Consider the following 115,343-nt stretch of genomic DNA (forward strand, 5'->3'; position numbering starts at 1 on the left):
GGGGGGGGGGGGGGGGGGGGGGGGGGGGGGGGGGGGGGGGGGGGGGGGGGGGGGGGGGGGGAGAGAGAGAGAGAGAGAGAGAGGTTCAGCGGGCGATCGGTGGCCGTTCGGGGGAGGGCAAAGGCCCTGTTGAGGCAGGGAACGAGGCGGTTTGGTCACACTCCCGTGTGTCGAGGGGTTCCGGGCTCGGAATCAGGGGCCTCGGCTGTCTACACTCGCGCAATGGAGAAACACCGTTCTTCACCTGACCAGGTGACCGCGACCCGGTCGCCCGGTCGCCGCACGTACCTCATGTGCCGCCCCGCCTACTACGCGGTGGAGTACGCCATCAACCCGTGGATGGACACCACCGCCCCCGTCGACGCCGCACTCGCCTGCGCCCAGTGGGAAGAGCTCGCCGACATCTACACCGGCCTCGGCCACGAGGTCCTCCGCCTCGAACCCGAGCCCGGCCTGCCCGACATGGTCTACGCCGCCAACGGCGCCTTCGTCGTCGACGGCATCGCCTACGGCGCGAGCTTCCGCCACCCCGAGCGCCGGCCCGAGGCCGACGCCCACGAGAAGTGGTACCGCACCTCCGGCTGGGCCTTCGCCGAACCCGAGCACATCAACGAAGGCGAAGGCGACTTCACCTACCTGCCCGGCCGCGGCCTGATCCTCGCCGGCTGGGGCTTCCGCACCGACGCCCGCGCCCACGCCGAGGCCGCCGACGTGTTCGGCCGCCAGGTCGTCTCGCTGCGCCTGGTCGACCCCCGCTACTACCACCTCGACACCGCCCTCGCCCCCCTCGACGACGACAACATCGCCTACTTCCCCGAAGCCTTCGCCCCCGGCAGCCGCCTGCTCCTCGAGCGGCTCTTCCCCGACGCCGTCATCGCCGACGCCGAGGACGCCGCCGGATTCGGCCTCAACTTCGTCTCCGACGGCCGCAACGTCGTCGTCAACGCCGAAGCCGAAGGCATGGCCCGCAAGCTCCGCGACGCCGGGTACGAACCCGTCCCCGTCGACCTCTCCGAACTCAAGAAGGGCGGCGGCTCCGTCAAGTGCTGCACCGCCGAACTCCGGCGCTGACACCCCCGGGCCGGGCCTGAACCGGCCCGGAACCGCAAGACCCGCAACGGGGCCGGTGCGACGATGTCGCACCGGCCCCGTTCATCCGCGAGGGTGCGGGCCGCGTCCTGCCACGGCAGGCGTCCAACCGCCGCCGCGGCCCGCACCCTGGTCTCATGCCGGGCCGCGCGGGCCCGGGGCGCCGTCAGGCGGCGGCCAGCTTGGGCGCCGGGCCCAGCGGCAGCGGGCTCGGCACCGGAGGAAGCGTCGCAGGGCGGCGCGGCTCGGACGAGGCGCACGCCGACCGCGGGGCCGGCACGTGGCCGTGCGGGACGTCGACCGCCGCGACCAGCGGCCGCACCAGGCGCACCGTCTCGTCCATGCGCAGCGGGCTCGACGGGAAGACCTCCTCGAACGCCGGCGCCGGGACCACCGGGAAGACCCCGCTGGGGGACAGCAGCGGGTTCACGCGCTGCGACCGCGGCTTCCCGGCCGGGCCGGCCGTCGCCTTCGGGCGGCGGAACGCGCGCGCGAGCAGGGCGTCCACCCGCCACACCCGCTTCGCGTGCGTCGCCGGGAGCCAGAAGTGCCAGCGGCGCGGCTCGGTCGCGTGCGGGCCCTCCAGGACCGTGAAGTTGAGCTCGACGCCCGGACCCGCCGGGTCGGCCGACCACCGGAGGTTCTCGATCGCCGCCACCGGTGCGTCGAGGCACAGCCGGACCCGGCCGAGCAGCCGCGACTGGCGGGTCACCACCAGGCGCTGGCCGGTGAGCATGAGGACGTGGTCGCCGCTGCCGAGGCCGTCGGAGCCGACGCAGCGGCTCAGCAGCGACACCTGGTCGCCGGCCCCGATGTTGCGGCGAAGGAGCGGGACGTGCCGGGCCAGTGCCGTCGTGGTCAGTCCGGCCTCGGCCGAACACGCCAGCATGCTGCGTGAGAAGAGATCCATATGCTTGTACCCCACCTAGATCCGTGAGCGCGTTGATCGCTCGGCGACGCGCTCTCGAAGGGGGTAACGGAAATCCGCATATGCAGGTTACGGCTGCGGGGTGGCCTTCCCCACATCTCACTCCTTCGGGCGAGCGGGGTTCACGGCCTCGACGGCCGAGACGCCGGGGAAAGCGGGGTTCCCGGCCCTGAGCGGCCGCGACCCGCGGGCCGGATCGAGCGGCGGGCGCGGCACGAGGCCGCGCCTTCGCGGGGCCGAGTCTCAGTCCTCGTCGGTCGGAGTCGCTTGCGGCGCTTGGAGTTCGAGTTCCAGTTCGAGTTCGGGCGCGGGGTCGGTCCCGGCGCCGCGCTCCTCCCGGCTCCAGTCCCAGCCGGGGCCGCCCCATTCTCCGGGCCAGTCGCTCTCCCAATCGTCCTGCCAGTCGTCCCAGTCCGGCGCTGGCTCGCCGGTCGACTCCCCGGGGTCGCACGGCGGCTCCTCCTCGACCGGCACCAGCTTCGGCGGCTCGGACTGCTCGCCGCCCTCCTCCACGGGGTCCGACTCGACCGGCGGCCCGGGCTCGTCCGCGGGTTCGGGAAGCGGCTCGGCCTGCGGTTCGGCCGGCTCGGGGTCCACGCCCGCGCCAGGTTCGGCCAGGCCCTCGGGGAGCGGGTCGCCGCCGGCGAGGCCCTCGACGTCGCCGGGTTCGGCGGGCGGCTCCTCGCCCTCGATGATCACGGTCCCGGAGTCGATCTGGACCGGTTCGTCCGCTTCGCCGCCGGTGTAGAGCCCGCGGGTGAAGGTCCAGCCGAGCATCGCGAAGGACGCCACGGTCCCGGCGCTGACCCCGACCAGTGCGAACCAGATCCCCACCGGCCAGCGTCCCCCCAGGTCGCTGCCTCTGCCGCGCACTGCGCGCTCCTTCCCGCCACCCCCGTGCGACGAAACGGCCGTTCAGGGCCCATGATGTCGATGAATCGACGGTCCTCGGCTACTCAGTGTCAGACTTCAGTCCCGAATGGTAATCGGGTGATGGGTGTGACGCGCACCGCCCAGGACTTTGGGATGCTTGGATGTACCGGAATACGAATATGAGGAGGCATCAATGGGCGACACACAGCGTCCAGCCAAGAAGGCGGCCAAGAGCCGTCCGAAACCCGCCTCGACGAACGAACCACAGTTCGTGCAGCTGCTCTCCCCGGAGGGCGGCCGAGTCAAGCATCCCGACTACGACATCGACCTGACCGACGAGGAGTACCGCGGCCTCTACCGCGACCTCGTCATCACCCGCGAACTGGACGCGCAGGGCACCGCCCTCCAGCGCCAGGGCCAGCTCGGCCTGTGGCCGAGCCTCCTCGGCCAGGAGGCCGCCCAGATCGGCTCCGGCCGGGCCCTCAAGCCCCAGGACACCGTCTTCCCGGCGTACCGGGAGCTCGGCGTCCAGTGGTGCCGGGGCATCGACCTGATCTCGGCGTTCGCGCTCTTCCGCGGCACCGACCTCGGCGGCCGCGACACGGTCGCCGACCGCTTCAACATGTACGCGATCGTCATCGCCTCGCAGACCCTCCACGCCGCCGGGTACGCCATGGGCGTCGCCATGGACGGCGCGGTCGGCACCGAGGACGGCGAGGCCGTCATCGTCTACCACGGCGACGGCGCGACCAGCGAGGGCGACTTCAACGAGGCGCTCGTGTGGGCCGGGGTGTTCAACTCCCCGCTGGTGTTCTTCTGCCAGAACAACCAGTACGCGATCTCGGAGACCAACGCGCGCCAGTTCCGACTCCCGCCGTACCGCCGCGCCGAGGGCTTCGGCGTGCCCGGGATCTTCGTGGACGGCAACGACGTCCTCGCGACCTACGCGGTCACCCGGGACGCGCTCGACCGCGCCCGCCGCGGCGAGGGCCCCAGCCTCATCGAGGCCTACACCTACCGCATGCAGCCGCACACCACGTCCGACGACGCCACCCGCTACCGCGACGAGGCCGAGCTGGACTTCTGGCGGGCCAAGGACCCGATCGTCCGCTACCGCAAGTGGCTGGCGGCCGAGGGCCTGGCCGACGAGGCGTACTTCGCCGAGATCGACACCGAGGCCGGCGAGCAGGTCCGGGCGCTCCGCGCCCGCGTCATGGCGCTGACCGACCCCGAGGTGACCGAGATGTTCGACAACGTGTACGCCGAGATGCCCGCCGGCATCGCGGCCCAGCGCGCGGAGGCGGTCGAGTTGCAGGCCTCCCTCGAAGACGGGAGCGACCCCCGATGACGACGATGTCCATGATCAAGGGCCTCAACGAGGGGCTCCGCCGCGTCCTCGAGGACCAGCCCAAGTCGCTGGTCATGGGTGAGGACGTGGGCCGCCTCGGCGGCGTCTTCCGCGTCACCGACGGCCTCCAGAAGGACTTCGGCGCCGACCGCATCATCGACACCCCGCTCGCCGAGTCCGGGATCATCGGCACCGCGATCGGCCTGGCCATGCGCGGCTACCGGCCGATCTGCGAGATCCAGTTCGACGGCTTCGTCTACCCCGCGTTCGACCAGCTCGTCTCGCAGCTCGCGAAGATCCCCAACCGCTCCGGCGGGCGCGTGCGCCTGCCCGTCGTCGTCCGCATCCCCTACGGCGGCGGCATCGGCGCGATCGAGCACCACTCCGAGTCCCCCGAGGCGTACTTCGCGCACACCGCGGGCCTGAAGGTCGTCACCTGCTCCAACCCCGCCGACGCCTACTGGATGATCCAGCAGGCCGCCGCCGGGGACGACCCGGTGGTCTTCTTCGAGCCCAAGCGCCGCTACCACGCCAAGGGCGAGGTCGACACCGAGAACCCCGGGCTCGGCCTGTACCGGGCCCGCACCCTCCGCGAGGGCCGCACCGCGACGCTCATCGCCTACGGCCCCACCGTGGACGTGGCCGAGAACGCCGCCAAGGCCGCCGCCGAGGAGGGCCTCGACCTCGAGGTCGTCGACCTGCGGTCGCTGTCCCCGATCGACTGGGAGCCGCTGTTCGCGTCGGTCCGCAAGACCGGCCGGGCCGTCGTCGTCCACGAGGCGCCCGGGAACGTCGGCATCGGCGCGGAGGTCGCCGCCCGCCTCACCGAGGAGTGCTTCTACTCCCTCGAGGCGCCCGTCCTGCGGGTGACCGGCTATGACGTCCCTTATCCGGCGAGCCGCCTCGAAGACGACTACCTTCCGAACCTGGACCGCGTGCTCGACGCCGTCGACCGGTCCCTCGAGCACTGAGGAGGAGCACATGGGACAGAAGATCACGTTCAACCTGCCCGACCTCGGCGAGGGGCTCACCGAGGGCGAGGTCGCGGCCTGGCTCGTCGAGCCCGGCGGCGAGGTGAAGCTCAACCAGCCGTTCGTCGAGGTCGAGACCGCGAAGGCCCTCGTCGAGGTCCCCAGCCCGTACGACGGGGTGCTCGCCGAGCACCACGCCGAGGCCGGCACCACGGTCGACGTCGGCAAGCCGCTCGCCACCTTCGAGGTCGAGGGCGCCGACGCCCCCGCCCCGCAGAAGGAGGAGCGCACGCCGAACCTCGTCGGCTACGGCGCCCGCGAGGCCAGCTCCAAGCGCCGCCGGCGCAAGGGCGCGGCCCCCGCGGCCCCCGCCGCCGAGGCGCCGCAGTCGCTCGCCCCGGTGACCCCGCCGTCGGTGATCACGCCGGTCACGCCGCCCCCGGCTCCCGCGGCTCCGGCCGCGCCGGCGCCCGCCGGCCCGGTGCTCGCCAAGCCGCCGGTCCGCAAGCTCGCCAAGGACCTCGGCGTCGACCTCGCCTCGGTCGTGCCGACCGGTCCGAACGGGACGGTCTCGCGCGCCGACGTCGAGGCGGCCGTCGGGGCCCCGGCCGCCGCGGCCGCGCCGCCGCGTGCCACCGCGACCGGCCAGGACCAGCGCATCCCCATCAAGGGCGTGCGCAAGCTGACCGCGCAGAACATGGTCGCGTCGGCGTTCACCGCGCCGCACGCCACCGTGTTCCTCACCTGCGACGTCACCGGCATGATGGCGACCGTCAAGGAGTTCAAGGCGCGCAAGGAGTTCGCCGACGTCAAGGTCACGCCGCTGCTGTTCGTCGCCAAGGCGGTCCTCCTGGCCGCCCGCCGCCACCCGATGATCAACGCCCAGTGGGACGAGGCCGCCCAGGAGATCGTCGTCAAGCACGACGTGAACCTCGGCATCGCCGCCGCCACCCCGCGCGGCCTGGTCGTCCCGAACGTCAAGGCCGCCCAGGACCTGAGCCTGGTCGAGCTGGCCGAGGCCCTCACCTCGCTGGCCCGCACCGCCCGGGACGGGAAGACCACGCCGGCCGACATGGCCGGCGGGACGATCTCGATCACGAACGTGGGCGTCTTCGGCATCGACACCGGCACCCCGATCCTGCCGCCCGGCGAGTCGGCGATCCTCGTGTTCGGCGCGGTCCGGCCGCAGCCGTGGGTCCACGAGGGCGAGATCGCCGTGCGCCAGGTGACGACGCTCGGGCTGTCGTTCGACCACCGGCTCATCGACGGGGAGCTCGGCTCGCAGTTCCTCGCCGACGTCGGGGCGTTCCTGGCGCACCCTGGGGAAACGCTGCTCGCCTGGACGTGATCAAGCGCACCAGCGAATCGTTGGCGGATCTTCCCGTTCGGTGTTGTAATTGAGGCACGGAAACAACGAGGAAACATAACTTCGAAGTTTCCGCGTCTCGATTCCCGAGGGAGCTCGCAAGCCGCGAACCCCAAGGGGCACAGGGACCGCGAACTTTATCTCCTCCCATTGGTGTGGACGACAGCGCCGAGTCGCCACACTGCGGAGACCCTCTCCAGGGGGTTCTCACACCGGCCGGGCGCCGCGATTGCCATGAGGGGTGGGCAACCGCTGGCGCCCGGCCTTTTCTCTGCCCTCCGGGCGGTCCACCCTCCTTTCTCCACCGCCGCACCGCCTGCGTGTTCAACCCTGTCGAGTGAACGCTGGCGTCGCTGCGGTACCGTGTTGCCGTCTGGCGTGCCCCCAAGACGCCAGGCCGGAAGCAGCATTGAGGAGCAGCCGTGACCTCCGAGCAAGGCAACCCGCCCGCAAAGGGCGAGGCCCCTGACGACCAGAGCGCAGCCGACCAGGCCGGTGCCGAGAGCGGCGCCGCCGAGGCCCCGGCCGCGGAGAGCGGGGCCGCCGAGCAGGCCGCGAGCGCTCCCGAGGCCGACGCCCCGGCGCCGGACGCGGGCCCCGCCGAGCCGGAGCGCCCCGCCGCGGAGGCCGCCCCCGCGGCCGAGGAGGCCCCGGCGCCCGCCGCCGAGCCCGCGCCCGCGCCGACGGTCGACGACGGCGCGACCGAGTCGGTCCCCGCCGCGGCCCTCGCCGACGCGGACGTGCCGCCCGCCCCCGCCGCGGAGCCGGCCCCCGAGCCCCCGGCCGCCGCCGAGCCGCCGTCCGTCGACGACGGTGCGACGCAGGCGGTCCCGCGGGCGCTCGACGTCGACATCCCCGCCGCCCCCGCGCAGGTCCCGCCGCCCGCGTTCGAGGCGCCCGCGGTCCAGACGCCGCCCCCGGCGCCGCAGTTCGACGAGGACGGCACCCAGATCCTGCGCCTCGGCCCCTCGCAGCCGCAGCAGGCGCCCGCCGCGCCGCCCGCCCCCGCGCCGGACCCGGTCGAGGAGAGCACCCAGGTCCTGCCGCCGCAGGGCGTCTCGGGCTTCAACGCGCCCCCGCCGTACGGCGACCAGCCGCAGGCCGGGCCCTCGCCCGCGTCCCCCTCGGCCTGGCCCTCCCCGCCGCCGAACCCGCTCGCGAACCAGGTCCCGCCGGGCGCGGTGCCGCCGCCCCCGCCCGCGCAGCAGCCGTACCAGCAGCCGCAGCAGCCGGTCTACCAGCCGCCGGCGGCCCAGCAGCCCCCGCCGCAGCCGCCCGTGCACTCGGACGACACGCAGAAGCTCATCATCGGCGCGCACAACCCGTACAGCGAGCCGCCGGCGCCGCCGTCGGCGTACGGGTCGCCCGCGCAGCCGGCGCCGTCCCAGCCGCAGCAGGCCCCGCAGTACCCGCAGCCGGGCCTGGCGACCAGCTCGGTCCCGGCGGGCCAGTACCCGCCCGCGCCCGCCGCCGAGGGCGGCGGCCGCAAGAAGGGCCTGGTCCCGATCCTCGCGGTCGTGGGCGTCCTGGTCCTGCTCGGCGCCGCCGCGGCCGTCTACTTCCTGTTGTTCGCCGCGCCGAAGTTCGAGGAGGGCGGCTGCGTCCGCCACACCAGCGGCGACCAGGCCGAGGCGATCGAGTGCGCCGATGCCGTCGACGGCGAGGACTACGAGATCGTCGACAAGGTCGACGACGGCCAGGTCTGCGCCGACGCGGGCCGCGAGACCCTCACCGTGGGCGAGGACGTCTACTGCCTCAGCCTCCTCGGCGCCCCCGAGGACGGCGAAGGCGGCGGCGAGGCCTCCGAATCACCGGCCGACGAGTAGGTCAGACCATCTGAAAAGCCGATATATGGCGATAAATCCGGCTTAAGGGACCCCTGGTTCAAAAATACCCCGGGGGTACGACATCGGCGCTGGGCCGGCGGGAGCTCCCGCCGGCCCAGCGCCGCATTGTGAGCCTCGTTCGCGAAGCGGCCGAGCGGGGCCGCGCGGGGGGCCGCGCGAGCTAGGCTCGCCCGGTGACACCGACTCCGAAGGCGGCCTCCCCCAAGACCACGTCCCGCGTGCGCGCGGCCCGGCTCGAAGGCCGCGGCTGGCTCAACACCGGCGGCGCCCGGCTCGACCTCGAGAGCCTCCGCGGCAAGATCGTGGTCCTCGACTTCTGGACCTTCTGCTGCATCAACTGCCTGCACGTCCTCGACGAGCTCCGCCCCCTCGAAGCGAAGTACGGCGACGCGCTCGTCGTCGTCGGCGTCCACTCCCCGAAGTTCGAGCACGAGCGCGACCCGCAGGCGCTCGCCGCCGCCGTCGAGCGGTACGGCGTCGAGCACCCCGTCCTCGACGACCCCGACCTGAAGACCTGGGACGCCTACGCCGCCCGCGCCTGGCCCACGCTCGTCGTCCTCGACCCCGAGGGCTACGTCGTCTCCCACATGGCCGGCGAGGGCCACCTCGAGGCCCTCGACCGGATCGTCGGCGACCTCGTCGCCACCCACACCGCGAAGGGCACCCTCGACCCCGAGGGCTCCCCGTACGTGGCCGCCCCGCCCGCCGAGACCGCGCTCCGCTTCCCCGGCAAGGCGATCGCGCTCCCCGGCGGCGGCGTCCTCGTCTCCGACTCGGCCCGCCACCGCCTCGTGCGCCTCGCCCCCGACCTCGCCACCGTCGAGGCCGTCATCGGCACCGGGGAGCGCGGCCGCGCCGACGGGGCCGCCCCCGAGTTCAACGAGCCGCAGGGCCTCGTCCTCCTCCCCGCGGACGTCGCCGCGCGGGCCGGCTACGACCTCGTCGTCGCCGACACCGTCAACCACCTCCTGCGCGGCGTGCGCCTCGCGACCGGCGAGACCGTCACGGTCGCCGGCACCGGGCGGCAGTGGCGCACCGACGCCGGCACCGACGCCGCCCTCGAGGTCGACCTCTCCTCCCCGTGGGACCTCGCCTGGTACGACGGCGAGGTGATCGTCGCGATGGCCGGGATCCACCAGCTCTGGTCCTTCGACCCGGTCGCCGGCACCGCCCGCGTCTACGCCGGGACCACCGTCGAGAGCCTCAAGGACGGCCCCCTCGACCAGGTGTGGATGGCCCAGCCCTCCGGCCTCGCCGCCGACGGCGAACGGCTGTGGATCGCCGACGCCGAGACCTCCGCGCTCCGGTACGTCGAGGACGGCGAGATGCGCACCGTCGTCGGCCAGGGCCTGTTCGACTTCGGGCACGTCGACGGCCCCGCCGCCGACGCGCTCATGCAGCACCCGCTCGGCGTCGCCGTCCTCCCCGACGGCCGCGTCGCCGTCGCCGACACCTACAACGGCGCCCTGCGCGCCTACGACCCCGCGACCGGCGAGGTCGCCACCCTCGCCTCCGGCCTCGCCGAACCCAGCGACGTCCTCCCCCTGGGGGACCGGGTCGTCGTGGTCGAGTCGGCCGCGCACCGCCTCACCGCCCCCGACCTGTCCGAGGCCGCCGTCGCCGGGCAGCACCACCGGGTCACCCGCAAGCGCACCAGGGTCGCCCCCGGGCGGCTGCGCCTCGACGTCCTCTTCGAGCCCGCCGCCGGGCAGAAGCTCGACCACACCTTCGGCTCGCCCGTCCAGGTGACCGTCTCCGCCGACCCGCCCCACCTCCTCGCCGAGGGCGCCGGCCGCACCGAGGACCTCGGCCGCGACCTCGTCCTCGCCGACGGCGTCGAGCGGGGCGTCCTCCAGGTCGTCGCACAGGCTGCGACCTGCGACGCCGACGCCGAGCACCCCGCCTGCCACCTCACCCGCCAGGACTGGGGCGTGCCGGTCGAGGTCACCGGGGACGGGGTGTCGACCCTGAAACTCGTTCTGCGATCCTGAACCCGGCGGTGCGATCGGCCCGCGTATTTCGGCCGCGACGCGTGTCATGAATCCGTGCGCGGCTCACGGCGCACTACGTTGAATCCCGATCGCACCATTGACCGCAGGCACATCAGGGAGGAAGCCGCAGTGACCTTGGCTCCGGTCGAAGAACGCTACGCCGAGTACGAGCACTGGCTGGTGCTCAACGCCGCCGACCAGATCGTCACCGTGGGCCGGCTGCTCGAGCAGCAGGCCCGCACCTTCGAGTACCTCACCCCCGACGCCTTCGGCGGCCTCGCCGAGTTCGAGCCCGACCTCTCCGCCATCCGGTCGAACGGGTAGCCGGACCCGGCCCTCCGGGCGGCCCGGGACGGCCCCGCCGCACCGCTACGCTGAAAGCGAAGTCGCGTCCCGGCGGCGCGGCGCCGTCCCCGCGCGCTGATACGGTCGAGGCGTGGAATCTTTCGAGCGGCCCTTCGGCGACGAGTCCGGCCCGGTCCAAGCCCCGATGCACCCCGCGTGGATCCGCATCATGCCGTGCAGCATCGAGCTGTTCCGCACCGTCCCCTCCCTGAACCCGTTCCCGGCCGGCTGGTGGGCCGACGCCTTCCCCGAGGACGACATCTGGAACGAGCCCGTCTGGTGCGACCCCGGCGACGTCGACGACTGGATCGCCGAAGCCTCCGAGCACCACCTCGGCGCCTCCGCCGAAGTCGTCGAGAAGGAGGCCCGCGAGGAGTACGACCGGGCCACCGCCGAGCGCAGCGAGCGCATCGACACCTTCACCACCCACTGCCGCCGCGCCGGCCTGCCCGTCCCGCACACCGTGCGCGACCTGCTCGAATTCCTCCTCGCCCTCGGCCTGTACCGGTCCGAGCAGCGCGACGGCGTCATGTACGTCGCCCCGCAGCTGTACATCAACCCCTTCGACGTCCTCTCCTTCGACAAGCTCGAGGCCATCGAGGAGGCCGCCGACCAGCGCGGCGACCTCGAGGAGCTCACCGCGATCGCGATCCGCCGCGTCGGCGGCGTCGACTACGAGTTCGACGACGAGGGCCGCTTCACGCTGCCGGGGAACGCCAAGTCCGCCACCGTGCAGGTCTCGCTCGCGGCGCTCGCCGACGACGCGGGCGTCCCCGCCCCCGTCATCCGCGGGATGCTCATGGAGCTCGCCGAGGACGGCGACGTCGCCGGCTCGGTCGACCTGGGCGCCGTCCCCGTCGGCGAGGAGTTCACGCTCACCGCCTCCGACGACCTCCTCGGCGGCTACCCGAACGACGAGCTGCTGCCGCCCGAGCACGCCTGAGCGGGCGTGACCGCCACCGCACCCCATTCACCGCCAGTTCACCTGTTGGCCCCCCGTCGTGCACCTGCATGGCGTTCTATGAGGGCAGGACACGTTAACGGCGGTTGACGATCGGTGATTGGAGCACGCGTGACCGTGAACGAGACTGGCGCCAAGACCAGGGCGCCCATCGCGGGCCTGGCCCCCCAGGGCCGGACCGCGTCGCCCGTCGCGACCGAGACGGTCATCGAGCTCAAGGGCGTCGGCGTGCACTACGGGCGGACCCACGCGGTCCGCGACGTCTCCCTGCCCGTCGCGCGCAACCAGATCACCGCGATGATCGGCCCCTCCGGCTGCGGCAAGTCCACGGTCCTGCGGTCGATCAACCGCATGAACGACCTCATCCCCGGCGCGAAGGTCACCGGCGAGATCACCTTCCACGGCAAGGACATCTACGGCTCCGGCGTCGACCCGATCGCCGTCCGCCGCCACATCGGCATGGTGTTCCAGAAGGCGAACCCGTTCCCGAAGTCGATCTTCGACAACGTCGCCTACGGCCTGCGCATCAACGGCATGAAGGACAACCTCGCCGACCGGGTCGAGCAGGCCCTGCGCGGCGCGGCCCTGTGGGACGAGGTCAAGGACAACCTGAAGAAGAGCGCCCTCGCGCTCTCCGGCGGCCAGCAGCAGCGCCTGTGCATCGCCCGCGCGATCGCCGTGCAGCCCGAGGTCCTGCTCATGGACGAGCCGTGCTCGGCCCTCGACCCGATCGCCACGGCCCGCATCGAGGAGCTCATGAACGAGCTCGTCAAGGACTACACGATCGTCATCGTCACGCACAACATGCAGCAGGCCGCGCGCGTCTCCGACGCGACCGCGTTCTACTCCGCGGACGTCGACGAGGCCGGCGAGCGCTTCGGCTTCCTCGTCGAGTTCGACGAGACCCAGCGCCTGTTCTCCAACCCGGCGGACCCGCGCACCGAGGACTACATCACCGGCCGCTTCGGTTAGGCCCCGAGAACGAACGACGGCGGCGCGGCCCGGAAGGGCCGCGCCGCCGTTCTCGCGTCCGGGAGACGAGGCGGGGGCGGCCGCCCGGCCGCCCCCGCCTCGTCTCAGGTCAGGCGTCGTTCCCGCACAGGATCGCCGACGTGCGGTCCTCGGAGTCGGTGACCTCCCAGTACCACTCGCCGCCGCAGGTCGCCTCCGCCGCGGCCTCGTCGTCGCTCATGACGGCCGGCGTGTCCATGAGGACGGTGCCCACGACCTCGTACTCGACCAGGTCGGAGGAGCAGTCCGTGGTCCACCACGAGTCCGAGGAGTAGAAGCAGTCCCCGGTGTCGGGGATGTACGGGGTGTTCGCGGGCTCGGCCGGGTCGGCGATGCCGGTCGCCTGGATGCAGTACAGCGAGTCCAGGGTCCCGTCCGAGTACACGTAGTGCCAGTTCCGCCACAGGTCGCCGGGGTTGAGGACGGCCCAGTCCTCGCCGCACAGCTCCTTCGGCCGGGTGTAGTCGGTGAGGTAGCCGTCCGAGTCCACGGGCACGTCGGTCACGTCGTACGACTGGCCGGTGATCTCCCAGAACGCGGTCGCGTCGCTGCACTCGATGAGTTCGAGGCCGTCGCCGTAGCCGCCGTCGGCGATGGCCGGCTCGTACGGCAGGCACATCCCGACCTCGGAGCCGGCCTGCTGCTCCTCCTCGGTGGGCTCCTCGCTGGCGCTGGCCTCCTCGGACGCCGACGCCTCCTCCTCGGACGTGGTCTCCTCCCCGGCCTGGTCGTCCTGGTCGCGGTTCCCGCTGAGGTTCACGGCGACGAGGAGGACCCCGCCGAGGACCAGGACGAGCGCGCCGACGATGATCCCGCCGATGAGCGCGTAGTTGCGCTTGGGCGGCTCGGGCGGCAGGACCGGCCCGCCGTACGGCGGCGGCTCGGCCCCGTACGGGGGCTGCCCGCCGGACTGGCCGGCGGCGAACTGCGGCGCGGAGCCGTACTGGGGCTGCTGGGACTGCGGCTGGCCCCCGTAGGGGCTCTGGCCGCCGTTGTACGGCGACTGGAAGCCGAACCCGGGGGTCTGCGGCTGCTCAGGCGGTTGGCCGTAGTTGGGAGGGACCGTCATATACGCCACGCTATAGCGCTTCGTCAACGGCGGCCACCCGGAGGGGGGAACCTGTGCGCGAAAGTCGCAGGTCGCGGGGAGGTACCGGCCCTGACGGCCCGGCCCGTCACCCCTGCGAGGTGACGCACCTCGCGGCGGCTTCCGCTCCCGCTGCCCGGGTCAGAGCGCCTCGGGCAGGACCAGGACCCGCTCCACGGTGTAGTCCTCCATCGCCGAGCGGACGCCTTCGCGGCCGATCCCGGAGCCCTTGACGCCGCCGTACGGCATCTGATCGGCCCGGAACGAGGGCACGTCGCCGATGACGACGCCGCCGACGTCGAGGGTGCGGTGGGCGAGCATCGCCTGCGGGAGGCTCTCGGTGAACACGCCCGCCTGGAGCCCGTACCGGGAGTCGTTGACCGCGGCGAGCCCGGCCTCGAAGCTGTCGACGCTCGCGAGGACGAGGACCGGCCCGAACACCTCCTCGCGCAGGACCTTCGCGTCCGCGCGCACGTCGGCGAGGACCGTGGGCTCCACGAGCGCGCCCTGGCGGGGCCCGCCCCCGCACAGCACCTTCGCGCCCTCGTCGACGGCCTCCTCGATCCACGACTGGACGCGCTCGGCGGCCTCGGCGGAGATGAGCGGCCCGACCTTGCACGACGGGTCGTTCGGGTCGCCCGAGGGCAGGGCCTTCACCTGCTCGACGATCCGGCTCGCCATGTCCGCGTAGGCGGGCGCCTCGACGAACACGCGCTGCACGGCGATACACGACTGCCCGGCCTGGTAGTTCCCGAACATCGCGATCCGCTCGGCCGCCCAGTCCCGCTTCGGGTAGTCGGCGGCGACGAGCGCGGCGCCGTTCCCGCCGAGTTCGAGCGTCACGTGCTTGCCGGGGACGCGCTGGAGGATCTGCCTGCCGACGGGCCCGGACCCGGTGAACGAGACGACGGGCAGGCGCGGGTCGTCCACGAGCTGCTCGGCCCGGTGGTTGGGGACCGGCAGCACCGACAGCATTGCGGGCGGCAGGTCGGTCTCGGAGAACAGGGCGCCCAGGTGCAGCGAGGACAGCGGGGTCGCCGGGGCGGGCTTGAGGACGATCGGGCACCCGGCCGCGACCGCGGGCGCGACCTTGTGCGCCACCAGGTTCAGCGGGAAGTTGAACGGGGTGATGCCCAGGACCGGGCCGCGCGGGAAGCGCCGCACCAGGGCGAGGCGGCCCTCGGCGGACGGGTCGGTGTCGAGGCGCTGCACCTCCCCGGCGAACCGGCGCGCCTCCTCGGCCGCCCACCGGAACACCGACACGGCCCGGCGCACCTCGATGCGCGCCCACGCGATCGGCTTCCCGGACTCGGCGGTGATGAGCTCGGCGCACGTCTCCGCCTCCTCGTCGAGGCGGCGGCGCACGTGCTCGAGCGCCTCGGCCCGCACGTGGGCCGGCAGGGCCGCGCACTCGGCGGCGGCCCCGGCGGCGGCGGCGACCGCGGCCTCCACCTGCCCGGCGGTGGCCCACGACGTGGCGCCCACAGGGGAGTCGTCGAAGGGGTGGGTGACGAAGAACTCCTCCTCGCCGTGCTGCGGACGACCTGCCACCCAGATCGGCGAAACGGGACGGAGACGTTGCGACATGGCTCCAGCCTACGGGTTCGGGCCCGCGCGGCGCTGCGGTTGGGGCGCGCGAATCCGCGCGATCCCGGCCTCCCGCACCGGCCGCCGCCCTCCCGCGGCAGGTCGCGGGCTTCGCAACCCGGGTGCGCCCATTTGCCCGTCCAAGGCATGATGAGGGCATGAGTGAACAGCAATCAGGTGCGGGGTACCCGCAGCAGCCCACCTCCGGCCAGCCCGGGCAGCCCTACGCCCAGGCGCCCTACGCGTCCCCGCAGGCCCAGTACCAGGCCCAGCAGCAGTACGCGGCCTACGCCCCTCCGGCTCCGTCGCTGTTCGACCGCCTGGGCGTGCCCTCGCTCCCGGCGATCCTGGGGCTCTCGGGCCTCGGCGCTCTGGCCCTGTCCGGACTCATCACCGGCACCTCCGACTCCACGGAGCTCCAGGTCGACGTGGCCGCCCACCTGTTCGGGTTCCCGTCGGTCCTGACGGCCGTGATCGTCATGTTCGCCCTGGCGCTGTTCGCCGGCGAGCGGCTGCGGCCGCTGTGGAAGGCGCTGACGCTGGCCGGCGCCGCGGTCTTCCTGGCCGGGTTCCTGTACGACCTGCTGTCGCTGCCGGACGGCTCGTCGGGATCGGACGCGTCGGCCTGGATCGGGGCGCTCCTGCTCATCGGCGCGTACGCGCTGTTCGTGGCCGGCGCGCTCATGGTCCCCGGCAAGGCGTCGCCGGCCCCGGCCGCGGCCCCCGCGGCTCCGGCCGCCGCGCCCGGCTACCCGACCGGGCAGCAGCCCGCGGTCCCGCCGGCCGCCGCCCCGCAGACCCAGCAGAACCAGTGGCCCCAGGCGCCGCAGCAGTAGCCGCGCCCCGGGCAGCCGAAGAGGCGGCGCGGCCGGGTCTCGCTCGAGACCGCGGCCGCGCCGCCTCTCTTCGTGCATATTGGACATCGCGTCGTCCGCCGACATCCGAAGTCCTTGCTCCAGCCCCGCCGGCGCCGCGGCTCGCGGGGGAGCCGGACGGCGGGAGCGGGACCGGGCCGGCGCAGTGGAGACGCAGGTCCGTGCTGGATATGGAGATTGCGGAGATCGGTCGGGCGGGCCCGCCATGCTCACGGTCGACGTCCGGTCGTGCTGGCACGAGCCGGGGGCGTCCCCGTGGGCCGCAGCGCTAACTGCTTCTTCGGCGGGAGCCAGTCATCCTCGCGGAGATCGTCTTCGTCTCCGCCGTACCGATCGTCGGCATAAGCGGCGTACGGGTCCGGCTCCTCTTCGGGAGGAGGCTCTATGTCGACCTCGTCCTCACGACCGCCCCCAAGCTCGCGCTCGAGCGCGCGCAGGTCGGTGTTCGGAGCATGGTACTTGAGCTTCCGGGCCACTTTGGTCTGCTTTGCCTTAGCTCGGCCGCGCCCCATATGGCTCGACCCCCTCGCACAGAAATCATCGGGGCAGCCGTTAAGGCGCCCCGGAATGCTTGCAATCTCTTCGTGGCTCCTACGGTACAGGCTCGCGGCGCCCCACTGCATCCCGGGCCGTGAGTTGGATGCCACAGATTACCGGCGATGACCACCAGACCGGGACGAACATCCGCCCGAATCGTGAGATTCGTTCCCACTGTCCGCGACCGTCCCGCGACGGAGTGCAAGCGACGATTCCGAAGATCCTATAGGATGTGCCGAGCATCCCATAGGATCCCTCCCGGGCCTCCGCTAGCGGAACAGGCGCACGCGCTGGAGCCGCCCGACGGCGGCCATGCGCTCCTCGGCCAGGGCGTTCGCCGCCGCGAGCGGCGTGGTGCCCTCGCCCTTGGCGCGGTCGAGGATGCGGCCGGTGGTCGCGAAGATCCCGGCGGTGCGCCGCTCGGCCCGCTTGAAGTCGAACGCGCCGTCGTACTCGTCGGCGACCTGGATGACGCCGCCCGAGTTCACCACGTAGTCGGGGCAGTACAGGACCCCGGCCCGGTCGAGCTCGTCGGCGATCTCGGGCGACGCGAGCTGGTTGTTGGCCGCGCCGCACACGATCTCGGCGTCCAGGGTCTTCAGCGTGCCGTGGTTGAGGACGCCGCCGAGCGCGCACGGCGCGTACACGTGAATGCCGGAGGCGATGAGCTCGTCGGCGTCGGCGACGAGGCGCACCTGCGGGAACCGCTCCCGGACCCACCGGATCGCCGCGTCGTTCACGTCGCACGCCACGACCTCGGCGCCCGCCTCGATGAGGTGGGGGACGAGGTGGCGCCCGACCTTGCCGAGCCCGGCCACGCCGACGGTCCGCCCGGCGAGGTCCACGGCGCCCCAGCGGTGCTGGGCGGCCGCGCGCATCGCCTGGAACACGCCGAACGCGGTGAGGATCGAGGAGTCGCCCGCGCCCCCGGCCTCGGGGCTGCGGCCCGACACGTGGCGGGTCTCGCGCGCCACGTGGTCCATGTCCTCGACGTAGGTGCCGACGTCGCACGCCGTCACGTACCGCCCACCGAGCGACTCGACGAACCGGCCGTAGGCCCGCAGCAGCGCCTCGCTCTTGTCGACGGCCGGGTCGCCCCAGATGACGGCCTTGCCGCCGCCGTGGTCGAGCCCGGCGATCGCGTTCTTGTACGCCATGCCCTCCGACAGGTGGAGCACGTCCTGGAGGGCCTCCTCCTCGGAGGCGTAGGGGTAGAAGCGGGTGCCGCCCAGGGCGGGGCCGAGCGCGGTCGAGTACACCGCGATGATCGCGCGCAGCCCGCTGTCGGGGTCGTGGCAGAACACGACCTGTTCGTGGCCGGTCGCGTCGAAGATGCTCATGGCTTGCTCTCCAGTTCTTCTCTCGGGGGTCGGACCCCGGAGCGCGGTGCGCGCCGGGCGGCGCCCAGGGGCGCGGCCGGGTCGCGGCCGCTTCCTCGTCGTAGCGCGGGTATGCCTACGCCACCAGCATATGACTATGGAAGTATCTGGCTCGTGCACGCACCGAACGCGTCCTATCTGCGCGTCTACGAGCCGGCCCGCGCCTTCGCGGACCCCGGCTACTGGCGCGCGTACGCCGCGTCCGGCCGCGCGGTCGACCCGCTCGAAGGCCCCCGCATCCGACGGGAAGCACTGTACGAGCGCATCGGATGGCCCTGGCGGGGCGTCCCCTCCTTCGGCCGCGAGGCCTACGTCATCGACCGCGGCGAGGGCGACCCGCTCGTGTGCCCGTGGAACCTCCGCTACCGGATCGCCTCCGCCGCTTTGGAAGTGCGCCGCCTGACCCCCGAGGCCGTGGCCGAGGCCCTGTTCCCGCCCGAGTTCCTCTCCTCGGCCGCCGAGGTCGTCGCCCTCGACGACGGCGCCGACCGCCACGCCGCCCCCGCCGACGCCCACGAGCACGTCGCCTCCTGGTCGGTCCCGCTGCGCTGGTTCGCGTGCGTCCGCCCCGAGGACCGCGAACTCGTCATCCAGCCCGGCCTCAGCCTGCTGCGCTACCGCACCCCGATCGCCAAGTCCCGCACCGGCCTCGCCGTCGCCCGCAACCTGGTGCGGTCCGAGTTCGGCGACGGCGCCGAACTCGCCGAGGCCCTCGCCGAGACCGGCCGCTGGCTCGACGGCTTCCACCGCGACTCGATCGTCGAACTCGACTACGGCGGCCTCGTCTCCCGGCTCGCCCCCGACGAGCTCCGCGACGAGGACTCCGTCGACCTCACCTGGCAGGCCCTCGACCACCTCGGCGCCTCCGAGCCCGAGGAGGCCCAGGAATGCTATGCGCGCCTTGTCGACCGCTGGCGTGATCGTCGTCTCGCGGAACGCCTGAACTGATCTCGCGTCCGCCGCGCGGCCGAGCCCGCAGCCAGGACGTTCGCTTGTGGAGTGATCACTCGGATGACCTGGCCGAGCGGAAAGTCCAAGCAAAATCGGCCGTTCGGACTATGTCGGACATCTACGACAGGCCGGACGATTGCAGAAGGAACGAATCAAGGCTCGGCAGCCGGTGATTCGCAGCCCGTGTGTGGAGGAGAACGAACGATGACGACAGAGCTGAACCTTCCGGTGGAATCCGAGGCCCTGCTCACCCCCTCTGAGGTCGCCGCGATGTTCCGCGTCGACCCCAAGACCGTGACCCGCTGGGCCAAGGCCGGCAAGATCTCCGCGATCCGGACCCTCGGCGGCCACCGCCGCTACCGCGAGTCCGAGATCCGCGCGCTGATCAACGGCGACATCCCCGTCCAGCGCGAGGCCGCCGACTAGCCGGAACCCCCGGCGCGACACCGCCTCCCGCCACCGACCGGGCGACGAGGCGCAAGGAACCAGTCCGAGGCCGGACCACCCTTCCGGCCTCCCCGCCCCGACGAGAAAACCGCGGTCCACAGCTCCGGGCCGACCCCGACCGGCGAGGCAGCGGGCCCTCCCTCAGGGCCCGCCCCGAACGACCGCATGCGGAACGCGACGCCGGCCGCAGGACCCCTGAACCAGGTCCCGGCCGGCACGGCGCACCGCCGCCCCGCGAGTGCGCCCCCGCCACGCGAACCCCTGCCGCCGCAGCGCGAAGCACCGCCATCGCGGCAACTCCGCCCGTACCCGGGCATTACCGATGCAACGCCGCGAATCACATGCGACGCTTGCGGTGTGTCCCGCTTGAGGAGCCTCGCCGTCGCCGCGGCCGTCACCGCCGCGGTCCTGCTGTTCGCGCTCGCGGTCCCCCTCCTGAACAAGGCCGTCTCCCCCGCCGTCGACGTCGGCGGCGAGCGGTTCACCCTCGCGGACGGCGTCACCGTCACCGCCCCCGCCGACACCCTGATGCGCCCCGGCCACTACCGGCCCGAGTCCGGCCGCGCCGAGTTCCTCGTCGGCGGCGCCGAAGTCGAGATCGCCGTCGCCGGACCCTACGGCTTCGACGCCGAGTACCTGGCCGACGAGATGGCCCGCCTCCTCGAAGTGCAGCCCGGCGTCCAGCTCACCGAGCCGCGCGACTGCGCCGCCGACGGCGTCGAGGGCGCCGGCCGCGGCTTCGTCACCGAGACCGGCGCCGGCTTCGCGTGCGCGTTCGTCCACGACGACACCCGCGCCGAGGTCACCGCCCGCGGCGCCTCCCTCGACGCCGCCACCGTCGACCGCATCGACGCCCTCATCGCCCGGGTCTCCTTCGGGGCCGCCTGATGCGCCCCGACCCCGCCTCACCCGCCCAGTGGACGGCCGCGCTCCTCATCGGCGCGGCCGCGATCCTGCTGCTGTACAACACCCTCCCGGTCGCCCTCGCCTACCCGCGCGCCGGCGCCACCGCCCTGGTCCTGTTCTCCCTCTTCGCGCTCCCGTTCTGGACGATGCGCCGCCGCCTCGCCGACCGGCTCGCCCTCCCGGGCGCCGCGCTCCTGCTCGGCCTCGCCTGGGGCGCCACGGTCGCCGTCATGACCTCCCTGTTCGGCTCCCGCGCCCTCCACGGCCTCCTCGCGACCGCCCGCGGGCCCGCCTGGGCCGAGCGGTGGGCGCCGGTCCTCGCCGCGCCCGTCGTCGAGGAGGTCGTCAAGGCCGCCGGCGTCGTCCTCGTCGTCGCGATCTTCTGGGGCCGCCTCCACGGCGTCCTCGACGGCATCGTCCTGGGCGCCTTCTGCGGCGTCGGCTTCCAGATCGTGGAGGGGTACGCGTTCGCGATGTCGAGCACGGTCGTCAACCGCGCCGGCGACGCCGTCGCACCCGTCGTCGCCGTGTTCGTCGTCCGCGGCGTCCTCGCGGGGCTGTGGAGCCACGCGGTCTTCACCGCGATCGCGGGCGCCGGGATCGCCTACGCCGCCACCAGGAGGACGCGCCGCGCCGCCTGGGCCGCGGCCGGATCGGTCGCGGGCGTCATCGTCCTGCACGCGGTGTGGAACTCGCCGCTGCTGCGCGACGGCCTCGGCCTCGGGGCCCTCGGCGTCCTCGGCGGCGTCATGCTCAAGGGCCTGCCGGCCGTGCTCGTCGTGTGGTGGCTGGTGCGGTGGGCGAAGCGGACCGAGGGCCCGGTCGCGGTGCACGCGTAGCAATGCCGCCCGGGTCTGAGCGCGCGGTACCCCGACGGCATTGCCGTTGCCCGGCCGCGGCGCCGTAAGCGCGCGCTCCCTCGCGGCCCGCATGACGGGCGACCGGTCCGCGGTCGACGCGACGGTGGATGGCGCGAGCCGCGTCGTCGTGTTCCTGGCCGGCCGCACGGGGGCGGCCGCGCGGTAGGCGATCGGTCCCGGCACCGGCGGTGAGCCGGACCCGGAGGCCCGTCCGGTGCCCCGCCGCGGTGACCGGCGGGGTTGGACCCGGGGCCGCCGATCCTTCGGATCGGTGCCGACCGAGCATCGTGAAGTTCTCTCAACTCCCACGCTAGCAGCGGCGGGGCCGTTTGTCACCGACTCGGGAGTTCGAATCGTCCCGCTTCGTCGGTCCCGATGAGGCCGTCCTCGATCAGTTGCGCGACGGCCTCGTCGACCATGCGCCGGTCGGTCCAGACCGCGTCGATCCGGGCCCGCTCGACCGGCCCGTCGGCGTCCCGCAGCAGCGCCATGATCTCGCCGCGCACGTGCCGGTTCGTGCCCTTGTAGCGCTGGCGCTTGCGGCTCGGGCCGGCGGGGAGCTCCTGGCCGGAGAAGCCGCACGCGTCGGCGACGGGGCAGGCGCCGCACTCGGTCTTGCGGGCGGTGCACACGAGCGCGCCGAGTTCCATGAGCGCCAACGAGACCCGTGCGGCGGTGGCGGGGTCCTCGGGGAGGAGGGACTCGGCGGCGGCGAGGTCGGCCCTGGTGGTGGCCGCGCCGGCGTCGCTCCTGCCGCCGAGGCGGGCGACGACGCGGCGGACGTTCGTGTCGACGACGGCGTGCCGGCCGCCGTAGTGGAAGACCGCGACCGCGGCGGCGGTGTAGGTGCCGATGCCGGGGAGCCGCTCGAGCTCGGCCGGGTCGGAGGGGACGGTCCCGCCGTGCTCCTCGGCGATGATCGCCGCGCACTCCTGGAGGCGCAGGGCCCGCCGCGGGTAGCCCATGCGGCCCCATTCGCGCAGGACGTCGGCGGTGGGCGCGGCCGCGAGGTCGGCGGGGGTCGGCCACCGCTCCATCCACGCCTCCCACACGGGGGCGACGCGGGCGACCTGGGTCTGCTGGCTCATGATCTCGGAGACGAGGACGCCCCACGCGGTGGTCCCGGGCCGGCGCCAGGGCAGTTCGGTGCGGTTGTGGGCGTCGAACCAGGGGAGGAGGCGCTCGGCGAGCAGGTCGGGGGAGGGCAGGGCCGGTTCGGCGGTCTCGGTGGCGGCGCGCATGCCCTCCATTGTCGGCGCGGGGTCCGACATCGCCGGAAGCGGGCAGCCCGCATGGTCTTCGGAACACTGGGCCCCGGTGCAAACCCTGGCACGGGGGTCCGACATCCCGGTCCGCCGCGGGCAGGTCCGCCGGGGCGGCCGGTTCCGGCGGTTTCCGGGCAGGGGCGACTCCGCGGCGGGCGGTGTCGCGGGCCCCCGGTCCAACACCCTGGCACGGGGGTGCGACGGTTCGGGCCGGGCCGCGACCCGTCCGGGGGACGGTGTGATGCGTGTCATTCCGCTGCGGCGAGGGCGGGCTGCGTTAGCGTCCCCGCGTGGAGGGTTTCAAAGGCAGGTTCGTGAAGGGCTCGGAGCCGGAGTCGGTCTACTGGAAGCGGCGCGCGATCGTGGCGGGGGCCGTGCTCGCGCTCGTCGCCCTCGTGGTCGTCGGCCTGAACGCGCTCGGCGGCGGCGACCGGGAGGCGGCCGGCGAGGCCGATGCGGCCCAGCAGGAGTGGACGCCGCCCGAGCAGGACGCCTCCGCGCCGCGGCCCTACATCCCCGAGCCGACCGAGTCGCCCAGCGAGTCGCCGTCCCCGACCCCGCCGCCGGTCGAGCCCTGCCCGGCCGAGGAGCTCATGCTCCAGGTCGTGGCCGCGTTCGACGAGGTCCGCTCGGGCGCGGAGGTCCCGGTGAGCGTCCTGGTCGCCAGCGGCGCCGACACGCCGTGCACGGCCGACCTGCGCTCGGTCGCGGTGGAGCTCGCGGCCGGCTCCGACGTCGTCTACTCCACCGCGCACTGCGAGACCCCGCAGGGCGAGGAGGTCGAACTCAGCGGCGGCGCGGGCCAGACCGTCGAGTTCACGGTGGACGGCCTCGCCTCGGAGGAGGGCTGCCGCGGCGCGCGCCGCGAACTGCCCGCCGGCGACTACGAGCTGCGCGCCCGCCTCGGCGACGCGGTCTCGTCGCCCGCCGCGCTCCGCCTCACCTGACGCGCTTCACCCGGCGCCCGGTCACAGGTACCGGTCGAGGATCGACACCTCGGCGAGCCGGGTCAGCGACTCCCGGATGCTCTGCGCCCGGCCGGGGCCGACGCCGTCGACGTCCTGGAGCTCCTCGACGGTGACGCCGAGCAGCTCCGGCAGCGCCCCGAACCGGTCCACGACCCGCTCGATCACGGCCTCCGGGAGCCGCGGCACCTTCGCAAGCATCCGGTACCCGCGCGGGCTCACCCGCCGGTCGAGGACGTCCGGGGCGTTCGGGTATCCGAGCGCCCGCGCGACGGCGATGAGGTCGAGCAGTTCGGGCGAGCTCATCTGGTCGACGGCGTGCAGCGCCTTGCGGTGGTCGGCGTCGTCCGGCAGGTAGTCGCGGACGACGAGCTCCCGGTCGGTGTCGACTCCGGCCATGAGCTCGTCGAGCTGGAGGGCGAGGAGTCGCCCGTCGGTGCCGAGCTCGATCACGTGCCCTTCGACCTCGTCGGCGATGTGCCGCGCCATCTCCAGGCGCTGGAGCACGGTGACGGCGTCGCGGATCGTCACGAGGTCCTCGATCTCGAGGCTCGACAGGCTCGCCGCGACCTCGTCGAGGCGGAGCTTGTACCGCTCCAGCGTCGCCAGGGCCTGGTTCGCGCGCGAGAGGATCTGCGTCGACGGCTCCACCAGGTGGTGGATGTCGCCCATGTACAGGCCGATCGTGTGCATCGACTGGCTCACCGAGATCACGGGGAACCCGGTCTGGATCGCGACGCGCTCGGCCGTGCGGTGCCGGGTCCCCGACTCGTTCGAGTGGATCGACGGGTCCGGCATGAGGTGCACGCCGGCGCGCACGATCCGGGAGCCGTCGGTGGTGAGCACCACCGCGCCGTCCATCTTGCACAGCTCGCGCAGGCGCGTCGCCGAGAACTCGATGTCGATCTCGAAGCCGCCGGTGCAGATGCGCTCGACGACAGCGTCGCAGCCGACGACGATGAGCGCGCCGGTGCGGCCGCGCAGGATGCGCTCCAAGCCGTCGCGGAGCGCGGTGCCGGGCGCCATGGTCGCCAGGGTCGCGCGCAGGCCCTCGTCCGGGATCGACGCCACGGGTACCCCCAATGCTGGACGGTCCGCCGGCGCTGCCTGGCCGGGCGGTTGAGGCGACCCCGCGCGACCGGGCCGGAGTCCCGGCTCGCGAGCGCCGCCGCGTCCGGCGGGGGTCGGATCGCCTCCAGTGTACGGATCGGCCGCGCGAGGCAGGGACCGGCATTTGGGGCAAGCCGCACATCCCGCCTGGTGGCGGGCACCCGGACCCTCCTGTTGCGATGGGGCCGATGGGGTTTCGCCGGCGGCGAACATCCGTCCCGGGCCGCCGCGGGCGCGCTTCAGAGCCGGTCTACCACCTGCACGTGCCCCGGCGCGAACGACGCCAGCCGGGCCAGCAGCTGCTGCGGCTCCGGCGCGAAGTCCTTGCACCGCACGGCCAGGTCGAATCCGGCGACGAGGCCCTCGGTGGCCCGGTTCGCCTCCCGCAGCACCGACCGCCCGATGAACCCGGGCCGGTCGGAGCCGCCCCGCCCGAGGTACACGTCGGCGGCGAACAGCAGGTAGGAGGTGCCGCGGCGCTTCGAGCCGACGTGGATCGCCGCCAGCTCCTCGATGTTGCTCCACGGGATCATCAGGGCCTTCCCGAAGCTGGGGCGCACCCGCAGGCCGAAGTGGTTGACCATGAGTTTCGGCGGCCGCACCAGCGGCACCAGGAAGCACGCGGCGCCGATGAGCGCCATGACCGTGAAGAACCCCGGCAGGGCCGCGACCGGGTTCGGCTCCCCGGAGTCGAGCCGCGCCGGCTCGGTGTGCACGAGCCAGAACAGGGCCGCGATCCCGGCGGCGCACGCGCCCGCGTACAGCGCGAGGGACGAGATGCGGCGGGTGGGTGAACTGCGCTCGACGACGACCCATTCCGAGCTCCTGCGCACGGCTCACCTCCGATCCGCAACTGTAGTCAGCCGCGTCGAACCCCGCCACGGCCGAGCGGACGCGGCCTCGCATGGACTGGCCGGTCTCCGCAGCGGACCGGCGACCGCGGGCGGCGGATGCGTCGTCACGAGGGCGCGCCGACCTCGCGCCGCCCGCCTCCCGAGTCCGCGCCCGGCCGGCCGCGAAGCGTCCCTCACCGTGCGGCCGCCCGCCTCCCGGGAACGACCCCGGTCGGCCGCGAAGCATCCCTCACCGAGCGGCCGCCCGGCGAAGGCCAGGCGAAGCGGACCCGCTGGGCGGCCACGCGCCTCCCGGGAACGGCCCCGCCCGGCCGGCCGCGAAGCAGCCCTCACCGTGCAGCCCTCACCGTGCGGCCCCGCCGAGCAGCCGCCCGGGAAGGCCAGGCGAAGCGGCACCGACCCCAGAGCCGGACCGGGCCCGCGCTACCGGCTCACGTCCTCCCCCAGTGGACGGTGGTGCCGGCGAGGCGGGAGCGTTCGGCGGCGAACGCCATGCGGTGGCTGTCGAGGGACGCCTCGAGGTCGGGCGCGGCGCGTTCGCTGCGGCCCTGTTCGAGGGCGGTGACGAACGCGTCGACGAGGGCGTCGTCGCCACCGGAGTGGCCCCGGTGGTCGGGTTCGCCGGTCGCGGTGACGGGCCCGGCGTGGACCTCGAACACGCGGTGGCCCATGGGCTCCCGCGTGTACGACCGGCCGGGCCGGGCCTCGGGCAGGTCGGGGAGCGATGCGGCGGGCGAGAACAGGTCGATCTCGAGGCCGCCGGTGCGCAGGTTCCCGGCGATCTCCCCCGCGGTGCCGGTCAGCCGCACGGTGCGGGTGTTCTGGCCGGTGAACGCCGAGGTCGACAGGACCGCGGTGAGGCCGCCGGGGAACTCGGCGACGGTCTGCTGGTGGTCGACGACGTCGTTGTCGCAGTGGAAGACGCAGCGCCCGTAGGGGCCGTGGCGGAGCGCTTCGAGCCGGCCGGCCGGGGTGGGGTCGTCGCCGAGGAGCGCGACGGGCCAGCCGTCGGTGCCCGCGAGGGCCTCGGCGTAGTAGCGGGGCGCGTAGAACGGGCACGCGTCGGCCGCGGGGCAGCCGTCGAGGCAGTGCGAGGGCGCGCCCGCGGGGGCGTGCTCGGGCCGGAAGTACGCGAGCGAGCCCGAGGACGACACGGTGGCGGGCGGCTCGCCCGCGAACCAGCGGATGACGTCGAGGTCGTGGCAGGTCTTGGCGAGGACCATGGGGCTGGAGGCGGCGAGGCTGCGCCAGTTGCCGCGCACGTACGAGTGCGCGTAGTGCCAGAACCCGATGTTCTCCTCGATGCGGATGGTGACCAGGCGCCCGATCGCGCCCGAGTCGGCGAGGCGCCGGATGGTGCGCCAGAACGGCTGGTACCGCATGACGTGCCCGACCCAGATGTGCGCGTCCAGGTTCCGGGCCGCGGCCGCGAGCCGTTCGAGGTCCTCCTCGGTGGTCGCGGCGGGCTTCTCCAGGAGGATCGGCAGGCCGTGCTCGGCGGCGGCGAGCGCGGCCGGGACGTGCAGCCGGTCGGGGAGGGCGATGACGAACGCGTCGAGGCCGGTCGCCGCGGCGTCCGCGACGAGGTCGCGCCAGTGCCGGTACCGGTGCGCCGCGGGGACGCCGGCGCGGTCGCCGAGGCGGTCGCGGCGGTGCGCGACCGGGTCGGCGACGGCGGCGACCGCGGCCCGGTCGGGGTGTTCGAGAGCCCAGCGCCCGTACGCGTCGGAGCCGCGCGCGCCGGCCCCCAGGATGCCGAGGCGGATCATGCCCTCACCCTTTCTCCGCGCCCGACGTCAGGCCCGTGACCAGGAGCCGCTGCGCCAGGAAGAACCCGGCGACCACCGGGACGGTAATCGCGATCGACCCGGCCATGAGGACCGTGGTGGGGACCGAGAACTCGGTGAGCTGCGCGATCCCGAGCGACACCGTCCACCGGTCGCGGTCGGCGACGAGGAACAGCAGCGCGAACAGGTACTCGTTCCAGGCGATCATGAACACGTAGAGGGCGGTGGCGGCCACGCCCGGGAGCGCCATCGGGAGCACCACCCGGCGGATCAGGGCGAGCCGCCCGCATCCGTCGATCATCGCCGCCTCCTCCACAGAGGACGGTACCGCGACCAGGTAGGTGCGGAGCATGTACAGCGCGACCGGCACGGTCTGGGCGACGTACACGAACACGAGCCCGGCGAGGCTCCCGGTCAGGCCGAGCCGGCTGAGGAGCACGAACAGCGGCACGGCCAGCACGATCCCCGGCAGCAGGTACACGCCGAGGAACACGACGTTGACGGCGTTCCGCCCGAAGAACCGCAGCCGCACCGCCGCGTACGCGCCGAGGACGCTGAGCACGATCGCGAGCGCGGCCGTGGCGAGCGCGACCTGGAGGGAGTTCCACATGTTCCCGCCGAGCCCGTACTCGGCCATCGCGGTGGGGTAGGACGCGAACGTGAGCTCGCCGGGCGCCGGGAACAGTTCGAGGGGTTCGGAGACGACGGACTGGAACGGCCGCAGCGACAGCAGCGCCCCGTACAGGAGCGGCCCGGCCGTCACGGTCACGGCGACGGCGATGACGGCCCAGCGCAGGACGCCGAGCACGCGGTCCTCGGTGCTCCTCATGCCTTCTCCCGCTTGATCATCCAGGCGTACACCGCGACGACGCCCAGGAGCATCCCGGTCATGAGCAGGCCGGTGGCGCCGGCGGTGCCGATGTTCGCGCGGACGACGAGCTCGGTGTAGACGCGGACGGCGAGGACCTCGGTCCCGCCGGCGCCGCCGGTGAGGAGGTAGATGTCGTTGAAGTTCTGGAAGGACCACAGGAACCGCAGCACGGCCAGGAGCGCCATGACCCCGGCGAGCTGCGGGAGGAGGAGGTGCCAGAACACGCGGGTCTTCCCGGCGCCGTCGATCTGCGCGGCCTCCTCGATGTCGCCGGGCACGACCTGGAGGCGCGCGGTGATGAACAGGAACGCGAGTGGGAACGTCTTCCACACCTCGAACGCGATCACGGTGGTGAGCGCGACGGGGACCTCGACCGGGCCGAGGTCGCGGCTGGTCGTGGTGAGGAACGCGATCGGCTCGCGCCAGCCCAGCCACTCGGTGCCGACCGCGTTGACCAGGCCGTAGCCGGGGTTGAGGAGCGTCTTCCAGATGGTGGCCGCGGCGACCACGGGCAGCACGTACGGCACGAGGACGAGCGCCCTGACGAGTCCGCGCCCGCGGAAGGGCCGCCGCAGGGCGAGCGCGACCGCGAGCCCCACCAGGACGGCTCCGGCCGAGGACGCCCCGGCGTACACGACCGTGGTCCCGGCGGCCGACCAGAACCGCGGCGAGCCCCACACGGCCGCGATGTTGTCGCCGGTGAAATCGAGCTCGTCGAGGTAGAGGCGGGGGATGTCGACCAGCCGCACGTCGAGGAACGCGAACAGCACCACCGCGAGGAACGGCAGCACCGCGAACCCGAACACCACGAGCACGGTGGGCGCCACCAGGAGCCGGCCTTGCAGGTCCTCACGCCGCGACATCGTGAGCGGTTTCCGCCGCCACCGGTCCGGTCCAGGCCCCGACCGGGCGCTGGCCGGCCCGGCGCGGCCGACTCCATCGGCACCCGACTCGCCGGGCACACCAAGGACCGTCGCATTCGCTGGGAAAGGGCCCCCGGTCTCAACAGTGCCAGGCGGGTCCGACACCGCTCCGGTGCCGGTGTTCGAATCCCGGTCCGAACCGCTGGGCATGCCAAGGGCCTTCGCAGGCCCTGGGGAAGGCCCCCCGGTCTCAACAGTGCCAGGCGGGTCCGACACCGCCTCGACGCCGCTGTTCGAATCCCGGTCCGAACCGCCGCTGCCGTCCGAGGGAGCCGCCGGCGAGACGGGAGCACCCGAAGAAGCCGAGGGCACACCGGAAACGCGTCGGGCCGCCGGGGAAGGGCCCCCGGTCTCAACGGTGCCACCGGGGGCCGACACCGGTGCGGGGCCGGTGTTCGAATCCGGGTCGGGCCTCCCGGGTTCCGGCGCGGCCATCAGCCGAGGTCCTGCTGCGCCGCCTCGACCGCGGCCGCCATGTCCACGGCCACCTCCGCGGGGTCGGCGCCCTCGAACAGCGCCTCCGCCTCGGTGGCGAGGATCGTTTGGGAGAACACGATCCCGGCGAGCTCGGCGTCCGCGGTGCCCCAGCCCCAGCGGGTGAACTCCTCGGCGCCGGCGGCCATCCGGTCCACGAGCTCCGGGCCGTACACCTCGGCGATCGACACCTGCTGCGCGTCGTCGTTCCCGAACGGCAGCTCCGCCCACGCGTCGAGGTACTCGGTCGACCCGGCCTCGGGCCCGGGCCGGACCGGGATGCGGCCCTCGGTCGCCGAGGCGAGGTTCTCGACGTACCCGTCGGAGAGCATGTACTCCACGAACGTCTTCGCGTCCGCGGTGTTCGCGCCCGCCGGGATGCCGTAGTTCGTGGTCTGCCCGTACACGGCCGGCGTCTCGGTCCCGTTGCCGGTGAACGTGGTCAGGTACGCGGTGTGCTCGGCGAGGAACCGCGGGTCCTCCGCGCACTCGGCGCACGTGACCGGGTTGTCGACGTCGAGCCCGGCCGCCTCGTCGACGAAGTGCGACGAGAACAGCACCATCGCCGCCGACCCCGACAGGTACGCGGCCCGCGCCGCCTCGACGTCCACTTGCGCCGGTCCCGCCGCGGCTGCGAGCCGCTGGTAGGTCGCGAGACCCTCGACGCACTCGGGCGAGTCGATCGCGACCTCGCCGTCCTCGGCCAGCCGACACCCGAACGGCAGCAGCATCGACTCGATGCCCTCCTGCGTGTACACGTCGCCCGGCGTCGTGCCGATCGCGATGCCCGCCAAGCCGTCCGCCTGGAGCGCCTCCGCGGCGTCGGCGAGGTCGGCCACCGACTCGGGCGGCTCCAGCCCGGCGGCCTCGAACAGGTCGGTGCGGTAGGCGATCATGTGGCCCCACCCGTCGGAGGGCACGGCGTGCAGGGCGCCGTCCACGGTGACCATGTCGAGTGCGGCCTGCGAGAACGTGTCCGCGCCGAGCGCGTCGACGACCTCCTGCGGCGCCTCGTCGTCCAGCAGCCCCTGCGCCGCCCAGGCCGCGGTGCTGGACGGGTTGTGCGCGATGACGTCGGGCACGTCGCCCGAGGCGGCCCCGGTGACGAGCGTCTGTCCCATCTGGTCGGGCTCCAGCGGCACCATCTCGACCTCGATGCCGGTGGCCTCGGTGAACGCGTCGATCACCGGCTGCTGCGCCGCGATCCGCTCCGGGGTCGTGTACGGGGTCCAGAAGACGATCGAGCCGTCGCCGTCCTCGGTCTCCTCAGGGCTGCACGCCGACGCGGCGAGCACCAGCGTCGCGGCCGCCATGCAGGTCATCATCGTCCTCATAGCCGCTCCTAAGGGGCGAATCGGCGCGAACAGCATCCAATCCGCACTATAGCGGCCGAGGGTGGTCGAACGGTACCCCTGCGTGTGCGGAGAGGCGTGCCGTCTCAGTCGCCGTCGAGGTCGGTGCGCTGGCGGACGACCTTGAGTTCGGCGCCGTCCCAGTGCATCTCGTAGAGCTTGCCGCGGGCGTTCGTGAAGGGACGGTGGAGGACGAGGAGGAGTTCGCCGGCGAAGGAGGTGAAGAGCATGCCGTGGCCGGAGTCGCCGCGGACGAGGGGTTCGCGCTGCTCCCAGGGTCCTTCGAGGCGGCCGGTGCGGGAGGCGGCCCAGGTCTGGACGTAGTCGCCGTCGATGCCGCCGCCGGTGAGGCGGTTCTTCTCGTAGGTGGACCAGAGGCAGACGAGGGCGTCGCCGAAGCGGTGGAGCTGGGGGCCGTCGGTGACGTAGGGGGCGATCTGGTGCGGGACGCCGGCGGGGAGTTCGCGGGTGATCCAGGAGGCGTCGGAGCCGCGGAAGAGGACGACCGGGTCGCCGTCGACGGCGTCCAGGGTTCGGTTGAGCGGGAACGCCTCGACGGTGCCGTCGATGCGCTGGAGCCATTCGTTGGCGTACACCATCCAGGGCCGGCCGTCGTCGCCGGTGAAGAGCGTGCCGTCGAGGGTCATGAGCTCGGCGGGGAGGATCGGCGCCGCGGGCCGGAGCATCCGGAAGGGACCGGTGAGGTCGTCGGCGACGGCGACGACGGTGGAGCGGCGGTAGTTCACGACCGGGAACGGGGTCCCGTACTCGCCGGGCCGCGGCACCGGGAGGGGCGCGTCGGTGTCGTGGAGGGTGGTGAAGAGGTACCAGCGGCCGTTCCAGCGGTGCACTTCGGGCGCCCAGGCGCCGTGGACTGCCCAGGGGGCGCCCTCCTCGGCGACGAGGAAGACGGGGACCGGCTCGGCCCAGTCGCGGAGGTTCGGGGAGCGGTAGACCATCGTGCCGACGCCGGGGGTGCCGCTGGAGTCGAGGTTCGAGGTGTAGAGGTGGTACAGCCCGGACTCGGCGTCGGCGACGATGAAGGGATCGTGCAGCGGCATCTCGGGGAGGCGCAGCGGGAAGGCGGTGGGCTCGCTCATGCCGCAAACGCTATCAAGGCGGGGCCGGGGCGGGAACCGGCGTTTTTTCGACCCGCGCCGCGCGACGATGTCACAAACCCCCGGCGCACCTTGTCTCAGCTGTCGACGGGACGGCACCGGCCGCCCCGCGGAACCGGAGGTTTGCAATGAAGATCGCTGTCATGGGCGGTACCGGGCTCATCGGATCGCAGGTCGTCAAGTTCCTCGGCGACGCCGGGCACGAGGCGGTGCCGCACTCGCCGTCCACGGGCGTCGACCTGATCAGCGGCGAGGGGCTCGCCGCTGCGCTGGAGGGCGCGGGGGCGGTCGTCAATCTGACGAACTCGCCGACGTTCGACGAGGCGTCGATCGAGTGGTTCCGGACGAGCATGGACAACCTGCTCGCCGCCGCGGCCGAGGCCGGGGTGGGGCACGCGGTGGTGCTGTCGATCGTCGGCGTCGACCAGGTGCCGGACCTGGACTACTACCGCGCGAAGGTGCTGCAGGAGGAGGTGCTCAAGGCCGGGCCGGTGCCTTACTCGATCGTGCGCTCCACGCAGTTCTTCGAGTTCGTGCCCGCGGTGATGTCGTGGACGTCGGACGAGCACACGGTGCGCCTGCCGGACACGCGCGTGCAGCCGATCGCGTCGGAGGACATCGCGCGGGCCGTCGCCGACGCGACCGCCGGCGCCCCGCTGCGCGGGACCCGCGACGTCGCCGGGCCCGAGGTGTTCACACTCGACGAACTCGGCCGGATCACCCTCGAAGCCAAGGGGGACAAGCGGAACGTCGTCGTCGACGACACCGCTGGCATGTTCGCGGCGGTCAAGGGCGACGCCCTCATCGCCGGCCCCGACGCGGTCCTCTCATCGCTCACCTACCGCGAGTGGCTCGCGCGTTAGCGCGCCGCGGCCCGCGCGGCGCAGGCCGCGCGGGCCGAAACCGACCTGAGCGGTCCGCACTTGCCGGGCCGTCTTCGGGGCGCGATACTCCTGCCGGATGCCGGATGCCGGATGCCGGATGCCGGATGCCGGATGCCGGATGCCGGATGCCGGATGCCGGATGCCGGATGCCGGATGCCGGATGCCGGATGCCGGATGCCGGATGCCGGATGCCGGATGCCGGATGCCGGATGCCGGATGCCGGATGCCGGATGCCGGATGCCGGATGCCGGATGCCGGATGCCGGATGCCGGATGCCGGATGCCGGATGCCGGATGCCGGATGCCGGATGCCGGATGCCGGATGCCGGATGCCGGATGCCGGATGCCGGATGCCGGATGCCGGATGCCGGATGCCGGATGCCGGATGCCGGATGCCGGATGCCGGATGCCGGATGCCGGATGCCGGATGCCGGATGCCGGATGCCGGATGCCGGATGCCGGATGCCGGATGCCGGATGCCGGATGCCGGATGCCGGATGCCGGATGCCGGATGCCGGATGCCGGATGCCGGATGCCGGATGCCGGATGCCGGATGCCGGATGCCGACCTGTCTGCGGCATCGACTGGGCGATTCGGATCGAGTGGGGTTGCCGCGCCTCGGTGCCGGGGTTCGATGGCGGATCGTCCGGCTATTGCGGAGAGTCGCAAGGGGGAGGGCCCCTCCCCCCCCCGCCCCCCACCCTGCCCGCCCTTGGTTGTTCAGTCTGCGAAGGCGCCCAGTTTTTCTGGGGCCACGAGCCACAGGACCTGGTCGATGCCCTCGTCGGTCGCGTCCACCGTGAGGGCGGCGTAGACGGCGCCGTCCCGGCGGAGCACGGCCCAGGTTCGGCCGGCGAGTTCGGTCCGGTGCACTTCCACGTCCTCCCAGAGCCAGTCGATCGCCACGAGGAACTTCGCGACCCGCGCGGCGCCCACCAAGTGCTTGCGGGCGACCTTGGCCGCGCCGTTCCCGTCGGAGGTGTTCACCACGTCCGCCGCGAACAGCCGCTCCAGTTCCGCCATGTCCCCCGACCGGGCCGCCGCCATGAACGCCTCCAGCAGCGCCCGCTGGCCGTCGCGGTCCGGCCGCGAGCGGCGGCCGTCCGCGATGTGCCGGCGCGCCCGGCTCACCAGCTGCCGCACCGCCACCGCCGAAGTGCCGATGATCTCGGCGATCTGGTCGTACGCGTAGTCGAACGCCTCGCGCAGCACGTACGCCGCCCGCTCGTTCGGCGACAGCCGCTCCATCAGCAGCAGCGTCGCGTACTCCAGCGCCTCACCGCGCTCCGCGCCCAGGTACGGGTCCGCGGCCGCGTCCACCGGCTCCGGCAGCCACGGACCCACATAGGTCTCGCGCCTCGCCCGCGCCGACTGCAACGCGTTGATCGACAGCCTCGTCGCGATCGTCGCGAGGAACGCCCCCGGCTCGGCCACCGACTCCCGGTCGTACGCCTGCCAGCGCAGCCACACCTCCTGGACGAGGTCCTCGGCTTCGCTCGCGCTGCCGAGCATCCGGTACGCGATCCCGAACAGGCGCGGCCGCACCGCCGTGAAGACGGCGGCCGCCCCGTCGAGACCGCTCCCGCGCTCCGGCTCTCCGATTGCCACCCGGCAATCTAAGCGCATCCGAGCGCTCCCGGCGTCCGGGAGTGAGCGCCGCCTCGCGGCGCCCGCGGCTCCCGCGGCGGCCCGGTCAGGGCGTGAGGACCACCTTGCCGCTCACCTCCCCCGCGACGGCCCGGTCGTGGAGGGCCGCCGTGTCGGCGATCGGGAGGCGCTCGGCCACGTCGACGTGCAGCTCGCCGACGTCGACCAGGGCGACCAGTTCGGCCAGGCTCGCGCCCTCGCCCCGCACGTACACGTGGCCGACGCGGACGCCGCGCCCGGGCCGCTCCGGCCCCGGTGTGGTGGTGCTGGTGAAGGCACCGCCGTCGGCGACGAGGTCGACCAGGGCGGCGGTGTCCTCGGGGCTGGAGCGGACCAGCTGGAGGACCGCGTCGAAGCGCTCGCCGTGGAGCGCGTCGAGGACCGGCTCCCGGGTGTGGTCGACGATCCGGTCGGCGCCCGCGGCCTCGACCCGGTCGCGGCTGCGGGGGCTCGCGGTCGCGGTGACGACCGCTCCGGCCCGCTTGGCGAGCTGGATCGCGTACCCGCCGACGGCGCCGCCGGCCCCGTTGATGAAGAGTCGCTGCCCGGCCTGGAGGTCCAGGTCCTCGACGAGGGCCTGCCGGGCGGTGAGGCCCACCGCGGGGAGGGCGGCGGCGTCGGCGAGCGGCACCGCGGTCGGCGCGGCCGCGAGCGCCTCGGCCGGGACGGCGACGTACTCGGCGGCCGCGCCGGGCACCGCGTTGGGGAGGAGGGCGACGACCGCGTCTCCGGGCTTCCAGCCGGTGACCCCGGGGCCGGTCTCGGCGATGACGCCGGCGACGTCGATGCCGGGGGTGTGCGGGAGGTCGAGCGGCATCACCTCGGTCAGCATCCCCGAGCGGAGGGCGATGTCGAGGAAGTTGAACGAGGTGCCGGCGACCTGGACGACGACCTGGCCCGGGCCCGCGACGGGCCAGGGCGCGTCTTCGAGGGCGAGGACTTCGGTGCCGCCGTAGGAGTGGTAGCGAACGGCTTTCATGGCTTGCTCCTTCACGCATTTGCTTTGAATTCGAAGTTTCTGGGCTCAACTGTAGATTGCTTTGAATTCGAAGCACAAGGATTTCAAGGGTGACGGTCGACACATTGCTTCGAATTCGAAGCAGGTAGGATTCGGGGGTGACCGGCCCCGACTTCGACCTCAGCCAGCTCAAGCTGCCCGAGCCGCAGCAACTGGAGGCGTACTTCGCGCTCACCGAGGCCGTGAGCCTCCTCCAGCACCAGGTCGAGCAGCAGCTCCGGGCCGAAGGCGGGATCAGCACCGTCCAGTTCCAGATCCTCATGGCGCTCAACGGCGCCGGGCAGCTCACCATGACCCAGCTCGCCGACGGCGTCGTCTACAGCCGCAGCGGCCTCACCTATCAGGCCGGACTCCTCGAGAAGGCCGGCCTCGTCACCCGCGGCCCCAGCCCCGAGGACGAGCGCGCCACCCTCGTCGCCATCACCCCCAAGGGCCGCGACACCGTCGCCAAGGTCCTCCCCGGCCACATCGAGGTCACCCGCCGCCTCCTCTACGAGGCGGTGCCCGCCGCCGACCTGCGCCGCCTGCGCGACATCATGTCCCGCGTCCGCGACCACATCCGCGAAGAGCCGCCCCGCTCGGCCGCGCCCCGCCGCCGCCGGACCTCATAAGGATGGAGTCCGGGGATGGTCCCGGAGACGCCGCGAGGGGCGCCCCACGGCACCCCTCGGCAGCGGAAACGTCAGATCATCGGGTGGCGGATGATGTTCTCCTCGCGGCCCGGACCCACGCCGACCACGGACACCCGGGCGCCGCACAGCTCCTCGAGGCGCTCGATGTACGTCTGCGCGTTCCGCGGCAGCTCGTCGAACTTCCGGCAGTGCGAGATGTCCTCGAACCAGCCGTCGTGCATCTCGTACACCGGCTTCGCGTGGTGCACGTCCGTCTGCGTCATCGGCATCTCGTCGACGCGCTCGCCGTCCACCTCGTAGCCGACGCAGATCGGGACCCGCTCGAGCTCCGAGAGCACGTCGAGCTTGGTCACGAACAGGTCCGTGATGCCGTTGACGCGCACCGCGTACCGGCCCAGGACCGCGTCGAACCAGCCGCAGCGGCGCCGCCGCCCCGTGGTGACGCCGTACTCGCCGCCCTTCTTGAGCAGGAACTCCCCGAACTCGTCGAACAGCTCCGTCGGGAACGGGCCCGAGCCCACGCGCGTCGTGTACGCCTTGATGATCCCGATCGAGGTCGTGATCTTGTTCGGCGCGATGCCGGTGCCCACGCACGCCCCGCCCGTCGTCGGGTTCGAGGACGTCACGAACGGGTAGGTGCCGTGGTCCACGTCGAGCATCGTCGCCTGCGCGCCCTCGAGGAGGACGTTCTTGCCCTCCTCCAGCGCCTTGTTCAGCAGCAGCCGCGTGTCGGCGATGTACGGCTTCAGGCGCTCCGCGTAGCCCAGGTACTCCTCGACCACGGCCTGCGGGTCGATCGCCTTGCGGTTGTACACCTTCACGAGGATCTGGTTCTTCTCGCGGAGGATCTGCTCCAGCTTGATGGAGAGGATCTTCGGGTCCAGGAGGTCCTGCACGCGGATGCCCTGGCGGGCCACCTTGTCGGCGTACGCCGGGCCGATGCCGCGGCCCGTGGTGCCGATGCGCGCCCCGCCCAGGTAGCGCTCGACGACGCGGTCGAGGGCCCGGTGGTGCGGCATGATCAGGTGCGCGTCCGCGGAGAGCTTCAGGTTCGAGACGTCGACGCCGCCGGCGGTCAGCTCGTCGAGCTCGGAGATGAGGAACTTCGGGTCGACCACGACGCCGTTCCCGATGACCGGGACCACGCCCGGCGTGAGGATGCCGACCGGGACGAGGTGGATGGCGTACTTGGTGCCGTCAGGGGTCACCACCGTGTGGCCGGCGTTGTTCCCGCCCTGGTAGCGGACGACGTAGTCCATCTCGGCCCCGAGCAGGTCGGTGACCTTGCCCTTGCCCTCGTCGCCCCACTGCGTTCCTACGACCGCGATCGCCGGCATGTGCCCATCCTCCCGGGAAGTTGATCACCCGATTACTTGATAAGCCTACTGGCATTCGTTTATCTGGGGTAACTGCAGCCCTGAGCACTATGAGGCGGGTCCCCGTCACACCGTAGAGTCGAGCGGGTGAACGTCGTCGTGTTGACACTCGTGGAGTCCGACTGCTCGAACCCGGGGCCGCGCACCCAGGCGCTGCACCTGGCCGACGAGCTCAAAGCCCGCGGCGCGACCGTGCGCACCGTCGAGGCCCGCACCCCCGAGGAGATCGACGCCGTCGTCGAGGACCCCGACGAGCGCATCGTCCTCGCCGCCGACACCGACGAGCAGGTCAACGCCGTGCTCGCCCGCCTCACCCGGCTCGCCCTGCCCGCCCCCAGCAAGCGCCCCGAAGGACTCCCCGACGGCCGCACCGTCCCCGACCTCCCCGCGCTCGCCGTCCTCCCGCTCAGCGGCACCCCCGGCATCGTGGTCCGCCTCGGCCTCCCCGAGAAGCCCGCCGACGTCGCCGAGGCCGTGGCCTCCGGCACCGTCAAGCGCACCGACCTCATGCGGCACGACGGCGGCGGCGTCGCCGTCGACGGCGTGCGCCTCGGCGGCGGCGACCGGCCCTGGCGCGGCGTCGTCAACCTCGACGACGTCGTCCTCGCCGACGGCAGCGAGCAGATCCTCGCCTGCGTCGTCGCCAACGCCGACGGGTACGCCGCCGCCGACGACATGGTCCTCGCCGAACCCGACCCCGCCGACGGGAAGATCGACGTCGCGGTCGCCGTCCCCGTCACCGTGGGCCGCTTCAGGAAGCGCCTGCGCATCGAGGTCCGCCGCGCCAAGGGCCGCGCCGTCGCCGTCCACCCCGCCGACAAGGTCACCTACATCCAGGACGGCCTCGCCGGCGAACTCGGCCGCAAGCGCACCTGGTGGATCGAGCCCGGCGCCGCCGGCTGGTACGCCTGAACCAGGGTCCCGCGCAGACGCCAAGCGCCCGAACGGCATCCCGTGCCGGCCACCGCGCCTCCCGTGCCGTATCGACCGCTGTGCCCGACCTCGCCACCTGATCGAAATCCGATCGTTATCTGGGTGAGGCATGCTGGTCAGCGCCCATAAGGCAGCGTTCTCGAATCGACAGCCCGGGTGCTGACCCGGCGACGGCGAACATGGAGGTGGCGTGCAGTGGCGGCGGAGTACTCGAGTTTCGTGGCCATCGGCGACAGTTTCACCGAGGGCGTCGGCGACCCCGACCCCCACGGCGACCGCGACCGCGGCTGGGCCGACCTCTTCGCGGTGCGCGCCGCCGAGCAGTGGCCCGGCTTCGCCTACGCGAACCTCGCCATCCGCGGCCGCCTCTTCGACCGCATCGTCGACGAGCAGGTCGTCCCCGCGATCAAGCAGAGCCCCGACCTCGTCTCCTTCGCCGCGGGCGGCAACGACGCGCTGCGCCCCGGGTTCAACCCGGTCCAGCTCGCCACCCGCGCCCACGAGGTGGTGCGCCTCTTCAAGGCCTCCGGCGCCGAGGTCGTCCTCTTCACCTGCGCCGACGTGACCCCGCACATCCCCGGGATGGCCATGCTCCGCAAGCGGTTCATCACCACCAACGACGCCTACAAGAAGGTCGCCAAGCGCCACGGCGCGATCCTCGTCGACCTGTGGGCCGACCGCGCCTTCGACGACCCCCGCCTGTGGTCCGTCGACCGCCTCCACCTCAACACCCTCGGCCACCAGCGCGTCGCCCACGACGTCTGCCTGGCCCTCGGCGTCGAGCCCGACCCGGCATGGCTCGCCCCCCTCCCCGCCGTCCCGCGCCCCCGCCGCGAGATGAACGGCGTCCAGTGGGCGGGCAAGCACCTGGCCCCCTGGGTCAAGCGCCGCCTCACCGGCAAGTCCTCAGGCGACACCGTCCACCCGAAGCGCCCCGAACTCACCAAGGTGAAGTGACCTCATGGCCATCATGTTCAAACTCCTGGCCGTCATGGTCGTCATCCTGACCTGCGCCTTCTTCTTCGGCCTCCTGTTCAGCAAGGGCCGCCGCCGCTAGGCCGCGATGCGCGGGGCGAAGTCGATGACCAGATCGACCTCGAGTGCCGCCGCGAGCCGCTCCAGCAGCGGGATGGTCGGGGTGACCCCGCCGCCTTCGAGCCGCGAGAGCTGCGGCTGGGTCATGTCGGCCCGTTCGGCGAGTTCGACCTGGCTGAGCCCGAGCTCGGTACGGCGCTCGTACACCATGCGGCCGAGCAGGAACGAGCGCCGGGCCGCTTCGTACTCCTCGGAGTGCGAGCCGGAGCGTCGCCACACGGTGTGATCCCCTGACCTGCGCATCACTTCTCCTCCATGTCCCGATCGTAAACGGCGACGGCGTGGTCGTGCCACGACTCGCACTCGATCTGCGCCTGCCGCGCCCGCTCCACCTCCGAGCGCTCGCGCGGCCGGGTCTTCGCGAAGACCGTGAGCAGCACGATCCGCCGCTCCGGCGCGAGCCAGTAGGTGAGGCGCACCTGCCTGTGCGGCAGGTGGAACCGGAGCTCCCGCAGCTTGCCGCCGAGATGCAGCGAGTAGGGCTCGCCCAGCTCGCCGCCGAACTCCGCGAGGAGGTCGCCGTAGAACTCGACCCGGTCGTACTCGGACCTGGGGAGCGTCTCGAGCCACTTGCGCACCTCGGGCTCCAGCTCGATCGAGAAATACCCTTCCATGCATTCGACGGTATATGCATTCGATGGTATAGCTCGTGAGCGACATGCGCAATCGGTTCGAGCCGATCCGGGGGTGGGCGTGGCGGTCGCGGCGGAGACAGGGCATCATGGTTCATTGTGGGACTCCTCCAGCGTCTGTTGGGGCGCCGGGACACACCTGATTCAGTGCCAGATCCCGCCGCCCAACCCGAACCTGCCAACGAGCCCGAGACGCCGCCCGAGCCCGGCGCGTCCTCCGGGGCTCTCGACGATGCCGCCCCCGAGAACGGCCCGGACCCCTCGCCGGTCCCCTTGGAGGAGGACAGCATCGCTCCCGCAACGCCCGTGACCGGACTCCGGCTCGTGCCCGACCTCGAACCCGAGACCCCCGCCCCGGAGCCCGCCGCCCCGGCGCAGCCGGAGTCGTCCGACGCGATCTTCGTGCCCGAGCGGCCCCGCCGGGAACTGCTCACACTGGACAAGCCCGAGCCGCCCAAGCCCGGCACCGGCCGCGACGAGATGATGCCCCGCATCGACTCCGAGGACCTCGACATCGCCGGGTCCCCGCGCGCCGACCTGCGCGCCGCCGGGCTCGCCGTCCCGAAGATGCACCAGCTCGTGCGCCGCGGCGACACCGCCATGTGGGCCTTCGGGGTCCGCGCCTCCGAGGCGCTGCGCTGGTGGCTCGACATCCGCCAGGCCGCCGAGCAGACCGGCTGGATGCCGGTCCTCCTCGGCCCGCCCGAGGAGTGGCGCGACAACGGCGAGGCGATCATCCACGAAGGCGACGACGAGCTCGCCCGCGCCGACGAGATCGACGCCGCCGAACTGCTCCACGAGAAAGGCGCCGAGGCCGGCGAGCCCGCCCGCGGCGTCCCGATCCTGCCCCGCCGCGGCGACTCCGACTTCGCCACCCCGCAGCACGAGGGCCTCCTCGGCCTCGTCGCGACCGACGCCGGCTGGAAGATCCCCGCCATGTTCCCCTGGAAGGGCTCCACCAACTGGGAGCTGTACGGCGCCGAGCACGCGGCCGTCCTCCGCAGCTGGAACCGCCGCTTCGAGGCCGAGCTCGTCGCCATGACCTACGACGTCGTCGAGCTGTACGTGCCGCACCCGCCCGCCCGCGAGGAGGCCCTCGCGGTCGCCTCCGAGGCGTACGCCTACTGCCCCGACCTGCTCGACTCCGGCGTCCCCACCCTCGAGGACCTCGCCGAGCACATGATCAGGTCGAAGGCGTGGTACTTCCGGTGGACGTAGTCCGGCCGGAAGCGGAAGTGGAGCCGGTGGACGTAGTCCGGCCGGAAGCGGAAGCGCAGCCGGTGGACCCGGCCGGGCCGGAGGCCCCCGGCACGGCGATCCTCTACTGAGGACCTTCCGGGGCCCTGCGCACCGCCTCCATCCGGGGGGCCAGGCCGTCGAGGAAGCGGTCGAGGAGGTAGCGCATGGACTCGTGCGCGCTGATGTCCCACGCCGTCTCGTCGGCGAACACCGTGATGCGCGGGTACCGGCCGGAGGCCACCGCCTTCTCCAGGTACGGCGCCTGCATCTTCCACCACTCGCTCTCGGTGGTCTCGGGCGCGTCGTCCGCGCTGTCGCCCAGGAGGTACTGCCGCGCCGTCCCCGTCACCAGGTTCATGACCGCCGTGACGACGAGGTTCTTCTCGCGGTCGGGCAGGTCGTGCCCCTCGAAGGCGGACAGCGCGAAGTCGTACCCGGCGAGCGAGTCCGGCCCCAGCACCGGCCGGCGCTGGTTGATCTCCAGCAGCCACGGGTGCGCCTCGTAGACCTCCCACGTGCCCTCGGCGAGCAGCTCCAGGCCCTCGCGCCAGCCCAGCTGCGACAGGTCCGGCTGGATCCCGTCGAAGCGTGAGATCCGGTCGACCATGAGGTCGATGAGCTCCTTCTTGCCGGGGACGTACCGGTAGATCGTCATCGCCCCGACCCCGAGCTCGGCCGAGACGCTGCGCATCCCGAAGCACGAGCCCTCGCGGTCGGCCACCGCGATCGCGGCCTCCACGATCCGGTCCACGGTCAGGCGCGGTTTCGGCCCCGGCCGGCTCGGCTGCGCGCCGTACTCGCGCCAGAGCAGCTCCAGGCTGCGTTTGGGGTCGCCCGCCCCCGTCTGTGGTGTCGCCATAGGGGCCTCATGATATCGCGCTTGCTAACCGGGTACAGCGTATGCTATTACTGAGTACAACGTACCCGATTCAGGGAGACCAGGCAATGACCACCACGACAGTCGAGGCCGCCGGCCTCGGCAAGCGATTCAAGGACACGGCGGCCCTCGACGGCTTCGACCTCGTCGCCGAGTCCGGCACCGTGCTCGGCCTCCTCGGCCCCAACGGCGCCGGGAAGACCACCACCGTCCGCATCCTGACCACCCTGCTGCGCTTCGACACCGGCCGCGCCGCCGTCGCCGGGTTCGACGTCGCCAAGGACGCCCGCCAGGTCCGCCGCCGCATCGGCCTCACCGGCCAGCAGACCGCGGTCGACGACCTCCTCACCGCCCGCCAGAACCTCGTCCTCTTCGGGAAGCTGTTCCGGCTGAACAAGACCCGCGCCCGCGAGCGCGCCGACCAACTCCTCGCCCAGTTCGGGCTCGCCGACGCCGCCGACCGCCAGGCCAAGGGCTTCTCCGGCGGCATGAAGCGCCGCCTCGACCTCGCCGCGAGCATGATCCTCGCCCCGCAGGTGCTGTTCCTCGACGAGCCCACCACCGGCCTCGACCCGGCCGGGCGCCGCGAGGTCTGGGACGCCGTCTCCGGCCTCGCCGCCGACGGCACCACCGTCGTGCTCACCACCCACTACCTCGACGAGGCCGACCGCCTCTGCGACCGCATCGCCGTCATCGACCACGGCCGCAACCTCGTCGACGACACGCCCGCCGGGCTCAAGCGCCGCATGGGCGCCGACCGGCTCGAGATCGTCGCCGCCGACCCGGTCGACCTGCCCCTCCTGGAGCAGGTCGCGGCCGCCGTCGCCGACGGGGACGTCGCCGTCGACGAGTCCGGGCCGAGCGTCTCGGCCGCCGTCAAGGACCCCGTCGCGGCCCTCACCGCCGCCGCGACCGCATTGCAGGACAAGCGGATCGCCGTCGCCGACATCGGCCTGCGCCGCCCCACCCTCGACGAGGCCTTCCTCGACCTCATCGGCCGCCCCGACCCCAAGGAGGACGCACAGTGACCGCACTCGCCCCGCTCCCCGACGAGACCCTCGCCGGACGCGTGAAATGGACCCTCCACGACTACCGCGCCATCGTCGGCCAGGAGTTCACCCACCTGTGGCGCCAGCCCGCGAACTTCCTGTGGGCCCTCGGCTTCCCGATCGTCATGGTGCTCCTGTTCGTGTACGTCTTCGGCTCCGCCATGGACGTCACCGGCCAGGGCGCCGGCGTCGACTACGTCGCCTACGCCATGCCCGGCATGTTCGCCATGACCATGGCCTTCGGCTTCACCAACACCGCCTGGGCGGTCGCGGACATGAAGGAGAAGGGCTTCATCGACCGCGTCCGCTCGATGCCCATGGCCTCCTCCGCGGTCGTGGTCGGCCGCAACCTCGCCGACACCATCCACGCCGTCCTCGACCTGCTCGTGCTCTTCCTCATCGCCCTCGCCATCGGCTGGCGCAGCGGCGGCACCGCCTGGGAGACCCTGGGCGCCTTCGCCCTCCTCATCTGGCTGCGGTTCGCGCTCATCTGGGTCGGCATCTGGATGGGCCTGCTCGTCAAGGGCGTCGAGCAGGCCGGGAACCTGTTCGCCGTCGCCTTCCCGTTCGGCATGGTCTCCTCCGTGTTCACCCCGCCCGAGCTCATGCCCGGCTGGCTCGGCGCCATCGCCGCCTGGAACCCGGTGTCCGCCACCGCCACCGCCATCCGCGAGCTGTTCGGCAACCCCGTCGCCGCCGGCGCCTCCTGGCCCGAGCAGCACGCCGTCCTCGCCGCCGTCGTGTGGCCGCTGCTCATCACCGCGGTCTTCCTGCCGCTCGGCGTGCGCCGCTTCCGCGACCTCGGTCGCTAAGCGCCCGAAGGAAACCGGGAAAGACGGGCCCGCGCTCGACGGCGCGGGCCCGTTCCGCCTGTGTGACAATCGAGGCACGACCACCTCTGGAGGGCACATGTCGCAGGCACCGCACGAGTTCACCGCGTCCCTCGACGGCGGCGCCGAACTGCGCCCGCTCGTGCCCGCCCTCGCCGCGGAGATGACCGCCCACATGGACCGCGGCCGCGACTTCATCGGCCGGTACGTCGCCATCGCCGACGTCTGCGCCGACGTCGAGGGCACCCGGAGGCTCCTGGAGGCCTACGCCGCCAAGGCCGAGGCCGACACCGGCCGCATCTGGGGGATCTGGCTCGACGGCGTCCTCGTCGGCGGCGTCCTCTTCCGCACCTTCGACACCCGCATGGAGACCGCCGAGGCCGGCTGCTGGCTCGAGCCCGCCGCCGTCGGCCGCGGCCTGGTGACCCGCGCGGTCACCGCGATCATCGACTGGGCCGTCGAGGAGCGCGGCATCCACCGCGTCGACTGGTACGCCGCCGTCGGCAACACCGCCAGCCTGAACGTCGCCCGGCGCCTCGGCATGACCAGGGAGGGCGTCCTCCGCGACGCCTACCTCCACCGCGGCGAGCGGTACGACATGGAGGTCTGGTCGGTCCTCGCCCCCGAGTGGCGCGGCGCGAAGACCGCCTGACCGCGGCGGCCCGCCCGGCCGAGAGGTTTATCGATATCGATTCAATATCGAATCCGACGCGATCGTGGGAGCGGTTGCGAACAGCCGGGTGCTATCGACGCATTTCTCCGCATCAGTACCCCCGCATCGGCCGTTCGGCGGCCAGACAATGCTTCCAAACTGCGATAACGTTCGTCCAATCACGGGGTCGCGCACCCGCGCGGCGGTCATCCCGCCGCGTCGTCGGCCCCGGGTACCGGCGTCCGGGGCGCCCCGATCGGGCGTTCCGAGCGGCTCTCGGTCGCGACCCGACATGAGCGTTCTCACCCTCGAACGACCCCTTCGAAAGCAGCACCGACATGACCAAGCGGAGACACCTGCCGGCCCTCGTCGCCACCGCGGCACTGGCGACCGCCGCGTGCACCGACGACGAGGACCCGCCCGCCGGCGACGGCAGCGGCCTCGACATCGACGAGTTCCCCCGGGCCGAGACCCTCTACTCGACCGGCACCGCCTGGGGCCCTCCCGCCGACTTCAACCCGATCACCCCCGGCCAGGTCACCGGCCTCAACGGCCTCGGCTACGAGTACCTCTTCCTCTTCGACCCCCAGGAGCAGCGCCTCACCCCCTGGCTCGCCGAGTCCGGCGAGTGGACCGGCGAGCGCGAGTACCGGCTCACCCTGCGCGGCGGGATCACCTGGAGCGACGGCCGGGCCCTGACCGCCGCGGACGTCGCGTTCACCTTCGAGCTCGGCAAGATCGAGGGCGTCCCGTACGGGACCGTCTGGGACTGGCTCGACTCGGTCGAGACCGCCGGCGACCTCGAGCTCGTCTTCCGCTTCAGCGAAGCGCGCCACCAGGAGTGGGACAACTTCCTGTACACCAACGAGATCGTGCCCAAGCACGTCTTCGAGGCGTACACGCCCGAGGAGCTCCTCGGCGGCACCCTCGACCCCGACCCGGTCGTCTCGGGCCCCTACCGGGTCCACAGCGTCGAGGAGGGCCGCATCGCCTGGGTCAAGCGCGACGACTGGTGGGCCACCGAGGCGCTCGGCCTCGAGGTGCGGCCGAAGTTCATCGTGGACCTCGTGACGCCCGGCAACGCCGACATCCTCAACATGCTCCTCGACGGCCGCCTCGACCTGGCGAACAACTTCATGCCCGGCGTCGACGACTTCCTCTCCGGCGACCCGGCGCTCATCACCTACTTCGACAAGCCGCCGTTCATGGCCCCGGTGAACACCGCGATGCTCATCCCGAACACGACGCGCACGCCCCTCGACGACCCCGAGTTCCGGCGGGCCATGGCCTTCGCGATCAGCCCCGGCCAGATCGTCGACTCCGTGTACGGCGGCATGGTGACCGAGGCGCACCCCACCGGCCTCCTCCCGATCTGGGAGCGCTACTACGATCCGGAGGTGCTCGGCGACGACGCGTTCGTGTTCGAGCCGTCCCAGGCCGTCGCGATCCTCGCGGAGGCCGGCTACCAGGACGAGGACGGCGACGGCTTCGTGGAGGACCGGGACGGCGAGCCGTTCGCGCTCCAGCTCATCGTCCCCTCCGGCTGGACCGACTGGGAGGCCGCCGCCGAGTCCATCGCGCTCGACCTGGCCGACGCCGGCATCAACGTGACCGCGTCCTTCGTGGACGCCGCCGAGGTCGACGCGGCCCGCGAGAGCGGCGACTTCGACCTGCTCGTCAACAACTACAGCCGCCTCACGAACTCGCCGTGGAGCCACTTCAAGTACCTGTTCGAGCTGCCGATCGCCGCGACCCAGCGCTCGGGGAACTTCTCCCGCTGGGAGAACGAGCACGCCTGGGAGCTCACCCAGGAGCTCTCCGCCGTCGCCTCCGAGGACCCCCGCTACCTCGAGGTCGTCGCCGAGCTCGAGCGCATCGCCGTGCAGGACCTCCCGGCGATCCCGATCTGGTACAACGGCGCCTGGTCGCAGGCGTCGAACGCGGTCTGGACCGGCTGGCCCACCGCCGAGGCCGGCGGCGTGTACGCGAGCTTCTGGGACGAGATGTGGGGCCTGGGCGCCGTGCGGATGCTCGGCGGCATCAGCCCCCGGGAGTGAGACCCTGGAGCCGGGCCCGCGCCGCCACCCGAACGGCGGCGCGGGCCCGGTGCCCTGTCCCCCCGGTCTAGAACCCGATCCAGGCGGTCTGCTCGTACCCGCCCCCGAGTTCGTTGGCCTGCAACCCGGTCGACGACAGCGTCCACAGCTGCCCGTCGATCACGAGGGCGCGCACGACGCCCTCGGAGTACGGCTCCGCGACCTCCTGCTCGATCCAGGCGGCCTCCTCGAGCGAGTCGGTCCCGACCGCGAGCACCAGGACCCCGGTCCGGTACTCCGTGTACTGCTCGCCGTGCTCGGTGACCGGCATGACCGCGAGGCCCGCGTCCTGCCAGTACAGGAACGCGTGCGGGTCCCATTCGACCGCCGAGTTCGACCACGGCCGGTGGTACTGGTCGAGGACCGCCGCCTCGTCCGCGGCCGTGTCGAACAGGCTCACCTGGAGTCCGGTGGTCACGCCCTCCTCGGTGGCCTCCTGGCCGACGCCGAGGAGCCGGTCCCCGCCGACCGGGTGCAGGTAGCCCGAGTAGCCGGTGATCTTCAGCTCGCCGGTGACGACCGGCGCCGCCGGGTCCGAGAGGTCCACGGTGTACAGCGGGTCGGTCTGGCGGAACGTCACGACGTACGCGGTGGGGCCGAGGAACCGGACCGCGTAGATCTGCTCGGTGACGCCGAGGTCGGTCACCGAGCCGGTCTCGGTCAGCGCGTCCTCGCCGACCGCGAAGACCGTCACGGTCGACTTCGACGGCTCGTCGTCGTCCCCGGGCGCGAACCCGCCGAAGCAGTCGGCCGCCGGCCCGCAGCCGCCCCACCAGCCCCCCACCTGGGTGTTCTCGGTGGTCGCGACCCGCAGGTGCCCGTCGTACTCGCTCAGCGAGTACTGGTTGAGCAGCGAGCCCGGCACCGCGGCGTCGCCCGCCAGGCGCGGCTCGCCGCCGTCGAAGCGGAACCGGTAGATCTCGGTCTCGGCCCGCGGCTCGTCCTCGGTCCAGCCGTAGTCGTAGTGGGCCAGGTAGAGGCTGTCGGCGGTGCCGTGCACGGTCTCGCCGTCGGCCATCACCGTGTGCGGCGCGACGCCCTCCCAGCCGCCCGCGGCCGGCAGCGCGAACACGGTCACGGCGCTGCCGCCGAACCGGTCCGGGTGGGCGATGTCGCCGCAGTCGACCTCCCCGGCCTCGCCGTTGACGCTGAAGCTGGGGATCCAGTCCTCCAGCTCCGTCTCCGCAAGGGCCGCTTCGAGGTCGGCCGCGTCCGACTCGGGGTCGTACAGGACCTCCTGCACCGGCTCGATCCGCGGCTGCGACGAGACGGCCAGCCGCAGCTCGCCCCCGGTCATCCGCGCGTCCACCATGGACCCCTCCATGGCGAAGGTGTCGAGGACGCCGAGGGTCGCCGGGTCGAGGCGGTCGATCCGGAACTCGCTGTAGTAGGCGTCCTCGTCGTTCTGGAGGTCCTGCGTGTACATCACGAACAGGCCGCCGTCGCCGAGGAACAGCTCGTGGCCCCACGACGCCTCGTCGAACGCCAGCTCGGCCGTCACCTCGCCGCTGCGGGTGTCGACCACGCGCAGCACGTTCCACACGACGCTGTAGACGAACACGCCGTCGGTCTTGACGAGGTCGGGCTCGTCGACCCCGGCCACCTGGTTGTTGGTCTGCGAGTGGGAGTCCGCGGACTGCCCGGAGGTCGCGCCGGCGCCGCTGTCGTCGGCGGCGGCCACGTCGCCCTCCTCGCGGGCGGCGCCGTCCTCGGCGTACGCCGTGAAGTAGCCGTCCTCCTGCCACTGGGACATCATGGCCAGGGCCGCCTCCTGGATGCCCGCCAGCGCCTCGTCGCAGCCGCCGTACGAGGCGAGCTGGGCCGAGGCCGGAACCCAGGGGACGGTGTCGACGACGGGGTCGTCCTGCGCGGTGCACCCGGCGGCGGCGAGGGCGGCCGCGCCCGCGAGTGCGATGAGGAGTTTCGCGTTCATGCCACTCCGACGCCGCCGCGGCGGCCCCGGTTCCCGCGGGCGCGGAAAAAGGGCCCGGAGCCGGCGGCTCCGGGCCCTGCGACGGGCGGGGCGTCTCAACCCTTGGTGCCGCCCGAGGTCAGTCCGCTGATGAGGTGGCGCTCGGCGAACGCGTAGAACACGAGCGCCGGGAGCATCGCGAGCATGACGAACGCCAGGACCTTCGCGGTGTCCGAGGCGTACTGGCCGCTGAACTGGGTGACGCCGAGCGGGAGCGTCCACCAGGTCGACTTCTGGAGCACGACGAGCGGCAGCAGGAACGAGTTCCAGGAGCCGACGAGCGCGAGCACCGAGACGGTGGCGAGCACCGGCCGCGACATCGGCAGCAGGATGCGGGTGAAGAACAGCCACGGGCCGGCGCCGTCGATGGTCGCGGCCTCCTCGACCTCGCCGGGGATCGAGCGGAAGAACGTCCGCAGGATGATGATCGTCAGCGGCAGGCCGAACGCGGCCTGCGGCAGGATCACGCCGAACGGGCTGTTGAGGAGCTCGAAGGTGCGCAGGATGATGAACAGCGGCAGCACCGCCACCGCGAACGGGAACATCATCCCGGCCGCGAAGAGGGTGAACATGCCCTCGCGGCCGCGGAAGGCGTAGCGCGCGAACACGAACGCGACCATCGCCGAGCAGACCACGACGATGAACGTGGTGACGAGGGCGATGAACACGGAGCTGAAGAGCTGCTGCCAGAACGCGCCCGAGGCGAGGACGTCGGTGTAGTTGGCGACGTTCCACGGGTTCGGCAGGCCCAGCGCGTTCTCGCGCAGCTGCTGGTTGTCCTTGAAGCCGCCCAGGAGCGCGAACAGGATCGGCGTCGCCACGAACGCCGTGGTCGCGAACGCGGCGACGTAGAACCCGGTCTGGCGCAGCAGCCGCGCGCGGCGGGTGGTGACCTTCATGAGCGGCCCCCGGCCGTGGTGATGGACCCCTGGAGGTCGCGGTTGAGGACGAGGCGCTGGTAGAACAGCGCGAACACGAGGCTGATGAGGAACATCGCGATCGACAGGGCCGAGGCGTAGCCGATCTGGTTGCGCTGGAAGCCCTGCTCGTACATGGTGATCGCGAGGGTCTCGGAGGCGTGGAACGGGCCGCCGCCGGTGAGGACGTACACGAGGTCGAACAGCTGGACGGTGCCGATGACGGAGAGGAACACGATCATCCGCACGGTCGGGCCCATGAGCGGCAGGGTGATGCTGCGGAACGCCTGGGCGCCGGTGGCGCCGTCGATGGCGGCGGCCTCGTACAGCTCGTCGGGGATGTTCTGGCGCCCGGCCAGGAACAGGATCATGTGGAAGCCGAAGAACTTCCAGGTCAGGATCGCGAAGATGACGAACATGACGATGTTGCGGTCGGAGAGCCAGCCGACGTGGGCGTCGATGCCGAGGTCGGCCAGGAGCGAGTCGGCGAAGCCGCGGCGGGGCGAGAACACCAGCCGGAAGAGGACGGCGGTGACCGCCTCGGTGAGGACGTAGGGCACGAAGAACAGGAGCCGGAACGCGGTCCGCCCGGGGAAGCGCTGGTGCAGGAGCATCGCGAGCCCGAAGGACAGCGGCAGCTGCACCAGGAGGGAGAGGACCACGATGAGGCCCAGGCGCCACAGGTCGCCGAGGAAGACCTCGTCCTGGAGCATGTTCCGGAAGTTCTCCAGGCCCACGAACTCGGTGGGGATGCCGCCGAGGCCGTTCCAGCGGAAGAACGCCACGTACGCGGCGAACGCGACCGGGAGGAGCACGAACAGCAGGAACAGCACCAGGCCCGGCGCGATGAACGACGCGAGGGTCCCCGCGCCGGGGCGCCCGGACCGGCGGGCGGGCTTGCGCCCGCGCGACCGGTCCGGGCGCCCCGTTACCGGGGAGACCCGAGGGGACTCCTTGAGGGTCACGCTTCGGCCGCCCAGGCCTCGTTGACCATCGCGACGAAGTCCTCGGGGGTCAGCTGGCCGAGGATGAGCCCTTCGGTGGCCTCGTTGATGACGCCGCCGATGGCCGGCGGGTACGCCTGGTCGAGGTAGAGCTGCGTGCCGGTGGCGCTCGCGAGGGCGTCGACGACCTTCTGGGTGTCCTCGTTGAGCTCGGGCGCGACCGACGCGGTGTCGGCGGCGACCGGGGTCAGGTTGCCCTCGGTGATGGCGCGCGAGTAGTTCTCGGGCTCCATGAAGTTGCACAGGAAGTCGAGCGCCTCGTCGGGGGCGTCGGCCGCGACCGCGTAGCCGTTGCCGCCGCCGAGCCACTCGGTGGTGGTGCCGGCGCCGCCCTCGACGGTCGGGAAGGGGAAGAACCCGAGGTTCTCGGGGCCGTCGGTGCCGGAGTTGTCGCGCTGGGCCTGCGGGGCCCACTGGCCCATGAGCTCCATGGCGGCGAGCCCTTCGCCCATGACGGCGGACTGGCCGTCGGCCTCGCCGTAGACGGCGGACTCGAAGCCGGGCTGGAACGGCTCCATGGCGGCGAGGTCGGCGAGCATCTCGCCGGCCTGGATGAAGCCCTCACCGGAGAAGTCCCCGGCCTCGGCCGCGGCCTCGAGGCCGTCGAGGCCGACGGTGCGCATCACGAGGTAGGTCCAGTAGTAGTGGCCGGGCCACCGGTCCGCGCCGGCGAGGGCGATCGGCGCGATCCCGGCGTCCTTGAGGGCCTGGACGGCCGCGAGGAACTCGTCCCAGGTGGCCGGCGGCTGGGAGATGCCGGCCTCGGCGAAGAGGTCCATGTTGTACCAGAAGCCGACGACGCCGGCGTCGAACGGCATGCCGTAGAGCTTGCCGTCGATCGTGTAGGGCTCCAGGGCGATCGGGTTGATCTGGTCGATGCAGTCGAGTTTGCCGGTGAGGTCCTGCACGAGGCCGGCCTCGACCTGCTCGGCGAGGACGCCGCCGCCCCAGGTGTGGAAGATGTCCGGCACGTCCCCGGACTGCGAGGCGGTGCCCATGCGGTCCTTGAACGCCTGGTTCTCGATGGCCTGGACGTCGATGGTGATGTCGTTCTCGGCCGCGAAGTCGTCGGCGAACTCCTGCCACGTGGACATGAGCGGGTCCTGGTTCTGGATGTGCCACCAGGTGAGGTCGGCGTCGCTCTCGCCGCTGTCGCCGCACGCGGCGGCGCTCAGCGCGAGCGCGGCGGCCGCGCCCGCGGCCACGAGCGCCCGGGGGCGCAGAAGGGGATTTCGCATCGCGAGTCTTCCTTTCGAGGGATGAGAGGTTGCCCCGGCCCAGGGCGCCGAGGGGCACTCCTGAAACTTTCGGAACAAGTACCGGAAACTTTCGATGCGGCCATAGTACCTGTGGTGCCAGAGAAAGTGAAGGGGGTCTCTATATCGAGCTGGAGCGATATGCAGAGGTGACCGTTCACGCAGGTGGAAGGCCAGGTGAGCGGGTGTGCATGAGGGCCTGGAAGGCCGGAACAGATCAATCGAACGGAAATCGAACGCGCCCGGCGCGGACACGGAAACGGCCGCCCCGGAGCCGGGGCGGCCGTGCAGATCCTCGCGGAGCGGGTGACGGGAATCGAACCCGCTTCTCAACCTTGGGAAGGTCGCATTCTACCAGTGAACTACACCCGCGAACTCCGCCTGAGCGGAGCCGCACCGAGTATACCGAAGGGCCGCGGCCCCTTCCCGGTGCCCCGGAGGGAAGCCCGCGCTACAGGGCCGCGAGGGCGGCGGTGATGTCGCCGTGCAGGAGGCCGACGTTCGCGTACACGCCCGGCTTGCCGGCCTCGGCGCAGCCGTGGCCCCAGCTGACGACGCCGACCAGGACGCCGTCGGCGGAGACGAGCGGGCCGCCGGAGTCGCCCTGGCAGGAGTCGACGCCGCCGTGCTCCAGGTCGCCCGCGCAGATCATGGACGCGGCGTCGAACTCGCCGCCGTAGGCCCCGGCGCACTCGTCGTCGGTGACGTAGGGGACGTCGACGTGGAGGAGGTCCTGCGAGCCCGAGCCGGTCTCGGTGGTGCCCCAGCCGGCGACGGTCAGGGTGCCCCAGTCCTTGGTGTCGGCGTCGGCGAGCGGGACGGTCGCGGCCCCGGCGATCGGCTCGGCGAGCTTGACGAGCGCCCAGTCGTTCGCCATCGTCGCGCCGTCGTAGCCGTCGGCGACGACGATCTCGGCGACCTCGTAGACCTCGGTCCGGGTGATGTCGGTGCCGCCGTGGCGGATCACCACGTCCGCGGGGTCCGAGCCCTCGGTGCAGTGGGCCGCGGTGAGGACGACGTCCTGCTCGACGAGCTGGCCGCCGCAGTAGTTGAAGGAGGGGTCGCTCGCGTCGGCGAGGGCGACGATCCAGGGGAACTGGCCTTCGGCGGCGGGGTCGCCGCCGATGATCTGGGCGTCGAAGTCGCCGCCGCCGGACGGCTCCTCGGCGTTCGCGCCGGCGGTGGAGAGCGCCAGGGCGGCGGCTCCGAGCCCGGCGGCGATGACCGCGCCGATCGTGACCAGGGTCTTCCGATAATGCTGCACGCGCGAAATCCTTTCGGGTGGGGTGGATTCAGGCGTTCACCTGCCGCAAGCAGCCTACGGGAATAACCCTCATATCTGTATCTTCTCCATCTAAGCGATTTTTCAGTGAATAGCGGTGAATTCGCCCGCACTGTCGGCCAAGCGGAACAACCGGCCGTGAATTGTCCTTTTCGGACTCTCTGGAACGCGACAGGGCCGGCCGGGCCGCTCGCGCGGCCCGGCCGGCCCCGGTGTGTGAACTGCGGCCGCCTGCCGTGCGGCCGGTCCTGCGGGTCCCCGGCGGGCTACAGCCAGCCGTCGACCACCTCGGCGATGGCGTCGACGTTCGGCGCGACCTCGGTGTACACGCCCGGGTTGCCGGCCTCGGCGCAGCCGTAGCCCCAGCTGACGATGCCGACGAGCATCAGGTCGCCGTCCTCGGAGACGGCCATGATCGGGCCGCCGGAGTCGCCCTGGCAGGAGTCCACCCCGCCGTTCTCCAGGTCGCCGGCGCACAGCATCGACGCCGCGTCGACCTCGTCGGGGTAGGCCGCCTGGCAGTCGGCGTCGCTCACGAACGGCACCTCCACCCACTGGGCGACGGTCGGGAACTCCTCGCCGGTGTTCCCCCAGCCCGCGGTCTCGAGGGTGTCGAACTCGAAGGTGTCGACGTTGAGCGGGACCTCCTCGAGGGGGAGCCGCTCGTCGAGTTTGAGCAGCGCCCAGTCGTTCGCCATCGCGATCGGGTCGTTGTAGTCCTCGGCGATGTGGACGGCCGCCACGGAGGTCTCGGCCAGGTCGGGGGAGTCCAGGTCCACCGAGCCGGAGAAGACGACGAGCTCCTCGGGGTCGGTGACGTCCTCGACGCAGTGCGCCGCGGTGAGGACGACGTCCTCGGCGATGAGCGAGCCGCCGCAGAACTGGCGCTCCCACGGGGTGCCCTCGCCCGCGGAGCCGAGGCCCACGAGCCACGGGTACTGGCCCTCCTCGGCGGGCTGGCCGCCGATGATCTGGGCCTCGAACTCCGGCTCCGGCTCGACCGGGTCGGCGTTGGCGGCGGTGCCCGCCCACGCGATCGCGGCGGCCCCGAGGCCGGCCGCGACGCCGGCGCCGAGGCGGACCAGGTGCTTCCTCTTCATGTCCACTGTGATCCTTTCGGGGTGGATGTGAGGGTTAGGCCGTTTGGCCTTCCTGACCCGAAAGGCGTCATCGGCGGCTTTCATGGTTGCCTGCCGCTTGCGATGGCGATTCAGTGAATCAGTGTGGAATGTCGCTCGCGAGCTCCTTGCCGAGGTGGATCGAGCCGTCGGTGTCGCCGTAGTAGCCGAACGGCGCGACCGGGACGTAGCCGAGGAGCCCGTACATCGCGACCGCCTCGGGCTGGCGCGGGCCGGTCTCGAGGATCACGCGCTTGCGGCCGGCCGCCGCCGCGGACGCCTCGACGGCGGCCACGATCCGCTTCGCCAGTCCCTGCCGCCGCGCGGACTCGCGCACGAACACGCGCTTCATCTCCGCGTCCTCGCCGTGCGAGCGCCAGCCGCCGCAGCCGACCGGCGATCCGGACTCGTCGTACACCACGATGAAGTCGCCGTTCGGGGGCTCGAAGTCGGCGTCGGCGAGCTCGGTCATGTCCCCGGCGCCGTACCGCCGGACGTACTCGGCCTGCACCTCCTCGCAGAGGGCGCGCGCGACCGGGCTGGAGAAGGGGGTCCTGGAAAGCGTGAACTGCACGGCCCCAAGACTCGCACAGCCGCCGGTCGCCGCGCCAGCGCCGCTCGTCATGTCCGCGGAGGCCGCCCGCACCGGCCCGTCCCGCCGCGCCCGGCCCGCCGGGGGCGCCGCCCCAGTTCAGGGCCCTGAAAGCCTGTCCGAACGGAGGATGTTCCCGGACCCGTTCGGCGCCTACGTTCGACCGAACGCACAGACTTCGCCGTCACCCGGGCGGCGACGTCCTCCACGCCCGGTAGCGCCGCGCCGACCATTACGATCTTCACATCGGCGATGGTCGAAACGGGTCCGGCACTCCGGGCTTCGCACCGCCGTCGGCCGGGGCCGGTGCTGACGACACCCCCGGCCGGTGCGAGGGCGCGGCGATCCCCTCCGAGCCCTCCGCGGGCCCGGGTGCGACCGCGCCCGAACCGGGGGACCCCGCCAGGGGGCTCCCGGCCGCGTGCGGGCGCTCGCCCGCGTCACCGGTGGGAAGGAGGAGAGCATCCACATGCGCACAACGCAGCGCCGCAGGCCGTCCCCGGCCCTGGGGGACCTGTGGAGGGGCTGGGCCGCGCCGTCCGTGCGGTCGGCGTTCACCGCCGCGTTCGCGGTCGTGGTGGTCCTGGTCGGGCTGCGCCTGACCGTCCGCGACGACTCGCACGCGGTGTCGTGGCTGGCGCTTCCCCCGCTGGCGGCCTCCGCGTTCCTGCCGTGGCGCTGGGTCGCCGGGGTCGGGGCCGCGAGCATGGGCCTGGCGCTGGGGTACCTGTGGGTGCTGCACGACTTCTCGATGGCCGGCGTGACCCGGCACGGCGTGGACTTCCTGGTGGTGGCCGTGGCGGTGGCGGTCGCGGCGGCGGTGGCGGTCGTGCGCGAGCGCGACGACGACCGGCTCCGGCGGCTCGCGCAGCTCGCCTCGGTGGTGCAGCAGGCGATCCTGCGGCCGATCGGGGAGCGCCTGGGGCCCTTCGACATCGCGGCCCGGTACGTCTCGGCCCGGTCGGGCGCGGAGATCGGCGGCGACCTGTACGAGGCCCTGGACACCGAGTACGGCGTGCGGATCGTCATCGGCGACGTGCGCGGCAAGGGCCTGGACGCGGTGCGGCTGTCGTCGACGGTCCTCGGCTCGTTCCGGCACGTGGCGTTCGAGCGGGCCGACCAGCGGTGCATGATCGCCGACCTCGACCACGCGGTGGTCCGCAACGGCGGCGACGAGGACTTCGTGACGGCGATCCTGCTCCAGGAGCGCGGCGGGACCCTGGAGATCCTCAACTGCGGCCACCCGCCGCCCATGCTGGTGCGCGACGGGGTGGCGACCTACCTGGAGCCGGAGTCGATGGCGCCGCCGCTGGGCCTGGGCCCCTCGGCGCAGGAGCTGACGGTGCGGCTCCAGCCCGGCGACCGGATCCTGCTGTACACCGACGGCCTGGCCGAGGCGCGCAAGGACGGCGAGTTCTTCCCGATCCGCGAGCGCGCCTGGAGCCTCATCGGCCACGGCAACACCGGCGACGGCCTGGCGTCCCTGGAGACGGCGCTGCGGCACTGGGTCGGCGGCCCGCTGACCGACGACATCGCGCTGCTGCTCCTGGACTACCGGCCGGCGGACTGACCGATCCGGCAGCGCCGCAGGGCGAGCAGCCGGGAGCGGGAGCGGCGGCGCTTGCTCAGCCGCGCGGGCGGGCGCTCGGCGCTCATCCGGCGGCCTCCTCGGCGGGGGCCGGCGCGGGGGCGGCGATGCGGAGGACGCGGTGGAGGACGGGGCGGGCGCGGCGGTGGCGCCCGACGTAGGCGGGCCCGACGCGGGCGGCGAGCTGCGTGGCGACGGCGCGGATCATGGGGTGCTCCTGGTGGGTGCGGGTCGTCGGCGGTCCGTGCCGCCCGTGCGTCCGGCGTCGCACAAGCGGTCTGATGCTGGGTTCAACGAGGCACGGGTGCGCAGGTTACGGTGTGTGTGCGGAGGGCCGCACGATCACCCGATCGAACGACGCCGCGGGCCGCGCACTGTCGGGAATCCGACCGCGACACGCCTGCCGACCTGGGCAGGACCGCGGGATCCTTGAACAGATTACTGACGGGTAATATGATGGTGGTTACCACCGAGTAATGGAGGACCCGCAATGACGCACTTCCGCCACAACCTCCGGGACCTGGAGTTCAATCTCTTCGAGGTCTTCGGAGCGGACAAGATCCTCGAACACCAGGCGTTCCCGGACCTGGACGAGGCCACCGCCCGCGAGATCCTGGCGGAGCTGGCCCGGCTCGCCGAGAACGAGCTGGCCTCCAGCTACGTCGAGGGCGACCGCAACCCGCCCGTGTTCGACGCCGCGACGAACTCGGTGACGCTGCCCGAGGCGTTCAAGAAGTCGTACCGGGCCTTCATCGACGCCGAGTACTGGCGCCTGGACCTCCCCGAGGTCCTCGGCGGCACCTCCGCGCCGCGCATGCTCTGGTGGTCCCTGGCCGAACTCGTCCTCGGCTCCAACCCGGCCCTGTGGATGTACGCCGCCGGCTCCTCGTTCGCGCACAGCGCCTACCGCGAGGGCACCGACGAGCAGAAGGAGTGGGCGAAGCTCTTCGTCGAGAAGGGCTGGGGCGCGACCATGGTCCTGACCGAGCCCGACGCGGGCTCCGACGTCGGCGCCGGCACCACCAAGGCGTACCTCCAGCCCGACGGCTCCTGGCACCTCGAGGGCGTCAAGCGCTTCATCACCTCGGGCGACCAGGACATGACCGACAACATCATCCACTACGTCCTCGCCCGGCCGGTGGGCGTCGAGGGTGCGGGCGGCCCCGGCACCAAGGGGCTCAGCCTGTTCATCGTGCCGAAGTACCTGTTCGACCCGGCCACGGGCGAGCTCGGCGAGCGCAACGGCGTGAAGGTCACCAACATCGAGCACAAGATGGGCCTGAAGGTCTCCGCGACCGCCGAGCTCACCTTCGGCGAGAAGACCCCGGCCAAGGGCTGGCTCCTCGGCGACAAGCACGAGGGCATCCGCCAGATGTTCCTCATCATCGAGTACGCGCGGATGATGGTGGGCACCAAGGCCATCGCCACGCTCTCCACCGGCTACCTGAACGCGCTCGACTACGCCAAGAGCCGCATCCAGGGCGCCGACCTGCTCCAGTCGGCCGACAAGACCGCGCCGCGCGTGCCGATCATCAAGCACCCGGACGTGCGCCGCTCGCTCCTGCTCCAGAAGAGCTACGCCGAGGGCCTGCGCGCGCTCGTCGCCTACACCGCCTCCTGGCAGGACAAGTTCGTCCTCGCCGAGGCCGACGGCGACGAGGACGCGGCCGACACCGCCAAGCGCATCAACGACCTGCTCCTGCCGCTCGTCAAGGGCTGCGGCTCCGAGCGCGCCTACGAGCTGCTCAGCTCCGAGTCGCTCCAGACCTTCGGCGGCTCCGGGTACCTCCAGGACTACCCGCTCGAGCAGTACGTGCGCGACGCGAAGATCGACACGCTCTACGAGGGCACCACCGCCATCCAGAGCCTCGACTTCCTGTTCCGCAAGATCGTCAAGGACAACGGCGAGGCGCTCATGGCCGTCGCCGGCGAGATCATGGCGTCCACGCAGGACGGCCACGCCGAGCTCGAGGACGTGCGCGGCCGCGTGCTGCGCGCCCTCGGCGACGTCCAGGGCATCATCGAGGCCCTCCAGTCGCCCCTGATGGCGGCCATGGGCGAGGAGCCGCGCGAGCTGTACAAGGTCGGCCTGCACTCGCGGCGCCTCCTGCTCGCCGTCGGCGACCTCGTCGTCGGCTGGCTCCTGCTGCGCCAGGCCGAGGTCGCCCAGGCGAAGCTCGACGCCGGCGCGGACGACGACTTCTACCGCGGCAAGGTCGCCGCGGCGAAGTTCTTCGCCCACGAGGTCCTCCCGCGGGTCACCGCCGACCGCAAGATCGTCGAGGCGGCCGACCTGGTGGCGATGGACCTGCCGGACGGCGCCTTCTAACCACGCGGCCCGCCGGGAGGCGGCGCCGCCGGGACTTCACTCCGGATACTGAATGCGGCTCGCGCCGCACCCCGTCGCGGGGTGCGGCGCGAGCCGTCTCCCGTACCGCCGGGCGCTCCCGGCGTCCCCGTGCGGCCCAGGGAAGGACGGGCCGTCACACCTCCGTCATCGCGGACCGCCGCGGCCGCGGTGACCGAACGGTGGCCCCGCGCGCGACAGTGGCCGGGACGCTCCAGCGCGGGCGCCCCGGACGCGAAGGAGCCCACATGAACCCGCCGAACCCGCACGCCGCCCCGGTCGAGGCGGCCGCCGCCGCGCTGCGCGCCCGCGGTTTCGAGCCCGGCCCGCCGGTGACGCTCGGCCCGGCGCAGCGCGCCGCGGTCGCGGCCTCGGGCCCGTTCGCGGGGCTCGTCGAGGCCGCGCTCCAGGCGCAGGCGCTGGCAGGGACGCTCGGCCTCCAGGCGCTCGCCGCGCTCGCGTGCGCCGCGGACCTGGACGAGTAGGGCGCGCGTCAGGCGGTCGGGCGCGACAGGAGCGCGGCGAGGGCGTCGTGCGCTTCGGCTTGGGCCGCTTGGACGGCGGCGGTGGCGCGGGCGGCGAGCGCCTCGCATTCGGCGCTCCTGGTGGCGTCGGGGGCGGTGAACGCGAACGCGGTGAGGCGGCCTTCGAGGTCGACCTCGGCGGTGCAGGGTTCGGCGGTGCCGGTGAAGCGGTCGGCCGCGCGGGCGGCGATGCGGTCGCGCAGCTCGTCGCCGCCGCGGTCGGGCAGGCGGACGGCGAGGAGGTCGGGGTGGGCGCGTTCGAGGTTGAGGACGTGCTCGGAGCGCGTCTTCTCGGCGCCGCTCCAGGCGGCGGCGACGGCGTCGGCGACCGCGCGGGCGCTGAGGCGGTCGACGGTGGGACTGAGCGCGAGGGTGCGGAGGCGGCCGAGGTGGTCGAGGCGGACCCAGGCGACGCGGCCGGGGTCGGTGCCGTCGAAGGCGCGGGTGGCGAGCTCCTCGGTGAGGACTCGCGCGCGCTCGGCGAGGTCGGCGGCGCGCTCGTACCGGGCCCGCGCGGGCGCGTCGGCGAGGGCGCGGCCCGCGGCCTCGCGCGCCGGCCCGGCCGGAAGCCGCGCCGCGGCCCGCCGCGCGGCGGCGAGGCGGTCCTCGTAGTCCGCGGGGATCTCGATCCGGTCCATCGGTGCCTCCTCCCGGCCCATGCGGCCGACGCCCCCAGCCTCGGCGCCCCGACCACCGATCGGTCACCGATCGGTCATCCCGGTGCGGGCGCACGGCGGGCGCCGCCGCGCGGTGGTGGCGCTCGGCCGGGGTCCGAGTGCGATTCCGGTGGCGCGGGTGCCGCCTGCGGACGGGAAGTCCTGGAGGACTGGCCGGTGCTGCGGCGGGTGCCGCCGCGCAGCGGCGGCGATCGGCCGGGGCCGAGCGCGATCGCGGTCGCGCGGGTGCCGCTTGCGGACGGGAGGTCCTAGGGGACTGAAAATCCGTCCACTTTCGCCTGCTCCGGCAAGGGAAGGAGGCGGCCGGCGGGCTCGGTCGAGCGGTGATCAGACGAGGTGGAAGTACCAGAGCGCCAGATAGGCGGCGCTGCCGAGGAAGGCAATGAGGACGAGCCAGCCGGCGGCGGCCTCGAAGACGCCGGGGCAGCCGGAGTCGCCGGTCGCTGGCGCCCGGTGCCGCGGCGGCTGCCGCCGCGCAGTGGTGCGATCGGCCGGTTCCGAGCGCGATGCGGGTTGCGCGGGTGCCGCTTGCGGACGGGAGGTCCTGGAGGACCGGCCGGTGCTGCGGCGGATGCCGCTGCGGCGACACCGGGCCGACGCGGCCTCGGTCCGGCTGCGGTCTCCCGGGGCCGATCGGGTTGAGCGGCACCGGCTTCGCATCGCGGCCGGGCGGGCTCCGGCCGCGCTAAGTGTCGCCCGGGTGCCGGGCGCGGGAAAGCGCCGGCCCGTGCTTTGGTGCGGGCCGGCGCTCGTATCGCCGCACTCGTTCGGGTGACTTTTGATTCACCCGTGCCGATTTCGGCGTTGATCCTGTCGGACCCCTTTGGCAGGATCGGGTGCGGCGACGATTTCGGTCCCCTCTGGAGTGGGTGGGGGTTTGGGATGGTAGCGGGGGTCGCGAGCGGGCCTCATGCCTCCGCGGTGGCCCCTTCCGCCGTGGCGATCTGGGCTTCCGAGACGACGAAGGTTGCAGGATCGGTGCCGCCGCCGCCGTCGGTCAGGGCGGTGCCGCCGGTGTCGAGCGATGCAGAGCCGGTGCCGTCGTAGAACCCCGATCCGCCGTCGACCAGCGCCGTGCCGGAGCCGTCGAGCAGGATCGCGTCGGACGTCGTTCCGCCCGAAGTCGAGCCGGTCCCCTCGGCGTCGGCGAAGGCGAGCGTCACCTCATCATCCGCGTCCGCGCCGCCGCCCGCGATGTCGGCGAGGGCCGCCTCCATGCCGTGCAGCGTGCCGCGCAGGTACTGGAGGTTCCGCCAGGTCGCGGCGTGGAACTCCCGGTACCGCCCGGCCGCGTCGGCCGCGCCCGGCGCGGTCCCGAACGCGGGCGCCCGGCTCAGCGTCCCCGTGCCGAGCACCGGGACCACCTGCCCCTCGAGCTGATCGATGAGCCCGAGCAGGAACTGCCGGTACTCCTCGATCGCCTCGGCGTCGAACACTCGCTCCTGCGCCACCGCTGCCTCCTAGCTGTACGGGTCGTCGCCGGGCCGCACATAGCCCCAGACGTCGTCGGTCTCCCGGAACAGCAGGTCCTCCTGCTCCTCCGCTTCGTCCTCTTCAGACTTCTCCTGCTTCTTGCGGGCGTCCGCGTCCGCCGGCCGTCCTGCTGCGACCGCGCCGCGGGCCGCGCCCACGCTCGAACCGGAACCCGAACCGCCGGCCGCACCGGGCCCGGTCGCCCCGCCGGGTGGGAACACCCCCGGGGCCGCGCCCGTGAAGCCCGCCCCGGCGCCCGCCACGGTCGCCGTCCCGCCCGGGACCACGCCGCCGCCGACGCCGCCCGCGCCGCCGCCGAAGGCCCCGAAGCCCCCGCCGCCGCTCGCCAGGCCGCCCGTCACGGTCCCGTCCGCCTCGCTCCGCGTCGGCGCCGACTCGGTCGCCGCGTCCTCCGTCCGCACCGACCCGTCGCCGCCCGGCGGCACCGGGCTCGGATCCTGGGTCGCCTGCGGCGGCACCGGAGGCGCGGGCTCCTCCATCACCGGCGGCTCCAGATCCATATAGGACGCGTCGGCGCTGTCGGGGTACGGCCGGTCCGCGCCCGCCGTCCGCATCGCCGCGAGCTGCTCGCTCTGGCCGCCGAGCTTCTCCCCGATCGACTCGTCGATCGCCGCGTGCCGCTCCGCGTACGCGGCCAGCTCGGCCGAGATCCGCGGCGCGAACGCCGTCGCCGCCTCCCCGCCGGCCTGGAGCCGCACGTCCGAGACGACCGCGTCGACCGCCGCCGACCCCGCGCGCTCCTCGATGAACGACCGCACCTCCGCCGCGAGCGCCGGATCGGCCCCGCCGAGCCGGAGCGCCGCCTCGGCCTCCTCGCAGCCCATCTGGATGCAGTCCCCGTGCCACCACGCGGGCCGCACATGGATCGCGACCAGGCTCGTCCACTCCCCGTCCGCGCCGACCAGCGGCGCCGGATACGGGATCTCGCCGGAGTCCCCGCCCTGGAGCGTGTAGATCGCCTCCTCGCGGTGCTTCAGCTCCGCGGCCGCGTCCTCGATGTCGTCGAGCACGCCCTGCACGAGCCCTTTCGCGAGGTCGGCCGTCTCGGCGAACGCGTCGAAGTCCGTTCCCGCCCAACCGGTCGCGAGCTCAGCGAGCTTCGACCGCAGGAGCGCCGGCCAGTCGGCGAGCACCGCCGCGACCTCCTCGGTCCACCCGGTGCGCAACCGCTCCAGCGAGAACGAGTCCGGCTCCAGCGGCCGCACGGCGGCGACCGCCGACCGGAAGTCGTCCTCGGTCGGGTACGACATGCCCTCGCAGCGCGGCTTGAACCGGCCCAGCTGCCCCTCGACGGGGACGGCCGAGACGAGCTGCTCCCAGTCCGCCTCCGCGGGGTGCGCCACCGGGTGCGGGCACGACCCGGACGAGCACCCGGCCCGCCCGCCGCCCGACCCGCTCGTGTCGCCGAACGCGATCTCCGAGCTCGCGGTCGCCTCGGTGTACACCGGGGCCTCCTCGGCCGCCGCGTACGCCGACTCGTCGACGAACGCCGTGTCGTACACGGCCCCGTCGTCCGCGGCGCCGTACGCGAGCGCCGTGTCGCCGCCCCCGCCGGCCTCGAAGACCGTCACGTACTCGGAGCCAGCGTCGCCGCTAGGGGCCGAGCCCTCGATCAACCCGCCGTCCGTCATGCCGGTGCACCTCCCTCGGTCGTGCGTCCCAATGGAAGACCGGCGCGTCATGGAAACGTCACGACTTCGGACCGCCCGCTTCGGGACCGGAGCGTGACGGCGGCGGGCACAGTGCAGGGAGGCCGCCGGGCGCCCGACCCGGCGCCGCCCGCGAGGAGGACCAGTGAACGTGTACATGGAAGTCGAGACGGTGCGCGGCGGCGGCGCGGACCTGCGGGCGATCGCCCCCGGCGCCCGCAGGGCCTCCGACCGCGTCAAGGCGCCCGCCGAGACCGCCGCCGCCGGGAACGCCGGGTTCCTCACCGGCGACGCGGGCGTGCGCTGGCAGGCCGCGCTCGGAGAGGTCACCGCGGGCGTCGAGCGCCGCGTCGCCTGGCAGGGCGAGCAGGTCGGCGGCAGCGCCGACGACATGGAGGGCGCCGACGCGGGCGTGGGCCGCGACTTCCGCCGGATCGGGCAGCGCCTGTCCAAGCGGGAGGGGTAGCCCGATGCCGACGTACGAGGAGGCGCTGGCCGCGAACCCGGCCACGTTCGTCGACTGCGCCGCGGCCATGTCCGCGGCCGGGACCGACCTGACCGAGCACCGGGCCGAGTACGACGCGAAGGTCGTCGAGATCAACGCCGGCTGGGAGGACCGCGCGAACACGGCGTTCAACGCCGACGCCGTCGTGGTCGACGACCATGTCGAGGACGTCGTCTCGCAGGTCGGCGGCGCCGCCGAGCTCCTGGACGCGGGCGGCGCCGCGATGCAGTCCATGGTGGAGCAGCTGCGGGCGCTCGACCAGGCGTACCGCGGCGCCGGGTTCGAGGTGCGGCCTGCGCCGAAGGTCGAGCTGGGCGCCGTCCACTGGGCCGCGATCGCGGCCGCCGGGCCGTTCGGGCCGATGCTCCAGGCCCTGTTCCAGGCCCGCGCCGACGAGGGCACCGTGCAGCTCCAGCTCGGGCTCGCCGTGCTCACCGCGACCGACGCGGCCACCGGCGCCGGCCTCGTCGGCGCGGCCGAGGAGCTGAAGCCGTTGGAGGACAAGGCGAGCGCGATGGAGCGCACCGAGCGCCGCACCGACGTCGCCGACGACGACCAGAGCGGCGACGACACCGCGGACACCGGCGACCGGGACCGCGACGGCACCACCAGGCAGCGGGACGACGACGGCAAGGACAAGGACCAGGAAAAGGAGAAGGACGAGAAGGACGAGGACGAGAAGGACGGCGACGGCAAGGACGAGGACACGGAGCAGGAGCTGGGGGAGGACGAGGGTTCCGAAGCGCCGCAGGAGGACCCGGAGCAGCCCGGGACCGATGCGCCCGGACCCGACGAGCGGCCCGAGATCCCCGGATACGAGCCGCCGCCCGCGTTCGGCCCCGGCGAGTACACGCCGCCCGAGTTCTCCGGGAGCGACTGGGACCCCGCCGAACTCGGTGACGGCGCGGAGGCGCCCAGTGGCGGCCTCGCCGGCGGCGGCGGTGGCGGCTTCGGCGCCGGTGCCGGGCTCGGCACCGAGCCCGCGGCCTCCGGTCCGGGCTCCGGCCTCCCGGTCGGCGGCATGGTTGCGGGTCCCGGCGGGGCTGCCGGCGGCCCCGCGGCCGGCGGGCCCGGTGCCCGCGGCGGCGGCCTCGGCGGGATGGTGGGCGCGCCCGGTGCGCGCGGCGCGGGCGTCAACGACGACGAGTACGAGCGCGAGTCGTTCCTGACCGAGGACCCCGAGGAGGACGTGTGGGGCATCGGCACCGCCGAGAACAACCCGTACGTCGACTTCCAGGAGGAGCAGGAGGCCGAGGCCGACGAGGAGGCCCCGCCGGCGCCCGCCCCCGACGAGCTGCCGCCGTTCGCCCTCCCCGGCTTCGACCTGCCGGAGCCGAAACAGAACTGACCGAGCCTCGCTGTCCGCAGGACCGGGCATCCGCGAGGGGCATCGCGGTGTCGGCGGCCCGGGGACCCCGCGAGGCGTACGGGCGTTGGCGGGCACACCACGCTCCGCGGCCCGGACCCTGCGAGGGGCACGAGCGCGGGGCGTGCACGCCGGCTCCGCGGCCCGGACCCCGCGATGGGCACGAGCGTCGGGCGGGCGCGCCGGCACCGCTCCGCGGCAGGGGCGATCGCCGGGCCCGCCGAACCGAGCGCCCGAGACGCCCACGGGCGCAGCGACCGGTGCCCGCCCGGCCGAGTCGCCCGAGACGCCTACGGGCGCAGCGACCGGTGCCCGCCGAACCGAGCGCCCGAGACGCCTACGGGCGCAACGACCAGCACCCGCGGGGCCGATCTCCGGCCCCGGGGCGATCCCTCCGAGGACCGGACACCGCCGCAGTGAACACCCGCATAACTGAACAGCGGCAAGGGAAACGGCCCGCCGTCCGCAGGAGATCCTCGCTGCGGACGGCGGGCCGTCCCGCGCCCCGGGCCGTACCCACTACTCCCCGGGGGCGCCTGGGGGGCTACCGCGCGGTGGACACCGCCGACAGCCGGTCGGCGGCCCGGCGCTGCGCCAGGCCGATCGCGGCCGACACCTCCGCGCCGAGCTGCTCGTACTCGACGTCGACCGTGGTGTTCGGGACCAGGAACCGGAACCCGGTGAGTCGGCCGCCCAGGTCCGCCTCCGCCTCGCACAGGTCGTCGTCGCCGACCGCGCTCGAGAACCGCTCCGGGGAGCGCGCGATCCACTCGCGCAGCTCGGCCGAGCGCGGGTCCGGCGCGCACCGCGCGAGCAGGTCGGCGGCGGCGCGCTCGGCGCGCATCACGTGCTCGGCCCGGGCCGCCTCCGCTGCGGCCCAAGCGGACTCGATCGCCTTCGCGACCGCGCGGTTGCTCATCCGGTCCACTGTGGGGCTGAGCGCGAGCGAGCCCAGCCGGCCCGTGTAGTCCAGCCGCAGCCACACCACCCGGCCCGCGTCGGTGCCGTCGAACCCGGCGCTCATCAGCTGCGCCGCGAGGGCCGCGGCGCGCCCGGCGGCGTCCGCCGCCTCGGCGACCGCGTCGCGGGACGGGGCGAGGCCCAGCGCCTGCGCGGCGCCGTCCCGCAGCGGCCCGTGCGGCAGCCGCGCGACCGCCTCCCGCGCCGCGGCGAGGCGGTCCTCGTAGTCGTCGGGCACCGTGACGCGCTCCATGGCGGCCCCTCCTCTGCTCGGTCGGCCGGACTGCCGCCATCCTCGCCCGGCGCCTCACGGATCGGTCCTCGGATCGTCACGCCGGACGGCCCCGGCGTCCCTGTGGGACACTGGAACCCCCCTACCCGCGGTGAGGAAAGCGACGACGCCATGACCCTCGACGTGCGCCTGCTCGGACCCCTGGAGGTCCGCGTGGACGGCGTCCAGGCCGCGATCCCGCGGGGCAACGCCACCACGATCCTCGCGCTCCTCCTCGACGACGCCGGCCGGGCCGTCCCCGTCAGCGGCCTCGTGGCCGCCGTCTACGGCGACGACCTGCCCCTGGACCCCGAGACGCAGGTGCAGAACACCGTCGGCGTGCTGCGCCGCCAGCTCGGGGCCGCCCGCGCCCGCATCGAGACCGTGGGCCGCGCCTACCGCTTCCGCATCGGCCCCGACGAGCTCGACACGCTGCGCTGCAAGGCGAAGGAGGCCCAGGCGCGGCAGCTGCGCCGCGAGGGCCGCGACGAGGAGGCCGCCGCGGTCCTGCGCGAAGCCCTCGACGAATGGCGCGGCCCCGCCCTCGCCGACCTCCCCGGCCGCGCCGCCGGCGCCATCGGCCGCCGCCTCGACGAGTACCGGCTCGCGCTCCTGGAGCAGCGCATCGACGCCGACATCGACACCGGCCGCGCCGCCGGGGCCGTCGAGGAGCTGCGGCAGATCATCGCCGCCCACGACACCCGGCAGCGCCTCACCGCCCTCCTCATGCGCGCCCTCCACGCCTCCGGGCGCACCGCCGAGGCCCTCGAGGCGTTCGCCGCCCTGAAGGACCGGCTCGCCGACGCGCTCGGCGCCGACCCCGACCGCGAACTCGTCGCCCTCCACACCGCGATCCTCCGCGACCAGCCCGCCGCCGACGTGCCCGCCGAACCGCCCGCCGCGACCGCCGTCCCCGCGATGCTCCCGCGCGCCACGCCCCGCTTCACCGGCCGTGAGACCGAGATCCGCGCCCTCGACCGGTTCCTCATGGACGCCGGCGCCGAGGCCGGGCTCGCCGCCGTGACCGGCATGGGCGGCATCGGGAAGACCGCGCTCGCCGTCCGCTGGGCGCACCGCGTCGCGCACCGGTTCCCCGACGGGCAGCTGTACTTCAACCTGCGCGGCTTCGACCCGGCCGCGCCCGGCGCGAGCCCCGAGGACGTCCTCGGCGAGGCGCTCGCCGCCCTCGGCGCGCCCGCCGTCCCCGCCGGGCTCGACGAGCGCGCCGGGCTGTACCGGACGATCCTCGCGCAGCGGCGCGTCCTCGTCCTCCTCGACAACGCCCGCGACGCCGCGCACGTGCGGCCCCTCCTCCTCACGGCCCCGGGCAGCTTCACGATCGTGACCTCCCGCGACCGCCTCGTCGGCCTCGACATGGGCGAAGGCGCCGAGGTCGTCCACTTGGGACCGATGCCGGAGGCGGAGTCCGAGGCGCTCCTCGCCCGCCGCATCGGGCCCGAGCGCGCCGACGCCCACCGGGACGCGGTGGGCCGCATCGCCGCCGCGTGCGGGCGCCTCCCGCTCGCCCTCACCCTCACCGGCTCCTGGGCCGCCGCCGACCCGCGCCTGGCACTCGACGCGCTCGCCGACCGGCTCGAAGGCGCCGCGAACGTCCTCAGCGTCCTCGTCTCCACCGACGCCGCCTCCGACCCGCGCACCGTCTTCGACTGCTCCTACCAGCTCCTCGACGAGCGCGACGCGACCGCGTTCCGCCTCTTCGGACTCCACCCCGGGCCCGACCTCACGCCCGCCGCGATGGCGAGCCTCATGGGCGCCCCGCCCGCCGAGGCCCGCGCCGCCCTCGAAGCGCTCGCCGAGATCAACCTCGTCGAGGCGCTCCCCGAAGGCCGCTACTCGATCCACGACCTGCTGCGCGCCTACGCCGCCGAGTGCTTCGAGGACGAAGTGCTCGAACCCGAGCGGCGCGCCGCCGCCCTGCGGATGCTTGAGCACTACCTGCACACCGCGCACCGCGCCGACCGGCTGCTCGCCCCCGGCCGGTCCGGCCCCGAACCCGGGCCGGCCGCGCCCGGCGTCCGGGTCGAGCCGGTCCCCGACGCCGCCGCCGCGGCGGCGTGGTTCGACGCCGAGCACCGGGTCCTCCACGGCCTCCTGCGGACCGAGGCCGGATTCCAGGCCGACCTGCGGGTGTGGCAGCTCGGCCGCGTCCTCGCCGAACGCGCGGTCGACCGCGCCGGCGGCCACGAGCTCCTCGAAGCGCAGACGCTCGCGCTCGCCGCCGCCGAACGCCGCGGGCAGGCGCTCGAACAGCTCATCTGCCTGGGCTACCTCGCGATCGGCCATGCCGCGCAGGGCGACGAGGGCCCCGCCCGCGACTGCGCGGAGCGGGCCGGAGCGCTCGCCGCCCGCGTCGGCGGGCCCTGGGCGGCCGCGTTCGCGGCGTACCTGCGCGCCGGCCTCGACCCCGGCGGCGACGCGGCCCTCACCGCCGCGCGCGAGGCGAGCGCGGGCTTCCGCGACGCCGGGGACCGGCACTGGGAGTGCCGCGCCGTCGAACTCGCCGGCCGCCTCGCCGCCGCCGCGGGCCTGCTCGCCGAGGCCCGCGGCAGCTTCGCGGCCCTGCGCTCCGCGGCCGCCCGCCGCGGCGACCCGCTCGGCGCGGCCGCCGCCGACACCGGCTTCGGCCTCGTCGCCCACCGCGAGGGCCGCTACCGCGACGCCCTCGACCACTACCGCAGGGCCGTCGAGGGATTCACCGCCGCCGGGGCGCCCGGCCGCGCCGGGCGCGTGCGCGAACTCGCCGGCGACACCCGCCAGGCCATGGGCGACCGGGCCGCCGCCCGCACCGAGTGGCGCCTCGCCGAGCAGCGCTCCGAGGCGTCCGGCGCCCGCGTCGAGGCCGCGCGCGTCCGCGCGAAACTCCATGCGCTCCAAGACGACCGGTAGACGCGGGACCTGTGAGAGGCTGGATCGCGCACGAAGATCGCCGCGCCCTCCTAGGCGAACTCCCCGCCGCCGGCGGCGGCGCACGATGCGGGAACGCGCGCGCCGGCCCCGGCCGGCGGTGCGATGATGACCGCATGAGCGAACCCGTCGAGCTGTGCTGCCTGCTGCGCGCCCGCCCCGGCGCCGAAGCGGCGATGACCGCCTACGAGGACGCCGTCCTCGCCCTCCTCCCCGAGCACGGCGGCGAGCTCGTCTCCCGCGCCGTCGGCGACGGCGCCGACGGGCACCCCCACGAGGTCCACGTCTACCGCTTCCCCGACCAGGCCGCCGTCGACGCCTACATCGCCGATCCCCGCCGCACCGCCCGCGCCGCCGAGCGCGACCGCGTCGTCGCCTCCACCGTGCTGTTCCCCGTCCGCATCGCCTGAGGCCCACCGCAACCGCACCCCGGCCGGCATGAGTGTCGGATACCCGACAGACCGGGTCGCGATTGTCGGCATTAACCGGATTCGCCGGGACCGGCGGTCACCCGGTTGACCGGTACACGGACCGTCGCAATGGGACCGCGCCGATACGCTCGGCGCATGAGCAACGGCGGTGCGGGCTTCTGGGGCCCGGTCTCCGCGCTGGCGGGAGTCGTCGGCGTCATCCTCACGTACGTCATCTGGCAGGACGAGAAGGCCCGCGACCCCGGCGACGACCCCACCGGCGCGTGGACCGACGAATACTGGACCGAGGAGGCCGGCGCGGGCGACGGCGTCTCCGGCGAATGGGTCCTCGACCGCACCTTCCAGGTCGACCTCGCGCCGACCTACGCCGACGGCGAGTGCCTGGAGGCCCAGATCGACCTCGACGACGGCGGCTACAGCGAGACCGTCGCCGTCGGCGGCCCCTACGCCGACTGGATGGACGTCATCTGGTCCTCGTGCGGCGGCGAGTACGGCGTCGTCTACGGCCGCCTCGGCGACTCCGCGACCGTGTACGACGGCGGCAGCGCCGACGTCGCCGCCTGCACCGGCGCGATCGGCGCCGACACCTACCTCGAGTTCCGGTTCGAGCCCGCCTACCCCACCACCGACGAGGGCTGCCTGTTCACCGGCACCGGCGCCGTCGCCGCGGCCACCGTCGACTCCGTCTCCTCCGACGGCTCGTTCGCCTACGGCCGCTTGAACATCGCCGTCTACACCTGGGTCTGAGCCCGCCGCGGCGGGCCACGGCATTCGACCCGCTATGCGACACTTGACGTCCCCCCGAGCGAAAGCGGAGCCATGCCAACCCTCGACGTGCGCCTCCTCGGCCCCCTGGAGGTCCGCATCGACGGCGCCGCGGCCGCCGTCCCCCGCGGCAAGTCCGCCACGATCCTGGCCGTCCTCCTCGACGACGCCGGCCGCGTCGTCCCCATCGACGCCCTCATCCGCGCCGTCTACGGACCCGACCTGCCCAAGGACCCCGACACGCAGATCCAGAACGCCGTCGGCGTCCTCCGCGGCAAACTCGGGGCCGCCCGCGACCGCATCGAGACCGTCGGCCGCGCCTACCGCTTCCGCATCGACACCGGCGAACTCGACCTCCTGCGCTGCAAGGCGAACGAGGACCTGGCCCGGAACCTCCGGCTCGAAGGCCGCACCGCCGAGGCCGCCGACGCCCTCCGCGCCGCCCTCGCCGAATGGCGCGGCCCCGCGCTCGCCGACCAGTCCGGGACCGCGATCGAGGCCGTCCGCCGCCGCTACGACGAGCACCGCCTCGCCCTCCTCGAACGCCGCCTCGAACTCGACCTCGAACTCGGCCGCCACGCCGACGTCGTCGACGAGCTCCGCCAGGCCGCCGCCGCCCACGGCACCCGCCAGCGCCTCACCGCCCTCCTCATGCGCGCCCTCCACGCCGGCGGGCGCATCGCCGAGGCCGCCGACGCGTTCGCCGCCCTGAAGGAGCGCCTCGCCGAGGCCCTCGGCGTCGACCCCGACCGCGAACTCGTCGACCTGCACGCCGCGATCATCCGCGACGACACCGGCGCCGCCCCCGCCGCCGTCGACCCGCCCCGGCTCGTCCCCGCCACGCTCCCGCGCGCCATCACCCGCTTCACCGGCCGCGACGACGAGATCCGCCTCCTCGACGACGCGCTCGACGCCGCCGACGGCGAGGCCGGCCTCGCCGTCGTCACCGGCATGGGCGGCGTCGGCAAGACCGCGCTCGCCGTCCGCTGGGCCCACCGCGTCGCCCACCGCTTCCCGGACGGGCAGCTGTACTTCAACCTGCGCGGCTTCGACCCCGCCAGCGACGGCGCCGAACCGGCCGCCGTCCTCGCCGAGGCGCTCGCCGCGCTCGGCGTCCCCGCCCACCAGCTCCCGGCCGGCCTCGACGAGCGCACCGGCCTGTACCGGACCGTGCTCGCCCGCCGCCGCGTCCTCATCCTCCTCGACAACGCCCGCGACGCCGCCCAGGTGCGGCCCCTCCTGCCCGTCGCACCCGGCAGCTTCACGCTCGTGACCTCCCGCGACCGGCTCGCCGGCCTCGACGCCGGCGAAGGCGCCGACACCGTCCCGCTCGACCTCATGACCGAAGGCGACGCGTGGGCGCTCCTGGTGCGCCGCATCGGACTGGGCCGGGCCATGGCCGAGGAGGCGCCCGTCCGCCGGATCGTCGCCGCGTGCGGCCGCCTCCCGCTCGCCCTCACCCTCATCGGCGCGTGGGCCGCCCGGCACCCCGGCTTCTCCGTGCAATCGCTCGCCGACCGCCTCGACCAGACCACGAACGTGTTCAAGGTCCTCGCCGCCGCCGACCCCGGCTCCGACCCGCGCTCCGTGTTCGCCTGCTCCTACCAGGCGCTCGGTTCCCGTGCCGCGCAGGCGTTCCGGCTGTTCGGGCTCCACCCCGGGCCCGAGCTCACGCCCGCCGCGCTCGCCAGCCTCATGGGCGGGCCGCGCGCCGAGGCCGAGGCCGCGCTGAACGAGCTCGCGGGCGTCCACCTCGTCGAGCAGCCCGTGGAGGGCCGCTACACCATGCACGACCTCCTGCGCGCCTACGCGAAGGAGCGCTTCGCCGAGGAGGTCGCCGCGGAGCGCCGCGACGCGGCCGCGCGCCGCATGATCGAGCACTACCTGTTCACCGTCGACGCGATCGCCGACCGGATCGCCCCGCGCGCCGACCGCTTCGACCTCGGCGAGCCCGAACCGGGGGTCGTCACCGAGCCCGTCGCCGACGCCGAGGCCGGCCGCGCCTGGCTCGAAGCCGAGGACGGGGTCATGCGCGGCCTCATCCGCTTCGAACCCGAACGCCCCGCGCTCGAGGCGCGCCTCTGGCAGCTCGGCTGGGTCCTCACGGAGCTGTTCCTCGACCGGTTCCTGGGCCGCGAACCCGGGGCGGCGGACCCGCCCGCGCCGCCGCGGCGCGTCGACGGCGTCCTCGACCGGCTCCTGTCGCGCGGCCACATCACCGGCCCGATGCTCCTCCTGGGCACCGAGCCGTCGCTCCGCAAGCACCTGTCGCAGACCATGACGGCCGCCGCGAACGGCGACGACCCGGGAGCGAAGGCGATCGCCAGCTACGCGGTCACCGTCGGCTCGGGGGCCGACGGGCGCGACGCCGAAGCGCGCGGCTACGCGCGCCAGGGCCACCGGTACTTCCGGGCCGTCGGCGACCGCTTCTGGGACTACCGGATGCTGTACGCCGTCGGCTGGCACAGCGTCCCCCTCGGCGACCTCGACGAGGCCCGCGCCTGCTTCGCGGAGGTCCGCGCCGCCGCCCGCGCCGAGGGCATCCCGCTCGGGGACGCGAACACCGCGATCGGCTTCGGGGCCATCGCGCACGCCGAAGGCCGCTTCGAGGACGCGGCGGCGTGCTTCGCCGAGGCGCTGGCCTGGTACGAGGAGCAGGGCATGGCGGTGAGCGCCGCGTTCGCCCGCGAGCACCTGGGCGACGCGCGGGCCGCGGCCGGCCGCCTGCCGGAGGCGGACCGGGAGTGGGCCGCGGCGGCGGCGGTGTACGACGACGCCGGCTTCACCGCCGAGGCCGACCGGGTCCGCGCCAAGCTCGACGCGCGGGCCGGGAACGAGGGCCGCTGAACCGCCCGGGAACGGCCGCAGGGCCCCGCCCGGAGGCGGAGCCCTGCATGGAAACCGTTGCCGCCTAAGCGGTCTCGGCGTCGAAGTCCGTCGCCAGGAGCGCGTCCACCGCCGACTGGTACGAGTCGGTGCCCGACTGCGCGATGCTCGCGATCCCCAGGAACCCGTTCACGCCGTCAACGTCGACCACCAGCATCGCCGTGTCCTCGAACGTGTCCGTGCTGCCCTGCGTCGACGTCCACGAGTTCCGCCACGTCGCGAGCACGCCGGTCTTCCCGTCGACCTCCACGTCCTGGTACGCGATCTCGCCCATCGTGTAGCCCTGCACCGAGCCGAACGCGCCCGTCAGCCACACCTCGGCCGCGCTCGCCGCGCTCGTCCGCAGGTCCGTCGGGTCGTACTGGGCGACCGCGCCCGAGTACAGGCCCACGCCGAAGAACGAGATCCACTCCTCGGTGTGATGGAGCGCGTACCCCTCCGAGTCCGTCATCGGCTCGTTGCTCTCGCCCGGACCGTAGTACGGGGCCCACTCGCCTGCGGGGATCGGCGTCACCGAGCCGAGGGAGGTCACCGACAGGCCGGTCCCGGACGGCCCGGGCGCCTCCTCCTCGGGCTCTTCCTCGCCGGTGGAGCCGCCGCCGTCGCCGGGGTCGGACTCCTGCGACGTGGACGTGTCGTCCTCGGCGCCGCTGAGCTCGCCCTCCTCCCGGTCGCCGCCGAGCCAGAAGTAGCCGCCGACCGCGCCGAGCGCCATCAGCAGCACCACGCCGATGATGAGCAGCGCCGTGCCGCCGCCGCCCTTCGTGGTGGCCTGCACCGGCGGCGGCCCGTACTGCTGGTACGGGTTGTAGGGCTGGTTCGGGTCGTACCCGGGCTGCGGGTAGTACGGGACCGCGCCCGGGTCCGGCTGGTAGCCGGACGCCGGCAGCTGCGTCGTGGGCGGCGCCGTCGGGGACGGGGCCGGATAGGACGGGTCGGCCCCCACCTGGCCGGGCGCGTAGCCTCCCGCGGGCGGCGGCGCGGGCTGGGACTGGCCGTAGGGGTCCGGTGCACCCGGAGGCACCGCGCCGGGGTCTTGCGGGGGGTACGTCATGGACCGATCGTATCCGGCCCCCGCAGCCGCTGTCTCCACCCGTTTTCGTCAGCGAACACTAAACCGGGACGGGTGAGCACCCGCCCCGGCTTCAGGGATCCGAAACTAATCCCCAGTATCACCGACCTGTCAATATCGAAATCGTTAGCTGACGAACACGGCCACCGTCCGGCCCGGCACGGTGAACGTCCCGGTCGCGTCGTCGAACGCCGCGTCTGCGAACACCGGGTCCGCCGAGTCCTCCAGGACCGGGTGCAGCCCCGCGCCCGAACCGGCCGCCTCCGGGACCGTCTGGTCCACCGCCTCCGGCGACGCGTTGAACACCACGGTGACCTCCTCGAACGCGTCGTCCAGGCCGTCGAGCCCGATCCGCATCACGATCACGCCCGGCGCCTCGGCCGCGGTGCCCGACAGCGGGAACGAGACCCGCTCGGCGACCGCCTCGCCCGACCCGAGGCTGAACGCCCCAGTCGAGGACGCGATCCGCAGCAGCTCCAGGTACCGGTCGCCCGCGAGGGCGATGTCCCCGCACGAGGGCGCGTCGACCGCCGCGATCGCGGCCTCCGCGTACGGCCACTTCGCCTCCGTCGTCCACGCCGGCGGCAGCCCCGACCCGAACCCGTTCGACGACGGCCCGAAGCCCTGGGCCCCGGCGCAGTCCCAGCGGATCGCGTTGAACCAGTCCCCGGAGTCGTACGAGTCCCGGTCCAGCGACTTCGACCGGAGCAGCTCGCTCCCGGCCGTCGTGAACCCGGTCCCCTGGCTGAGCACCGCGGTCGCGAGGCTCAGGACCTGCATCCGCGCCCGGTCCGCCCCGGTCGTGTCCGCGTCCAGCTTGTACGCGAGCGCGTCGAACAGGATCTCGTTGTCGTGCGCGTCGACGTAGTTCACCGCCTCGCCCGGGTCGGCCGTGTAGCCCGCGGCCGCCCCGTTGTAGTCGAGGCCGGCGCCGGTCACCGCCGTCCCGTCCGAGGCCGTGAACGCGTAGTCGGCGAGGTTCCCGACCAGGCCCAGCTTCACCAGGTCCTGCGCGTGCATGAGCGCCGCCAGCTCCGCGTCCGTGGCCTCCCCGTCGTTGTCCGCGGTCCACAGGCCCGAACCGAAGCCCTGCACGGTCGGGTCGGCGTCGAACGGGCCGCCGCCGCGCACGGCGTCGCGCATCCGGTCGTTGAACGTCCCGATCCCGGTGCCGGCCAGGTTCGCCTGCGTCGCCTGCTCGAACAGGGCGTCGTCCGCGACCTCCCCGAAGTTCCAGCCCTCGCCGTACAGCAGCACGTCCTCGTCGAGGGCCGCCCGCACCGCGAGCAGGTTCGACTTCGGATGGTGCCCCATGAGGTCGAACCGGAACCCGTCCACGTGGTACGCGTCCTGCCACAGCACGGTCGACTCGACGATGAACTTGTCGAACATCGGCCGCTCCGTCGCGGTGTTCGCGCAGCACGTCGACGTGTACACCTCGCCGTCCGCGTCGAGCCGGTGGTAGTAGCCGGGCACGACCCGGTCCAGGACCGACGTCGCGGCGGTCCCCGACGCGGCCGTGTGGTTGTAGACGACGTCGTTCACCACCCGCAGCCCCAGACCGTGGAGCGCCGCCACCATCTCCCGGTACTCCAGGACGCGCCGCGCCCCGTCCGCCTCCGTCGCGTACGAGCCCTCCGGCACGTTGAAGTGCAGCGGGTCGTAGCCCCAGTTGTACGCGTCCTGGGCGCGCACCGCCCCGACGCACGCCTGCTGCTCGGTCGAGTTCGCCGCCATCAGGTCCAGGTCGCAGTCCACGATGGACTGCCCCCTCTCGGGGATCGACGCGATGTCGAACGTCGGCAGCAGGTGCACGTAGTTCAGGCCCGCGTCCGCGAGCTCCGCCAAGTGCCGCACCGACACCGAGTCCTCCGCGGCGAACGCCGCGTACGTGCCGCGCAGCTCCTCGGGCACCGACGCGTCGGCGATCGAGAAGTCCCGCACGTGCACCTCCCACACCTGCGCCGCGGCCGGATCGACCGCCGCGGGCGCGTCCTCGCCGTCCCAGACGTCCGGCTTCAGGTCCGCGTCGTCCAGGTCCACGATCTGGCTGTGCGTCGAATCCGCCGCCAGCGACAGCGAGTACGGGTCCGTCACCGAGTACGACTCGACGGCCTGCGACGCCGGATGCCACACCTCGACCGCGAACCGGTAGAACTTGCGGTCCCAGCCCTTGGCGCCCTTCACGGTCCACACGCCCGTCCGCTCCGAGAACGACATCTCGTGCAGCTCAGGGGAAGTGTCGTCCGGCGAGTCGTACAGCTCCAGGCTCACCGACTGCGCCGTCGGCGCCCACAGCGACAGGTGCGGCTTCCTCCCCTGCCACGTCACGCCCAGGTCGGCGCCGAGCGCCGCCGCGTACACGTCGTCCACCGCGCCCGCGGTCTGCACGCCCGTCGCGTACCAGGCCAGGCCCGTGTGGTCGCGCTCGACCGCGACGAGCTGCCCGCGCAGGGCCTCCCGGACCGCGTCGCCGTCCGCCGCGACGTCGAACGCCTCGTAGCCCCAGTACGCCGGCCACGCCCGCCGCTGCGCCTCGGTGAGGCCGCCCTTCGGGGTGAGCGCGATCGTCTCGAAGTCGCCGGTGAGCGCGCCGTCCTCGACCTTGATCGAGCCGTCGGCGCTGGCGAGGAGTTCGAAGACCTTCCCGTCGGTGCCGTCGGTGTCGAGCGCGACGGTGTCGGCGTCGAGCCAGACGGCCTGCTCCTTGGCGAGGTCGAGGTCCTGGCCGCGGTCGGCGGAGGCCCCGGCGGGGCGCACGTACCCGTCGGTCGCGGCGGTGATCCACACTTCCTGGCCGTGTTCGGCGAACACGAGCCGCTGGTCGGCGGGGAGGTCCTTCTCGTCGCCGCGGTGGAGGATGTAGGAGAGGGCGGTCGCGCCGTCGGCGAGGTCGACTTCGTAGACGGCGCCGAAGGCGTCGGTGCGCACGGGCCGGAGCCCGGCGTTCCAGTCGGTGGGGTCGGCCGCGCCCTCCCAGGTGTGGAGGGTCCAGCCGTCGTAGTCGCCGGCGGGGCGCCGGTAGTGGATCACGACCCGGCCGTCGGCGGCGGCCTGCGTGGCGTGCGCGCCGGCCGCGGTCACCCAGGTCTCGCCGAGCTGCGCGGGCGTGAGGAGCACGTCCGCGCCGTGGAGCTTGGTGTCCCCGGCGTGGACGATGAGGCCCATCTGCGCGTCGACGTCGTCGACGGGCACGTGCCAGTAGCGGCCCCATTCGTCGGTGCCGTCGGGCGGTCGCGGTGCGTCCCATGAGGTCTCGGCGCCGGGGGCGAGGGCGTCGCCCCACAGGTGCAGGCCCCAGTCGGCGCCGTCGTCGGGGGCGTGGACGGTGACGTACCCGTTGGCCTCGGCGAGCGAGTACGCGATGCCGCCGGTGCCGGCCTTGAGCCAGATCTCGGGGTTCGCGCCCGGGTCGAAGGACCGGTCGTCCGGGTGGTCCTTGTTCCCCTCGCCGTCGATGACGAGGAACCCGACCTCGTCCGCGTCCTCGGCGAGCCTGATCGGCGCGAAGGACCCGTAGGAGTCGGTGCCGCTGAACGGGTTCGACTCGGGCCAGACGGTGCTCGACTCCTCGGCGACGTCGCCCCACGCGTACAGGCCCCACTCCTCGGGGTCGCCGTCGTAGTGGACGTTCGCCCAGGCGGGCCCGCCGCCGGCCTGGTCGGGGGTGGCGACGGCGGTGGCGGCCTTCGCGGCGGCGGTGCGCCCGCTCCGGTCGACGGCGACGGCCTTGAACTCGACGCGCTGGTCGCCTTGCAGCCCTGCGAGGTCGTAGGCGATGCGGTGGTCGGGGCCGGGGGAGGTCCCGACGTAGGTCCAGTCGCCGCCGTCGACGGAGGCGGCGAAGGCGACGCGAGCGAGCGGGTCGCCGGACACGTCGGCGGTGACGTGCGCGGTGGTCGCGGACTCCTCGGCGACGCTGAGGGTCACGGCGGGGGCGTCCCCGGCGGCGACGGGCTCGTCGGCGCGGAAGACGACGGCCGACAGCGGCGGCACGGTGACGGAGGCGGCCCCGTCGGCGGCCTCGATCGCACCGTCGCCGTACACGGCGGTGAACGCGCCGGAGTCCGTCGCGACGTCGACGGTGCGCGCCTCGGTGGCGTTCGAGACGGCGACGAGGTATTCGACGCCGTCGGCGCCGATGCGGGAGAACGCGAAGACGCCGTCCTCGGTCGAGCGGGTCACCTGGGCGCCGTCCGCGAGGGCGGGGTGGTCCTTGCGGAGTTGCCCGAGTTCGGCGATCGCCTGGTAGACCGGGTGGCCGGGGTCGTAGTGGTCCTCGGCGTGCGTGGTGTCGGCGCCGATGACCTCGTCGTCCAGGTATTCGTCCACTTGGGACGCGAACATGGTCTGGCGGGCGTAGTCGTCGCCGCCGGAGCCGGTGAAGCCCTGCTCGTCGCCGTAGTAGACGACGGGCTGGCCGCGGGTGAGGAACATGAGCTGCTGGGCGAGGATCGCGCGCTGGGTCCAGGTGGACTCGTCGGTGGTCTCGACGATGGCGCGGCCGACGCGGCCGATGTCGTGGTTGGAGACGAAGGTCGGCATCGACAGCGCGTCGGTGCCGTCGGCGGTGAACAGCGGGTCGGACGCGTAGACGGCGGCCAGGCCCTCGGCCCCGGCGGCGCCGGTGGCGAACCCGGTCGCGGCGCCGTGGAACCCGAAGTCGAGCACGGCGTCCAGGCCGCCTTGGCGCACATACGTGCTCGTGTACACGGGGTCGCCGGAGTAGACCTCGCCGAACGCGAAGAAGTCGATGCCCTCGGCCTCGGCGGCGTCCTCGACGCCGGCCATGAACTGGGGCCAGAACTCGAGGTTGACGTGCTTGGCGGTGTCGAGGCGGAAGCCGTCCACACCGGACTCGGCGATCCAGTCGGCGTAGACGTCGATCCAGCCGTGCACGACCTCGGGCCGCTCGGTCCACAGGTCGTCGAGGCCGGAGAAGTCGCCGTACGTGGAGGACTCGCCGGTGTAGGTCGAGTTCCCGCGGTTGTGGTACATGGTCGGGTCGTTGAGCCAGTCGGGGGACTTCGCGTCCTCCTCGCCCGCTTCGAGGACGGGCGTGTACGGCGCGCCCTCGGCGGTCACGGCCGGGAACTCGCCGGCCTCGGCGTAGTTCGCGTCCTCGAACGGCCGGCCCTCCGCGTCCTCGTAGGGCGAGTCCTCTTTGGACACGTAGCCGTCCCCGCCCTCGGCGGACTCGATGACGTCGGCGGTGTGGTTGACGACGACGTCGAGGTAGACCTCGATCCCGCGGTCGTGCGCGGCGTCGATGAGGCTCTGGAGCTCCGCGTCGTCGCCCAGGTGCGGGTCGACGGCGGTGAAGTCGGTGCCCCAGTAGCCGTGGTAGCCGGCGCCGGTCCAGGTCTCGGAGACCTGCACGGGCTGGTTGACGACGACGGGCGTCAGCCAGATCGCGGTGGTGCCCAGGCCCTCGATGTAGTCGAGGCGCTGCTCGACGCCGGCGAGGTCGCCGCCCTGGTAGAACATGCGCTTCGTCGGGTCGTAGCCGGTGGCGGTCGCGTCGCCGTCGAGGCCGCCGGTGTTGTTGGCGGGGTCGCCGTCGGCGAAGCGGTCGGTCATGACGAAGTAGAACTGCTCGGCCTCGTCCGAGGGGGCCTGGGCGAGGGCGGCCAGCTGCGAGTCGGCGGGCTCGTCGGTCCAGGAGCCGTCGTCGGGCGGGTCGCCGGGGCTGGTGCAGGCGGTGAGTGCCAGGGCGGCGCCCAGCACTCCCGCCGCGGTTCGGGCGGTACGCGGCATTGCGCTTCATCCTCCGGGGGTCGATCGGGGGTCAGGGGCGTCGGCGTGACGGGAGACGCACCCCGTGTGCGCAAGAACATACCACCTCTGAAATTTCCTTACAACATTCTGATAATCCGTTGCGAAACCGAGAACCCGGAACACGAAGAAGCCCCCCGCTCGATGCGGAGGGCTTCGCAGCAGGCGTGAGGACTAGTGGCGCTCGTCCTCGAGGTGGCGGGTCGGCACCGGAGGGGTGTGCTCGTAGTACACGGACTTCACCGGCACCGGGAACGCGGACGTCCCGAACGGCGACGAGGCCCCGATGACGCCGGAGGTGAACTCCCCGACCTCCAGGTGTCCGGGCTTGACCGTGCGGGAGCGGGTCTTGGCGGCCTTCTGGGCGGGCGCGCTGTCGGTCTCGCGGCCCACCAGGTTCGAGTCACTCATGACCTGGATCTTAACGGGCGCCTCAGCGGCCGGGAACCGGATCACGGGTGCCTCGGGTCACGCCCGGCCGGCACCGCAGGATGCGCGCCAGGGCGAGCCGCCCGCCCGTCCACAGGCCGTACCGCGACACCGCCCGGTACCCGTAGCCCGAGCAGCTCGGCGTGAACCGGCACTGCACCTGCACGCGCGGCGACAGGTGGCGGCGGTACCAGGCGATCGCCCGCAGCCCGAATCTGCGCGGCCCCTCGCGCTTGCGGGCGCGGGCCCGCTCCAGCCGCTCCGGCGTCAGTCGCCCGAATCCCAAGGCCCCCAGCGCGAACGAGTGGAACGGCCCGGGATCGGTGGTCCCGCCGCAGGCCGCCGCGCAGAAGTTGCAGGGCCCGCCGGGGTCGCAGGAGGCGGCGAGCGGCTCGCCGCACCCGGTCGAGCAGCCCGGCTGGTAGAGGCTGACGCACCCGGAGCATTCCACCCCGACAGTTCTACACGCCCGCAACGACGAAGCGGCGGCACCGGTGCGGCAGCGGAGTCCGCTCCGCGAGGAAAGGGAGGACTCGCTGCTCAAGCAGCCGGAACCATCGGGGTGCCGAACCCGGTCCCGAGGGCGAAGGCATCCGAAGCCGATCGGTGAGGATTCAGGCGGCCTCATGTCCGAAAAGCACACACCGCCCGTTATAGGCCGAACACCCCGGTATCAGGGAATTGTCAGGACCGGTTCAGGGCCCGCTCAGGCTGGTGTTCCACGGTGAAGACCTCGGGGAATGAGGGGTTCCCGAGGGGTTATGGACCCGGTGGGGCCATCGGATCATCCTCCACTGACGATCATCGCCGGCCCCACCGGGTACTCCACACTCAGTACCCCTCCACCCGAAGATCAATCACGTTGAGCCCCAATAACCCCGACTGTCACACTCACGAGTCAGGGTTGTCGAACGGGGGGCCCATCGCTCGGAACATTTCCGGAATATCCCGAAATATCGCCGCACATCAGTGCCGTCGCAGCCCTCCAGGGCCGAGCATCGTTCGGAGACCGGAGACCGGAGACCGGAGACCGGAGACCGGAGACCGGAGACCGGAGACCGGAGACCGGAGACCGGAGACCGGAGACCGGAGACCGGAGACCGGAGACCGGAGACCGGAGACCGGAGACCGGAGACCGGAGACCGGAGACCGGAGACCGGAGACCGGAGACCGGAGACCGGAGACCGGAGACCGGAGACCGGAGACCGGAGACCGGAGACCGGAGACCGGAGACCGGAGACCGGAGACCGGAGACCGGAGACCGGAGACCGGAGACCGGAGACCGGAGACCGGAGACCGGAGACCGGAGACCGGAGACCGGAGACCGGAGACCGGAGACCGGAGACCGGAGACCGGAGACCGGAGACCGGAGACCGGAGACCGGAGACCGGAGACCGGAGACCGGAGACCGGAGACCGGAGACCGGAGACCGGAGACCGGAGACCGGAGACCGGAGACCGGAGACCGGAGACCGGAGACCGGAGACCGGAGACCGGAGACCGGAGACCGGAGACCGGAGACCGGAGACCGGAGACCGGAGACCGGAGACCGGAGACCGGAGACCGGAGACCGGAGACCGCCCCGTCAGCGATACCGCTCAGGGTCCGGCAGCAACTCGTTCATCGCGCCCGACCTGAATCCCTGCGAGTCGAGCCGCACTTCCGCGAACCCCGTGACCGCCTCCAGCAGCGACGGCCGCTCCGCGACCGCCGGCACCAGCTCGGCGTCGACTTCCACCTTCGCTGTACCGCCGCCCATGTCGCGCACCCGCAGGTTCCGCACCGGGATCGCGGCCCGCCCGAACGCCTCGCGCAGCGCCTCCTCGGCCTCCGCGACCCGCCGCAGCCCTGCCGCGGTCACCTCGACCCCGTACGCGATCCGGCTGGCGAGGCAGGCCGCCGCCGGCTTGTCCCAGGTCGCCAGCCCCCACTCCTTCGAAGCGGCGCGGATCTCGGCCTTGGTGAGCCCGGCGTCGGCGAGCGGCGTGATCGCCCCGGCCCCGGCGGCCGCGCGGATGCCCGGCCGGAACCCGGCAGCGAGGTCGTCCGCGTTAGTGCCGGTCGCGACCGCCGCGATCGCCCGCGCCTCCGCCAGCGGCCCCACGACGCTCATCAGCTCGGTCTTGCAGAAGAAGCAGCGGTCACCGGCGTTGGCGCGGTAGCCCTCCCGGGAGAGCTCGTCGGTGGTCGGCGCATGGTGCACCACCCCGAGGCCCTCCGCGAACGCCCGCGCCCGCTCCAGTTCCGCCCGCGGCAGCGACGGCGAAACGGCGGTCGCCGCCTCGACCCGCTCCGGCCCCAGCGCCCGCACCGCGGCGGCGAGCAGGAACGCCGAATCGGCCCCGCCCGAGAACGCCACCATCAACGACGGCAGCGAAGCCAGCTGCTCAAGCAGCGCCTCCACCCCGCTCCCGGCCGATGCGGCATCGGCCGCACGACTCGCCGCGCCCCGACTCGCGCTATCGGCCGAGCCGTCGTGGGCCGCAGCCCGACCCGCACCTTCGACCGCGCCGGCACCTGCATCTCGGCCCGCGCCCGCAACCGCGGACCCGCCGACCGGGCCTCCGGCCCCGGCTCCGACCGCGCCTGGGGGCGCGGTCTCGACCGGGCCCGCGGGCAGGCGTCCAGGCATCGGAAGGGCCGCTGGGGGAGTCGCTTGGGAGGTCACCTCACGAGCCTATCCCGCCGCGCGTGTCCCACCCTTTTCTGCGGACATAACGGAAATGTCCCTACCGATGGGCCCCCGGTTCAACAACCCTGCCCGAGGGGTCCGACGATTCGGCGTCCGGCCGTTCAATGCGAGGGCTGCTCGAAAAGGGCGCGCGGCCGACTCGCCCTCCGCCGACTGCTACTCCAGATCGCTGGCGACGGCGCGCAGGAGTTCGGCGATCTTGGCGCCGGTCTTGCGGTCGGGGCGGCGGCCGCGCGCGAGCGGCGGCATGACCTGCTGCTCGAGCACGCCGATGAGGTCCTGGAGGAGGCTGTTCAGCTCTTCGGGCGAGCGCTTGGGCGTCTCGGGGGCCGCAGGAGCGCCGGCTTGCGGGGCGGCGAGCACGTGCAGGCCCATCGCCTGGACGCCCCGGCGCGTGTCGATGATGCTGTACTCGACCTTGGTCCCCTTGGCGAGTTCCTCCACGCCCTCGGGAAGCGCGTCGCGGTGCACGAAGACGTCCTTGCCGCCGTCGTCGCGGGAGACGAATCCGAATCCCTTCTCGGCGTCGAACCATTTCACTCGACCACTGGGCACCGCTGAACCTCGAACTTCTCTCTCTTGCCGGCTACTGCTGAGTCCGTCAAGCCTAGCGTGGCACGAACCGGACGGTCCGGACCGTCCGGGTGACCGAACCGCCACGCACCGCGACCGGCGCTCGGCCGCTAGGGGATCGCGATGCCGAGCTCGGGCACGAGCCCGAGTTCCGCTGCCCCGCCGAGGAGCCGCCGCACCGCGTCGCGGCCCTCGTCCCCGAGGTCGCGGGAGAACTCGTTGACGTACAGCTCGATGTGCTTGCGGCACACCTCTTCCGACATCTCCTGCGCGTGCTCGGCGATGTACGCGCGGCTCGCCTCGGGATGCGCCCACGCGTAGTCGAGCGAGGCGCGGATCGCGTCGGTGACCGCCGCGGTGTCGAGATGGGACTTGGCGACGATCGCGCCGAGCGGGATCGGGGCCCCGGTGCTGCCCTCCCACCATTCGCCGAGGTCGACCAGGCACTCCAGGCCGTACTCGGCGTACGTGAACCGGGCCTCGTGGATGACGAGCCCGGCGTCGAAGCGGCCCTCGCGGACCGCGGGCATGATCTGGTCGAACGGCACGACCTCGACCGCGACGTCAGGACCGCCGAGGTCCCGCAGCCACAGGTTGAACAGGAGGAACGCGGTGCTGCGGTCCGAGGGGACCGCGACCTTCCTCCCCTTCAGGTCCGCGAGCCCGCCCGGCCCGGTGAGGACCAGCGGCCCGCACCCGCGCCCGAGCGCCCCGCCCGCGGGCAGCAGCCGCCATTCGGGGCCGAGGTGCGGCAGGGCCGCGTACGAGACCTTCGCGACGTCGAACTCGCCTCGCGCGCAAGCGGAGTTAGTGACGTCGATGTCGGCGAACGTCAGCCGCGTGGCCGGGGCACCGTCGATGAGGCCGGAGGTCCAGGCGTGGTAGATGAACGTGTCGTTCGGGCACGGCGAGTGCGCGAGGTGCAGCGCGGCCGCCGTGGCGGCGCCGTCCCCGGAACCGCTGCCCGCGCCGTCCTCGGACTCGCTGTCGAACGGAATGCCGAGTGCGACCATCACAGCTCCCTGATCGCGCCGGTGAGCGACTTCAGGGCCGAGCCCCAGTCCCAGCCCTCGACGTTCCGGTCGCCGACGAAGTTGGAGACCGTCCGGATCTCGGCGAACGGCAGACCCGCCTGCTGGGCCGCGGTGGCGACGCCGAAGCCCTCCATGGCCTCGCCGACGGCGTCCGGGTACCGGTGGGCGAGGTTCGCGGCCTGCCCGTCGGAGCCGGTGATCGAGGCGAGCGTGAGGATCTCGCCGCGCACGCCCTCGACGGCGACGGTGAGCACGGTGTTGCACCCGATCCGGTTGGTGCCGAAGCCGATCTCGTCGATGGGCTGGAACCGCCACGGCAGGGCCACGCCGAGCTCGGCGTGGACGGAGTCGGTGCCGATGAGCACGTCGCCGATCCGCGCCCGCCCCTGGAACGCCCCGCAGATGCCGGCGTTCACGACCACGTCGTACGCCCGCCCCATGTGGCTGTTCTCGGCGATGGTCCGCGCGGTGGAGGCGGCGGCGGCGGCCGGACCGACGCCGCAGACGAGGATGTCCAGCTCATGGCGGAGCGAGCGCCCGGCCTCGACGGCCTGGGCCTCCTCGGCGACCGCGCACACGACGAGTATTCGCATGGATGAAACGGTACCGGCCCGCACGGCCGCGCGACCCCCGCAGTGAACGTGGCGCCCGACGCAGCCTCCGCAGGGGCCGGCCCTGGACGCTCTTGCGGCAACCGGCTGGCAACACCGCCGCCACCCAGCACGGCGCGGTCGACACAGCGGCACGGTCCGGGGAGGACGGGGCGGAAACTCCGGAGGGACGGGGCGGAAACGCCGGCGGGCAGCCCAGGACCAGCCTCTGGGTGAGGGCCCCCGGTATCAACCGTGCCCGGCGGGTCCGACACTTTCGGGCCCCAACGGCTGCGGTGTGGCGCATTCCGCTCTCACCCGGGCGCACCGTCCGCCGGGGTCCGGCGCGAGCTGACCTATGCTTGAAGGCGTGCCTGACAGCTCCGCCGCCGCCGCCAAGACCCGGACCCGCAAACCGCGCCTGGACCGGGCCCTCGCCGATGCCGTCGATCAGGCCCGCGAGGCCGCCGAAGAGGCCGCCGAGGGCATCGGGGAGCACTTGGGCGTCGAGGCCGAGTCGGAGCGGGTCGTCACCCACTACTTCGAGTGCACCCTGCCGGGCTACCGCGGCTGGCGCTGGGCCGTCGTGCTCACCCGCGCCCCGCGCGCCCGCGCCGCCACCGTCTCCGAGACCGCGCTGCTGCCCGGCCCCGACGCGCTCCGCGCCCCGGCGTGGATCCCGTGGGCCGACCGCCTCCAGGGCGGCGAGGTCGGCACCGGCGAAGTCCTCCCCACCGAGGACGACGACGACCGCCTCATGCCCGCCTACCAGCTCTCGGACGACGACGCCGTCGAGGACATCGCATTCGAACTGGGCCTGGGCCGCGAGCGCGTCATGAACCGCGAAGGCCGCGCCGAGGCCGCGCAGCGCTGGTACGACGGCGACCGCGGGCCGAACGCCCCGATCGCCGAGGCCGCCCCCGCCGCCGCCCGCTGCGGCACCTGCGGATTCTTCCTGCCGCTGGCCGGCTCGATGCGCCTCGCCTTCGGCGCCTGCGCGAACCTGTACTCGTCCGAGGACGGCCGCGTCGTCTCCGCCGACCACGGCTGCGGCGCGCACTCCCAGATCAGCGAGTTCGTCGACACGACCCCGCAGGGCGTCGAGAAGTCCGAGATCATCTACGACGACGAGGGCTCCGAGATCCTCTAGCCCCCGCAACCGCCAGGGCAGGGCGTTTCAGCCCGGCTGCGGCCTTATGCCGAACCCCGGCCTCCGCCGCGGGCCTGGCGGCCGAAGTGGCGGCGGTCTGCGACGGCCATCGCGGCGGTGCCGAGCAGGCCCACCACGACGCCGGTGAGGGCGCACGTGCCCCACCACTCGCGCCCCGAGGCCGCGAGGTCGTCGCGGAAGAGCTGGGTGAGCACCAGGGCGATCGTCCACAGCAGAGTGCCGACGGCGGCGATCGGCGTCATCCGCAGCCGCACCGCCTCGGCCGCGGGGAGCTCGGGCGTCTTCTTCACCCGGTGGTAGGCGGCGCGAGGGTTCGCCGACGAGCCGGACGAGGCCGGGGGCTGGGAACTTCCGTCGGTGGACACGCTGCCAATGTACGCTGCGACAGTCCCCGCGACAATCGGTCACGCCGAAGCGAGTCGGCGTCGCATCGTCGCAGCAGGGCCGCCGATCGCGCCCGCGCCACCGTGATCGGTTATCGACACCCCGCCGGTTGTGGTTCGCCGGTAGGGTTGGGCGTACGCTCGGATGAGCTGGCAATGCGGCGCTGACGAAGACACGAGGGGTGGAAGGCATGAGGCCGGTACGGTTCGTAGCCCTCTCTGAGGACGGTCATGCGCTCGTGCTCGCCGACGAACTCGGCCGTCTGCTGGCCCTCCCGCTCGACGAGCGGGTCGCCGCCGTGGTCGACGTGCCCGAGGCCGGAAACGCGTTGCGCGCCAAGACCGACGCCCCGGCCGCCAAGCCCGCGCCCGCGAGCCGTCCCGTGCCGCAGCGCCCCGCCGCCGTCAGCCTCTCCCCGCGCGACATCCAGACCCGCATCCGCGCCGGCGAGTCCGCCGAGGACATCGCCGCCTCCGCGCAGGTCGCCGTCGACCGGGTGCTCCGGTACGCCGGCCCGGTCCTCCAGGAGCGCGCGATGCTCGCCCAGGCCGCCCGCCGCTCGCGGCTGGCGACCTCCGAACGCGGCGAGCGTATGTCCAATGTGGTCGATGTGAAGCTCGGCACGCACGGGGTCGACCCCGAGGCCGTCTCCTGGGACGCCTGGCGCACCGAGGACGGCTCGTGGCTGGTGCAGGCGTCGTGGTCCTCCGGGAAGACGACCGCCCGCGCGCGCTGGAAGCTCGACCGGGCCCGCCAGACCGTGACGCCCGACGACGAGATGGCGCAGTTCCTCTCGACGCCGCTGCCGCAGCAGGTCTCCGGGCCGAAGGACGTGCCGAGCGACCTGGGCATCCGCCCGGGCGACCCGGTGCGGCCCTCGCGGGACCCGATGCACGGCCTGCGCGACTCCGACGACGACTCGCGTCCCGACCCGCTGCGCCGCGACCGCCTCCGCGAGGTCCTCGAGCGTCCGCTCGACGACGTGCCGGGGCGCGGGAAGCGGACCTCGCAGCTGGGCCTGCCGGGCACGACCGCGCCCGAGCAGCGGGAGACCCCCGAGGTTCCCTCGCTCGCGGTGCTGCGCCCGAACAAGCGGGCCGTCGCCGACGACGACCTGAACGTGCCGCCGCTGGCGGCGGCCGGTTCGAAGCCGCGCAACCAGCTCCCGGGCTGGGACGACGTGCTGTTCGGCAGCGCCGGCAAGGACTAGCCCGCTCGGGTCGGGGCCAGCGCTCCGGCTGTGGGCGCGGGCTTGTCGCTTTAGGCTGGCGTGTCGGCCGATGGGCGCGGTGAATCATGAGGATCGTTTCGGACGAATCCGGAATTCCGGATTCGTCCTTTGTGATCGCCCCACTCCTGACCGTATCCGGAGGGGGCGACGTTTTCGCAGGTGAGGATGTTTCGGAGCGGGGCGGGTCTGTTGGGCTCGTCCCGCTTCGGTGTTGTGGTGCGGTGGATTTCGGGCAGCCTCCATGGTTCGGAGTGCGTTGGGCCCCCGGTCAAAACCCTGACACAGGGGTGTGACCATCCGTCGATGCGGGGTGCGGAGAGAAGTCCGTCTCAGTCACTGGCTAGCCGACCGGTAAGTAAATATCATGGAATGCGATGTCTCCGGTCCTCCTCGGCCAGCTGCGCCACACGTTCAGAGCCCTCGCCTACCCCGCCTTCCGGGTGTACGCCACCGGGCAGCTCGTCGGCACCCTCGCATTCTGGCTCCAGACCACCGCCGTCTCCTGGCTCGTGCTCGAGCTCTCCGGGAACTCCGGGACCGCCCTCGGCTGGACCCTCGCGCTCCAGTTCGGCCCCTACCTCCTCTTCGGACTCCACGGCGGCAAGATCGCCGACAGCTTCGACAAGCGCCGCGTCCTCCTCCTGTGCTCCCTCGGCTCCGCCGCCGTCACCGCCGGGCTCGGGGCCGTCGTGCACACCGGGCACATCGAACTGTGGATGGTCTACGTCGGCATGGCCGCGTTCGGCTCGGTCTCGGTCATCGAAGGCCCGGCGCGGCAGGCGTTCTACTCCGAGATCGTCGACCTCGAGGCGCTCCCCAACGCCGTCGGCCTCGGCAGCGCCATCTTCAACACCAGCCGCATCGCCGGCCCCGCGCTCGCCGGGGTCCTCATCGCCGTGACCTCGACCGGCACCGTCATCATCACGTGCGCCGTCCTCGCCCTCGGCCCGGCCGTCGCCTGCGCGGTCCTGCTGCGCCGCAGCCTCTCCAACCCGGTGCGCCGCCGCGAGGACGCCGGCGGGATCCGCGAGGCCCTGCGCTACACCGCCGCCCGGCCCGACATCATCGCCGTGCTCGTCGTCTCGCTCCTGGTCTCCGGCTTCACCTTCAACTTCGCGCTGACGCTCTCGGTGCTGGCCCGCACCGAGTTCGAGACCGGCGCCGACTCCTACGGCCTGCTCCTGACCGCGCTCGCGGTCGGCGCGCTCGCCGGGTCGCTCGCCTCCGGCCGCCGCTCGGGCCGCCCGACGCTGAACACGATGCTGCTGTCCTCGGCGCTGCTCGGCGCCGGCACCCTGGTCGTCGGCCTCGCCCCGACCCTGTGGTCGGCCATGATCCTCCTGGCGCCCACCGGTTTCGCGATGGTCTACTACGCGCAGGCCGCGAACCAGCGGGTCCAGATGGGCGTGCGGGCCGACTACCGCGGCCGCGTGCTGAGCCTGTACATGCTCGTCTTCCTCGGCTCGACCGCCGTGTTCGCGCCGGTGGTCGGCTGGGTCATGGAGGAGTTCGGGGCCCGCTCGGGCCTGTGGCTCGGCGGGGTCGTCGCCGTCGCCACGCCCGCGGCCGTCGCGCTCGCCAAGCGGGCGCAGATCCGCCGCCGCGCGACCGCGCTCACCGGCAAGGCCATGCCCTAGTGGCGGGCCGGCCGTAGGCTGGGGGCAGCCCCGGAAACGCCGTCCCCTCCGATATCCGTTAATCCCAAAGGGTGAACCGGAACCGAACGCGGGCATCAGCAGGTTGCCCGACTTCTCCGCAATCGCCCCGAACCTCCTGCGACTCTGCCGTCCCACGAGTGCACATAGGCGTTACTTCGACGAAATTACTGTCTCGTCCAATGGGATTTCACTGAATGAACGTCAGGGGCAGCTGCGAGGATAGGCACATCGTGACAGCCCTCGACCACGTCGCGTCGACACACCACTCGCCGCAGGCGCGGGTCACCGATCCCGAGTAGAGCCCCTGGAGGGAATCCAGTGAGTGCCTCCGCCACAGCGACCGCACCGGTCGCACCCCAGGTACGGACCGAGCGCCTGTTCGCCGCGCTCCCCCTTCCCGACAACGCCGTCGCCGATCTCGCCGAAGTCGTCTCCGACCTCAACATCGCGCGCCGCGGCGCCCCGAGCCGCCCCGGCGCCGCCGGGCGCAGCGGCCGCCTGGTCCGCTCCGAGAACTGGCACCTCACGCTCGCCTTCCTCGGCGAGGTCCCCGAATCGCGCTGCGCCGAGACCGCCGAGGTCATCGCCGCGGCCGCCCGCGAGGCCGCGCCGATGCGGCTCTGCGTCTCGGGCGGCGGGCGCTTCGGGCGCGGCCGCTACTCGGTGGTGTACGCCGGGCTCGACGGCGACGTCGCGGCCCTGGTGGACCTCGTCCACAGCATCCGCGCCGGCCTCCTCGCCGGGAACCTCCCGGTCGACCAGAAGCAGTACCGCCCGCACGTGACCCTCGCCCGCCCCGGCGACCGCGTCACGAACCAGCAGGCGGCCCAGGACCTGCTCACGCTCCGCCGCTACTACGGCCCCAGCTGGACCGCGGGCGAGCTCGTCCTCTACCGGTCCGACTTCGGCAAGGGCCCCGTCGGCGCCCAGCCCAAGTACACGCCGGTCGCCTCGGCCCCGCTCGGCGGCTGACCCCCGACTGCGACAGCCCGCGGCCACTCCCACTGCCACGGGCTGTCGTCCCCTGCCCGAGAAACGGCCCCGGCGCCCGGGCCGTGTCGCACCCCCGTGGCAGGGTTGTCACCGGGGGCCCAGCGGTCCGATCGCCATAGCTCCTGCCCTCAAGGGAGAAACCCGCTCGCGATCTGTCCGAAAGCCAGGATCGCGCCGCCGGTGACCGGTAGAAAGAGGGCATGTCCCACAACACCTTCGGCGCCGGCCGCCTCCGCACCGACGCGGGCTCCCCGCACGCGACCGAGACCGGGCGCCCGCTCGCCCGCGTCTTCCTCCGCGCCGCCGGGATCACCGCCCTCGCGTGCTGGGCCGTCCTCCTCGTCTGGGCGTCGTTCGGGACGGGCGCGAGCTCCGGGTCCTCCGGCGTGTGGATGATCATCGGCACCGTCGCCTCCGTGCTCATCGCCGCCGCCGTCATCACCACCGCCGCCTCCCGCACCGGCCTGCGCATCATCCTCACCGCACTCTGCACCGCCGTCTTCTCCGCCGCCGCCGGCTGGGCCGTCTACTCCTCCATGCCCGAAGCCGGCCCCGGCCAGTTCATCACCCACCGCGCCGGCGTCGCCGCCCTCGCCTACGGCTTCGGCGTCCTCGGCGGCGGCCTCCTCGCCCTCTCCGAATTCGTCGTCGAGGGCTACGCCGGCGGCCGCACCCGCCCCCCGAAGGCCATGCGCCGCAAGGTCGGCGTGTTCGCCGTCGCCGTCGTCGTCCTCCTCGCCGCCGTCCTCGCCCCCGCCATGCAGCGCTGGGCCGAACTCGCCAACCAGGACGTGCACGTCGGCGACGCGGCCGCCGCCGAAGCCGGCACCGACGACCTCGCCGCCCTCGCCGGCGTCGAGCGCTTCACCGACACCCCCTACGGCCTCCTGCGCACCGACCACCCCACCGAACCCACCCCGCAGGCCGTCACCATGCTCGACCCCGCCACCGGCGCCGCCGTCTGGTACCACCGCCGCTGGAACTGGCTCGCCTCCCAGACCCCCGTCCTCTCCCACGCCCAGGACCTCGTCGCCCTCACCGGCCCCCGCGCCGACAACCGCGGCGACTTCCAGACCCGCGTCCTGCGCACCCGCGACGGCGGCGAGGTCGCCACCGCCCGCTTCGACGGCTCGCCCGGGACCCTCCTCGCCCTCGCCGACGACCGCCTCCTCTACGCCGAGGACGGCAGCGAGGTCTTCCGCGTCTACGACTTCGGCGGCGGCCTCCTCTGGGACGCCGAGATGCCGCCCGGCTGCGAAGGCACCGCCGCCCAGGTCGCCGGCGACCGCGTCGTCCTCCTCGCCGACTGCGTGCCCGCCCCCGACCGGACCGTCGCCCGCGACTACGTCCTCGCCTTCGACCTCGACGACGGCGACCCCGCCTGGGAGCAGGCCGTCGACGCCGCCGCCGAAGTCGTCCCCGAGTCCTTCCTCGTCTCCGGCGACACCGTCCTCATCGACAGCCGCGTCGAGCACCGCGTCACCGACGGGCCCTTCTCCGCCCGCCGCTTCGAGCACCTCCTCATCGCCTACGGCGTCGAGGACGGCGAGAAGCGCTGGCACATGCGCGACCAGTCCTTCGGCTCCACGAACTCCTCCGCGTGCGGCGGGACGCTCCACCTCTCCCAGCCCACCGACGCGCCCGCCACCGGCGTCGCCGCCGGCGGCGGCGAGGCCCGGGCCGACGCGCCCCTGGGCGAGCGCCGCACCGTCCAGATCATCGAGTGCTACACCGCGCACGACCGCGAAGGCTCCTGGCTCGGCGTCATGGCCTACGACGCCGGCACCGGCCAGCGCCTCTACGAAGGCCAGGTGCGCCTCGGCTACACGCCGCTCGACCCCGAGGTCGCCCGCGGCTGGGGCACGGTCCTGCCCGACAACCGGGCCCTGCTCGCCGCCGACCTGTCGCTCGACCCGACGCTCCCCGACTGCCGCCTCTACCAGGTCGACGGCGGCCAGGTGCGGGAGATCGCGCTCCCGGGCACGGCGGCCGAGGGCGAGGAGGCCGCCCCGGTCCCCGCGAACTGGTGCCACGACGCGCAGCTCAGCGCCGTCGGCTCCGGCGGGGCCGTCAGCTACGTGAACGCCGAGGGGACCCGCAACATCGCCGTCGTCGAATGACGCCCGGGACGCGGCGCGGCCGCCGGTGAGCGGCCGGCGCGCTCGACCGTGCCCTCGACGGTGCGCTCGACTGTGCGCTTGACGATGCCCTCGACGGTGCGTGGCCACGCGGTGAACGTGGAGTGAACCCCGTCAATGATCAAATGGTGTGATCGATTCCCGCGGCTCCGCGCATGAGTGATGCGCGAAACTGCGGTAGGGTGGCTCGCATGTGTGGAATCGTTGGATACGTCGGCCGCCGCAGCGCCGTCGACGTCGTGCTCGACGGCCTGCGCCGTCTCGAATACCGCGGCTACGACTCGGCGGGCATCGCGCTCGTCTCGGCCGACGGCCGCATCGAGGTCGACAAGCGCGCCGGCAAGCTCGCGAACCTCGAGGCGGCCCTCGCCGAGCACCCGCTCCCCGAGTCCACCTGCGGCATCGGGCACACCCGCTGGGCGACGCACGGCGTCCCCTCCGACCGCAACGCGCACCCCCACCGCTCCGCCGACGGCCGGATCTCCCTGATCCACAACGGCATCATCGAGAACTTCGGGCAGCTGCGCGCCGAGCTCGAGGCGAACGGCGTCGAGTTCCTCTCCGACACCGACACCGAGGTCGCGGCCCACCTGCTCGGCCGCGAGTACGCCGTCGACGGGGACCTCACCGAGGCCATGACCCGGGTGTGCGCCCGCCTCGAAGGCGCGTTCACCCTCCTCGCGGTCGCCGCCGACGACCCCGACACGGTCGTGGGCGCCCGCCGCAACTCCCCGCTCGTGGTCGGGCTCGGCGACGGCGAGTACTTCCTCGGCTCCGACGTGGCCGCGTTCATCTCCTACACGACCGAGGCCATCGAGCTCGGCCAGGACCAGATCGTGACCATCGACCGCGAGGGCGTGGCGGTGCGCGGCTTCGACGGGCAGGCGTCCGAGGGCAAGCCGTTCAGCGTCGACTGGGACATCGCGGCCGCCGAGAAGGGCGGCTACGACACGTTCATGGCCAAGGAGATCCACGAGCAGCCGCAGGCCGTGGCCGACACGCTCCGCGGGCGCATCGACGAGGCCGGGCAGATCGTCCTCGACGAGGTCCGCATGTCCGACCAGGACTTCCGGGACATCGACAAGGTGTTCATCGTGGCGTGCGGCACCTCGTACCACGCCGGCCTGGTCACCAAGTACGCGATCGAGCACTGGACGCGCATCCCGTGCGAGGTCGAGCTCGCGAGCGAGTTCCGCTACCGCGACCCCGTCCTCGACCGGTCGACGCTCGTCGTCGCGATCTCGCAGTCGGGCGAGACGATGGACACGCTCATGGCGGTGCGCCACGCGAAGGACCAGAAGGCCCGCGTGCTCTCCATCTCGAACACCGTCGGGTCGACGATCCCGCGCGAGTCCGACGCGGTGCTCTACACGCGCGCCGGCATCGAGGTCGCCGTCGCGTCCACGAAGGCGTTCCTGACGCAGCTCGCCGCCTGCTACCTGGTGGGCCTGCACCTCGCGCAGGTGCGCGGCATCAAGTACGCCGACGAGGTCTCCGCGATCCTCGACGAGCTCGTGGCCGCGCCCGGCAAGATCGCCAAGGTCATCGAGAACCTCGACCCGGTCCGCGAGATGGCCCGCGAGAGCGCCGGCAGCGACCGCGTCCTGTTCATCGGCCGCCACGTCGGCTACCCGGTGGCCCTCGAGGGCGCGCTCAAGCTCAAGGAGCTCGCGTACCTGCACGCCGAGGGCTTCGCCGCCGGCGAGCTCAAGCACGGCCCGATCTCGCTCATCGAGGCCGGGACGCCGGTCATCGCGATCGTGCCGAGCCCGCGGGGCCGCTCGCTCCTGCACGACAAGATCATCTCCAACATCCAGGAGGTCAAGGCCCGCGGCGCGAAGGTGATCGCGGTGTGCGAGGAGGGCGACAAGATCACGGCCGCGCACGCCGACCTGGTCATCGAGACGCCCGCGTCGCCGACGCTCCTGGCGCCGCTGCTGACGGCCGTCCCGCTCCAGGAGTTCGCGGCCGAGCTCGCCACGGCCCTGGGCCGCGACATCGACCAGCCGCGCAACCTCGCCAAGTCCGTCACCGTGGAGTAGCCGCACGGACTCCATTGAGGACCGAGGGCGGCCGCATCCGATGCGGCCGCCCTTTTCCCTTGTGCCCCAACGGCTGTGCGGAAACCGGCGATCGGTTGCCCGCGAGATGGGGCGATATTCGACACTTCAGTGCGAAGTCGCGCAATGCGCCCGAACCGTTTAAACTCGCGCTGTGAAAAAACGCACCCTCATCTCGAGCGCCGTGGCGGTCACCGCCGCCGGCGCCATCACCTTCGCGGGGACCGTGGTCGCCCAGGCGCAGGAGACGGGCAACGAGGCCCTCGCCGCCGCCATCGACGCGATCCTCCAGGACCCCAAGGTCATCGACTCCCAGGCGTCCATCGTCGTCAGGGACGCCGCCACCGGCGAGGTCATCTACGACCACCACGGCAACCAGCGGGCCATCACCGCCTCCAGCCTCAAGCTCACCACCCTGGCCGGCGCGTTCGAGACCCTCGGCGAGGACTACACGTTCACCACCGACGTCGTCGGCGACCGGCCCGTCGACGGCGTCGTCGCCGGTGACCTCTACCTGCGCGGCGACGGCGACCCGTCCATGCTCGCCGAGGACTACCAGGCGCTCGCCGCCGACCTCGCCGCCGCCGGCGTCTCCACCGTGGACGGTGACCTGGTGCTCGACGACACCGCGTTCGACGCGGTCCGCCACGGCGACGAATGGGCCTGGGGCGACCTCCAGTACGGCTACGCCGCCGAGGTCTCCGCGCTCACCGTCGGCTCCGGCACGGACCACCTCTCCGGCTCCGTCCGCGTCTTCGTCAAGCCCGGCGCCACCGCCGGCTCCCCCGCCGTCGTCACCACCGTCCCCGCGACCGACTACGTCACCATCGTGAACACCGCCACGACCGGGACCTCCACGAACGTCTCGATCAACCGCGACGAGCACTCGAACACCATCCGCGTCTCAGGGACCGTCAAGTCCGGCACCACCGGCACCTTCGGCACCCGCGCGGTCATCGACCCGACCGGCCTGGTCGGCGACGTGTTCGCGAGCGCGCTCGAGGCCGAGGGCATCACCCTCACCGGTGACGTGCGGCTGCACGAGGCCACCCCGCAGGGCGGCGAGACGCTCGCCTCGCACGCCTCCGCGCCGCTCTCGTCGCTCGCGGTCGACCTGATGAAGCCCTCGAACAACCTCTACGGCGAGGCGCTGTTCAAGGCCGTGGGCCTCGCGAACACCGGCCAGGGCACCTACGCGTCCGGCAAGGCCGGCGTGTACGCCGCGATCGAGGAGTACGGCGTGAACACCGGCCCGATCCGCCAGGTCGACGGCTCCGGCCTGTCCCGCTGGGACATGCTCACCCCCGACTCGCTCACCGACCTGCTCATCGGCGCCCAGTCCGCGCCGTGGTTCGCCGCCTACGAGGCGTCGCTGCCGGTCGCCTGCGTCGACGGCACCCTCGCGAGCCGGATGTGCGGGACCGAGGCGGCCGGGAACGTCAGGGCCAAGACCGGGTCGCTCACCTCCGTGTCGTCCCTCGTCGGGTACGCCACCGACGCCGACGGGCGCGAGGTCGTCTTCGCGATCCTGCTGAACGACTACCTGACCAGCAACATCAAGGGCATCGAGGACCAGATCGCGGTCGCGATCGCCACGCACGGCGCCGACACCACCGAGTCCCAGATCGCGGCCTTCGCCGAGGAGGCCGAGGAGATCGCCGAGCCCGCCGCGGAGCAGCCCGCCGACCGGGAGTGCACCTGGTACGAGCCGAGCATCTGCTAGGCCCCGCACCATGAAGGGCCCGGCCGCGGTGCGGCCGGGCCCTGCCGCGTCCCTACGGCCGGCCGTAGGTGAGGCGGCGCAGCAGCACCTCGAACGGTCCGCGCATTCCGGCGCGGGCCATCCACGCCGCGAGCGCCACCGTCGCGGCCCACACGAGCACCGCGATCCCGGACGCCGCGGCGTCGCCCAGCGTCGCGCCGAGGTTCCCCGCGTACGGGACGAACAGCGCGGTGAACGCGACCGACTGGAGCAGGTAGCAGGTGAGCGACCGCTGCCCGCACGCCGCGAGGGCCCGCGTCAGCGGCCCCGCCGCGCCGACCGCGCCCCGGCCGCCGCGGGCCGCGGCGAGCGCCACGAGCGCGGCCAGGCCGAGCCCGGCGCCCAGGCCCGTGAGCGAGTGGAGCGTGTACGCGGCGACGGCGACCGGCGCCTCCGGGTGCCACAGCTGCGTGTCGGCGAGCATGAGCGGCAGGCCGCCGGCGACGCCGACGCCGATGCCGGCGAACGCGGTGCGCCGCAGCAGCGGCAGGTGCCGGGAGGGCTCGTCGAGGACGCGGCGGCGCGCGGCCCAGATGCCGACCGCGAACGCGGGCACGATGTCGACGACGTAGAACGTCGGGGTGAGCGCCGCCCACACCGCGAAGCGCGCGAAGGCGGCCTCGACCGGGTCGGCCACCAGCGTCGGCGACGCGTTCTCGTGCCCGGCCGCCTCGGCCGCGAACCCGGCCGCCGCGACGACGAGGACGTGGAAGGCCAGGACGATCCCGGCCGTGCGGAGCAGGGTGCGGTCCTTCGCGGCCAGCAGGCCGGTGAAGACGAGGCCGATGAACCCGTACGCGGCGAGGATGTCGCCGAAGAACAGCAGCACCGCGTGCGCGGCGCCGAAGGCCAGGAGCCACCAGGAGCGGCGGCGCACCAGCCGCCGCGCCTGCGGCCAGTCGGCCCCGGCCGCGGTGCGGCGCTGGACGAGCCGGGCGAGCCCGTACCCGAACAGGCCGGCGAACATCGGCAGCGCGCGGCCGTCGACGAACAGGACCTGGAGCCCGGCGACGACGCGGTCGAGGACGGTGCCGTCCACGGCGTAGCCGCGGAAGCCCGTCGTCTCGTGCGCGAGGAACATGTGCGCGTGCGCGAGCGCGATGAACAGGAGCATCGCGCCCCTGGCCAGGTCGGGTGCGAGCGACCGCTCGGCGACGGGCGTGCCCATAATGGCGGGCGGGGAGAGTGACATCGCGACTCCACGAGTTTTAGGTACACGGCTGTATCTAAAACGATAAGATACACGACTGTACCTAACATCGGGGGGCGGCTCATGTCCGAAGGCCGAACGCGCCGGCGCGGCAAGGACCTGCTCGACGCCATCTACACCGCCGCCATCGAGGAGACCGCCGAATCCGGCCCCGCCCGGCTCACCATGGACGCCATCGCCAAACGCGCCGCCACCGCCCGCACCACCCTCTACCGCCGCTGGTCCGACCCCCTCGACCTCCTCCTCGACGCCCTCGCCGAGCACCACCCCGTCGAGACCCCCGCCCCCGGCGCCGACGACCTCCGCGGCGACCTCATCGCCGCCCTCCGCCTCATGGTCGACTGGGGCTTCAGCCCCGCCGGCCGCGCCGTCATGGCCGTCCTCACCGACCCCGCCCGCGACCCCGCCGTCGTCGAAGCCCTCTGGGAGCGCGTCTTCCGCAAGCGCGGCGGCACCTTCACCCAGACCGTCCTGCGCCACTACGCCGCCACCGGCGCCGTCGACCCCGCCCGCCTCACCCCCGTCGTCCTCGACATCGGCGAAGCCATGGTCACCAAGCGCATCCTCGACACCGGCCGCGCCCCCGACGACGACTACCTCGCCGCCATCGTCGACCAGGCCGTCCTCCCCGCCCTCGCACTGCCGCAACGGAACACCTGACCCCGAACGGCCCCAAGCCGTCCCGCACCGTCCACACCCGCCCCTGACCGGCCGGCAGACAGAACCCCACGCTCGCGGATGAACCCGCCCGAACAGGGGCGGGACGCCCGATCCCGTGGCACTCTTGACGGGTGATCGTCGCCGTGGGCATAGACGTCGTGGCCGTGGACCGGTTCGAGCGCGTACTCGAACGGACCCCGCACGTCGCCGAGAAGCTCTTCACCGAGGCCGAGCGACGCGCCCCCGACGGGCGCCGACGCCGCACCGAGTCCCTCGCCGCGCGCTTCGCCGCCAAGGAGGCCGTGGCCAAAGCCCTCGGCGCCCCCGGCGGAATGCGCTGGGCCGACTGCCAAGTGCTCTCCGAACCGGACGGGCGCCCGTCCCTGGAGATCACCGGATCGGTGGCCGCCGTCGCCGCCCAGCGTGGCGTCTCGCGCTGGCACGTCTCGCTGTCGCATGATGGCGGTATAGCGACAGCGGTGGTGATCGCGGAAACGGCCTGAGGCGACGAGGGTCCGGAGAGGGACAGCCATGGACGGTGCCTGGTCAGCAGCGGCGGTCCGCCGCGCGGAAGCCCAGCTGATGGCGACGCTCCCGCCCGGGACCCTCATGCAGCGCGCCGCGGCGGGACTCGCCGCCGAGTGCGCGGCGATCCTCCGCAGGCAGCGCGCCACCCGCACTGAGCGCGCAGGCGTCTACGGCGCCACCGTGATCGTGCTCGCCGGCCCCGGCGACAACGGCGGCGACGCGCTCTTCGCCGCCGCCCGCCTCGCCCGCCGCGGCGCCCGCGTCTTCGCCGTCCCCGTCATGGGCGAGCGGGTCCACCCCGTCGCCGCCGCGGCCCTCACCCGCGCCGGCGGGCGCCTCACCGCGAACCCGCCCGCGCACTGCGACCTGCTCCTCGACGGCGTCCTCGGCATCGGCGGCCGCCCCGGCCTCCCCGGGCGCGCCGGCGACCAGCTCGCCCGCATCGACGCCGGAACCGTTGTGGCCGTTGACGTCCCCTCCGGGGTCGACGTCGACACCGGGGCCGTCCCGGCCAGCGCCGTCACCGCCGACGTCACCGTCGCGTTCGGGTCCCGCAAGCCCTGCCACGTGCTCGGCCGCGCCGCGCTCCTCACCGGCCGGCTCGTCCTCGTCGACATCGGACTCGGCCCGCACCTCGACCGGCACCCCGCGGTGCGCGTCGCCTCCGAGGCCGACCTCGCCGCCTGGTGGCGACGGCCCGGGCCCGGCGACGACAAGTACACGCGCGGCGTCGTCGGCGTCGCCGCCGGCTCCGAGCGGTACCCCGGGGCGGCCGTGCTCGCCACCAGCGGCGCCCTCGCCGGGCCCGCCGGGTACGTGCGGTACGCCGGCGCCGCAGCGGAGTTCGTGCGCCGCGCCCACCCCGAAGTGGTGTGCACGCCCACGGTGAAGGAGGCGGGCCGGGTGCAGGCGTGGCTGGCCGGCCCCGGGTTCGGGACCGACGAGGCCGCGCTCGGCGAGCTGCGGTCGGTCCTCGTCTCGCCCGCGCCGGTCGTCCTCGACGCCGACGCCCTGACGCTCATCGGCGAGTACCCGTCGGTGCTCTCGCAGCGGGAGGCGCCGGTGGTGCTCACCCCGCACGACCGCGAGTACGAGCGGCTCTACGGCTCCCCGCCGAGCGAGGACCGCGGCGCGGCCGCGGCCGCGCTCGCGAAGCGGCTCAACTGCACGGTGCTCCTCAAGGGGCACCACACGGTCGTCGCCTCGAGCGACGGCGCGGTGTGGGCGAACCCGACCGGGCGGCCGCAGCTGGCGACCGCGGGCGCGGGGGACGTGCTCGCCGGGTTCATGGCCTCGCTGCTGGCGTCCGGCATGGACGGGGTGCGCGCCGCGGTCGCCGCGGCGTTCCTCCACGGCCGCGCGGGCGGCATCGCCGCCCGCGGCCACCGCACCGTCACCGCCTCCGACGTGGCCCGGGCCCTCCCGGGCGCGGTCGGCGAGGTGCTGTCGGCGGCGCGGCCGTAAGCGGAGCGCACCTCGGGCGTCGCCGTTCGCGGTCGGCGCTACCAGTCCTCGCCGGCGCGCTTGATGCGCGCGGGGGCAAGGCCGGTCTCGTCGAGGAGGTAGGTGCGCATCGCCTCCAGGCCCGGCGAGTACACGTGGAGGCTCACCGCGGGGGCGCCGGAGTCGTTGCGCATCGCGTGCACGGTGCGGTCGTCGACCACGGAGACGTCGCCGGCCGCGAGCGGCTTGCGGCGCAGGCCGGGGAAGTCGCCGGGGGCGACGGTGAACTCGGTGAGGGACCCGGAGACGACCGCGACGGCGGCCGCCGCGGGGCGCGCGACCCCGCCGTGGTCGTGGAGCTCGGTGCCCTGGCCCGGAAGCCAGGCGAGGAGCCACGCCTCGTGGTCGGGCCCGGCCAGGACCCGGCGGGCCCAGCGGCTGCCGCGCGTGAAGCGCGGGCGGAGGGTGAGGTTCGCGGCGTAGCAGCCGGCGAGCGCTTCGAGCCGGTGCGCGTCGAGGCGGGCGGGAGCGGCGGGGATCACGGCGGGCATGCGCTGCATGGGAACGGAAGACCTTCGGTGCGTCGGAACGGTGGTCGGTGTCTGGGCGCGCCGAACCGCCGCGGCGGGTCAGCGCTGGTGACAGCGGCGACGGGGACACGACTGGAAGGTCATGCCGGCCATCGTAGCAACTCCCAGCCAACTCACAGGAGCGACACACCATCGGTGGAACGGTCGTTACGCTGCGAATTTGTCACGACCGGGGTCTACCGGACCGCGAACCCGCGCGCTAGGCTCATGTTCGGCTCAGCGGCGCCGTCGTATCGCGCCGGTGCGGGCCCGCCCTCGGAGAAGCCCCGGTACGCACCCCGACCTCCCGAATCCCGAAGGAGCACCCTCCTCGTGAAGCAGTCGTCCGTCCGCCGCAAGTGGACCTCAGCCGCCGTGATCGGCGGCCTCCTGATCTCGTCCGCCGCCTCCGCCCCGGCCTGGGCGCAGCGCGACACCGGCGACATCAACGACGAGATCGAGCAGACCGACGAGGACCTCGCCGCGGCGGTCGACGAGTACAACCAGCTCTCCCAGGAGATCGAGGACAACGAGCACCTCATCGAGGAGACCGAGGTCTACCTCGCGGACGCCGAGACGAACCTGAACGCCCTGCGCGACCAGCTCTCCGCGTACATCCAGTCCACCTATGTGGAGCAGGGCATCGGCGACGCGGCCATGCTGCTCGACTCGGGCTCCCCCGACGCGTTCGTCGAGCGCCTCGACCGGCTCAACTCCGCGAACCTGTACAACTTCGAGCTCATGGACGAGCTGCGGGCGGCCTCCGAGGAGTACACGACCCAGCTCGAGCTCCTCGAGGACCTCCAGGTCGACCTCGCCGCCGACAAGGAGGCCCTCGAGGTCAAGTCCGCCGAGCTCACCGAGCGGATCGACGAGCTCAACGAGGAGTGGCAGACCGTCGCCGGCGACGCCGTCAACGAGTTCGACCTGCCGCACATGACCGACGACCAGCTCACCGTCGTCAACTTCGCGCTCGCGCAGCGCGGCGACTGGTACGTGTGGGGCGCCGCCGGGCCCGACAACTGGGACTGCTCGGGCCTCATCCTCGGCGCGTACGCCGAGCTCGGCATCGACCTGCCGCACAACGCCGCCGCCCAGTACAGCCAGACCGCGAGCATCAGCCGCGACGAGCTCCAGCCCGGCGACCTCGTCTTCTACAACAACCTGGCGCACGTCGGCATGTACATCGGCAACGGCCTGATCGTGCACGCCCCGAACTCGTCCACGTACGTGAAGGTCGTGCCGCTCGACCACGGCAACTCGTACTACGGCGCCACCACGATCCTGCACTAGGACCGCGACGCACGAAGGGCCCCGCGCCTCGGCGCGGGGCCCTTCGTCATGCGTCCGTTCGGTTCCCGGCGGTGCGTCAGACCGGGTCGCAGCGCACCACGAGGATCGCGATGTCGTCGCGCGGCGACTCGGGGGAGAACGCCTCGACGGCCTCCAGGAGCGCCGTCGCGATCTGGCGGGCGCTCTTGCCGGCGGCGCCGCGCACGGCCCGCTCGATGCGGTCGTGGCCGAACATGGCGACGCCGTCGCGGCGCTCGGTCACGCCGTCGGTGAAGAACACGAGCGCGTCCCCGGCGTCGAGCCGGACCTCCTCGGGGTTGACCTTCACGTCCGGGAACAGGCCCACGGCGGTGCCCTCGCGGCCCACCCACTCGACGCCCCCGGCGGCGCGCAGCAGCAGCGGCCGCTCGTGCCCGGACAGGCACAGGGTCGCGTTCACCGAGCCGCCGCGGTCGCGGTCGAGGAGCGCCGACGCGATCGTCGCGTACCGCAGGTCCCCGGGCTGCTCCAGGAGCGTCGCGTTGAGCAGTTCGAGGGCGCGCGGGAGCGGCCGGCCGTCGCGGGCCATGACCCGCAGGACGTCCCGGACGACGCCGGTGACCGCCGCGGCCTGGGCGCCCTTGCCGCACACGTCGCCGATCGCGACCCACAGCCGGTGGTCGGGCAGCTCGGTCGCGTCGTAGAAGTCGCCGCCGACCTCGGTGCCGGCGACCGGGCCCGGCCCGGACCCGGGCAGGCGCCGCGCCGTCGCGGGCAGGTACTCGGCCGCGAACGACACGCCCGCGACGTCCGGGAGCGACCCGGGCATGAGCGCGGCCTGGAGCTCGTGGGCGACGGCCTGCCGCTCGGCGTGGATGCGGGCGTTGTCGAGCGCGAGCGCCGAGCGCTTCGCGAGGTCGGCGACGACCGCGCGCTCCTCGGAGGAGTGGTGCCGGTCGGCGTGGCGGCCCACGGTGAGGACGCCGATCGTGGCGCCGCGCGCCGAGAGCGGGACGGCGATGCCGTCGAGGCCGCGCGGCACCGGCAGCTCCATGCCCGTCCACCCGTCCGAGGTGAGCGCCGCGGCCAGCGGCGGCGCCGCGCCCTCCAGGCGGGTGCGCAGGTGCTCGAGCTCGCCCTCCTCGACGTGCGTGAGCGCGGCGAGCCGCAGCCCGGCGCCGTCGCCGGTGAGGTGGACGGCCGCCCAGCGGCCCAGCTGCGGGACGACGAGCTGCGGGATGAGGGCCACCGTCAGGTGCTCTTCGAGGGAGTGCGCCAGGAGCTCCCCCGCTTCGGCGAGATAGGTGAGCCAGCCGGACCGGCGCTGCTCGTCGGTGCGCATCCGGTCGATCTGGACGGCGAGGGCGACGCGCTCGGCGACGAGCTCGGCGAGGGGCCGCCAGGTCCGCTTCGGCTCGCCCGCGAGGAGCAGGCGGCCGTTCGCGGGCGCGGTGAGCGGCAGCGGGACCGCGACCGCGGCGGTGCCGACGTCGCCGAACTTCGCGATGATCTGGGTGCCGGTGCCGTCGCCCGCGTCGTACTCGATCGCGCCGCCGTCGGCCGCGGTCGCGTCGTGGCAGCGGGCGAGGAGCTCGGTCACGATCTGGTCGACCGGGAGCCGCGACTGGAGCGCGGGCGCGACGGTGAGGAGCGCCGCGAGCTGGCCCAGGTCCGGTTCCGGTTCGCCCGCACCGGAGTCGGGGACCGGGCGCGGCGCCGGGGGCTTGTCGGGGTCGCGGTCGATGCGGAACCAGATGGACTTGCCGGTGGCGTCGTGCGTGGTGCCCCACGAGGACGCGAACCGGTCCACCAGGAGCAGGCCGCGCCCGCCCTCCGCGGTGACCTCCGGCATGGCATTGTCGTAAAGGGTGCGGTCGAGCGGGTCGATGCCCCCGGAGCGGTAGTCGGTGACGGTGACGCGCACGCCGATCGGGTCGGCGGCCACGGTGAAGTTGATGTCGGTGCCGGCGTGGACGACGCCGTTGGTCGCGAGTTCGGTGGTGAGCAGCAGGGTCTCGTCCAGCAGCTCGGTGAGCCCGGCCTCGGCGAGGACCGCGCGGACGGCTGCGCGGGCTGCGGCGGGGGAGCGGTCGTCGGCCGGCAGCCGAAGCCGACGAGCGGCCCTCTCGGGGTACGTCACGGGGCCAGTCTATGCCCGACCCGCCCTCGCCCGCCGCACCCGCTCCGCGCCGTCTACCAGCCCCTGCGCCCGGCGGCGGACGGGCCGCCCCGACCGGTCCCCGACCGGGGCGGCCCGCGCCCCGGACACGCCCCCGACGCGTTGCGGCGCTTGGGAGTGCCGCTCCCGGTGCCCCGCGGCCCCGCGGCGGCGCGCCGCAGCAGAGCCGCGGACCGCGGTCGCGCGTAGTCGTCACTTCTCATTCCGTGACTTCGGGTGACCGGATACCTCCCCCTGAGTAACCTGCCTTCACGTTTGCGCCCCGGGTGTGACAACCTGGAGGGGCCGCCTGTCTCCGCAGCTGAGGAACCACGCCATGACGGACACCGTTTCCCGTACAGCGAACCCGACCGACGAGTCCGACCTGCTCCGCAGCCTGGCCGACGCGCTGGGCGCCGTCGAGCGGGGGGACTTCTCAGTGCGGCTGCCGCGCGGGGAGGGCCTGGCCGGGGAGGTCGTCGACCGGTTCAACGCCGTCGTCGAGCAGGCCGACCGGCAGACCCGCGACCTCGCGCTCATCGCGCGCGCGGTCGGCCAGGAGGGCTCCTGGAACCACCGGCTCGTCATCGAGCACCTGGACGGCGGCTGGTCCGAGGGCGCCGCGAGCGTGAACCGCCTGGTCGAGGACCTGGTGCGGCCCACGACCGAGCTCGGGCGCGTCCTCGAGGCGGTCGCCGCCGGCGACCTGTCCCAGGAGGCGGCCCTGGAGATCGAGGGCACGCAGCTGCGCGGCGAGTTCCGGCGCCTCGGCGAGACCGTCAACCGCATGGTCGGCCTCCTACGCGCCTTCGCGGGCGAGGTGACGCGCGTCGCCCGCGAGGTCGGCACCGAGGGCCGCCTCGGCGGCCAGGCCGACGTCCAGGGCGTCTCGGGCACCTGGCGGTCGCTCACCGACGCGGTGAACACCATGGCCTCGAACCTGACCGAGCAGGTCCGCTCCATCTCGACGGTGACGCAGGCCATCGCCTCGGGCGACCTGAACCAGAAGATCACCGTCAAGGCCTCCGGCGAGGTCGCCGAGCTCGCCGACACCATCAACTCGCTCACCGAGACCCTCCAGGTCTTCGCGGGCGAGGTGACGCGCGTCGCCCGCGAGGTCGGCACCGAGGGCCGCCTCGGCGGCCAGGCGGACGTGCCGGGCGTCTCGGGCACCTGGAAGGACCTCACCGAGTCGGTGAACGACATGGCCTCCAGCCTCACCGACCAGGTCCGCGACATCGCGAAGGTCACCGGGGCCGTGGCCCGCGGCGACCTGAACCAGAAGATCGCCGTGCCCGCGCAGGGCGAGATCCTCGAACTCAAGACCACCGTCAACACCATGGTCGACCAGCTGTCGAACTTCGCCGACGAGGTCACCCGCGTCGCCCGCGAGGTCGGCACCGAGGGCCGCCTCGGCGGCCAGGCGCAGGTGTTCGGCGTCTCCGGCACCTGGCGCGACCTGACGCAGAACGTGAACCAGCTCGCCGCGAACCTCACCGAGCAGGTCCGCAACATCGCGAAGGTGACCACCGCGGTCGCCAAGGGCGACCTGAACCAGAAGATCACCGTCGACGCCCAAGGCGAGGTCGCCGAGGTCAAGAGCACCGTGAACACCATGGTCGACCAGCTCTCGCGCTTCGCCGACGAGGTCACCCGCGTCGCCCGCGAGGTCGGCTCCCAGGGCCGCCTCGGCGGCCAGGCGGACGTGCCCGGCGTCTCCGGCACCTGGAAGGACCTCACCGAGAACGTCAACCTGATGGCCGCCAACCTGACCGCGCAGGTGCGGAACATCTCCTCGGTCGCCAGCGCCGTCGCGAACGGCGACCTCAACCGCCAGATCACCGTGGACGCGCAGGGCGAGATGCTCGAACTGAAGTCCACGATGAACTCGATGGTGGCGCAGCTGTCCCAGTTCGCCGACGAGGTCACGCGCGTCGCCCGCGAGGTCGGCACCGACGGCAAGCTCGGCGGGCAGGCGAACGTCCAGGGCGTCTCCGGCATCTGGGAGGCGCTCACCGACAACGTGAACTCGATGGCGTCCAACCTGACCAGCCAGGTCCGGAACATCTCCTCGGTCGCCAGCGCCGTCGCCGCCGGCGACCTGAACCGGCAGATCACCGTGGACGCGCAGGGCGAGATGCTCGAACTCAAGTCGACCATGAACGCCATGGTCGACCGGCTCTCGTCCTTCGCCGACGAGGTCACCCGTGTCGCGCGCGAGGTCGGCACCGAGGGGCAGCTGGGCGGCCAGGCGCACGTGCCGGGCGTCTCCGGCACCTGGAAGGACCTCACCGACAACGTGAACTCGATGGCCTCGAACCTGACCAGCCAGGTGCGCGACATCGCGAAGGTGACCACCGCGGTCGCGAAGGGCGACCTGAACCAGAAGATCACCGTCGACGCGCAGGGGGAGATCCTCGAGCTGAAGACGACCGTGAACACCATGGTCGACCAGCTCTCCAGTTTCGCCACGGAGGTCACGCGCGTCGCCCGGGAAGTCGGCGTCGAGGGCAACCTCGGCGGCCAGGCCGAGGTCGCCGGCGTCTCCGGCACCTGGCTCGCCCTGACCCGCAACGTGAACTCGCTCGCGGCGACGCTGACGCTCCAGCTGCGCGCCATCGCGAACGTCGCGCACGCCGTGGCCCGCGGCGACCTCACCCAGTCGGTCGACTTCGAGGCCGCCGGCGAGATCGCCGACCTGACCGAGTCGATCAACCAGATGATCACCGCCCTGCGCGACAAGACCCGCCAGAACACCGACGCGGACTGGCTCAACTCGAACCTCGCCCGCATCTCCTCGCTCCTCCAGGGCCGCCGCGGCGTCGAGGAGGTCACCCGCATGGTCCTCGACGAGGTCACCCCGCTCATCGACGCGCAGACCTCGACGTTCTACGTCCGCCACGAGGACGTCGCCGGGCACGTCACCTACCGGCTCAACGCCGTCTACGGGCACCCGAACCCCGGCGAGAAGAAGCTCATCGAGGACAACGAGGGCATGGTCGGCCAGGCCGCCGCGTCGAAGCGCACCATCCACCTGCACGACATCCCCGAGGGCTACCTGGAGATCTCGTCCGGGCTCGGCCAAGCCACCCCGACCGACCTGATCATCCTGCCGGTCCAGTTCGGCGACAAGGTCCGCGGCGTCATCGAGTTCGCCTCGTTCAACACCTACTCCGGGCTCCACAAGCGGTTCCTGGACGCGCTCGCCCCGAACGTCGGCGTCACCCTCGCCACCATCGAGGGCAACGCCCGCACCGAGGTCCTGCTGCGCGAGTCCCAGCGGATGGCGCAGGAGCTGCGCGCCCAGTCGAACCGGCTCCAGGAGACCAACGTCGAGCTCGAGGAGAAGGCCCAGCTCCTCTCCGCGCAGAACAAGGCGATCGAGCTCAAGAACGAGGAGGTCGAGACCGCCCGCAAGGACATCGAGGAGAAGGCCGAGCAGCTCGCCCAGGCCTCGAAGTACAAGTCGGAGTTCCTCGCGAACGTCTCGCACGAGCTGCGCACGCCCCTGAACTCGCTGCTGCTCCTGGCGCGGCTCCTGTCGGAGAACACCGACGGGAACCTCTCCGAGCGCCAGATCGAGTTCGCGCGCACCATCTACAACGCCGGCACCGACCTGCTCACCCTCATCGACGACATCCTCGACCTGTCGAAGATCGAGGCCGGGCGCATGGTCGTCTCAGTCCACCCGGTCGACCTCGCGGAGGTCCTCGGCGACATCGAGGCCGCGTTCCGGCCCCAGGCCGAGGACAAGGGCCTGGAGTTCAACGTGGACGTCGGCACCGGCGTGCCGCAGCTCATGCAGACCGACGGGCAGAAGTTCCAGCAGGTCCTGCGGAACCTCCTGTCGAACGCGGTCAAGTTCACGCGGGTCGGCTCGGTCACGCTCGCGGTGCGCCGTGTCCCCGCCGACCTGCGCTTCGACGCCCCGCACCTGAACGCGGCCGCCGAGCGGATCGCGCTGAGCGTCATCGACACCGGCATCGGGGTCGCCGAGGCGAAGAAGTCGATCATCTTCGAGCCGTTCCAGCAGGCCGACGGCACGACCCGCCGCAACTTCGGCGGCACCGGTCTGGGCCTGTCGATCTCGAAGTCCCTGTCGAACGCGCTCGGCGGCGACGTGTTCATCGAGCACACCGGCGACCACGGCTCGAAGTTCACGTTCGTGGTGCCCGTCGAGATCGACGCCGACGGCGACCTGCCGATGGTCCCCGCCGAGCTCCCGATCCCGATCGAGGAGCCCGGCATCCTCACCGGCGCGCCCGAGACGCCGTCCTCGTCGGCGGCCGCGCAGCACCTGGAGGGGACGACGGTCCTCATCGTCGACGACGACATCCGCAACGTCTTCGCGCTCACCGCGGCCCTGGAGCTGCACGGCATCGACGTCCACTACGCCGAGAACGGCGCCGACGGCATCGACGCCCTCCAGCGGCACCCCGGGATCGACATCGTCCTGATGGACTCGATGATGCCGGGCATGGACGGCAACGAGACCACGCGCGTCATCCGGCGCATGCCGCAGTTCGAGGACCTGCCGATCGTGTTCCTCACCGCGCAGGCGCTGGCCGAGCAGCGGGAGCAGTCGGTGGAGGCCGGCGCGAGCGCGTACCTGACCAAGCCCGTGGACCTGGACCTGCTGCTGGACACCATGTCGCACTGGATCGGCGGCAACGGGAGCGGCGGCGCACACGGCGCGGCACCCGCGGGCGGGCGCCCCGGGTCCGGACGGGACAATGGCGAACCGACTTCTGGAGGCACCGCATGAGCACCGCCCGCGTCCTGCTCGTGGACGACCGTTCCGAGAACCTGCTCGCCCTCGAGGCGATCCTCCAGGGCCTGCCGGTGAACACGATCGCGGTGACCTCCGGGGAGGAGGCGCTCAAGCGGCTCCTCTCGGAGGACTACGCGGCGATCCTGCTCGACGCGCAGATGCCGGGCATGGACGGGTTCGAGACCGCGCGGCACATCAAGCAGCGCGAGAAGACCCGGCACACGCCGATCATCTTCCTGACGGCCGCCGACCGCGACGCGCACCTGGCGATGCGCGGCTACTCGGTGGGGGCCGTGGACTACATCACGAAGCCGTTCGATCCGTGGATGCTCCGCACGAAGGTGAAGGTCTTCATCGACCTGTGGGCCCAGGGCCAGGCCCTGCGCCAGACCTCCGAGCGCACCAAGGACCTCCGCGAACGCGAGGGCCTCCTCACCAAGCGCCTCGACCAGGCCCGCGAAGCCCTCGCCGCCTGGCACGAGGGCCGCGACGCCGACCCCGAGATCCAGCGCATCCTCGCCCTCCTGGAGGCCGGAACGGCCTGACCGCGCCGCCGCCCCGCCGCGAAGCGGGGCGTCCCGGCTCCAGGGCAGTGACCGGCTCCAGGGCACGCCGAGGGCCGGGGGCGCGAGCACCCCCGATACTCAAGCCTCCCTCGGAGGTCCGACACGGTCCTCACCGGCCGTGTTCGAACCGCAACTGCGACAACGATTCGTGTTCGTGATGCGGTCGGGCCTCCTGCCGCGGCGGAAAACCGGCTAGGGTTGTGCCGTGGTGCACCAGAAGCTCGACATCTCGGTATACCGCGAGTCGAACGAGACGATCGTGGCGTTGACCGGCGAAATCGACCTGCACACCGCCCCCCGTCTCACCGGCGCCGTCGACGCCGCGCTCGCGGAGGACCCCGTCCGGGTCGTCCTCGACATGCGCGGCGTGACCTTCTGCGACTCGCGCGGGCTCGGCACCCTCGTCATCCTCGCGCGCGCCGCCGCCCGCTCGCGCGCCGTCCTCGTCCTCGCGAACCTCGGCGACTTCCTCAAACGGCTCCTCGCCGTCTCCGGCATCGGCGACCACTTCGTCATCCGCGAAGACCCCGACGAGCCCGGACCGGAAGCCGCCCCCGACCAGGAGGCCGCCCGATGACCCCCGCGCTCTCCCAAGCGGCCGTCACCCTCCTCACCGTCCTCGGCGTCGCCGCGGGCCTCGCCATCACCGGCATCGCCCTCGCCTGGTACGGCCTCGCCCGCAAGCACCGCCCCCTCATCGTCACCGGCGCGCTCGCCCTCTTCGCGGGCGGCCTCATCGTCCTCGGCTGGGCCATCGTCGACGGCTCCGGCGCCCGCGCCGCCGCCGTCGGCCTCATCGCGGCCCTCCTGCCCGCCCCGATCCTCGTCGGCACGTTCCTGTGGCTCGGCCGCTACCGCCGCCGCCCCTGGCTCGTCCTCGCGTTCTGCTTCGGCTGGGGCGCCTGCGTCGCCACCGCGATCTCCCTCGGCGTCAACACCGGCGTCGCGTACCTCCTGTACCGCAACGACCTCGACCAGAACCTCGCCGCCGTCATCTCCGCGCCCGTGATCGAGGAGATCACCAAGCTCCTCGGCCCCCTCCTGGTCTACTGGACCGCCCGCCGCCACCTCACCGGCACGCTCGACGCCATCGTCTACTGCGGACTCGCCGGCGCCGGCTTCGCGGTCGCCGAGAACGTCCTCTACGCCTCCGGCGCCTACGTCTACGGCGCCTCCCTCGACGCCGCCGCCGGCATCGCCCAGGTCACCCTCCTCGTCGTCGTGCGCGGCCTCGCCACCATGTTCGCCCACCCGCTCATGACCGGCCTCTCCGCGATCGGCCTCGGCCGCGCCGCCCGCCTCCCCGGGCGCAAGGGCCGCCAGACCGCCTGGATCATCGGCATGCTCCTGTGCGGCATGGGACTGCACGCCCTCTGGAACGGCTCCAGCGTCCTCGGCGTCGCCCTCGACATGCCCGCGCTCTGGTTCGCCCTCTACCCGGCGTTCCTCGCGCCCCTGTTCTTCACCATGGTCGGCGCCGCCCTGTGGCTGCGCGCCGCCGACGCCCGCCGCACCCAGACCGCCCTCGCGCCCCTCGTCGCGGCCGCCCAGATCTCCCCGCCCGAGCTCGCGTCCCTCGCCACCTTCTCCCGCCGCGCCTCCGCCCGCGCCTGGGCCCTCCGCTGGGCCGGGAAGCCCGGCGAGGCCGCCATGCGCGACTTCCAGCGCGCCGCCTCCGACGTCGCCGAGCAGTACGACCTCGCGAGCATCGGCGCCCCCTGGAGCGAGCAGACCGTGCACGAAGGCGTGCACCGCATGAACGCCGCCCGCGCCGCGTACGCCGGCCGCGACCCCCGCACCCCGCCCGCGCTGTGGGACGGGCACCGCTACCACGTCGCGTTCCCCGACGGCCAGATGCGGCCGATCGACCCGCCCGCGCAGCCGGTCATGCCGCTGCCGCTCGCCCCGCTGCCGCCCCCGCCTGCGTACCCTGTCACCTATGCATGAGGGACCCATCGGGCCCACCTCCTGGACCGGCCCCGCCGCGCCTCCGCCGCGCACCGGGCGCCCCCGCTGGAGGGAGCCCCACCCCGTCCGGATCGGCCCCGTGGCCGCCGGCGCCGCCCTGTGCGGACTGTGGGTGCTGTTGTGGCTCTTGGCCTACGCGAAAGGCTCCGGCGGCGAGCCCCTGACGGGGGCGGGCTTCGCCTGGGTGACTTTGGCCGCGAGTACGATCGGGACTGTCGCCGCAGCTGCGCTGGCGCGCTACGGTGACCGCGGGGCGGCGGTCGGCGTAGCGGCGGTCGCAGGGACGGCCGCTGGGGTCACGGGGCTCTCATGCGAGCTGTATCTTTTGCTGACCGGCGATTGGATCCTGTGGTTACATCGACCGCGGGCCGCCACATCCTTCAGTAGGTCGTTCGGACAGCCGCCACTCCGGCGCTGGTTCCATTGAGTGAGAAGACGGGGACGGATCGTGTCGTATTTCGCTGTGGCTGTGGGCCGCGAGGGCGACGATTGGGAGGCCGCAGAGGTCGACCTCGACGCTGTTGCCGACGTCGAGGACGCGGCCGAGGTCATGCGTGAGGCTTTCCCTGACGCGGACCTGACGCTGCTCTTCGTCGACGCCGACGACGAGTACCTGACGGTGATGCGCCTCGACAACGGCGACGACCTGCGCACCTTCGGCTCCGACGCCGAATACGCGTCGCAGTCGCGCCTGGGCGAGGCCCTGCTGGGCGACCTCGAGCCCGAGGACACCGAGGAGATCGACTCCGAGGACGAGGAGTCCATCGCGGCCCGCCCGACCGAGCTCGACGCCGAGCCCGTCGGCGAGGCGGACCTCCTGGGCGACCTGGGCGTGCCCGGCTCGACCCTGCTGGCCCTCTGCGCCAAGGAGGGCATGATGCCCTCCGACGTCGTCTCCGAGGTCGCGAAGTCCCTCGGCTTCGCCGAGGCCCTGGAAGACGCCACCGGCGCCTAGCCCCCTATGCAGCCCCGCCGCGAGGTCCACGAGCACTGGATGCGGCGCGCCCTCGACGCGGCGCGCGGCACCGGCCTCCCGGCGGGCCGGGGGGAGCCGCCACGGCCCGGCAGCCCGGCACGCCAGGCCGAACGAACCCCGGCCCCTCCCCGGCCCGACCTCCCCGTCGGCGCCGTCGTGGTGAGCCCCGACGGGCGCGAGCTCGCGGTGGCGGCGAACGCCCGCGAAGCCCTGGGGGACCCCACCGCGCACGCCGAGATCCTCGCCCTCCGCGCGGCCGCCGCCGTCCACGGCGACGGCTGGCGGCTCGAGGGCTGCATGCTCGTGGTCACCCTGGAGCCGTGCACGATGTGCGCGGGCGCCGCGGTCCTCGCCCGGGTGGGTGAAATCGTCTTCGGCGCTTGGGAACCGAAGACGGGCGCGGTCGGCTCGCTGTGGGACGTCGTCCGCGATCCGCGCCTCAACCACAACCCCGACGTCTACGGCGGCGTCCTCGAAGCCGAGTCCGCGGCACTCCTCCGGGAGCACTTCGGGCGCTAGCCATCAATTCGGCATCCGGGGAACCCCTGACTGCAACGATGCCCGACCGGTCCGACAATCCAGGGCGAGACGGTCGCGCAGCGGGGAACCCCGCGGCCCGACTCGGGCGTTTCCCGACCCTGCCCTTCAAAACGGACAAGCGAAGGACCCCCGATGCCAAGGGTGGCACGGGGGTCCGACGGGGTCCGGTTCGCCGTTCGGGCGGCTCGGCTACTCGGCCGCGGCGGTGCTCGCCTTCTCGGCCTTCTTCTCCTGGGTGCGGGCGAGGAGCTGGGCGATGTCGATGACCTCGACGTCCTCGCGGCCGGCGTCGGCGACGCCGTCGCGGAGCATCGTGGAGCAGAACGGGCAGCCGACCGCCACCGTGTTCGCGCCGGTCGCGACCGCCTCATCGGCGCGTTCGCGGTTGACGCGCTTGCCGATCGGCTCCTCCATCCACATGCGGGCGCCGCCGGCGCCGCAGCAGAACGACTTCTCGCTGTTGCGCGGCATCTCCGTGACCTCCGCGAACGAGCCCAGCAGCTCGCGCGGCGGCGTGAAGATCCGGTTGTGGCGGCCCAGGTAGCACGGGTCGTGGTACGTCAGTTTGCCCTCGTGCTCCTCGACCGGCGTGATCTTCCCGGCGTTCACCAGGTCGTTCAGCAGCTCGGTGTGGTGCACGACCTCGTAGTTCCCGCCGAGGTCCTCGTACTCGTTCCCGATGGTGTTCAGGCAGTGCGGGCAGGTCGCGACGATCTTGACCGCGCCGACCTCGTTGAGCGTCTCCACGTTCTGCTCGGCGAGCATCTGGTACATGAACTCGTGGCCGATGCGCCGCGCCGAGTCGCCCGTGCACGTCTCGGCCTCGCCGAGGACCGCGAACTTGACGCCCGCGTCGTGGAGCAGCGTCGCCACCGCGCGGGACGTCTTCTGCGCCTTGGGGTCGTACGCGCCGGCGCACCCGACCCAGTACAGGTACTCCCAGTCCCCGCCGGCCTCGGCGATCGGCACCTCGAAGTCGAGCGGCTCGGCCCACTTGAGGCGCTGCGCGGGGTTCTCGCCCCACGGGTTGCCCTTGTTCTCGAGGTTGCGGAGCATCGTCTGGGCCTCGGCCGGGAAGTCCGACTCGATCATCACCATGTTGCGGCGCAGGTCGAGGATGTGGTCGACGTGCTCGATGTCGACCGGGCACTGCTCGACGCACGCCCCGCACGTCGTGCACGACCACAGCACGTCGGGGTCGATGACCGACCCGACGATCGAGATCGGCTCGATCTCCACGCCGTCCTTCGAGAGTGCAGCGCCGCCGCGCTCCTTCGCGATCGCCGCGGCCTTCAGGTACGGCGCCTGCTCGTACAGGTGGTCGCGCAGGTCGGTGATGAACTTCTTCGGCGACAGCGGCTTCCCGGTGTTCCAGGCGGGACACTGCGACTGGCAGCGGCCGCACTCGGTGCACGTGGAGAAGTCCAGCAGGCCCTTCCACGAGAAGTCGGTGATGACGTTGACGCCGAACGGGTCGGTCTCGGGGTCCGCGGTCTCGAAGTCGGCCGGCTCGCCCTTGACGAGCATCGGCTTGGCCGCGCCCAGCGACACCGCG

At 73.2% G+C, this 115,343-nt stretch carries 97 protein-coding genes and 1 tRNA gene (1 of these 98 running past the window's edge); 50 read left to right on the forward strand and 48 right to left on the reverse strand.

Annotated features, from left to right (window positions below):
* Positions 1-222: 222 nt before the first annotated feature.
* Positions 223-1,071, forward strand: coding sequence for a dimethylargininase (gene ddaH / locus EIW28_RS22390; protein ID WP_125249946.1), 849 nt, complete (start codon positions 223-225; stop codon positions 1,069-1,071).
* 184 nt (positions 1,072-1,255) lie between these two features.
* Here the strand turns inward: ddaH and EIW28_RS22395 are convergent, their stop codons facing one another.
* A complete protein-coding gene (locus EIW28_RS22395; protein WP_125249947.1) occupies positions 1,256-1,978 on the reverse strand; it encodes a hypothetical protein in 723 nt (240 codons plus the stop codon).
* 282 nt (positions 1,979-2,260) lie between these two features.
* Positions 2,261-2,890, reverse strand: coding sequence for a hypothetical protein (locus EIW28_RS22400; RefSeq protein WP_125249948.1), 630 nt, complete (start codon positions 2,888-2,890; stop codon positions 2,261-2,263).
* A gap of 193 nt (positions 2,891-3,083) precedes the next feature.
* Between EIW28_RS22400 and pdhA the strand changes: the two genes are divergently transcribed.
* From pdhA to pstB, 8 genes are all read left to right on the forward strand, one after another.
* Positions 3,084-4,238, forward strand: a complete 1,155-nt coding sequence (gene pdhA, locus EIW28_RS22405) for a pyruvate dehydrogenase (acetyl-transferring) E1 component subunit alpha (protein WP_125249949.1) — start codon at positions 3,084-3,086, stop codon at positions 4,236-4,238.
* Complete coding sequence (locus EIW28_RS22410) at positions 4,235-5,209, forward strand: alpha-ketoacid dehydrogenase subunit beta (RefSeq protein WP_125249950.1); 975 nt, start codon at positions 4,235-4,237, stop codon at positions 5,207-5,209. The genes pdhA and EIW28_RS22410 overlap by 4 nt, the downstream gene beginning before the upstream one ends.
* A gap of 10 nt (positions 5,210-5,219) precedes the next feature.
* Positions 5,220-6,557, forward strand: a complete 1,338-nt coding sequence (locus tag EIW28_RS22415) for a dihydrolipoamide acetyltransferase family protein (protein WP_125249951.1) — start codon at positions 5,220-5,222, stop codon at positions 6,555-6,557.
* Between the two features lie 440 nt (positions 6,558-6,997).
* Positions 6,998-8,401: a hypothetical protein gene (locus tag EIW28_RS24415; RefSeq protein ID WP_158630508.1), complete on the forward strand. Its 1,404-nt coding sequence runs from the start codon at positions 6,998-7,000 to the stop codon at positions 8,399-8,401.
* Positions 8,402-8,595: 194 nt separating this feature from the next.
* The gene (locus EIW28_RS22425) at positions 8,596-10,413 is read left to right on the forward strand and encodes an NHL domain-containing thioredoxin family protein (RefSeq protein ID WP_125249952.1); all 1,818 of its coding nucleotides are present in this window, start codon (positions 8,596-8,598) and stop codon (positions 10,411-10,413) included.
* 129 nt (positions 10,414-10,542) lie between these two features.
* On the forward strand, positions 10,543-10,737 hold the full coding sequence (locus tag EIW28_RS22430) for a hypothetical protein (protein WP_125249953.1): 195 nt from the start codon (positions 10,543-10,545) through the stop codon (positions 10,735-10,737).
* Positions 10,738-10,849: 112 nt separating this feature from the next.
* Positions 10,850-11,701: a DUF6042 family protein gene (locus tag EIW28_RS22435; protein ID WP_125249954.1), complete on the forward strand. Its 852-nt coding sequence runs from the start codon at positions 10,850-10,852 to the stop codon at positions 11,699-11,701.
* 129 nt (positions 11,702-11,830) lie between these two features.
* Positions 11,831-12,691 (forward strand): phosphate ABC transporter ATP-binding protein PstB, encoded by an 861-nt coding sequence (gene pstB / locus EIW28_RS22440; RefSeq protein ID WP_125249955.1) that lies wholly within the window; start codon positions 11,831-11,833, stop codon positions 12,689-12,691.
* Positions 12,692-12,800: 109 nt separating this feature from the next.
* On the opposite strand, the gene EIW28_RS22445 is transcribed toward pstB, so the two are convergent.
* Positions 12,801-13,799, reverse strand: coding sequence for a hypothetical protein (locus tag EIW28_RS22445; protein ID WP_125249956.1), 999 nt, complete (start codon positions 13,797-13,799; stop codon positions 12,801-12,803).
* A gap of 159 nt (positions 13,800-13,958) precedes the next feature.
* A complete protein-coding gene (locus EIW28_RS22450) occupies positions 13,959-15,404 on the reverse strand; it encodes an aldehyde dehydrogenase family protein (protein WP_125249957.1) in 1,446 nt (481 codons plus the stop codon).
* A gap of 158 nt (positions 15,405-15,562) precedes the next feature.
* Between EIW28_RS22450 and EIW28_RS22455 the strand changes: the two genes are divergently transcribed.
* Positions 15,563-16,240, forward strand: a complete 678-nt coding sequence (locus EIW28_RS22455) for a hypothetical protein (RefSeq protein WP_125249958.1) — start codon at positions 15,563-15,565, stop codon at positions 16,238-16,240.
* Positions 16,241-16,488: 248 nt separating this feature from the next.
* On the opposite strand, the gene EIW28_RS22460 is transcribed toward EIW28_RS22455, so the two are convergent.
* Both EIW28_RS22460 and EIW28_RS22465 read right to left on the reverse strand, forming a co-directional pair.
* Positions 16,489-16,791, reverse strand: coding sequence for a DUF3073 domain-containing protein (locus tag EIW28_RS22460; RefSeq protein ID WP_125249959.1), 303 nt, complete (start codon positions 16,789-16,791; stop codon positions 16,489-16,491).
* 294 nt (positions 16,792-17,085) lie between these two features.
* Positions 17,086-18,156, reverse strand: a complete 1,071-nt coding sequence (locus EIW28_RS22465; protein ID WP_125249960.1) for a Glu/Leu/Phe/Val dehydrogenase dimerization domain-containing protein — start codon at positions 18,154-18,156, stop codon at positions 17,086-17,088.
* 153 nt (positions 18,157-18,309) lie between these two features.
* Here EIW28_RS22465 and EIW28_RS22470 point away from each other — a divergent pair, with 153 nt between their 5' ends.
* From EIW28_RS22470 to EIW28_RS22485, 4 genes are all read left to right on the forward strand, one after another.
* Complete coding sequence (locus EIW28_RS22470) at positions 18,310-19,143, forward strand: hypothetical protein (RefSeq protein ID WP_125249961.1); 834 nt, start codon at positions 18,310-18,312, stop codon at positions 19,141-19,143.
* Between the two features lie 207 nt (positions 19,144-19,350).
* Positions 19,351-19,572, forward strand: a complete 222-nt coding sequence (locus EIW28_RS22475) for a BldC family transcriptional regulator (RefSeq protein ID WP_112134444.1) — start codon at positions 19,351-19,353, stop codon at positions 19,570-19,572.
* Positions 19,573-19,950: 378 nt separating this feature from the next.
* Entirely contained in the window at positions 19,951-20,481 is a 531-nt protein-coding gene (locus tag EIW28_RS22480; RefSeq protein WP_125249962.1) for a hypothetical protein, read from the forward strand.
* A complete protein-coding gene (locus EIW28_RS22485; protein WP_125249963.1) occupies positions 20,481-21,338 on the forward strand; it encodes a PrsW family glutamic-type intramembrane protease in 858 nt (285 codons plus the stop codon). Before EIW28_RS22480 ends, EIW28_RS22485 begins: the two co-directional genes overlap by 1 nt.
* Before the next feature lie 353 nt (positions 21,339-21,691).
* Here the strand turns inward: EIW28_RS22485 and EIW28_RS22490 are convergent, their stop codons facing one another.
* A complete protein-coding gene (locus EIW28_RS22490) occupies positions 21,692-22,600 on the reverse strand; it encodes an HhH-GPD family protein (RefSeq protein WP_232014155.1) in 909 nt (302 codons plus the stop codon).
* A gap of 314 nt (positions 22,601-22,914) precedes the next feature.
* Between EIW28_RS22490 and EIW28_RS22495 the strand changes: the two genes are divergently transcribed.
* Positions 22,915-23,571, forward strand: coding sequence for a hypothetical protein (locus tag EIW28_RS22495; protein ID WP_125249965.1), 657 nt, complete (start codon positions 22,915-22,917; stop codon positions 23,569-23,571).
* 21 nt (positions 23,572-23,592) lie between these two features.
* Here the strand turns inward: EIW28_RS22495 and disA are convergent, their stop codons facing one another.
* The 7 genes from disA to EIW28_RS22530 all read right to left on the reverse strand — a co-directional run bounded on the left by disA (position 23,593) and on the right by EIW28_RS22530 (position 32,060).
* Positions 23,593-24,615, reverse strand: a complete 1,023-nt coding sequence (gene disA / locus EIW28_RS22500) for a DNA integrity scanning diadenylate cyclase DisA (protein ID WP_408612238.1) — start codon at positions 24,613-24,615, stop codon at positions 23,593-23,595.
* Between the two features lie 323 nt (positions 24,616-24,938).
* Positions 24,939-25,532 carry a hypothetical protein gene (locus EIW28_RS22505; RefSeq protein WP_125249967.1) on the reverse strand — a complete coding sequence of 198 codons (594 nt, stop codon included), beginning with the start codon at positions 25,530-25,532 and terminating at the stop codon, positions 24,939-24,941.
* Positions 25,533-25,984: 452 nt separating this feature from the next.
* Positions 25,985-27,322, reverse strand: coding sequence for a Gfo/Idh/MocA family protein (locus EIW28_RS22510; RefSeq protein WP_125249968.1), 1,338 nt, complete (start codon positions 27,320-27,322; stop codon positions 25,985-25,987).
* A gap of 4 nt (positions 27,323-27,326) precedes the next feature.
* Positions 27,327-28,169 carry a carbohydrate ABC transporter permease gene (locus EIW28_RS22515; RefSeq protein ID WP_125249969.1) on the reverse strand — a complete coding sequence of 281 codons (843 nt, stop codon included), beginning with the start codon at positions 28,167-28,169 and terminating at the stop codon, positions 27,327-27,329.
* A complete protein-coding gene (locus tag EIW28_RS22520; protein WP_125249970.1) occupies positions 28,166-29,074 on the reverse strand; it encodes a carbohydrate ABC transporter permease in 909 nt (302 codons plus the stop codon). The genes EIW28_RS22515 and EIW28_RS22520 overlap by 4 nt, the downstream gene beginning before the upstream one ends.
* Positions 29,075-29,568: 494 nt before the next feature.
* Positions 29,569-30,942, reverse strand: coding sequence for an ABC transporter substrate-binding protein (locus tag EIW28_RS22525; RefSeq protein ID WP_125249971.1), 1,374 nt, complete (start codon positions 30,940-30,942; stop codon positions 29,569-29,571).
* A 104-nt stretch (positions 30,943-31,046) separates the two neighbouring features.
* Positions 31,047-32,060, reverse strand: coding sequence for a family 43 glycosylhydrolase (locus EIW28_RS22530; protein WP_125249972.1), 1,014 nt, complete (start codon positions 32,058-32,060; stop codon positions 31,047-31,049).
* A 146-nt stretch (positions 32,061-32,206) separates the two neighbouring features.
* Between EIW28_RS22530 and EIW28_RS22535 the strand changes: the two genes are divergently transcribed.
* Complete coding sequence (locus EIW28_RS22535; RefSeq protein ID WP_125249973.1) at positions 32,207-32,941, forward strand: SDR family oxidoreductase; 735 nt, start codon at positions 32,207-32,209, stop codon at positions 32,939-32,941.
* Here EIW28_RS22535 and EIW28_RS24420 read toward each other — a convergent pair.
* The 3 genes from EIW28_RS24420 to EIW28_RS22550 form a co-directional block, all read right to left on the reverse strand.
* A complete protein-coding gene (locus EIW28_RS24420; RefSeq protein ID WP_158630509.1) occupies positions 32,938-33,630 on the reverse strand; it encodes a hypothetical protein in 693 nt (230 codons plus the stop codon). The two genes, EIW28_RS22535 and EIW28_RS24420, sit on opposite strands and share 4 nt — an antisense overlap.
* 51 nt (positions 33,631-33,681) lie before the next feature.
* Complete coding sequence (locus tag EIW28_RS22545; RefSeq protein WP_232014162.1) at positions 33,682-34,569, reverse strand: RNA polymerase sigma-70 factor; 888 nt, start codon at positions 34,567-34,569, stop codon at positions 33,682-33,684.
* Between the two features lie 85 nt (positions 34,570-34,654).
* A complete protein-coding gene (locus tag EIW28_RS22550; protein WP_125249975.1) occupies positions 34,655-35,587 on the reverse strand; it encodes an NADP-dependent oxidoreductase in 933 nt (310 codons plus the stop codon).
* Positions 35,588-35,724: 137 nt separating this feature from the next.
* On the opposite strand from EIW28_RS22550, the gene EIW28_RS22555 reads away from it, so the two are divergent.
* A complete protein-coding gene (locus EIW28_RS22555; protein WP_232014164.1) occupies positions 35,725-36,237 on the forward strand; it encodes a MarR family winged helix-turn-helix transcriptional regulator in 513 nt (170 codons plus the stop codon).
* Positions 36,238-36,308: 71 nt separating this feature from the next.
* Here the strand turns inward: EIW28_RS22555 and EIW28_RS22560 are convergent, their stop codons facing one another.
* Positions 36,309-37,595 carry an adenylosuccinate synthase gene (locus tag EIW28_RS22560; RefSeq protein ID WP_125249976.1) on the reverse strand — a complete coding sequence of 429 codons (1,287 nt, stop codon included), beginning with the start codon at positions 37,593-37,595 and terminating at the stop codon, positions 36,309-36,311.
* Between the two features lie 126 nt (positions 37,596-37,721).
* Between EIW28_RS22560 and EIW28_RS22565 the strand changes: the two genes are divergently transcribed.
* The gene (locus EIW28_RS22565; protein WP_125249977.1) at positions 37,722-38,546 is read left to right on the forward strand and encodes a diacylglycerol kinase family protein; all 825 of its coding nucleotides are present in this window, start codon (positions 37,722-37,724) and stop codon (positions 38,544-38,546) included.
* Positions 38,547-38,762: 216 nt separating this feature from the next.
* A complete protein-coding gene (locus tag EIW28_RS25510) occupies positions 38,763-39,524 on the forward strand; it encodes an SGNH/GDSL hydrolase family protein (protein WP_125249978.1) in 762 nt (253 codons plus the stop codon).
* Between the two features lie 96 nt (positions 39,525-39,620).
* On the opposite strand, the gene EIW28_RS22575 is transcribed toward EIW28_RS25510, so the two are convergent.
* Both EIW28_RS22575 and EIW28_RS22580 read right to left on the reverse strand, forming a co-directional pair.
* Positions 39,621-39,905, reverse strand: coding sequence for a helix-turn-helix domain-containing protein (locus EIW28_RS22575; protein WP_125249979.1), 285 nt, complete (start codon positions 39,903-39,905; stop codon positions 39,621-39,623).
* Positions 39,905-40,276 (reverse strand): type II toxin-antitoxin system RelE/ParE family toxin, encoded by a 372-nt coding sequence (locus tag EIW28_RS22580; RefSeq protein ID WP_125249980.1) that lies wholly within the window; start codon positions 40,274-40,276, stop codon positions 39,905-39,907. The genes EIW28_RS22575 and EIW28_RS22580 overlap by 1 nt, the downstream gene beginning before the upstream one ends.
* Positions 40,277-40,441: 165 nt before the next feature.
* On the opposite strand from EIW28_RS22580, the gene EIW28_RS22585 reads away from it, so the two are divergent.
* Positions 40,442-41,512 carry a DUF4253 domain-containing protein gene (locus EIW28_RS22585; protein ID WP_125249981.1) on the forward strand — a complete coding sequence of 357 codons (1,071 nt, stop codon included), beginning with the start codon at positions 40,442-40,444 and terminating at the stop codon, positions 41,510-41,512.
* 103 nt (positions 41,513-41,615) lie between these two features.
* Here EIW28_RS22585 and EIW28_RS22590 read toward each other — a convergent pair whose 3' ends face one another.
* Entirely contained in the window at positions 41,616-42,392 is a 777-nt protein-coding gene (locus tag EIW28_RS22590; RefSeq protein WP_125249982.1) for a TetR/AcrR family transcriptional regulator, read from the reverse strand.
* Between the two features lie 86 nt (positions 42,393-42,478).
* On the opposite strand from EIW28_RS22590, the gene EIW28_RS22595 reads away from it, so the two are divergent.
* The 4 genes from EIW28_RS22595 (at position 42,479) to EIW28_RS22610 (ending at position 46,998) form a co-directional block, all read left to right on the forward strand.
* Complete coding sequence (locus EIW28_RS22595) at positions 42,479-43,438, forward strand: ATP-binding cassette domain-containing protein (RefSeq protein WP_125249983.1); 960 nt, start codon at positions 42,479-42,481, stop codon at positions 43,436-43,438.
* Positions 43,435-44,271: an ABC transporter permease gene (locus EIW28_RS22600; RefSeq protein ID WP_125249984.1), complete on the forward strand. Its 837-nt coding sequence runs from the start codon at positions 43,435-43,437 to the stop codon at positions 44,269-44,271. Before EIW28_RS22595 ends, EIW28_RS22600 begins: the two co-directional genes overlap by 4 nt.
* A gap of 97 nt (positions 44,272-44,368) precedes the next feature.
* A complete protein-coding gene (locus EIW28_RS22605; protein WP_125249985.1) occupies positions 44,369-44,941 on the forward strand; it encodes a GNAT family N-acetyltransferase in 573 nt (190 codons plus the stop codon).
* Positions 44,942-45,279: 338 nt separating this feature from the next.
* Positions 45,280-46,998 carry an ABC transporter substrate-binding protein gene (locus EIW28_RS22610; RefSeq protein WP_125249986.1) on the forward strand — a complete coding sequence of 573 codons (1,719 nt, stop codon included), beginning with the start codon at positions 45,280-45,282 and terminating at the stop codon, positions 46,996-46,998.
* A 67-nt stretch (positions 46,999-47,065) separates the two neighbouring features.
* Here EIW28_RS22610 and EIW28_RS22615 read toward each other — a convergent pair whose 3' ends face one another.
* The 8 genes from EIW28_RS22615 to EIW28_RS22650 form a co-directional block, all read right to left on the reverse strand.
* Positions 47,066-48,970, reverse strand: a complete 1,905-nt coding sequence (locus EIW28_RS22615) for a beta-propeller domain-containing protein (RefSeq protein WP_125249987.1) — start codon at positions 48,968-48,970, stop codon at positions 47,066-47,068.
* 95 nt (positions 48,971-49,065) lie between these two features.
* A complete protein-coding gene (locus EIW28_RS22620) occupies positions 49,066-49,908 on the reverse strand; it encodes a carbohydrate ABC transporter permease (RefSeq protein ID WP_125249988.1) in 843 nt (280 codons plus the stop codon).
* Positions 49,905-50,891 carry a carbohydrate ABC transporter permease gene (locus tag EIW28_RS22625; protein ID WP_125249989.1) on the reverse strand — a complete coding sequence of 329 codons (987 nt, stop codon included), beginning with the start codon at positions 50,889-50,891 and terminating at the stop codon, positions 49,905-49,907. Before EIW28_RS22625 ends, EIW28_RS22620 begins: the two co-directional genes overlap by 4 nt.
* Positions 50,888-52,168, reverse strand: coding sequence for an extracellular solute-binding protein (locus EIW28_RS22630; protein WP_125249990.1), 1,281 nt, complete (start codon positions 52,166-52,168; stop codon positions 50,888-50,890). Before EIW28_RS22630 ends, EIW28_RS22625 begins: the two co-directional genes overlap by 4 nt.
* 319 nt (positions 52,169-52,487) lie before the next feature.
* Positions 52,488-52,558 (reverse strand) — tRNA-Gly (locus tag EIW28_RS22635).
* 79 nt (positions 52,559-52,637) lie between these two features.
* Positions 52,638-53,450 carry a serine protease gene (locus EIW28_RS22640; protein ID WP_158630510.1) on the reverse strand — a complete coding sequence of 271 codons (813 nt, stop codon included), beginning with the start codon at positions 53,448-53,450 and terminating at the stop codon, positions 52,638-52,640.
* Between the two features lie 284 nt (positions 53,451-53,734).
* Positions 53,735-54,568: a S1 family serine peptidase gene (locus EIW28_RS22645; protein WP_158630511.1), complete on the reverse strand. Its 834-nt coding sequence runs from the start codon at positions 54,566-54,568 to the stop codon at positions 53,735-53,737.
* Positions 54,569-54,686: 118 nt separating this feature from the next.
* On the reverse strand, positions 54,687-55,160 hold the full coding sequence (locus EIW28_RS22650) for a GNAT family N-acetyltransferase (protein WP_232014166.1): 474 nt from the start codon (positions 55,158-55,160) through the stop codon (positions 54,687-54,689).
* Between the two features lie 487 nt (positions 55,161-55,647).
* Between EIW28_RS22650 and EIW28_RS22655 the strand changes: the two genes are divergently transcribed.
* A complete protein-coding gene (locus EIW28_RS22655; RefSeq protein WP_125249994.1) occupies positions 55,648-56,748 on the forward strand; it encodes a PP2C family protein-serine/threonine phosphatase in 1,101 nt (366 codons plus the stop codon).
* An 82-nt stretch (positions 56,749-56,830) separates the two neighbouring features.
* Here EIW28_RS22655 and EIW28_RS24425 read toward each other — a convergent pair whose 3' ends face one another.
* Positions 56,831-56,974 (reverse strand): hypothetical protein, encoded by a 144-nt coding sequence (locus EIW28_RS24425; protein WP_158630512.1) that lies wholly within the window; start codon positions 56,972-56,974, stop codon positions 56,831-56,833.
* A gap of 282 nt (positions 56,975-57,256) precedes the next feature.
* On the opposite strand from EIW28_RS24425, the gene EIW28_RS22660 reads away from it, so the two are divergent.
* Together EIW28_RS22660 and EIW28_RS22665 are read left to right on the forward strand one after the other, a co-directional pair.
* Positions 57,257-59,095: an acyl-CoA dehydrogenase gene (locus EIW28_RS22660; protein WP_125249995.1), complete on the forward strand. Its 1,839-nt coding sequence runs from the start codon at positions 57,257-57,259 to the stop codon at positions 59,093-59,095.
* A 266-nt stretch (positions 59,096-59,361) separates the two neighbouring features.
* Positions 59,362-59,598, forward strand: a complete 237-nt coding sequence (locus EIW28_RS22665; protein ID WP_125249996.1) for a hypothetical protein — start codon at positions 59,362-59,364, stop codon at positions 59,596-59,598.
* An 8-nt stretch (positions 59,599-59,606) separates the two neighbouring features.
* Here EIW28_RS22665 and EIW28_RS22670 read toward each other — a convergent pair whose 3' ends face one another.
* The 3 genes from EIW28_RS22670 to EIW28_RS22680 form a co-directional block, all read right to left on the reverse strand.
* Positions 59,607-60,275, reverse strand: coding sequence for a hypothetical protein (locus EIW28_RS22670; protein ID WP_125249997.1), 669 nt, complete (start codon positions 60,273-60,275; stop codon positions 59,607-59,609).
* Positions 60,276-61,222: 947 nt separating this feature from the next.
* Complete coding sequence (locus EIW28_RS22675) at positions 61,223-61,765, reverse strand: hypothetical protein (protein WP_125249998.1); 543 nt, start codon at positions 61,763-61,765, stop codon at positions 61,223-61,225.
* A 9-nt stretch (positions 61,766-61,774) separates the two neighbouring features.
* Positions 61,775-63,439 carry a hypothetical protein gene (locus tag EIW28_RS22680; RefSeq protein WP_125249999.1) on the reverse strand — a complete coding sequence of 555 codons (1,665 nt, stop codon included), beginning with the start codon at positions 63,437-63,439 and terminating at the stop codon, positions 61,775-61,777.
* Positions 63,440-63,602: 163 nt separating this feature from the next.
* Here EIW28_RS22680 and EIW28_RS22685 point away from each other — a divergent pair, with 163 nt between their 5' ends.
* Positions 63,603-63,923, forward strand: a complete 321-nt coding sequence (locus tag EIW28_RS22685; RefSeq protein WP_125250000.1) for a hypothetical protein — start codon at positions 63,603-63,605, stop codon at positions 63,921-63,923.
* 4 nt (positions 63,924-63,927) lie between these two features.
* Complete coding sequence (locus EIW28_RS22690) at positions 63,928-65,310, forward strand: hypothetical protein (RefSeq protein ID WP_125250001.1); 1,383 nt, start codon at positions 63,928-63,930, stop codon at positions 65,308-65,310.
* Between the two features lie 562 nt (positions 65,311-65,872).
* Here EIW28_RS22690 and EIW28_RS22695 read toward each other — a convergent pair.
* Positions 65,873-66,541, reverse strand: coding sequence for a hypothetical protein (locus EIW28_RS22695; protein WP_125250002.1), 669 nt, complete (start codon positions 66,539-66,541; stop codon positions 65,873-65,875).
* Between the two features lie 150 nt (positions 66,542-66,691).
* Between EIW28_RS22695 and EIW28_RS22700 the strand changes: the two genes are divergently transcribed.
* The 4 genes from EIW28_RS22700 (at position 66,692) to EIW28_RS22715 (ending at position 73,527) form a co-directional block, all read left to right on the forward strand.
* The gene (locus EIW28_RS22700; protein ID WP_125250003.1) at positions 66,692-69,466 is read left to right on the forward strand and encodes an AfsR/SARP family transcriptional regulator; all 2,775 of its coding nucleotides are present in this window, start codon (positions 66,692-66,694) and stop codon (positions 69,464-69,466) included.
* 134 nt (positions 69,467-69,600) lie between these two features.
* The gene (locus tag EIW28_RS22705; protein ID WP_125250004.1) at positions 69,601-69,894 is read left to right on the forward strand and encodes a DUF1330 domain-containing protein; all 294 of its coding nucleotides are present in this window, start codon (positions 69,601-69,603) and stop codon (positions 69,892-69,894) included.
* 156 nt (positions 69,895-70,050) lie between these two features.
* On the forward strand, positions 70,051-70,662 hold the full coding sequence (locus EIW28_RS22710) for a hypothetical protein (protein ID WP_125250005.1): 612 nt from the start codon (positions 70,051-70,053) through the stop codon (positions 70,660-70,662).
* 72 nt (positions 70,663-70,734) lie between these two features.
* Positions 70,735-73,527, forward strand: a complete 2,793-nt coding sequence (locus EIW28_RS22715; RefSeq protein WP_125250006.1) for an AfsR/SARP family transcriptional regulator — start codon at positions 70,735-70,737, stop codon at positions 73,525-73,527.
* Positions 73,528-73,591: 64 nt separating this feature from the next.
* On the opposite strand, the gene EIW28_RS22720 is transcribed toward EIW28_RS22715, so the two are convergent.
* The 9 genes from EIW28_RS22720 to mqnB all read right to left on the reverse strand — a co-directional run bounded on the left by EIW28_RS22720 (position 73,592) and on the right by mqnB (position 85,733).
* Complete coding sequence (locus EIW28_RS22720) at positions 73,592-74,620, reverse strand: DUF3824 domain-containing protein (RefSeq protein WP_125250007.1); 1,029 nt, start codon at positions 74,618-74,620, stop codon at positions 73,592-73,594.
* 144 nt (positions 74,621-74,764) lie between these two features.
* Entirely contained in the window at positions 74,765-80,395 is a 5,631-nt protein-coding gene (gene pulA, locus EIW28_RS22725) for a pullulanase-type alpha-1,6-glucosidase (protein WP_125250008.1), read from the reverse strand.
* A 192-nt stretch (positions 80,396-80,587) separates the two neighbouring features.
* A complete protein-coding gene (locus EIW28_RS22730; protein WP_125250009.1) occupies positions 80,588-80,824 on the reverse strand; it encodes a hypothetical protein in 237 nt (78 codons plus the stop codon).
* A 22-nt stretch (positions 80,825-80,846) separates the two neighbouring features.
* On the reverse strand, positions 80,847-81,293 hold the full coding sequence (yidD, locus tag EIW28_RS22735; protein WP_197717430.1) for a membrane protein insertion efficiency factor YidD: 447 nt from the start codon (positions 81,291-81,293) through the stop codon (positions 80,847-80,849).
* Positions 81,294-81,699: 406 nt separating this feature from the next.
* Positions 81,700-82,443: a hypothetical protein gene (locus EIW28_RS25725; RefSeq protein WP_125250075.1), complete on the reverse strand. Its 744-nt coding sequence runs from the start codon at positions 82,441-82,443 to the stop codon at positions 81,700-81,702.
* Entirely contained in the window at positions 82,427-83,245 is an 819-nt protein-coding gene (gene larE, locus EIW28_RS22745; protein WP_232014172.1) for an ATP-dependent sacrificial sulfur transferase LarE, read from the reverse strand. Before larE ends, EIW28_RS25725 begins: the two co-directional genes overlap by 17 nt.
* Positions 83,246-83,689: 444 nt before the next feature.
* Positions 83,690-84,088 carry a cold-shock protein gene (locus EIW28_RS25730; RefSeq protein WP_125250010.1) on the reverse strand — a complete coding sequence of 133 codons (399 nt, stop codon included), beginning with the start codon at positions 84,086-84,088 and terminating at the stop codon, positions 83,690-83,692.
* A gap of 128 nt (positions 84,089-84,216) precedes the next feature.
* Entirely contained in the window at positions 84,217-85,032 is an 816-nt protein-coding gene (locus tag EIW28_RS22755) for a 1,4-dihydroxy-6-naphthoate synthase (protein WP_197717435.1), read from the reverse strand.
* A gap of 86 nt (positions 85,033-85,118) precedes the next feature.
* The gene (gene mqnB / locus EIW28_RS22760; RefSeq protein ID WP_125250012.1) at positions 85,119-85,733 is read right to left on the reverse strand and encodes a futalosine hydrolase; all 615 of its coding nucleotides are present in this window, start codon (positions 85,731-85,733) and stop codon (positions 85,119-85,121) included.
* Positions 85,734-86,100: 367 nt separating this feature from the next.
* Between mqnB and EIW28_RS22765 the strand changes: the two genes are divergently transcribed.
* Positions 86,101-86,880 carry a DUF3027 domain-containing protein gene (locus EIW28_RS22765; RefSeq protein ID WP_197717431.1) on the forward strand — a complete coding sequence of 260 codons (780 nt, stop codon included), beginning with the start codon at positions 86,101-86,103 and terminating at the stop codon, positions 86,878-86,880.
* Positions 86,881-86,924: 44 nt separating this feature from the next.
* On the opposite strand, the gene EIW28_RS22770 is transcribed toward EIW28_RS22765, so the two are convergent.
* Complete coding sequence (locus EIW28_RS22770; RefSeq protein ID WP_125250014.1) at positions 86,925-87,266, reverse strand: DUF2530 domain-containing protein; 342 nt, start codon at positions 87,264-87,266, stop codon at positions 86,925-86,927.
* A 209-nt stretch (positions 87,267-87,475) separates the two neighbouring features.
* Here EIW28_RS22770 and sepH point away from each other — a divergent pair, with 209 nt between their 5' ends.
* From sepH to dacB, 6 genes are all read left to right on the forward strand, one after another.
* A complete protein-coding gene (gene sepH, locus EIW28_RS22775) occupies positions 87,476-88,495 on the forward strand; it encodes a septation protein SepH (RefSeq protein WP_125250015.1) in 1,020 nt (339 codons plus the stop codon).
* Positions 88,496-88,890: 395 nt separating this feature from the next.
* Entirely contained in the window at positions 88,891-90,153 is a 1,263-nt protein-coding gene (locus EIW28_RS22780) for an MFS transporter (RefSeq protein ID WP_125250016.1), read from the forward strand.
* A gap of 339 nt (positions 90,154-90,492) precedes the next feature.
* Positions 90,493-91,146, forward strand: a complete 654-nt coding sequence (thpR, locus tag EIW28_RS22785) for an RNA 2',3'-cyclic phosphodiesterase (RefSeq protein ID WP_125250017.1) — start codon at positions 90,493-90,495, stop codon at positions 91,144-91,146.
* A 221-nt stretch (positions 91,147-91,367) separates the two neighbouring features.
* On the forward strand, positions 91,368-93,287 hold the full coding sequence (locus EIW28_RS22790; protein WP_125250018.1) for an outer membrane protein assembly factor BamB family protein: 1,920 nt from the start codon (positions 91,368-91,370) through the stop codon (positions 93,285-93,287).
* Positions 93,288-93,496: 209 nt separating this feature from the next.
* Positions 93,497-95,347, forward strand: a complete 1,851-nt coding sequence (gene glmS, locus EIW28_RS22795) for a glutamine--fructose-6-phosphate transaminase (isomerizing) (protein WP_125250019.1) — start codon at positions 93,497-93,499, stop codon at positions 95,345-95,347.
* Between the two features lie 172 nt (positions 95,348-95,519).
* A complete protein-coding gene (gene dacB / locus EIW28_RS22800; RefSeq protein ID WP_125250020.1) occupies positions 95,520-97,088 on the forward strand; it encodes a D-alanyl-D-alanine carboxypeptidase/D-alanyl-D-alanine endopeptidase in 1,569 nt (522 codons plus the stop codon).
* 52 nt (positions 97,089-97,140) lie between these two features.
* Here dacB and EIW28_RS22805 read toward each other — a convergent pair whose 3' ends face one another.
* Entirely contained in the window at positions 97,141-98,319 is a 1,179-nt protein-coding gene (locus EIW28_RS22805) for a DUF418 domain-containing protein (RefSeq protein WP_125250021.1), read from the reverse strand.
* Positions 98,320-98,400: 81 nt separating this feature from the next.
* Between EIW28_RS22805 and EIW28_RS22810 the strand changes: the two genes are divergently transcribed.
* The 3 genes from EIW28_RS22810 (at position 98,401) to EIW28_RS22820 (ending at position 100,989) form a co-directional block, all read left to right on the forward strand.
* A complete protein-coding gene (locus tag EIW28_RS22810; RefSeq protein WP_125250022.1) occupies positions 98,401-98,997 on the forward strand; it encodes a TetR/AcrR family transcriptional regulator in 597 nt (198 codons plus the stop codon).
* 131 nt (positions 98,998-99,128) lie between these two features.
* On the forward strand, positions 99,129-99,500 hold the full coding sequence (locus EIW28_RS22815) for a holo-ACP synthase (protein WP_125250023.1): 372 nt from the start codon (positions 99,129-99,131) through the stop codon (positions 99,498-99,500).
* Between the two features lie 28 nt (positions 99,501-99,528).
* Positions 99,529-100,989: an NAD(P)H-hydrate dehydratase gene (locus EIW28_RS22820; RefSeq protein ID WP_125250024.1), complete on the forward strand. Its 1,461-nt coding sequence runs from the start codon at positions 99,529-99,531 to the stop codon at positions 100,987-100,989.
* A gap of 38 nt (positions 100,990-101,027) precedes the next feature.
* Here EIW28_RS22820 and EIW28_RS22825 read toward each other — a convergent pair whose 3' ends face one another.
* Positions 101,028-101,519, reverse strand: coding sequence for a cysteine dioxygenase (locus EIW28_RS22825; protein ID WP_125250025.1), 492 nt, complete (start codon positions 101,517-101,519; stop codon positions 101,028-101,030).
* Between the two features lie 351 nt (positions 101,520-101,870).
* Between EIW28_RS22825 and EIW28_RS22830 the strand changes: the two genes are divergently transcribed.
* Positions 101,871-102,830 (forward strand): C40 family peptidase, encoded by a 960-nt coding sequence (locus EIW28_RS22830; protein ID WP_125250026.1) that lies wholly within the window; start codon positions 101,871-101,873, stop codon positions 102,828-102,830.
* A gap of 76 nt (positions 102,831-102,906) precedes the next feature.
* Here the strand turns inward: EIW28_RS22830 and EIW28_RS22835 are convergent, their stop codons facing one another.
* Positions 102,907-104,949 carry a SpoIIE family protein phosphatase gene (locus tag EIW28_RS22835; RefSeq protein WP_125250027.1) on the reverse strand — a complete coding sequence of 681 codons (2,043 nt, stop codon included), beginning with the start codon at positions 104,947-104,949 and terminating at the stop codon, positions 102,907-102,909.
* A 355-nt stretch (positions 104,950-105,304) separates the two neighbouring features.
* Here EIW28_RS22835 and EIW28_RS22840 point away from each other — a divergent pair, with 355 nt between their 5' ends.
* The 6 genes from EIW28_RS22840 (at position 105,305) to EIW28_RS22865 (ending at position 113,767) form a co-directional block, all read left to right on the forward strand.
* A complete protein-coding gene (locus EIW28_RS22840) occupies positions 105,305-109,732 on the forward strand; it encodes a HAMP domain-containing protein (protein ID WP_125250028.1) in 4,428 nt (1,475 codons plus the stop codon).
* Complete coding sequence (locus tag EIW28_RS22845) at positions 109,729-110,283, forward strand: response regulator (RefSeq protein ID WP_125250029.1); 555 nt, start codon at positions 109,729-109,731, stop codon at positions 110,281-110,283. The genes EIW28_RS22840 and EIW28_RS22845 overlap by 4 nt, the downstream gene beginning before the upstream one ends.
* Positions 110,284-110,509: 226 nt before the next feature.
* Positions 110,510-110,881, forward strand: coding sequence for an STAS domain-containing protein (locus tag EIW28_RS22850; protein WP_125250030.1), 372 nt, complete (start codon positions 110,510-110,512; stop codon positions 110,879-110,881).
* A complete protein-coding gene (locus EIW28_RS22855; protein WP_125250031.1) occupies positions 110,878-112,251 on the forward strand; it encodes a PrsW family intramembrane metalloprotease in 1,374 nt (457 codons plus the stop codon). Before EIW28_RS22850 ends, EIW28_RS22855 begins: the two co-directional genes overlap by 4 nt.
* Positions 112,252-112,720: 469 nt before the next feature.
* Complete coding sequence (locus tag EIW28_RS22860; RefSeq protein ID WP_125250032.1) at positions 112,721-113,227, forward strand: tRNA adenosine deaminase-associated protein; 507 nt, start codon at positions 112,721-112,723, stop codon at positions 113,225-113,227.
* A 6-nt stretch (positions 113,228-113,233) separates the two neighbouring features.
* The gene (locus tag EIW28_RS22865) at positions 113,234-113,767 is read left to right on the forward strand and encodes a nucleoside deaminase (RefSeq protein ID WP_187350652.1); all 534 of its coding nucleotides are present in this window, start codon (positions 113,234-113,236) and stop codon (positions 113,765-113,767) included.
* A 210-nt stretch (positions 113,768-113,977) separates the two neighbouring features.
* On the opposite strand, the gene EIW28_RS22870 is transcribed toward EIW28_RS22865, so the two are convergent.
* A protein-coding gene (locus EIW28_RS22870; protein WP_125250033.1) for a (Fe-S)-binding protein crosses the window boundary here: on the reverse strand, positions 113,978-115,343 show its 3' portion. The gene runs 806 nt beyond the window's last position; only the last 1,366 of its 2,172 coding nucleotides appear in the window; the start codon falls outside the window, past its right edge — the gene reads right to left on this strand; the stop codon is at positions 113,978-113,980.

Origin of the sequence: Glycomyces terrestris, from assembly GCF_003933745.1 — a bacterium.
GTDB classification, from domain to species: domain Bacteria; phylum Actinomycetota; class Actinomycetes; order Mycobacteriales; family Micromonosporaceae; genus Glycomyces; species Glycomyces terrestris.

Bases quoted from the DNA above. Each gene is read 5' to 3' on its own strand.
- ddaH (WP_125249946.1), top strand. From the start codon at position 223: ATGGAGAAACACCGTTCTTCACCTGACCAGGTGACCGCGACCCGGTCG.
- EIW28_RS22395 (WP_125249947.1), bottom strand. From the start codon at position 1,978: ATGCTGGCGTGTTCGGCCGAGGCCGGACTGACCACGACGGCACTGGCC.
- pdhA (WP_125249949.1), top strand. From the start codon at position 3,084: ATGGGCGACACACAGCGTCCAGCCAAGAAGGCGGCCAAGAGCCGTCCG.
- EIW28_RS22410 (WP_125249950.1), top strand. From the start codon at position 4,235: ATGACGACGATGTCCATGATCAAGGGCCTCAACGAGGGGCTCCGCCGC.
- EIW28_RS22415 (WP_125249951.1), top strand. From the start codon at position 5,220: ATGGGACAGAAGATCACGTTCAACCTGCCCGACCTCGGCGAGGGGCTC.
- EIW28_RS22445 (WP_125249956.1), bottom strand. From the start codon at position 13,799: ATGACGGTCCCTCCCAACTACGGCCAACCGCCTGAGCAGCCGCAGACC.
- EIW28_RS22450 (WP_125249957.1), bottom strand. From the start codon at position 15,404: ATGTCGCAACGTCTCCGTCCCGTTTCGCCGATCTGGGTGGCAGGTCGT.
- EIW28_RS22455 (WP_125249958.1), top strand. From the start codon at position 15,563: ATGAGTGAACAGCAATCAGGTGCGGGGTACCCGCAGCAGCCCACCTCC.
- EIW28_RS22460 (WP_125249959.1), bottom strand. From the start codon at position 16,791: ATGGGGCGCGGCCGAGCTAAGGCAAAGCAGACCAAAGTGGCCCGGAAG.
- EIW28_RS22465 (WP_125249960.1), bottom strand. From the start codon at position 18,156: ATGAGCATCTTCGACGCGACCGGCCACGAACAGGTCGTGTTCTGCCAC.
- EIW28_RS22475 (WP_112134444.1), top strand. From the start codon at position 19,351: ATGACGACAGAGCTGAACCTTCCGGTGGAATCCGAGGCCCTGCTCACC.
- EIW28_RS22485 (WP_125249963.1), top strand. From the start codon at position 20,481: ATGCGCCCCGACCCCGCCTCACCCGCCCAGTGGACGGCCGCGCTCCTC.
- EIW28_RS22490 (WP_232014155.1), bottom strand. From the start codon at position 22,600: ATGCGCGCCGCCACCGAGACCGCCGAACCGGCCCTGCCCTCCCCCGAC.
- disA (WP_408612238.1), bottom strand. From the start codon at position 24,615: ATGGCGCCCGGCACCGCGCTCCGCGACGGCTTGGAGCGCATCCTGCGC.
- EIW28_RS22510 (WP_125249968.1), bottom strand. From the start codon at position 27,322: ATGATCCGCCTCGGCATCCTGGGGGCCGGCGCGCGCGGCTCCGACGCG.
- EIW28_RS22515 (WP_125249969.1), bottom strand. From the start codon at position 28,169: ATGAGGAGCACCGAGGACCGCGTGCTCGGCGTCCTGCGCTGGGCCGTC.
- EIW28_RS22520 (WP_125249970.1), bottom strand. From the start codon at position 29,074: ATGTCGCGGCGTGAGGACCTGCAAGGCCGGCTCCTGGTGGCGCCCACC.
- EIW28_RS22525 (WP_125249971.1), bottom strand. From the start codon at position 30,942: ATGAGGACGATGATGACCTGCATGGCGGCCGCGACGCTGGTGCTCGCC.
- EIW28_RS22530 (WP_125249972.1), bottom strand. From the start codon at position 32,060: ATGAGCGAGCCCACCGCCTTCCCGCTGCGCCTCCCCGAGATGCCGCTG.
- EIW28_RS22535 (WP_125249973.1), top strand. From the start codon at position 32,207: ATGAAGATCGCTGTCATGGGCGGTACCGGGCTCATCGGATCGCAGGTC.
- EIW28_RS22550 (WP_125249975.1), bottom strand. From the start codon at position 35,587: ATGAAAGCCGTTCGCTACCACTCCTACGGCGGCACCGAAGTCCTCGCC.
- EIW28_RS22560 (WP_125249976.1), bottom strand. From the start codon at position 37,595: ATGCCGGCGATCGCGGTCGTAGGAACGCAGTGGGGCGACGAGGGCAAG.
- EIW28_RS22575 (WP_125249979.1), bottom strand. From the start codon at position 39,905: ATGCGCAGGTCAGGGGATCACACCGTGTGGCGACGCTCCGGCTCGCAC.
- EIW28_RS22580 (WP_125249980.1), bottom strand. From the start codon at position 40,276: ATGGAAGGGTATTTCTCGATCGAGCTGGAGCCCGAGGTGCGCAAGTGG.
- EIW28_RS22590 (WP_125249982.1), bottom strand. From the start codon at position 42,392: ATGGCGACACCACAGACGGGGGCGGGCGACCCCAAACGCAGCCTGGAG.
- EIW28_RS22595 (WP_125249983.1), top strand. From the start codon at position 42,479: ATGACCACCACGACAGTCGAGGCCGCCGGCCTCGGCAAGCGATTCAAG.
- EIW28_RS22605 (WP_125249985.1), top strand. From the start codon at position 44,369: ATGTCGCAGGCACCGCACGAGTTCACCGCGTCCCTCGACGGCGGCGCC.
- EIW28_RS22610 (WP_125249986.1), top strand. From the start codon at position 45,280: ATGACCAAGCGGAGACACCTGCCGGCCCTCGTCGCCACCGCGGCACTG.
- EIW28_RS22615 (WP_125249987.1), bottom strand. From the start codon at position 48,970: ATGAACGCGAAACTCCTCATCGCACTCGCGGGCGCGGCCGCCCTCGCC.
- EIW28_RS22620 (WP_125249988.1), bottom strand. From the start codon at position 49,908: ATGAAGGTCACCACCCGCCGCGCGCGGCTGCTGCGCCAGACCGGGTTC.
- EIW28_RS22630 (WP_125249990.1), bottom strand. From the start codon at position 52,168: ATGCGAAATCCCCTTCTGCGCCCCCGGGCGCTCGTGGCCGCGGGCGCG.
- EIW28_RS22645 (WP_158630511.1), bottom strand. From the start codon at position 54,568: ATGAAGAGGAAGCACCTGGTCCGCCTCGGCGCCGGCGTCGCGGCCGGC.
- EIW28_RS22655 (WP_125249994.1), top strand. From the start codon at position 55,648: ATGCGCACAACGCAGCGCCGCAGGCCGTCCCCGGCCCTGGGGGACCTG.
- EIW28_RS24425 (WP_158630512.1), bottom strand. From the start codon at position 56,974: ATGATCCGCGCCGTCGCCACGCAGCTCGCCGCCCGCGTCGGGCCCGCC.
- EIW28_RS22660 (WP_125249995.1), top strand. From the start codon at position 57,257: ATGACGCACTTCCGCCACAACCTCCGGGACCTGGAGTTCAATCTCTTC.
- EIW28_RS22665 (WP_125249996.1), top strand. From the start codon at position 59,362: ATGAACCCGCCGAACCCGCACGCCGCCCCGGTCGAGGCGGCCGCCGCC.
- EIW28_RS22670 (WP_125249997.1), bottom strand. From the start codon at position 60,275: ATGGACCGGATCGAGATCCCCGCGGACTACGAGGACCGCCTCGCCGCC.
- EIW28_RS22680 (WP_125249999.1), bottom strand. From the start codon at position 63,439: ATGACGGACGGCGGGTTGATCGAGGGCTCGGCCCCTAGCGGCGACGCT.
- EIW28_RS22690 (WP_125250001.1), top strand. From the start codon at position 63,928: ATGCCGACGTACGAGGAGGCGCTGGCCGCGAACCCGGCCACGTTCGTC.
- EIW28_RS22695 (WP_125250002.1), bottom strand. From the start codon at position 66,541: ATGGAGCGCGTCACGGTGCCCGACGACTACGAGGACCGCCTCGCCGCG.
- EIW28_RS22700 (WP_125250003.1), top strand. From the start codon at position 66,692: ATGACCCTCGACGTGCGCCTGCTCGGACCCCTGGAGGTCCGCGTGGAC.
- EIW28_RS22705 (WP_125250004.1), top strand. From the start codon at position 69,601: ATGAGCGAACCCGTCGAGCTGTGCTGCCTGCTGCGCGCCCGCCCCGGC.
- EIW28_RS22710 (WP_125250005.1), top strand. From the start codon at position 70,051: ATGAGCAACGGCGGTGCGGGCTTCTGGGGCCCGGTCTCCGCGCTGGCG.
- EIW28_RS22715 (WP_125250006.1), top strand. From the start codon at position 70,735: ATGCCAACCCTCGACGTGCGCCTCCTCGGCCCCCTGGAGGTCCGCATC.
- EIW28_RS22720 (WP_125250007.1), bottom strand. From the start codon at position 74,620: ATGACGTACCCCCCGCAAGACCCCGGCGCGGTGCCTCCGGGTGCACCG.
- pulA (WP_125250008.1), bottom strand. From the start codon at position 80,395: ATGCCGCGTACCGCCCGAACCGCGGCGGGAGTGCTGGGCGCCGCCCTG.
- EIW28_RS22730 (WP_125250009.1), bottom strand. From the start codon at position 80,824: ATGAGTGACTCGAACCTGGTGGGCCGCGAGACCGACAGCGCGCCCGCC.
- mqnB (WP_125250012.1), bottom strand. From the start codon at position 85,733: ATGCGAATACTCGTCGTGTGCGCGGTCGCCGAGGAGGCCCAGGCCGTC.
- sepH (WP_125250015.1), top strand. From the start codon at position 87,476: ATGAGGCCGGTACGGTTCGTAGCCCTCTCTGAGGACGGTCATGCGCTC.
- EIW28_RS22780 (WP_125250016.1), top strand. From the start codon at position 88,891: ATGTCTCCGGTCCTCCTCGGCCAGCTGCGCCACACGTTCAGAGCCCTC.
- EIW28_RS22790 (WP_125250018.1), top strand. From the start codon at position 91,368: ATGTCCCACAACACCTTCGGCGCCGGCCGCCTCCGCACCGACGCGGGC.
- glmS (WP_125250019.1), top strand. From the start codon at position 93,497: ATGTGTGGAATCGTTGGATACGTCGGCCGCCGCAGCGCCGTCGACGTC.
- EIW28_RS22805 (WP_125250021.1), bottom strand. From the start codon at position 98,319: ATGTCACTCTCCCCGCCCGCCATTATGGGCACGCCCGTCGCCGAGCGG.
- EIW28_RS22810 (WP_125250022.1), top strand. From the start codon at position 98,401: ATGTCCGAAGGCCGAACGCGCCGGCGCGGCAAGGACCTGCTCGACGCC.
- EIW28_RS22820 (WP_125250024.1), top strand. From the start codon at position 99,529: ATGGACGGTGCCTGGTCAGCAGCGGCGGTCCGCCGCGCGGAAGCCCAG.
- EIW28_RS22825 (WP_125250025.1), bottom strand. From the start codon at position 101,519: ATGCCCGCCGTGATCCCCGCCGCTCCCGCCCGCCTCGACGCGCACCGG.
- EIW28_RS22840 (WP_125250028.1), top strand. From the start codon at position 105,305: ATGACGGACACCGTTTCCCGTACAGCGAACCCGACCGACGAGTCCGAC.
- EIW28_RS22845 (WP_125250029.1), top strand. From the start codon at position 109,729: ATGAGCACCGCCCGCGTCCTGCTCGTGGACGACCGTTCCGAGAACCTG.
- EIW28_RS22855 (WP_125250031.1), top strand. From the start codon at position 110,878: ATGACCCCCGCGCTCTCCCAAGCGGCCGTCACCCTCCTCACCGTCCTC.
- EIW28_RS22865 (WP_187350652.1), top strand. From the start codon at position 113,234: ATGCAGCCCCGCCGCGAGGTCCACGAGCACTGGATGCGGCGCGCCCTC.